At 41.5% G+C, this 115343-nt stretch carries 98 protein-coding genes, 2 pseudogenes and 2 riboswitches (1 of these 102 cut by a window edge); of the genes and pseudogenes, 22 read left to right on the top strand and 78 right to left on the bottom strand.

The genetic code is table 11. From position 1 onward, the window contains the following. The 26 genes from spo0A to ACIQ0C_RS02290 form a co-directional block, all read right to left on the bottom strand. Positions 1 to 553: the 5' portion of a sporulation transcription factor Spo0A gene (spo0A, locus tag ACIQ0C_RS02415; RefSeq protein WP_034308269.1), read on the bottom strand. The gene continues 239 nt to the left of window position 1, outside the view; 553 of the gene's 792 nt are visible here — the first part of the coding sequence; the start codon lies at positions 551 to 553; its stop codon lies beyond the left edge, outside the window. Between the two features lie 328 nt (positions 554 to 881). Then, positions 882 to 2174: a SpoIVB peptidase gene (spoIVB, locus tag ACIQ0C_RS02410; RefSeq protein ID WP_403056542.1), complete on the bottom strand. Its 1293-nt coding sequence runs from the start codon at positions 2172 to 2174 to the stop codon at positions 882 to 884. A 162-nt stretch (positions 2175 to 2336) separates the two neighbouring features. Beyond that, positions 2337 to 4052, bottom strand: a complete 1716-nt coding sequence (gene recN, locus ACIQ0C_RS02405; protein ID WP_403056539.1) for a DNA repair protein RecN — start codon at positions 4050 to 4052, stop codon at positions 2337 to 2339. A 22-nt stretch (positions 4053 to 4074) separates the two neighbouring features. After that, the gene (gene ahrC / locus ACIQ0C_RS02400; protein WP_034308279.1) at positions 4075 to 4524 is read right to left on the bottom strand and encodes a transcriptional regulator AhrC/ArgR; all 450 of its coding nucleotides are present in this window, start codon (positions 4522 to 4524) and stop codon (positions 4075 to 4077) included. A gap of 323 nt (positions 4525 to 4847) precedes the next feature. After that, positions 4848 to 5675, bottom strand: a complete 828-nt coding sequence (locus ACIQ0C_RS02395) for a TlyA family RNA methyltransferase (RefSeq protein ID WP_402834993.1) — start codon at positions 5673 to 5675, stop codon at positions 4848 to 4850. 4 nt (positions 5676 to 5679) lie between these two features. After that, positions 5680 to 7572, bottom strand: coding sequence for a 1-deoxy-D-xylulose-5-phosphate synthase (gene dxs / locus ACIQ0C_RS02390; RefSeq protein WP_402834994.1), 1893 nt, complete (start codon positions 7570 to 7572; stop codon positions 5680 to 5682). A gap of 250 nt (positions 7573 to 7822) precedes the next feature. Then, a complete protein-coding gene (locus ACIQ0C_RS02385; protein ID WP_403056536.1) occupies positions 7823 to 8716 on the bottom strand; it encodes a polyprenyl synthetase family protein in 894 nt (297 codons plus the stop codon). Between the two features lies 1 nt (position 8717). Further along, positions 8718 to 8951: an exodeoxyribonuclease VII small subunit gene (locus ACIQ0C_RS02380; RefSeq protein ID WP_034308286.1), complete on the bottom strand. Its 234-nt coding sequence runs from the start codon at positions 8949 to 8951 to the stop codon at positions 8718 to 8720. Continuing rightward, positions 8948 to 10300, bottom strand: a complete 1353-nt coding sequence (xseA, locus tag ACIQ0C_RS02375) for an exodeoxyribonuclease VII large subunit (RefSeq protein ID WP_403056533.1) — start codon at positions 10298 to 10300, stop codon at positions 8948 to 8950. The genes ACIQ0C_RS02380 and xseA overlap by 4 nt, the downstream gene beginning before the upstream one ends. Positions 10301 to 10439: 139 nt before the next feature. Next, positions 10440 to 11315 carry a bifunctional methylenetetrahydrofolate dehydrogenase/methenyltetrahydrofolate cyclohydrolase FolD gene (folD, locus tag ACIQ0C_RS02370; RefSeq protein ID WP_403056530.1) on the bottom strand — a complete coding sequence of 292 codons (876 nt, stop codon included), beginning with the start codon at positions 11313 to 11315 and terminating at the stop codon, positions 10440 to 10442. Positions 11316 to 11384: 69 nt separating this feature from the next. After that, entirely contained in the window at positions 11385 to 11777 is a 393-nt protein-coding gene (nusB, locus tag ACIQ0C_RS02365; protein ID WP_342602259.1) for a transcription antitermination factor NusB, read from the bottom strand. Positions 11778 to 12215: 438 nt separating this feature from the next. Next, the gene (locus ACIQ0C_RS02360; protein WP_222620245.1) at positions 12216 to 12620 is read right to left on the bottom strand and encodes an Asp23/Gls24 family envelope stress response protein; all 405 of its coding nucleotides are present in this window, start codon (positions 12618 to 12620) and stop codon (positions 12216 to 12218) included. A 37-nt stretch (positions 12621 to 12657) separates the two neighbouring features. After that, on the bottom strand, positions 12658 to 14010 hold the full coding sequence (gene accC / locus ACIQ0C_RS02355) for an acetyl-CoA carboxylase biotin carboxylase subunit (protein ID WP_403056527.1): 1353 nt from the start codon (positions 14008 to 14010) through the stop codon (positions 12658 to 12660). A 14-nt stretch (positions 14011 to 14024) separates the two neighbouring features. Continuing rightward, a complete protein-coding gene (gene accB, locus ACIQ0C_RS02350) occupies positions 14025 to 14525 on the bottom strand; it encodes an acetyl-CoA carboxylase biotin carboxyl carrier protein (protein WP_402834999.1) in 501 nt (166 codons plus the stop codon). Positions 14526 to 15145: 620 nt separating this feature from the next. Next, positions 15146 to 15739, bottom strand: coding sequence for a SpoIIIAH-like family protein (locus ACIQ0C_RS02345; RefSeq protein WP_034308309.1), 594 nt, complete (start codon positions 15737 to 15739; stop codon positions 15146 to 15148). Positions 15740 to 15753: 14 nt separating this feature from the next. Next, positions 15754 to 16425: a stage III sporulation protein AG gene (spoIIIAG, locus tag ACIQ0C_RS02340; RefSeq protein ID WP_402835001.1), complete on the bottom strand. Its 672-nt coding sequence runs from the start codon at positions 16423 to 16425 to the stop codon at positions 15754 to 15756. 7 nt (positions 16426 to 16432) lie between these two features. Then, positions 16433 to 17041, bottom strand: a complete 609-nt coding sequence (gene spoIIIAF / locus ACIQ0C_RS02335) for a stage III sporulation protein AF (protein ID WP_403056523.1) — start codon at positions 17039 to 17041, stop codon at positions 16433 to 16435. Between the two features lie 16 nt (positions 17042 to 17057). Further along, positions 17058 to 18266: a stage III sporulation protein AE gene (spoIIIAE, locus tag ACIQ0C_RS02330; protein WP_402835003.1), complete on the bottom strand. Its 1209-nt coding sequence runs from the start codon at positions 18264 to 18266 to the stop codon at positions 17058 to 17060. A 33-nt stretch (positions 18267 to 18299) separates the two neighbouring features. Beyond that, the gene (spoIIIAD, locus tag ACIQ0C_RS02325) at positions 18300 to 18689 is read right to left on the bottom strand and encodes a stage III sporulation protein AD (RefSeq protein ID WP_094246647.1); all 390 of its coding nucleotides are present in this window, start codon (positions 18687 to 18689) and stop codon (positions 18300 to 18302) included. Positions 18690 to 18703: 14 nt separating this feature from the next. Continuing rightward, positions 18704 to 18907, bottom strand: a complete 204-nt coding sequence (gene spoIIIAC, locus ACIQ0C_RS02320) for a stage III sporulation protein AC (protein ID WP_403056520.1) — start codon at positions 18905 to 18907, stop codon at positions 18704 to 18706. A gap of 21 nt (positions 18908 to 18928) precedes the next feature. Then, positions 18929 to 19444, bottom strand: a complete 516-nt coding sequence (spoIIIAB, locus tag ACIQ0C_RS02315; protein ID WP_063575693.1) for a stage III sporulation protein SpoIIIAB — start codon at positions 19442 to 19444, stop codon at positions 18929 to 18931. Beyond that, positions 19437 to 20369, bottom strand: a complete 933-nt coding sequence (gene spoIIIAA / locus ACIQ0C_RS02310; RefSeq protein ID WP_403056517.1) for a stage III sporulation protein AA — start codon at positions 20367 to 20369, stop codon at positions 19437 to 19439. Before spoIIIAA ends, spoIIIAB begins: the two co-directional genes overlap by 8 nt. Before the next feature lie 709 nt (positions 20370 to 21078). After that, complete coding sequence (gene efp, locus ACIQ0C_RS02305; protein ID WP_402835005.1) at positions 21079 to 21636, bottom strand: elongation factor P; 558 nt, start codon at positions 21634 to 21636, stop codon at positions 21079 to 21081. A gap of 26 nt (positions 21637 to 21662) precedes the next feature. Further along, positions 21663 to 22724, bottom strand: a complete 1062-nt coding sequence (locus ACIQ0C_RS02300) for a M24 family metallopeptidase (protein ID WP_402835006.1) — start codon at positions 22722 to 22724, stop codon at positions 21663 to 21665. Beyond that, a complete protein-coding gene (aroQ, locus tag ACIQ0C_RS02295) occupies positions 22725 to 23171 on the bottom strand; it encodes a type II 3-dehydroquinate dehydratase (protein ID WP_076365401.1) in 447 nt (148 codons plus the stop codon). Positions 23172 to 23265: 94 nt separating this feature from the next. Then, a complete protein-coding gene (locus tag ACIQ0C_RS02290) occupies positions 23266 to 23778 on the bottom strand; it encodes a YqhR family membrane protein (protein ID WP_403056514.1) in 513 nt (170 codons plus the stop codon). 334 nt (positions 23779 to 24112) lie between these two features. Here ACIQ0C_RS02290 and ACIQ0C_RS02285 point away from each other — a divergent pair, with 334 nt between their 5' ends. The 3 genes and pseudogenes from ACIQ0C_RS02285 to ACIQ0C_RS02275 all read left to right on the top strand — a co-directional run bounded on the left by ACIQ0C_RS02285 (position 24113) and on the right by ACIQ0C_RS02275 (position 26711). Further along, positions 24113 to 25063, top strand: a complete 951-nt coding sequence (locus tag ACIQ0C_RS02285) for a DUF1385 domain-containing protein (RefSeq protein ID WP_403056511.1) — start codon at positions 24113 to 24115, stop codon at positions 25061 to 25063. A gap of 137 nt (positions 25064 to 25200) precedes the next feature. After that, on the top strand, positions 25201 to 25575 hold the full coding sequence (locus tag ACIQ0C_RS02280) for an SA1362 family protein (RefSeq protein WP_048677789.1): 375 nt from the start codon (positions 25201 to 25203) through the stop codon (positions 25573 to 25575). A gap of 76 nt (positions 25576 to 25651) precedes the next feature. Next, positions 25652 to 26711 (top strand): annotated as a pseudogene (locus tag ACIQ0C_RS02275) (transposase). Positions 26712 to 26995: 284 nt separating this feature from the next. Here the strand turns inward: ACIQ0C_RS02275 and ACIQ0C_RS02270 are convergent. The 7 genes and pseudogenes from ACIQ0C_RS02270 to splB form a co-directional block, all read right to left on the bottom strand. After that, on the bottom strand, positions 26996 to 41860 hold the full coding sequence (locus tag ACIQ0C_RS02270) for a non-ribosomal peptide synthetase (RefSeq protein WP_403056508.1): 14865 nt from the start codon (positions 41858 to 41860) through the stop codon (positions 26996 to 26998). Continuing rightward, positions 41857 to 48330 (bottom strand): amino acid adenylation domain-containing protein, encoded by a 6474-nt coding sequence (locus tag ACIQ0C_RS02265; RefSeq protein WP_403056505.1) that lies wholly within the window; start codon positions 48328 to 48330, stop codon positions 41857 to 41859. The genes ACIQ0C_RS02270 and ACIQ0C_RS02265 overlap by 4 nt, the downstream gene beginning before the upstream one ends. A gap of 2 nt (positions 48331 to 48332) precedes the next feature. Beyond that, a complete protein-coding gene (locus ACIQ0C_RS02260; RefSeq protein WP_403056502.1) occupies positions 48333 to 52892 on the bottom strand; it encodes an amino acid adenylation domain-containing protein in 4560 nt (1519 codons plus the stop codon). A 14-nt stretch (positions 52893 to 52906) separates the two neighbouring features. Then, positions 52907 to 54154 carry an MFS transporter gene (locus ACIQ0C_RS02255; RefSeq protein WP_403057097.1) on the bottom strand — a complete coding sequence of 416 codons (1248 nt, stop codon included), beginning with the start codon at positions 54152 to 54154 and terminating at the stop codon, positions 52907 to 52909. 99 nt (positions 54155 to 54253) lie between these two features. Further along, positions 54254 to 55198, bottom strand: a pseudogene (locus ACIQ0C_RS02250) (M9 family metallopeptidase N-terminal domain-containing protein); the annotation flags it as partial. A 1191-nt stretch (positions 55199 to 56389) separates the two neighbouring features. Beyond that, the gene (locus ACIQ0C_RS02245) at positions 56390 to 57271 is read right to left on the bottom strand and encodes a patatin-like phospholipase family protein (RefSeq protein WP_402835012.1); all 882 of its coding nucleotides are present in this window, start codon (positions 57269 to 57271) and stop codon (positions 56390 to 56392) included. Positions 57272 to 57355: 84 nt separating this feature from the next. Then, a complete protein-coding gene (gene splB, locus ACIQ0C_RS02240; protein ID WP_402835013.1) occupies positions 57356 to 58381 on the bottom strand; it encodes a spore photoproduct lyase in 1026 nt (341 codons plus the stop codon). A 137-nt stretch (positions 58382 to 58518) separates the two neighbouring features. On the opposite strand from splB, the gene ACIQ0C_RS02235 reads away from it, so the two are divergent. Beyond that, positions 58519 to 58704 (top strand): hypothetical protein, encoded by a 186-nt coding sequence (locus ACIQ0C_RS02235; RefSeq protein WP_402835014.1) that lies wholly within the window; start codon positions 58519 to 58521, stop codon positions 58702 to 58704. Between the two features lie 150 nt (positions 58705 to 58854). On the opposite strand, the gene ACIQ0C_RS02230 is transcribed toward ACIQ0C_RS02235, so the two are convergent. Both ACIQ0C_RS02230 and ACIQ0C_RS02225 read right to left on the bottom strand, forming a co-directional pair. Continuing rightward, a complete protein-coding gene (locus ACIQ0C_RS02230) occupies positions 58855 to 61425 on the bottom strand; it encodes a vitamin B12-dependent ribonucleotide reductase (protein ID WP_403056499.1) in 2571 nt (856 codons plus the stop codon). A gap of 388 nt (positions 61426 to 61813) precedes the next feature. Then, positions 61814 to 62650: a lipoate--protein ligase family protein gene (locus tag ACIQ0C_RS02225; RefSeq protein WP_402835016.1), complete on the bottom strand. Its 837-nt coding sequence runs from the start codon at positions 62648 to 62650 to the stop codon at positions 61814 to 61816. Between the two features lie 202 nt (positions 62651 to 62852). Here ACIQ0C_RS02225 and ACIQ0C_RS02220 point away from each other — a divergent pair, with 202 nt between their 5' ends. Then, the gene (locus ACIQ0C_RS02220) at positions 62853 to 63236 is read left to right on the top strand and encodes a rhodanese-like domain-containing protein (RefSeq protein ID WP_076365383.1); all 384 of its coding nucleotides are present in this window, start codon (positions 62853 to 62855) and stop codon (positions 63234 to 63236) included. A gap of 139 nt (positions 63237 to 63375) precedes the next feature. On the opposite strand, the gene gcvPB is transcribed toward ACIQ0C_RS02220, so the two are convergent. The 3 genes from gcvPB to gcvT are packed head-to-tail and all read right to left on the bottom strand — an operon-like array spanning position 63376 to position 67296. Then, positions 63376 to 64833, bottom strand: coding sequence for an aminomethyl-transferring glycine dehydrogenase subunit GcvPB (gene gcvPB / locus ACIQ0C_RS02215; protein ID WP_403056496.1), 1458 nt, complete (start codon positions 64831 to 64833; stop codon positions 63376 to 63378). Further along, positions 64826 to 66172 (bottom strand): aminomethyl-transferring glycine dehydrogenase subunit GcvPA, encoded by a 1347-nt coding sequence (gcvPA, locus tag ACIQ0C_RS02210; RefSeq protein WP_402835017.1) that lies wholly within the window; start codon positions 66170 to 66172, stop codon positions 64826 to 64828. The genes gcvPB and gcvPA overlap by 8 nt, the downstream gene beginning before the upstream one ends. 17 nt (positions 66173 to 66189) lie before the next feature. Then, positions 66190 to 67296 carry a glycine cleavage system aminomethyltransferase GcvT gene (gene gcvT / locus ACIQ0C_RS02205; RefSeq protein ID WP_402835018.1) on the bottom strand — a complete coding sequence of 369 codons (1107 nt, stop codon included), beginning with the start codon at positions 67294 to 67296 and terminating at the stop codon, positions 66190 to 66192. A 138-nt stretch (positions 67297 to 67434) separates the two neighbouring features. Then, positions 67435 to 67518, bottom strand: a riboswitch (glycine riboswitch). A gap of 3 nt (positions 67519 to 67521) precedes the next feature. Further along, positions 67522 to 67609: riboswitch (glycine riboswitch) on the bottom strand. Between the two features lie 375 nt (positions 67610 to 67984). Between gcvT and ACIQ0C_RS02200 the strand changes: the two genes are divergently transcribed. Further along, positions 67985 to 69673, top strand: a complete 1689-nt coding sequence (locus ACIQ0C_RS02200; RefSeq protein WP_403056493.1) for a DEAD/DEAH box helicase — start codon at positions 67985 to 67987, stop codon at positions 69671 to 69673. Then, on the top strand, positions 69651 to 70448 hold the full coding sequence (locus tag ACIQ0C_RS02195) for a YqhG family protein (RefSeq protein ID WP_402835020.1): 798 nt from the start codon (positions 69651 to 69653) through the stop codon (positions 70446 to 70448). The genes ACIQ0C_RS02200 and ACIQ0C_RS02195 overlap by 23 nt, the downstream gene beginning before the upstream one ends. Before the next feature lie 44 nt (positions 70449 to 70492). Here ACIQ0C_RS02195 and ACIQ0C_RS02190 read toward each other — a convergent pair whose 3' ends face one another. From ACIQ0C_RS02190 to ACIQ0C_RS02150, 9 genes are all read right to left on the bottom strand, one after another. Continuing rightward, entirely contained in the window at positions 70493 to 70678 is a 186-nt protein-coding gene (locus tag ACIQ0C_RS02190) for a YqzE family protein (RefSeq protein WP_403056490.1), read from the bottom strand. A gap of 116 nt (positions 70679 to 70794) precedes the next feature. Further along, complete coding sequence (gene comGG, locus ACIQ0C_RS02185; protein WP_402835021.1) at positions 70795 to 71181, bottom strand: competence type IV pilus minor pilin ComGG; 387 nt, start codon at positions 71179 to 71181, stop codon at positions 70795 to 70797. Further along, positions 71174 to 71656, bottom strand: coding sequence for a competence type IV pilus minor pilin ComGF (gene comGF, locus ACIQ0C_RS02180; protein ID WP_403056487.1), 483 nt, complete (start codon positions 71654 to 71656; stop codon positions 71174 to 71176). The genes comGG and comGF overlap by 8 nt, the downstream gene beginning before the upstream one ends. Further along, complete coding sequence (locus ACIQ0C_RS02175; RefSeq protein WP_403056484.1) at positions 71604 to 71942, bottom strand: hypothetical protein; 339 nt, start codon at positions 71940 to 71942, stop codon at positions 71604 to 71606. The genes comGF and ACIQ0C_RS02175 overlap by 53 nt, the downstream gene beginning before the upstream one ends. Next, positions 71929 to 72372, bottom strand: coding sequence for a competence type IV pilus minor pilin ComGD (gene comGD, locus ACIQ0C_RS02170; RefSeq protein WP_403056481.1), 444 nt, complete (start codon positions 72370 to 72372; stop codon positions 71929 to 71931). The genes ACIQ0C_RS02175 and comGD overlap by 14 nt, the downstream gene beginning before the upstream one ends. A 7-nt stretch (positions 72373 to 72379) precedes the next feature. Beyond that, positions 72380 to 72730 (bottom strand): competence type IV pilus major pilin ComGC, encoded by a 351-nt coding sequence (gene comGC, locus ACIQ0C_RS02165; RefSeq protein WP_403056478.1) that lies wholly within the window; start codon positions 72728 to 72730, stop codon positions 72380 to 72382. A gap of 37 nt (positions 72731 to 72767) precedes the next feature. Further along, positions 72768 to 73802 carry a competence type IV pilus assembly protein ComGB gene (gene comGB / locus ACIQ0C_RS02160; protein WP_403056475.1) on the bottom strand — a complete coding sequence of 345 codons (1035 nt, stop codon included), beginning with the start codon at positions 73800 to 73802 and terminating at the stop codon, positions 72768 to 72770. Further along, the gene (gene comGA, locus ACIQ0C_RS02155) at positions 73786 to 74871 is read right to left on the bottom strand and encodes a competence type IV pilus ATPase ComGA (RefSeq protein WP_403056472.1); all 1086 of its coding nucleotides are present in this window, start codon (positions 74869 to 74871) and stop codon (positions 73786 to 73788) included. Before comGA ends, comGB begins: the two co-directional genes overlap by 17 nt. A 96-nt stretch (positions 74872 to 74967) precedes the next feature. Continuing rightward, on the bottom strand, positions 74968 to 75201 hold the full coding sequence (locus ACIQ0C_RS02150) for an ArsC/Spx/MgsR family protein (protein ID WP_403056469.1): 234 nt from the start codon (positions 75199 to 75201) through the stop codon (positions 74968 to 74970). Positions 75202 to 75504: 303 nt separating this feature from the next. Here ACIQ0C_RS02150 and ACIQ0C_RS02145 point away from each other — a divergent pair, with 303 nt between their 5' ends. Both ACIQ0C_RS02145 and ACIQ0C_RS02140 read left to right on the top strand, forming a co-directional pair. Further along, positions 75505 to 76206, top strand: a complete 702-nt coding sequence (locus ACIQ0C_RS02145; RefSeq protein ID WP_403056466.1) for a helix-turn-helix transcriptional regulator — start codon at positions 75505 to 75507, stop codon at positions 76204 to 76206. Between the two features lie 85 nt (positions 76207 to 76291). Then, positions 76292 to 76534 (top strand): DUF2626 domain-containing protein, encoded by a 243-nt coding sequence (locus ACIQ0C_RS02140; RefSeq protein WP_057911743.1) that lies wholly within the window; start codon positions 76292 to 76294, stop codon positions 76532 to 76534. Between the two features lie 52 nt (positions 76535 to 76586). On the opposite strand, the gene ACIQ0C_RS02135 is transcribed toward ACIQ0C_RS02140, so the two are convergent. Together ACIQ0C_RS02135 and ACIQ0C_RS02130 are read right to left on the bottom strand one after the other, a co-directional pair. Next, positions 76587 to 77687, bottom strand: a complete 1101-nt coding sequence (locus tag ACIQ0C_RS02135; RefSeq protein WP_403056463.1) for a class I SAM-dependent methyltransferase — start codon at positions 77685 to 77687, stop codon at positions 76587 to 76589. A 322-nt stretch (positions 77688 to 78009) separates the two neighbouring features. Beyond that, positions 78010 to 78636 (bottom strand): MBL fold metallo-hydrolase, encoded by a 627-nt coding sequence (locus ACIQ0C_RS02130; RefSeq protein WP_402835031.1) that lies wholly within the window; start codon positions 78634 to 78636, stop codon positions 78010 to 78012. Between the two features lie 234 nt (positions 78637 to 78870). Between ACIQ0C_RS02130 and ACIQ0C_RS02125 the strand changes: the two genes are divergently transcribed. Beyond that, positions 78871 to 79044 (top strand): DUF2759 domain-containing protein, encoded by a 174-nt coding sequence (locus ACIQ0C_RS02125; RefSeq protein ID WP_034308396.1) that lies wholly within the window; start codon positions 78871 to 78873, stop codon positions 79042 to 79044. Positions 79045 to 79085: 41 nt separating this feature from the next. Here the strand turns inward: ACIQ0C_RS02125 and ACIQ0C_RS02120 are convergent, their stop codons facing one another. The 5 genes from ACIQ0C_RS02120 to ACIQ0C_RS02100 all read right to left on the bottom strand — a co-directional run bounded on the left by ACIQ0C_RS02120 (position 79086) and on the right by ACIQ0C_RS02100 (position 84976). Beyond that, positions 79086 to 80261 carry a YqgU-like beta propeller domain-containing protein gene (locus ACIQ0C_RS02120; RefSeq protein ID WP_403056460.1) on the bottom strand — a complete coding sequence of 392 codons (1176 nt, stop codon included), beginning with the start codon at positions 80259 to 80261 and terminating at the stop codon, positions 79086 to 79088. 173 nt (positions 80262 to 80434) lie between these two features. Beyond that, positions 80435 to 81601 (bottom strand): M14 family metallopeptidase, encoded by a 1167-nt coding sequence (locus ACIQ0C_RS02115; protein ID WP_403056457.1) that lies wholly within the window; start codon positions 81599 to 81601, stop codon positions 80435 to 80437. 144 nt (positions 81602 to 81745) lie between these two features. Further along, entirely contained in the window at positions 81746 to 83599 is a 1854-nt protein-coding gene (locus ACIQ0C_RS02110) for an LTA synthase family protein (protein ID WP_403056454.1), read from the bottom strand. Positions 83600 to 83780: 181 nt separating this feature from the next. Then, positions 83781 to 84752 (bottom strand): ROK family glucokinase, encoded by a 972-nt coding sequence (locus ACIQ0C_RS02105; RefSeq protein WP_403056451.1) that lies wholly within the window; start codon positions 84750 to 84752, stop codon positions 83781 to 83783. 14 nt (positions 84753 to 84766) lie between these two features. Next, on the bottom strand, positions 84767 to 84976 hold the full coding sequence (locus tag ACIQ0C_RS02100) for a YqgQ family protein (RefSeq protein WP_402835036.1): 210 nt from the start codon (positions 84974 to 84976) through the stop codon (positions 84767 to 84769). Between the two features lie 214 nt (positions 84977 to 85190). Here ACIQ0C_RS02100 and ACIQ0C_RS02095 point away from each other — a divergent pair, with 214 nt between their 5' ends. Beyond that, positions 85191 to 86048 carry a hypothetical protein gene (locus tag ACIQ0C_RS02095; RefSeq protein WP_403056448.1) on the top strand — a complete coding sequence of 286 codons (858 nt, stop codon included), beginning with the start codon at positions 85191 to 85193 and terminating at the stop codon, positions 86046 to 86048. Here the strand turns inward: ACIQ0C_RS02095 and ACIQ0C_RS02090 are convergent. The 5 genes from ACIQ0C_RS02090 to ACIQ0C_RS02070 all read right to left on the bottom strand — a co-directional run bounded on the left by ACIQ0C_RS02090 (position 86043) and on the right by ACIQ0C_RS02070 (position 89639). Then, the gene (locus ACIQ0C_RS02090) at positions 86043 to 87581 is read right to left on the bottom strand and encodes a rhomboid family intramembrane serine protease (RefSeq protein ID WP_403056445.1); all 1539 of its coding nucleotides are present in this window, start codon (positions 87579 to 87581) and stop codon (positions 86043 to 86045) included. The two genes, ACIQ0C_RS02095 and ACIQ0C_RS02090, sit on opposite strands and share 6 nt — an antisense overlap. A gap of 165 nt (positions 87582 to 87746) precedes the next feature. Continuing rightward, the gene (locus ACIQ0C_RS02085) at positions 87747 to 87935 is read right to left on the bottom strand and encodes a hypothetical protein (RefSeq protein WP_403056442.1); all 189 of its coding nucleotides are present in this window, start codon (positions 87933 to 87935) and stop codon (positions 87747 to 87749) included. Positions 87936 to 88011: 76 nt separating this feature from the next. Then, complete coding sequence (locus ACIQ0C_RS02080; RefSeq protein WP_403056439.1) at positions 88012 to 88584, bottom strand: 5-formyltetrahydrofolate cyclo-ligase; 573 nt, start codon at positions 88582 to 88584, stop codon at positions 88012 to 88014. Between the two features lie 179 nt (positions 88585 to 88763). Continuing rightward, a complete protein-coding gene (gene rpmG, locus ACIQ0C_RS02075) occupies positions 88764 to 88913 on the bottom strand; it encodes a 50S ribosomal protein L33 (RefSeq protein WP_028391797.1) in 150 nt (49 codons plus the stop codon). A 117-nt stretch (positions 88914 to 89030) separates the two neighbouring features. Further along, entirely contained in the window at positions 89031 to 89639 is a 609-nt protein-coding gene (locus ACIQ0C_RS02070) for a hypothetical protein (RefSeq protein WP_402835040.1), read from the bottom strand. Positions 89640 to 90066: 427 nt separating this feature from the next. Here ACIQ0C_RS02070 and ACIQ0C_RS02065 point away from each other — a divergent pair, with 427 nt between their 5' ends. Both ACIQ0C_RS02065 and ACIQ0C_RS02060 read left to right on the top strand, forming a co-directional pair. Then, on the top strand, positions 90067 to 90447 hold the full coding sequence (locus ACIQ0C_RS02065) for a hypothetical protein (protein WP_403056436.1): 381 nt from the start codon (positions 90067 to 90069) through the stop codon (positions 90445 to 90447). A 2-nt stretch (positions 90448 to 90449) separates the two neighbouring features. After that, positions 90450 to 90902 (top strand): hypothetical protein, encoded by a 453-nt coding sequence (locus tag ACIQ0C_RS02060; protein WP_403056433.1) that lies wholly within the window; start codon positions 90450 to 90452, stop codon positions 90900 to 90902. A gap of 67 nt (positions 90903 to 90969) precedes the next feature. Here the strand turns inward: ACIQ0C_RS02060 and phoU are convergent, their stop codons facing one another. The 7 genes from phoU to ACIQ0C_RS02025 all read right to left on the bottom strand — a co-directional run bounded on the left by phoU (position 90970) and on the right by ACIQ0C_RS02025 (position 99160). Further along, positions 90970 to 91623, bottom strand: a complete 654-nt coding sequence (gene phoU / locus ACIQ0C_RS02055; protein WP_402835043.1) for a phosphate signaling complex protein PhoU — start codon at positions 91621 to 91623, stop codon at positions 90970 to 90972. 19 nt (positions 91624 to 91642) lie between these two features. Next, on the bottom strand, positions 91643 to 92464 hold the full coding sequence (gene pstB / locus ACIQ0C_RS02050) for a phosphate ABC transporter ATP-binding protein PstB (RefSeq protein WP_048682195.1): 822 nt from the start codon (positions 92462 to 92464) through the stop codon (positions 91643 to 91645). A gap of 21 nt (positions 92465 to 92485) precedes the next feature. Next, positions 92486 to 93364, bottom strand: coding sequence for a phosphate ABC transporter permease PstA (gene pstA, locus ACIQ0C_RS02045; protein WP_403056430.1), 879 nt, complete (start codon positions 93362 to 93364; stop codon positions 92486 to 92488). Between the two features lie 3 nt (positions 93365 to 93367). Next, positions 93368 to 94267, bottom strand: a complete 900-nt coding sequence (pstC, locus tag ACIQ0C_RS02040) for a phosphate ABC transporter permease subunit PstC (protein WP_402835477.1) — start codon at positions 94265 to 94267, stop codon at positions 93368 to 93370. Positions 94268 to 94405: 138 nt separating this feature from the next. Further along, on the bottom strand, positions 94406 to 95371 hold the full coding sequence (locus tag ACIQ0C_RS02035) for a PstS family phosphate ABC transporter substrate-binding protein (protein WP_402835045.1): 966 nt from the start codon (positions 95369 to 95371) through the stop codon (positions 94406 to 94408). 208 nt (positions 95372 to 95579) lie between these two features. Beyond that, positions 95580 to 97748: a peptidoglycan D,D-transpeptidase FtsI family protein gene (locus ACIQ0C_RS02030; RefSeq protein WP_402835046.1), complete on the bottom strand. Its 2169-nt coding sequence runs from the start codon at positions 97746 to 97748 to the stop codon at positions 95580 to 95582. A 191-nt stretch (positions 97749 to 97939) separates the two neighbouring features. Continuing rightward, positions 97940 to 99160, bottom strand: coding sequence for an MFS transporter (locus ACIQ0C_RS02025; RefSeq protein ID WP_403056427.1), 1221 nt, complete (start codon positions 99158 to 99160; stop codon positions 97940 to 97942). A gap of 491 nt (positions 99161 to 99651) precedes the next feature. Here ACIQ0C_RS02025 and ACIQ0C_RS02020 point away from each other — a divergent pair, with 491 nt between their 5' ends. Further along, entirely contained in the window at positions 99652 to 99906 is a 255-nt protein-coding gene (locus ACIQ0C_RS02020) for a hypothetical protein (RefSeq protein ID WP_403056425.1), read from the top strand. 79 nt (positions 99907 to 99985) lie between these two features. Here the strand turns inward: ACIQ0C_RS02020 and sodA are convergent, their stop codons facing one another. Next, on the bottom strand, positions 99986 to 100594 hold the full coding sequence (gene sodA / locus ACIQ0C_RS02015) for a superoxide dismutase SodA (protein ID WP_402835047.1): 609 nt from the start codon (positions 100592 to 100594) through the stop codon (positions 99986 to 99988). A gap of 144 nt (positions 100595 to 100738) precedes the next feature. Continuing rightward, the gene (locus ACIQ0C_RS02010; protein WP_048677991.1) at positions 100739 to 101224 is read right to left on the bottom strand and encodes a DUF456 domain-containing protein; all 486 of its coding nucleotides are present in this window, start codon (positions 101222 to 101224) and stop codon (positions 100739 to 100741) included. Positions 101225 to 101387: 163 nt separating this feature from the next. Here ACIQ0C_RS02010 and ACIQ0C_RS02005 point away from each other — a divergent pair, with 163 nt between their 5' ends. The 4 genes from ACIQ0C_RS02005 (at position 101388) to ispG (ending at position 104238) form a co-directional block, all read left to right on the top strand. Then, positions 101388 to 102155: a DUF1189 domain-containing protein gene (locus ACIQ0C_RS02005; protein ID WP_402835048.1), complete on the top strand. Its 768-nt coding sequence runs from the start codon at positions 101388 to 101390 to the stop codon at positions 102153 to 102155. Between the two features lie 170 nt (positions 102156 to 102325). Then, a complete protein-coding gene (locus ACIQ0C_RS02000) occupies positions 102326 to 102469 on the top strand; it encodes an anti-repressor SinI family protein (protein ID WP_403056422.1) in 144 nt (47 codons plus the stop codon). Between the two features lie 112 nt (positions 102470 to 102581). Beyond that, positions 102582 to 102914 carry a hypothetical protein gene (locus tag ACIQ0C_RS01995; protein ID WP_403056419.1) on the top strand — a complete coding sequence of 111 codons (333 nt, stop codon included), beginning with the start codon at positions 102582 to 102584 and terminating at the stop codon, positions 102912 to 102914. Positions 102915 to 103125: 211 nt separating this feature from the next. Continuing rightward, positions 103126 to 104238 carry a flavodoxin-dependent (E)-4-hydroxy-3-methylbut-2-enyl-diphosphate synthase gene (gene ispG, locus ACIQ0C_RS01990; protein WP_403057094.1) on the top strand — a complete coding sequence of 371 codons (1113 nt, stop codon included), beginning with the start codon at positions 103126 to 103128 and terminating at the stop codon, positions 104236 to 104238. 95 nt (positions 104239 to 104333) lie between these two features. Here ispG and ACIQ0C_RS01985 read toward each other — a convergent pair whose 3' ends face one another. Then, on the bottom strand, positions 104334 to 104804 hold the full coding sequence (locus tag ACIQ0C_RS01985) for a DUF4190 domain-containing protein (protein WP_403056416.1): 471 nt from the start codon (positions 104802 to 104804) through the stop codon (positions 104334 to 104336). 168 nt (positions 104805 to 104972) lie between these two features. Between ACIQ0C_RS01985 and ACIQ0C_RS01980 the strand changes: the two genes are divergently transcribed. Continuing rightward, a complete protein-coding gene (locus ACIQ0C_RS01980; protein WP_403056413.1) occupies positions 104973 to 105557 on the top strand; it encodes a 5' nucleotidase, NT5C type in 585 nt (194 codons plus the stop codon). 36 nt (positions 105558 to 105593) lie between these two features. On the opposite strand, the gene ACIQ0C_RS01975 is transcribed toward ACIQ0C_RS01980, so the two are convergent. Genes ACIQ0C_RS01975 through ACIQ0C_RS01965 form a run of 3 tightly spaced genes read right to left on the bottom strand, consistent with a single transcriptional unit; the run spans position 105594 to position 107654 of the window. Then, positions 105594 to 106019 (bottom strand): Fur family transcriptional regulator, encoded by a 426-nt coding sequence (locus tag ACIQ0C_RS01975; RefSeq protein ID WP_098865755.1) that lies wholly within the window; start codon positions 106017 to 106019, stop codon positions 105594 to 105596. Between the two features lie 15 nt (positions 106020 to 106034). Next, a complete protein-coding gene (locus ACIQ0C_RS01970; RefSeq protein WP_403056410.1) occupies positions 106035 to 106868 on the bottom strand; it encodes a metal ABC transporter permease in 834 nt (277 codons plus the stop codon). A gap of 21 nt (positions 106869 to 106889) precedes the next feature. Further along, complete coding sequence (locus tag ACIQ0C_RS01965) at positions 106890 to 107654, bottom strand: metal ABC transporter ATP-binding protein (RefSeq protein ID WP_402835054.1); 765 nt, start codon at positions 107652 to 107654, stop codon at positions 106890 to 106892. A 210-nt stretch (positions 107655 to 107864) separates the two neighbouring features. On the opposite strand from ACIQ0C_RS01965, the gene ACIQ0C_RS01960 reads away from it, so the two are divergent. Further along, positions 107865 to 108125, top strand: coding sequence for a DUF2624 family protein (locus ACIQ0C_RS01960; protein ID WP_402835055.1), 261 nt, complete (start codon positions 107865 to 107867; stop codon positions 108123 to 108125). Positions 108126 to 108234: 109 nt separating this feature from the next. Here the strand turns inward: ACIQ0C_RS01960 and ACIQ0C_RS01955 are convergent, their stop codons facing one another. The 3 genes from ACIQ0C_RS01955 to ACIQ0C_RS01945 all read right to left on the bottom strand — a co-directional run bounded on the left by ACIQ0C_RS01955 (position 108235) and on the right by ACIQ0C_RS01945 (position 110808). Next, positions 108235 to 109131, bottom strand: coding sequence for a deoxyribonuclease IV (locus ACIQ0C_RS01955; RefSeq protein ID WP_403056407.1), 897 nt, complete (start codon positions 109129 to 109131; stop codon positions 108235 to 108237). A 12-nt stretch (positions 109132 to 109143) separates the two neighbouring features. Further along, positions 109144 to 110457, bottom strand: coding sequence for a DEAD/DEAH box helicase (locus ACIQ0C_RS01950; RefSeq protein WP_402835057.1), 1314 nt, complete (start codon positions 110455 to 110457; stop codon positions 109144 to 109146). Positions 110458 to 110634: 177 nt separating this feature from the next. Further along, a complete protein-coding gene (locus ACIQ0C_RS01945) occupies positions 110635 to 110808 on the bottom strand; it encodes a hypothetical protein (protein WP_403056405.1) in 174 nt (57 codons plus the stop codon). 168 nt (positions 110809 to 110976) lie between these two features. Between ACIQ0C_RS01945 and vrrA the strand changes: the two genes are divergently transcribed. Beyond that, positions 110977 to 111663: a VrrA/YqfQ family protein gene (vrrA, locus tag ACIQ0C_RS01940; protein WP_403056402.1), complete on the top strand. Its 687-nt coding sequence runs from the start codon at positions 110977 to 110979 to the stop codon at positions 111661 to 111663. 126 nt (positions 111664 to 111789) lie between these two features. Beyond that, positions 111790 to 112734 (top strand): 4-hydroxy-3-methylbut-2-enyl diphosphate reductase, encoded by a 945-nt coding sequence (locus ACIQ0C_RS01935; protein ID WP_403056399.1) that lies wholly within the window; start codon positions 111790 to 111792, stop codon positions 112732 to 112734. Positions 112735 to 112781: 47 nt separating this feature from the next. Here the strand turns inward: ACIQ0C_RS01935 and ACIQ0C_RS01930 are convergent, their stop codons facing one another. The 3 genes from ACIQ0C_RS01930 to cccA form a co-directional block, all read right to left on the bottom strand. Then, positions 112782 to 113900, bottom strand: coding sequence for a Nif3-like dinuclear metal center hexameric protein (locus ACIQ0C_RS01930; protein WP_403056396.1), 1119 nt, complete (start codon positions 113898 to 113900; stop codon positions 112782 to 112784). Next, positions 113897 to 114604, bottom strand: a complete 708-nt coding sequence (locus ACIQ0C_RS01925) for a tRNA (adenine(22)-N(1))-methyltransferase (protein ID WP_403056393.1) — start codon at positions 114602 to 114604, stop codon at positions 113897 to 113899. The genes ACIQ0C_RS01930 and ACIQ0C_RS01925 overlap by 4 nt, the downstream gene beginning before the upstream one ends. Positions 114605 to 114820: 216 nt before the next feature. Continuing rightward, a complete protein-coding gene (cccA, locus tag ACIQ0C_RS01920) occupies positions 114821 to 115189 on the bottom strand; it encodes a cytochrome c550 (protein ID WP_402835062.1) in 369 nt (122 codons plus the stop codon). Positions 115190 to 115343: the final 154 nt, after the last annotated feature.

The following is a 115343-nucleotide window of genomic DNA, read 5'->3' as shown; positions in this document are numbered from 1 at the left end:
GTTCAATATCATTATATACCATGGATATGGCTTCCCTTAAATACAAATAGCCCTTAATATGTGCAGGCACTCCAATCTCGTGAATGATGCTTGTGATGCTTGCATCAAGGTTCTTCGGCTTGGATTCATTTTGGGGACGATAGCTAAATTGACTATGATTTTTTAAAACCGCCTGCCCTTTACCGCTTACCTGACGTATGTGATTGGCCAGATTTTCCATATCAAATGGTTTCAGGATAAAGTAAGACGCACCCAAATCAACTGCTTTTTTCGTTACATCTTCTTGACCAAATGCAGTAAGCATAATCACATTAGGCATGGCACCCCGTTTTACTTCACGAAGTTTTTCAAGTACACCTAACCCATCTAAATGAGGCATGATAATATCGAGGATCAATATATCCGGATCAACGCTTTCAAGCATTCCCAGGCAATCTTGACCGTTATGTGCCACCCCAATCACTTCCATGTCTTCCTGTGCAGAAATGTATTCTTCCAGAAGGCCAACAAGTTCTCTATTATCATCTACAACGCACACCTTAATTTTTTTCACGCTTGATTTCCTCCTCAACTACAATTGGTCTTTTTTTCTATATGACTAAATTCTATTGTAATTGAACTTTTCGACAATGGAAACTAAATTCCTTTTATTTTTGAAAAAATATAAGGAATTCAATATTATTCTCCGGATATCTCTTGTTTTCGACTTCGTTTGCTATTCGAATAAACCGTTTGTCGAAAAATCTTCATATCGTTTTCATTTTATCACATCGTTTCAAAAAAACCTCTATTTTTTGAAGAAATCAAAATTAATTCTCCCCAAAACTCAGCTAATCATAAATTTCCATTAAAAAGGGGCATCCAAAAGGATACCCGGTTTCTTAGCTTGCCTTTTCATAATTATCTTTGTCGTATATATTTATACCGGCTTCGTTTAACATCCATTCGATATGGACTCCATACCCACTTGTAGGATCATTAACGAATACATGGGTGACTGCACCGATTAATTTCCCATTTTGTATGATGGGACTGCCGCTCATACCTTGAACGATCCCACCCGTTTTTTGAAGCAATTCTTTATCCGTCACTTTTAAGACCATTCCTTTGATTGCAGGAAACTTCTGTGGTATGGAACTGACAATTTCGACATCGAATTCCTCCACTTCAGAACCATCCACCACTGTAAGGATTTTTGCTGGTCCTTCCTTTACCTCATGGGAAAGGGTGATGGGGAGCGGATTGTCGTTAATTCCATTTTTAAAATCTTGATTTAATTTCCCAAAAATGCCAAAGGGACTATTGCGATTGATATTTCCTATTTTTTCTTTATTGGAAGAAAAGCGTGCCAATTTTTCTCCCGGATCACCATTGCTTCCTTTTTCGATGGATGTGACCGTCGATTGAACGATCTGTCCGTCCTTAACAACAATCGGCTTTTTTGTATCCATATCGGATATGACATGTCCCAATGCCCCATATTTTTTTGAATCCGGGTGATAAAACGTCATCGTTCCGATGCCAGCTGCCGAATCACGGATATACAAACCCAATTTGTAGGTTCCTTCATTCTTATCTTTTAGAGGTAATAAGGTACTATGAAGCACTTCATTATCACGGTTAATGACAAGATTCAACGCCTCACCCTTTTCGCCTGCCTGCTGAACAAAAGGGGTTACATCCCCCATCTTCTTTATCGTCTGACCATTGATTTCTGTAATAATATCACCGATTTCAATTTTTGCTTTTTCTCCCGGTGATTTTTTCCCCTGCGCCGTATCAATAAGATGATGACCTACTACGAGCACCCCAAGAGTATTAAGCTTTACTCCAATGGATTGGCCTCCAGGCATGACTCTAAAGTCTTTTAACACCCTGATGTCGACCTTTTTAGCAGGCAAGCCTGCTACATCGAGTAACACTTCATTCGTACCTGGTTTCTCAGCACCAAGCGTAATCGAAGCTTGTTCATCATGAAGGGAAATTCCATCACTGGATCCCGAAGTTTTTGCAGAAACAGGCAATAATTTGGAAATACTATATTGACTTCCTTCAAATAGTACAAGATGATTTGGAATTAAAAAATATTCACGAGATGGCTGGTATAACCCTAATGTTAATAGCGAAACAAGGAGAATTCCACCGATGATCCTGTTTATCCATGTAAATTTCAATCCATTCACTCTCCTCGCTCTCTGAAACTTTATGGCTACACCTTTAATTTAGCCCTCATGACAGTCATTTATAACAGGTGCAAAAAATAAAAGCTATCCGTTTTTGGATAGCTTTACAATGAATGCTTAATGTTAAGTTTAAATAATCTTCCTACCGGCCCATCAAGATGTGATCTTCATCCTTTTGGCCAGCTGAATTAATTCATTGGCATGTTGTTTCGTCAAATCCGTTATCTCCACTCCCGAAATCATCCTGCCAATTTCTTTTATTTTTTCTGTTTCAATTAATGGCTTGACCGACGTATTCGTGCGTCCGGCCCTTACATTTTTCGCTATGAAAAGGTGAGTATCCGCCATAGCTGCCACCTGCGGCAAATGGGATATGCACAATACTTGTGATCCAGTTGCCACTTTATAGATCTTTTCGGCAATGGATTGTGCAACCCTTCCGCTCACACCTGTATCCACTTCATCAAATATAATGGACGTTATGCCTTGATGCTTGGAGAAAATGCTTTTCAAAGCCAGCATGATCCTTGACAGTTCTCCACCGGATGCGATTTTAGAAAGAGGTTTTAACGGTTCACCTGGATTTGTGGAAATATAAAATTCCATTGAATCAAGCCCTGACTGATTAATGCCCCTATCTGACAATTCATCGAAAGTATAGGCCGTTTGAAGGAAATGAGGTTCGAAAATTGTCTTTTCCATATATAAATCTTTTAATTCCTGATGAATCTTTTTGGTTAGCTGCTGAGCGAATTTCTGGCGAAGTTCAGACAGATTCTTTGCTTCGACAATTAAATCTGCCTTGATGGATTTCATTTCCTTTTCAAGCTTCGCAATATGGGTTTCCCTATTTTGCAGCTTTTCGACTTCTTCTTCAATAGCGGCCCCATATTCCAGGATTTCCTCGATAGTCCGCCCGTATTTACGCTTTAATTGATTTATTTCATTAAGTCGACTTTCAATGAATTCCACACGTTCCGTATCATAATCCAAAGAGTCCAATTGGTCCCGGATGTTTGACACGGCCTCTTCAAGCAGGAAGTAACTATTTGAAACGGTTTCAGAGCTGTGCTTTAAACCTTCATCAAGCCCTGCCGCTTCCTCCAGATTATTCATGGCTACGGAAAGCCAATCAATTGCATGCTGCTCACCATTTAAAGCATTATAACTGGTTTGCAGCGCTTCATGGATTTTTTCGAAATTATTAATTTTCTTCCGCTCTTCCATCAATTCTTCATCTTCGCGTAATTTCAAATCAGCTTTTTGGATTTCATCGAATTGAAATTGGATCAAATCAAGGCGGTGGACCATTTGCTGTTCATTTTGGCTCAAGCCATTCAATTGTTTAGAAGCGGTTTCATAACGTTTATATAGCTTTTGGTATTCAGTGAGTGCAGATGCGATTTTTTCACCGCCGAATTGATCGAGCAGCGGAAGATGGAGTCGTTCATCCATTAATTCCTGATGTTCATGCTGACCATGGATGTCTATCAATGTCCGCCCTATCTCCCGTAAAGTGGAAATCGTTACAAGCTTCCCATTTACCCTGCAAACGCTTTTGCCGCTCTGTGAGATATCCCTTCGAAGTATCGCCATCCCATCGTTCATATCAAGGCCAAACTCTTCCGCTTTGGCAAAGACCGGGTGTTTTTCATCTTCAATTTGGAATAATCCTTCTATTTCAGCCTTCGACTCACCATGCCGAATGAACTCTGCAGAACCACGTCCCCCAACCAAAAGATGAACCGCATCTATTATGATTGACTTCCCTGCCCCTGTTTCTCCTGTCAAGACCGTTAAGCCTTTCTCAAATGAAACGGACAGGCTGTCTATGATCGCAAAATTCCTAATCGATAGTTCTGTTAACAAACTAGGTCACCTCACAACATTATTAGAGCATGTCCAAGAATTTGCCGGAAATGATCTTTGCATCTTCCTCAGAACGGCAGATAATTAAACAAGTATCGTCGCCGCCGATCGTCCCGAGTATTTCTTGCCAATTTAAATTATCAATCAATGCGCAGATTGCCTGGGCATTACCTGGTAGCATCTTCATAACCAGCAAATTGTTGGCTGAGTCAATGCGTACAAATGCATCGACAAGGATTCTCTTTAATTTTTGAAGTGGATTGAAACGTTGGTCGGCCGGAAGACTGTATTTATACCTTCCATCCGTTAAAGGAACTTTTACAAGGTGAAGCTCTTTAATATCCCTCGAAACGGTGGCTTGAGTTACATTGTATCCAGCTAATTTCAATTCTTCAACTAACTCATCCTGGGTTTCGATATCATTATTCGTTATAATGTCCCTTATTTTTATATGTCGTTGTCCTTTATTCATAAGTAGAAGCACCTCTTCTCAACTGTTGCTCATTTAATGGTAATGGTATCACTTTCATTTCTTACTAAAGCTTAGCTGCCCCAATTTGCTTCGGTATCATCAGTACGTGCAAATAGGCCGCTTTACTAAGTGGCTAATATTAATGTTATCGGATTTTTATGCAATTGTACAACTTTTTCTCTAAAATGAATACAAGTCTAATTTTTGCACTTACCTATTTTATGTAGCCACCCATATATGATTCAAGGTCATGACGCACTATGTATAGTCAAAAAGCTCCTCTAGCCAACCGTTCAGCCAAAGGAGCCCATACAAAGTTCTAGCTATTCTTTTTTAAATTGGGCATGGGCCTCTCCAACGATGTCATCAACCGTTTTCGAAAGCAACATCGCTCCATCTTCCTTCGACCCTTGCCAGTGTAAATGAAGTAAGAATTCAATATTTCCATCACCACCGGTAATCGGTGAAAAGGAGGCATCCTTAATATCATAGCCTTCCTTTAAAGAAAAAGAAATGATCTTATCCAACACTTGTTTATGGATTTTTGGATCACGAACAATCCCCTTTTTACCCACTTGATCCTTCCCAGCTTCGAATTGCGGTTTAACCAAGGCAACGACATCACTATTCGGGACGAGCAAGGTCTTTAGCACCGGTAAAATTAACGTAAGCGAGATGAAAGAGACATCAATGCTTGCAAAGTTTGGCATCTCCCCATCAAGATCGGCGGGTGTAACATAACGGAAATTGGTCCGTTCCATTACTTTTACCCGCTCATCCTGCCTAAGCTTCCAGGCAAGTTGATTATAGCCGACATCAAGCGCATAAGACATTATGGCGCCATTTTGCAAAGCACAATCCGTAAACCCGCCAGTTGATGATCCTATATCAAGCAGTATTTTTCCATTCACCTGTAAATCGAATTCCCTTAATGCCTTCTCAAGTTTAAGACCGCCTCTTGAAACGTAAGGCATGACTTTTCCTTTGATCGTAAATTCGAGATCGACCGGCACTTTTTCCCCCGGTTTTTCGTACCTCTCTTCATTTGCGTAGACAAGGCCTGCCATAACCATACGCTTTGCTTTTTCACGTGTATCGGCCAAGCCTTGTTCTACAAGCAATACATCCACTCTTTCTTTCATCACTTTCATATTTTCAGGCCCTTTTTTCTTTTTTGGGTGTTATCATTTTAATCTTTTTGATGGCTGTCTCAGTCGTCAAACCTATTTCTTCAAGAAGTTCATCGACACTTCCATGTTCAATGAAATAATCAGGTATCCCCATTCGATCTATAATTGCCCCATAAAATCCTTGATCATGAGCATATTCAAGAACAGAACTACCAAAACCACCTTGAAGAACCGCTTCTTCTATTGTCAAGATAGGCATTTTTTCACCAAGGAGACTGCTTAGCATGTTCTCATCCAAAGGCTTAATGAACCGGGCATTGATCACCTTAACTGAATAATCCTCTTTCTCGAGCAGTTCTGCCGCTTCAAGAGCCATGGGAATCGTTGTACCGAACGTTAAGATGGCAGCATCCGTTCCTTCTTTAAGAACTTCCCACGAACCGATTGGAATCTGCTGTAATTCAGCATCCATCTCAACTCCCCAACCATTCCCACGAGGGAAACGCATGGCAATCGGACCATCATTATAGTTTAAGGCCGTATTGACCATATGCTGACCTTCGTTTTCATCTTTCGGCATCATCAACACCATATTCGGTACGTGGCGTAGGAAAGCAATGTCGAAAACGCCTTGATGCGTTTCACCATCGGAACCAACCAATCCGGCACGATCGATCCCTATGAATACGTTCAAATTCTGACGGCAAATATCATGCACCACCTGGTCATAAGCTCTTTGCAGGAAGGTTGAATATATGGCCAGGAAAGGTTTCATTTTTTGTGTTGCCAATCCGGCTGCAAAAGTTGCAGCATGCTGCTCGGCAATCCCTACATCATAGAAACGCTCTGGGAACTCTTGAGAGAAGCCCACCAATTTCGAACCTACTGGCATTGCAGGTGTTATCGCGACAATCCGTTCATCGTCACGGGCAAGCCTGCTGACAGTATCGCTTACAAGAGCGCTCCAAGCAGGACCTTTACTAGGGGATTTCACGAAATCGCCTGTCTCGATCTTGTATGGGCCTGTCCCATGCCAGTTCCCTGTTGTGTCCAACTCGGCAGGTGAATATCCCTTGCCTTTTTTCGTGATGACATGCAGCAGTACGGGTCCCTTCGTTTTCTTGGCATATCTTAAATTCTCGAGCAATTCTTCATAATTATGTCCATCTACTGGCCCAAGGTATGTGAAACCGAGTTCTTCGAAAAAGATTCCTGATACCAATAAGTACTTCATGCTATCCTTCAAGCGTTCAGCTGTAGCGGCCAGTTTACCACCGACTGCAGGAATTTTTTTCAAAAGCAGCTCCAATTCATCTTTTGCCCAGTTATATTTACCCGCTGTCCGCAATCTTCCCAATATCGTGTGTAAAGCACCTACGTTAGGGGCTATGGACATTTCATTATCATTGAGGATAACGATCATGTCCTTTTTTTCATCACCGATATGATTCAACGCTTCAAGCGCCATTCCCCCTGTTAGGGCACCGTCCCCGATTACAGGCAAAATAAAACTGCTTTCACCTTTGATATCACGGGCAGCCGCCATTCCCATTGCAGCTGAAAGGGAAGTCGAACTGTGACCGGTTTCCCAAACATCATGGGGACTTTCAATCATTTTAGGAAAACCGCAAAGACCTTTATATTTCTTTAAGGTGTCGAACTCTCCTGCTCTGCCAGTCAGGATTTTATGGACATAGGATTGATGTCCGACATCCCATAAAATTTTATCATTCGGACTGTCGAATTCTTTATGCAAGGCTATAGTCAACTCGACGACACCTAAATTGGGACCAATGTGCCCACCGGTCACCGATAATTTTTCCACAAGGAATTTACGTACTTCCACACTTAACTCGACGAGTTCTTCATTATTCATCTTCTTCAAAAAAGAAGGGTCTTTTATAGATAGAAGATCCAAACAGGACCACTCACTTTCTGTCATTTTCGGTTGTAGGCATAAACAAAGCCTCATACAAAGAGGGCTATGGAAGACTTGACCGAAAAATTGGTTTTAAGTTAAAAAATAGCCGCCAACACCCAGGTGATTTCGGCGGCTTATTATACCTATTTTATCACGTATCTCAATTAAAAAATTCATTTTGATTTTCACATATTTTTGCACAATGAGTATACCATAAAAACTCAATTGATAACAAATTTAGCCACAATCAATGGTTACGGTTCGCTATTAAATCAGTTAGTTCATTCAACAAACCCGTTTGTAGGGCTGTTTTTCCTAAAGCGGCATGGGCAAGTTCTATATGATGTTCCAACTTTTGCTTTGCCCCTTGAAGGGTAAGTAAAGAAGGATATGTGCTTTTATGATTCCCCACATCACTGCCAACCGGCTTGCCGATCAACTCGACTGACCCTTCAATATCCAGAATATCATCGCGAATTTGAAAAGCAAGCCCCAGGTGGTATGCAAAGTCACGCAAATGCAGTTGCTGTTCTTCACTCGCCCCTGCTAATATAGCACCGGAAAGGATGCTTGCAGTCAATAACTTCCCTGTTTTATGTTCATGTATATACTCCAATTCCTGAAGGGTCAGCTGTTTATTTTCACCTTCCATATCGGCAACTTGACCTCCAACCATTCCTTCGGCTCCGGCAGACTTCGCAATTTCACTTACAAGGTTCAGCTTCATTTCAGCCGTCACCTCGGGATCGATCATTTCCGTCACCAATTGAAAGCTATATGTAAGAAGCGCATCACCTGCCAGTATTGCCACCGCTTCACCGAACACTTTATGGTTCGTCGGTTTTCCACGGCGGAGATCATCATCATCCATTGCCGGAAGATCATCATGAATCAAAGAATATGTATGAATCATTTCAATGGCTGCCGCTGCAGGAATCCCCATCCTTAAGCTTTTTCCAAAGGCCTCCAGAACCGCAAAGACCAATAATGGGCGAATCCGTTTACCACCTGCCTGCAGAGAATAGATCATGGCTTCTTTGACAACTGCCGGGGCTTTAAGTTTATTGACATATTCCACGATTTCCCGTTCTATAATTGCCTTATATTCTTTAGAAAACATTTCAAAGGACGCCGTACCCATGTCATTCTTCCTCCTGTACAGCGAAGTTTTCAAGTTCCCCATCTTCGCGTAAAATTTGAGTCAACTGATCTTCAACAGCCTTAAGCTTTGAATGGCAAAGCCTTGATAAATCCATTCCTTGTTTATATATGGAGATGGCTTCTTCCAAGGGCACATCGCCTTCTTCCAACTGCTCTACAATTTTTTCGAGATTCTCCATCGCTTCTTCAAATGTAGCTTCCTGTTTTTTTGTCATGATTCAATCCGCTCCTTTATTTCTTTAATTTCACATTCAAGAGTTCCATCTTTTATCGAAACCGCTATCTTATCCCCTTTTGATACTTGCTGTGTACTTTTCACTAATGTCTCATCCTCAGCAAAAACCAATCCATAGCCTCTTTCCATGATTTTTAGTGGACTGAGGGCAGATAAAGTGGCTGTAATATGGACGAACTGCTGTGATTTTTGCCGATAGATGGCTTCCATGGCCCTCCGTAAAACCTTTGCGTGCTGCTGCAATTCATCTTTCGCATTTTTTACCGCTTGTTCAGGATGCTGTTTTTTTAGGATATCGTTCAGCTGATTCAGCTCATCTCTCTTTTTCATGAAATATCGCGTGCTGGTCCTCCCTAGCCTGTCCATCGTCTTGTCTAGCTGTTCCAGCTTCTGTTCATACATTTTATGTGGGTAACGGAAGGCATAAGACCTCTCCATCCTGGTCAAGCGGGTTCGTTCAAAATTCACCGATTCTTGAATGGAGCGGGTCAATCGATTCTTGCGGTTCATCAGGCGTTCGAGTATTTCATTCAAATGAGGAACCGCTAACTCTGCTGCACCAGTCGGTGTAGGAGCACGCATATCGGCGACAAAATCAGCAATCGTAAAGTCGGTTTCGTGACCGACCGCAGAAATTACCGGTATATCGGAATCATAAATGGATTCAGCCACTATCTCCTCATTAAAGGCCCATAGTTCCTCGATCGACCCACCGCCCCTTCCGACAATGAGAACATCGCTTTCCGCCCTTGCGTTGGCCATGGAAATGGCCTTCGCAATCGATTTAGCGGCATTATTCCCTTGTACAAGTGCTGGATAAACGATGACCCTGGCGATTGGATATCTCCGCTTGATGGTTGTCAGGATATCTCTTAATGCAGCTCCGGTCGGCGAAGTTATGACTCCTACAGACTTTGGGTACTGCGGGATCGCCTTCTTGTGTTCGGCCAAAAACAAACCTGCCGCCTCCAGCTTTTTCTTCAGCTGTTCATAAGCAAGATATAAATCCCCCACACCATCAGGGGCCATGCTTTTCACATAAAGCTGATACTGTCCTCCCGCTTCGTATAATGATATATCGCCCTTAACAAGTACCTTCATGCCATTTTCAGGCAGGAATTTCATCCCTTTATTATTGGCGGCAAACATAACGGAGAGAAGTCGTGCCTTCTCATCCTTTAAAGTAAAATACATATGTCCGCTTGTATGTTGTTTAAAATTTGAAATTTCACCTTTTATGTATACATTTTGCAAATGGGGGTCGGCATCGAACTTCCTTTTGATGTACTTCGTTAAAGCCGACACACTCAAATATTGTTGGTTGCTCATATAATGTCTCCTTCCGATGGAAATCGGATATAAAGAAAACTCACCTATAGATTATAATTAATCCATGAATGGAAAAAAAGCGGTCTCCCGTTATTATAAAACAAGAGGTCCGCTTCTTTAAAATAATTTAACGTTTTTTTCAGCTTTTTAATGCTTGCTTGTTCTGTTCAAGTGCTTTTTGAGCAGATTTGACCGTATTCTTCATAAGCATCGTAATCGTCATGGGACCAACGCCTTTAGGAACTGGTGTAATGTATGAAGCCTTATTTTTCACTTCATCAAACGCCACATCACCGCAAAGCTTCCCTTCATCATTCCTGTTCATTCCGACGTCAATGACGATAGCGCCTTCTTTAATATGGTCACTCGTGATCGTGTCCCTCTTTCCGACCGCTGCCACAACGACATCGGCTTGCTTAGTATAATAGGCAAGATCCTTTGTCCGTGAATGACAGTATGTAACGGTTGCATTTGCATTTAAGAACAATTGTCCGGCTGGTTTTCCGACGATATTACTTCTCCCTACGATGACAACATGCTTACCTTCAAGGTCATAGTCGATATACTCAAGCATCACCATGACGCCGTATGGAGTACAAGGTAAAAATGCATCCTGTCCCGTCATCATCCGCCCAATATTAATCGGGTGGAATCCATCTACATCCTTTTCTGGGGAAATCGCTTCAATGATCGCCTTTTCCTGAATATGTCCAGGCAATGGCAGCTGCACCAATATACCATGAATGCTGTCATCCTCGTTTAATTCAGCAATGCTCTGAATTAATTCCTCCTGAGAAAGTTCCGCAGGCTTTTTAATTAATACGGAATGCATCCCCAAGTCCTCACAGGCCTTTTGCTTATGGCGCACATAAGTTTGCGATGCTTGATTGTCACCCACCAGGATTACGGCTAAACCTGGAACGATATTTTTTTCACGTAACTGTTGAACTTCCTTACTGATTTCCTGCCTAACTGACTCTGCAATTTCATTACCATTAATGAGTTGAGCTGACATGTGTTTATTCCTCCCAAGTTAATTTTGCTAAAGAAATTGCTGAGAGAATCCTTGTTCAAGGCTGCAGCTTTAGCTGCCGCTTTTCACCTTTATTTTGGATAAAACGGCATTTACAAAGCTGCTCGATTGATCATCACCGAATTTCTTAGCAATTTCAATAGCTTCATTCATTGCAACACTTACAGGAACACCTTCACTGTGAACCATTTCATACACCGCGATCCGCAGTAAATTCCGATCAATGTTCGCCAGTCTTTCCAACGTCCAATTCTCTAAATTGTCCCTGATCATCCCATCGATTTGTTCACGATTTTCCGTTATCCCCATTACTAATTTTTTGAAATATTCATCAGTAGGAGCACCATCCAGTACGCTTTCCATTGCTTCTTCTGCATTCGAGTTGGCAATATCTATCTGATATAGTGCTTGAAGGGATTTTTCACGGGCTTCTCTTCTTTTCATAATCTTACTCCTTTAACATCTACTATTATATATGAAAATGCTAGAACAAACGAACATTAAATAACATTTTTTCAAAAATATTAAGATTCTCGCTATATTACTTAAAAAAACAAGCTGAATCCCACTAAATTAGAGGCCAAAAGGTTCAAGATAACAACTCAAGATTACTTTCCAATTAAACGGCCAACACAGTCCCATACTTTTTGAAAGTGTCAAAAAGCTCTTGCCTAGCTTTCATGCTCATATTTCACCTTTTACACTCTAACAGAAATCACCCTTGAATTAAAGGGAAAATTCCAGACACCGCCTTATTATGTACATTTAAATTTAATATTATAAGCAGGCTCCAAAAACGGGATATCATGGAGTTTGCATTCAAAAAAACAAAAACCCGGCTTTTTGCCGGGTTTTTGCAGATGTGAATCAAATGAAGCCCACTTACACTTCTTGTTCGTAATCCGCTTCTTGTTTAGCGTTTTCAAACGCAATGCCCACTACATGGATGTTCACTTCGCCAGCGTCGATAGCGGTCATATTCAACAAAGCTTCACGAATGTTATCTTGCACTTCCTGAGCAACTTTCGGAATTGAAACACCAAACTTCATGACACAATAAAGCTCGACTTTGATGGATTCTCCCGTTAAGTCCACTTTAACACCTTTACCGTGGTTCTTTTTACCAAGCTTTTCAACAACACCCGTAGCGAAATTCCCGCGCATATGTGCAACACCTTCAACTTCCGATGCAGCGATACCCGCAATCACCTCTATCACCTCAGGCGCAATCTCCACTTTGCCCAGCCCACTATTATAATCATTCATTTCGAGTAATTGGCCTTCCATTTCACTCATTCAAAAGCACCTCCTGTCTTCCTTTACATTATGAGTTCATTACATCATATATTTCAAGGAATTTGGTATTAAATTCCCCGGAAACAAATTGGTCATGCTGAAGTAACTTAATATGGAAAGGAATTGTGGTACTGATCCCTTCAATGACAAACTCACCCAAGGCGCGTTTCATCTTCTCGATCGCCTCTTCCCTAGTCGGTGCATGGACAATCAATTTAGCGATCATGGAATCGTAATACGGCGGTATCGAGTACCCAGGGTATGCCGCGGAATCCACACGAACCCCGTAGCCGCCTGGCGGTAAATACATTTGAATCTTACCTGCGGAAGGCATGAAATTCTTTTCTGGATTTTCGGCATTGATCCGGCATTCGATAGACCATCCGTTATAAGTGACATCCTCTTGCGAAAGCGATAGTTTGTTGCCTGAAGCAACTTTGATCTGTTCTTTAATCAAATCCACGCCCGTTACCATTTCTGTAACTGGGTGTTCAACCTGGATACGTGTATTCATTTCCATAAAGTAGTATTTTCTATTCACATAGTCATAAATAAATTCTACTGTTCCGGCACCTGAATAGTTTACGGCAAGTGCAGCCGTTACTGCAGCCTGCCCCATTTCCGCACGTGTTTCACCATCCAACGCCGGTGACGGGGTTTCTTCAACAAGTTTTTGCAAACGTCGTTGGACCGTACAATCACGCTCACCTAAATGGATGGCGTTGCCATGATTATCTGCCATGACCTGTATTTCAACGTGACGGAAGTCTTCGATGAACTTTTCAATATACACGCCAGGATTCCCAAATGCCGTCGCGGCTTCCTGTTGCGTGATGTTAATGCCTTTAATGAGCTCTTCTTCCGTCCTTGCGACGCGGATACCTTTACCGCCTCCGCCGGCAGTAGCTTTGATGATGACTGGATAGCCCATTTCATTAGCTAAGGCTACACCCTCATCCGTATCTTTAATTATGCCTTTAGAACCTGGAACGATCGGTACACCAGCTTTGCGCATGGTTTCCCTTGCTACGTCCTTTGTTCCCATTTTATTGATGGCTTCGGGGCTGGGACCGATGAAAATGATATTGCATTCACGGCATAGCTCGGCAAAGTCGGCATTCTCAGCAAGGAATCCATAGCCTGGATGGATTGCATCGGATCCCGTTTTCTTGGCTGTGCTGATAATGTTGGTTGTATTTAAATAACTGTCTTTTGATAATTTAGGACCGATGCAATATGCTTCATCAGCAATTTGAACATGTAATGCTTCTTTATCTGCTTCTGAATAGACAGCAACAGTCTCGATTCCTAATTCCTTGCATGCCCGGATGATTCGGACAGCAATTTCCCCACGATTGGCAATTAATACCTTTTTAATCATTTAGAAACAGCTCCTCATTCCGGCTTTACTAAAAATAATGGTTGACCATATTCTACAAGCTGACCTTCTTTTACAAGGACTTCAACGATTTCACCGCTTACTTCAGCTTCGATTTCATTGAAAAGTTTCATGGCTTCCACGATGCAGACGATGGAATCCGCCGTTACTTTATCGCCTGCTTTTACATATGCAGGTGAATCCGGTGCTGGAGATTGGTAGAATGTCCCTACCATCGGAGAAGTGATTTTATGTAAATTTTCCTGTTCAGTGACGGCAGCAGCAGGTTTTGCAGGTTCAACGGCTTTCGGCACGGCAGGGGCAGGGGCCGCTGCGGGCTTGACCTCTACAGCTGCATTGGCTTGAACAACATCTGGAGCAGCTGCTGCTTGGTGTAATACTGTACCCGTTTCAGTTTTTTTCAATTTAATTTTCGTTCCTTCATTTTCAAAAACGAATTCACTGATATTTGATTGATCGACTAGCTTAATAATTTCACGAATTTCTTGCACTTTCATTTTGTGGCACCCCTTGTCTAATTTAATATGAGTTTGTGAGGCAATAATAGTTTATGTAACCCTACCCATAGCTTATCCTACTTTGTCCAATACTGCACAAAGTAGCCGCTTTCTTTATGCGAATGCGAATAAACTGAATACAAACCTCATCTGTAGTATAACAGATGTTTCACTTTCTCAAAATATTGTTTCCCTAAGAAAATTGAAAAGTTTATGACCAGCTTCTAACATCATACAATATTAGCTTATACAAATTCAATGATAGATTAATTGTTACTTATTATCCATACTTCTATCTTACACCTTTATTATAATATTGTGAATATTTTTCACCTGGGGCAGCTTAACGCTTTCTCTTGAATTTTGTATTGCTTTCCTAGAAAATCACCATAACATCCATTGTAATTACTTTTCTAGAATATTACGGATGATCATTATCACCATTTCCAATTGATTTCCTGATTCCGATTGACATAAAAAAACTTTTCCTCTAAAGTTTCCAGGTTGTAAGCTAGTTAAAAAATCATAATAAAAAGCCTCCCTTTTTTTTATTAAGGAGGGCTTTCAAACTTTTATGATGTTGAACTGTTCTGTATCAGCACTTTTTTCTGTATGTGTGTTTACTTTTCCGGTTGGAAATCGACCACTACATTTTGTGCATCGCTCACTTCTTTCCTTACGAGGCGGATAATGTTATTGGCCTCTGTTTTCGTTTGTTTATCGGCTTTGACACTCACCTTTACATCCGTTCCGTCAACCCGGACCAGTGCGGCATTGTAATCCATGGCAACAATTAAGTTTTCGATGATATTTTCTTTCACTTTCGTTTCACTTAATTGTTCAATTTTTGCATATGCCTCGTCTCTTTCTTCAGCTGATAGTTCTGTGTTGCCCATCTTTGCAGTCAATTCTTCATTCAGCTTCGCCCGTTCATCTTCAATCTGCATCCTTAACGATTCGAACTCATCTCCAGATGCAATGGTTACAGAGGAACCTTCTGTATTTTTGGACGTTTCTTTTTCACTTTTATTTTCCCCTTTTGTCTCTGCTTTGTTCTCTGTTTTACTTTCTGTTTTATTTTCTTCTTGTTCCATTTGCTCTGTTGCCGTCATATCGGCGGCATTTTCTTCAGGAGCGGTTAAATAATAGACTGAAAGCACAACGACCAGACTTAGCATAGTCAATAACCAAACCGTTTGTTTTTTTAATAACATGTAGATTTTCCCCCTTATTTTTTAGGCATGACAGAAACCCTGTGACTCGGTACATCAAGTGAGCGTGTGACAGCCTCGATGATCCACTTCTTTATTTGAATGTTTTCGGCCCCTTTAGCGACTACCAGGACTCCTCGTACACTAGGTTTTTTCGTTTCCGATATGATCGGTCCTTCTTTTTCACCGCTCTTCACCAAAACTAGCTGTTCATCAACAGATGTGTCTTCGACCGTCCTTTTGCCGCCTTCCTGGTCGGTTTCTTCAGTGACTTGTTTTTGGGTGACTTTGTTTCTTTCATATACTTTTTTCTCAGATGCATCGACGTAGATTACGACTTTTACATCCTGGACGCCTGCGATGGATTCTAGCGCTTCCTTCATTTCATTCTGTAGATATATTTCATAGTCTTTTGTAGTCTTGAATTCTGATTTCTTCTGACCGAATGTTTCAACATCCTCTTCTTCATCCTGCTGTTTATCATTATTGAATACAGTAGTCACTTCAGATGTTTGTCCCGTCTGATTGGTGGTTAACAAATTCCCGGCCAGCATGATTCCCGATCCCAAAAGGACAACTATCAGAGCATAGACATACAGGGAAGGCTTTTTCTCCTTAGGCTCTTTTTGGTCAGGGTCTTTATTTAATAGTTTTTGCAGCCAGGATAATGGACCTTTGTCTTTATTCAATACTCAGTCACTTCCTTTCCCCGGCGATTTCAATGATCTCTTCATCAACAGACCAACTTGTTGCCAGAAACCTTTTGACAGCATCCAGATTGGCATCATTCGAAGTGGATGGACTATCTGTATTGATATCAACCTTCGCCACTGCCTCTATCTCCGAGTTTTCCTTCCCTTCTGCCTTTTCCAATGAGATGGTTATGTTCTGCAGATCATCAACACCCGGTTCTTCCTCATTCTTGACCCCTACATCAATCGAACTAATCTTCATCTTATAATCCACCATCAGCTCCTCTTCCACTTCTGCCTGTAAGTCAACAGCCATTTGTTTTAAAATATATGCACCCTGGGTAGCTTGTATTTCTTTTTTCTTCATTTCTGTCAAATTTCCTAAATCTTTTTTTTTCTGATCCTCAAATTCACTGGTAGCAGCAGTGAGAATATCATCAAAATCCTTATTGAATAATCCCAATATAGGAGTGATGATGATTGCAATCAGTAAAAGCCCGATAACCATTTTGGCATACTTCTGTAAAGCTGAATTCGGCAGAAGCATATCGATCACAGTAGCCAGCAATACAAATATGATGATGTTGGATACCCAGCCAGCTAAAAAACTCACCAAGCCCTCCTCCTTTCTAGCGAACCATCAGGGTAATGTTTCCAGAGGCGATAATTACCGTGATACTTAAAAAAAACATGAGTGAGACAATGGCCAATGCAGCGAAAATATAAATCATACTTTTACTTATAATGTCAAGGCATTTTATTACAGGTCCCCCGCCCAGCGGCTGCAAAAGACTCGCTGCCAATTTATAGACAAAAGAAATCATCAAGATTTTAATTGCAGGAAATGTGGTAATGAGCAAGAGAATGATGACGCCTGACAAGCCCACTGTATTTTTCAACAGGACGGAGGCACTAATGACCGTATCCGTTGCATCGGTAAACATGCGCCCTATTACCGGTATAAAGTTACCTGTCACGAATTTGGCTGTCCTGATCGTCACTCCGTCGGCTACAGCTGAGGATGCTCCCTGAACGGAGATCACACCAAGGAATATGGTCATGAATGCTCCAAGGATCCCGATGGCAAAATTACGGAGAAGTTGTGCCATCTGAGTCACTTTGTAATGATCGGTCAGCGTGCTGACTATGCTTAAAATCGCTGCAAAGAATAATAACGGAAGGACGACAAACTGTATCAATATACCGCTTGTATTCATCAAAAACATCAATACCGGATGAAAGAAGGCTGCCGATACAAGTCCGCCTGAAGCAGCTATCAATGCCAAGAGTAAAGGGATGAGCGCCATTAAAAAGGAAATCATCAAATCTATCGTATCTTTTGTATATTCAATCGCTACATGAAAACTGTTAAGTGCCAAAATGATCAGCACCATATAAACGATTGCATATGCGACCTTACTTACGGAGCTTTGCTCGAAGGCATTTTGCAAAGACTGTAGGAACATGCTGAAAACGGTTAATAAAATGAGTGATCCCAGCAGCTTTCCATTCACGAGCAGTTCATGAAAAATGAATTTTGTCATTCCCTTTATCCATTCATCAAAAGAAAATTTCTTATCGCCGCTTACAAAATCCATGAAGCTCCCTTTCTGGCTTTCCGGTAAGAACCCTCCATACTCCGTAACGATGTCATCCCAATATTGTTTGAGCTCATCGACGCCCAGTCTTTCTATTTGGGCTTGTACCAGTTCGGACTGCATGATAGGCTCTTGATCGATTTCACCATTTTCTGGATTTTCGGCAGCTTGTCCAATAGATGCATGCAAAAAAAAGAGTAAAAAGAATAGTATGGATAAGTAAGGCATCCGCTGCTTCATACATTCACCTCATTGACTAGTAGGAGTAATCCATTAACTTGGGAGCATCTGTAAAATCGTTTCGATAATGACCGTCAAAATCGGAATCGCCATGGCAAGAATCAAAATTTTTCCGCTCAATTCTATTTTGGAAGCGAGCGAACCTTGCCCGGCATCTTTTGTAATTTGAGAAGCGAATTCTGCAATATAGGCAATTCCGATTATTTTTAAAATGGTTTCTAGATACACGGTATTTACATTCGCATTAACTGCTATTTTTTCTAACATTAAAATGATTTCGTATATTTTGTCAGCTAAAAAAAGAAAAATGGAGCATCCTACAAAAACGACGAGCAGGAATGCGAAATTTGGTTTTTGCTCTTTGACGATCAGTGCCAAAAAGGTGGCAACTAGGGCAATGGCCACGATTTTTATGATTTCAATCGCGAATCCCTCCCTTACTGAAATAGAAATACAGATTTAATTTTTTGAAATAAATCCTCTACTACAGAAGCAACCATGAATAAAATATAGATAAATCCGAAAAGTGTCACCCACTGGGCATATTCTTTCTTCCCAACCTGATCGAGTATCGTGTGAAGAAATGCCACAACAAGCCCCACACCCGCAATTTTAAATATGATGTCCACTTCAATGCCCATTTTCATTCCTCCCACATATTCCTACATCAGCAAGATGATCAATAATAGCCCTGATAAAAAACCAAGACTTTTCATCATTTTTTCATATTTTCCCTGACGGTCGAGTGCATCGGTTTCTTCCCGTTCCAAGTGTGCCATCGTTAGCATGATTTGCTTTTGCTGATGATATTTATCGCTTTTTCCAAGCGTCTCCCCAAACTGTGAAAGAATCTCGAATTCTCCCTGTTTTAAAGCAAGGGATTGCCATATTTTCTTCAAACTATCATCCCATGCTTCTTTGACGGTGGTTTCACCTGACTCAAGTCGATTTGCAAATGTATCGAAAAAGCTGGACAAAGGTTTGGCCATCTGTTTAGAAAGTTTCCTTGCCGCTTCTTTCAAAGGTGTATGACCGAACATGATTTCAGCTTCAAGTGATTGCATGGCGACTTTCAGCTGTCTCAGTTGACGAGGCCTCATACTTAATTTTTTCGCTGCTTCAAAACCTGCCCATGTCGTTGCAATCATAATTATCGCTGCCCCTATTAACTTAAACATGCGGGTTCACACTTTCTCCCAAGAAAACGGGAACCCCCGCTGCATCAAGGACTTTGTAGCTCCTCCTACCGGATTTACTTCTCTGTAATTCAATAAAACGTTCAAAGATGTTTTGCTTTAATATTTCGGCGATAAAAGGTCGCTTCTTGATTTCATCAAGTGTATGGCCATGCGTGGTTATCATGAGTTTAATACCTGCGTTCACGGCTTCCAGCACAGCCTGCGTATCCGCTGCGCGGCCTATTTCATCCACGATCAATACATCCGGGGACATCGAACGGATCATCATCATCATCCCTTCCGCTTTAGGACATCCATCAAGCACATCAACCCTTGTTCCAAATTCGAGCTGCGGCACTCCATGTACACATCCGGCAATTTCTGAACGCTCGTCCACTATCCCCACCTTTTGAGGGGCAATGCCGCGTTTTTCATTACCACTGGATATCATTCTTGCAATATCACGTAATATCGTCGTTTTTCCCGTTTGCGGAGCACCGATCAACATTGTATGCTGCCATTCCCCGTCATATAAATATGAAGTGAGAGGTTCAGCTGCACCTATTTTTTCACGTGCAACCCGAATATTGAACGAGGAAATATCCCTGATCGCTTTGACCGACCCATTTTCCAGAATCACCTTGCCAGCAAGACCCACCCGATGTCCGCCCGCTATGGTTATATATCCTCGCTTTAATTCTTCCTCAAGTGTATATAACGAAAATTGACCTATCTGATTCAATAATTGATCTGCATCCGAATGGGTCACTTCATAGGAAAAGAAGTATGGTTCCCCTCCTACAATGACCTCAAGCGGCCTTCCAACCCGAATTCGCAGCTCTTCCATCTTTTCGATCATCATCGGTGTCATACCCCGGAGTTGCTCGTATAATCTTTTCGGTAAAAAAGAAAGAATCGTTTCCATTTTGACAATCCTCCTGTATACACCACTTTCAATAAAATATATGCCGACAAGCCCATAAAGATGACAGGCTATTAAAGAAACAGACTTATTATTGATTTTTTATATCTTCCTTGATCAAAAAAACCAAAAAAAGACCGAGAAATTAATCTCGGTCTACAGTCCTTTTATTTAAGAAAAGTTGCAGTTGATTTCCAGTGAGGGTTCCACTCCAGGCACTCGCTTTCCGCGCAGGAATCTCGCACACCCGCTCCAATCAACTTTGTTTTAACTTTTAGATAGAACCCTTTTGCCTAAAGTCTTTATTGTTTTAAATTAGAATTATTAAAAATTGAGGTGATAAGGATCCTTTTTAAACATGATTCTATTCAGCGAGATCAGCTTGAAATGATTACTTTAGACCACTGGTGTGGCTAGCTTGTAAAATGAAGATTTAAAGTAGGCAACAACAAATAAAGAGGGCTATCGTGTGTACAAATCATCCAAATCCATTTGTGCGACTCGTTCTTTTTTATGACAGTGTACAGAAAGTAAATGGCCATCAGAAAGTGGTGACACTCCATATTTGGCAAGAATATATGGAAGAAGCAGATCATCTGGGTCATCCGAAGTCTAATCCAATAAAAAATCAAAAAGGTTTCGGAATGAGACCATCCCGAAACCTTTTTGTCTACAATTCGTGACCGAGAAATTAATCTCGGCCTTCTTTCATTTATGCACGTGATACGTAAGAACCTTCACTTGTATTGATCAATAGTTTATCACCTTGGTTGATGAAGAATGGAACTTGAACCGAAAGGCCCGTCTCAAGTACGGCTGTTTTCGTGCCGCCTGAAGATGTATCGCCTTTAATCCCCGGCTCAGTCTCCGCCACTTCAAGTTCCACTGTGTTTGGAAGCTCGACACCAAGTGTTTCCGCTTGGAAAGTCATGATATGTACTTCCATATTTTCCTTAAGGAACTTAAGTTCACGTTCAATGCTTGAAGCCGGCAGCTCGATTTGGTCATACGTTTCGTTATCCATGAATACATGGCTATCTCCACTTGCATAAAGATACTGCATCTTGCGGTTTTCGATATGTGCTTTAGCAACTTTTTCACCAGCACGGAATGTTTTCTCTTGGATTGAACCCGTACGAAGGTTACGAAGTTTAGAACGTACAAAAGCTGCACCTTTACCAGGTTTAACGTGTTGGAACTCGATAACCTGCCAAATTCCATTATCTACTTCAATCGTAACACCCGTGCGAAAATCGTTTACAGAAATCATAAAATTGTCCTCCTACATGTACATGTTTACAGAATGATTAACTCTTTGGTTGAATGAGTAAGTGCTTCGTTACCGTCAATTGTAACGATCGTATCATCTTCAATCCGCACTCCGCCTACCCCCGGTAAATAAATGCCCGGTTCAACGGTAACGGCCATACCTGGTTCTAAAATGATATCAGACCTAAAGGATAATGCTGGACCTTCATGAACTTCAAGACCGATTCCATGTCCGGTCGAATGTCCAAAATACTGCCCATATCCTTTTTCTTCAATTAGATTACGAGTTAGTGCATCCGCTTCCCTGCCAGTCATACCGGGTTTGATCCCAGCCATTCCTCTCAGTTGAGCTTCTAAAACAATGTCATAAATATTAATAAGTTCTTCACTTGGCTTGCCAACCGCTAATGTCCGAGTGATGTCAGACACATACCCATTATAATATGCCCCGTAATCCAATGTGACAAAATCGCCTTTTTCGATGATTTTATCCGTAGCCACTCCATGCGGAAGTGCGGACCTTATGCCTGATGCTACAATAATATCGAAGGAAGAAGAAGTTGCCCCTTGTTTCCTCATAAAGAATTCAAGTTCATTGGATACATCCAGTTCCGAGATCCCTGGACGCAGGAAATCGAGAATATGTGTAAACGCAGCATCAGCAATAGCAGCCGCTTCCTTTAATATCTTAATCTCTGATGAAGTCTTTATCAAGCGTAAATTCTCAATAACCCCCGACACCGGCAAAAGTTGACCATCAATGGCCGCTTCATATGCTTTATATGTAGCATAAGTCAGGTGTTCTTGCTCAAAGCCCAGCTTGCCGATATTCATCGCTTTAGCCTGTTTGCCGACTTCTTCGCTGATGGTTCCTTTGTGTTGAACGATTTCATAGTCCGGTGCCTGCTTGCCCGCTTGTTCCACGTATCTGAAATCAGTGATGAATTTAGCTTCTTTTTGGGAAATAAGGACAACGCCTGCACTTCCCGTGAAGTTGGTCATGTATCGGCGGTTATATGTACTGGTGATCAATAAACCATCAATGCCCACCTTTTCCATTGAGGCTCTTAAGCGCATTAGTTTATCCATTTAATTTCTCCCCTTTGCAATCTTTGTGATCGCCTGCAACGCCAATTCATATCCGTGTATCCCCAAGCCGACAATCTGTCCCGCCGATACCGCTGCGGTCACTGATTCATGCCGAAAGCTTTCACGGGCATGGATGTTCGAAATATGCACTTCCACCACTGGAACATCGATTCCGGCTATTGCATCACGAATCGCATAGCTATAATGAGTAAAAGCTCCAGGATTAATGATAATCCCGTCGATCCCATGATCCTCTGACCAATGGAGCTTGTCGATAATCGCTCCTTCATGGTTAGTTTGAAAAGAGGTTAATTCCACATTTAACCCTTGAGCTTGCTGCATTAATTGCGCTTCCACATCCGCAAGCGTCGAGGATCCATAATGCGCAGGTTCCCGCTTCCCCAAGCGATTTAAATTCGGACCATTGATTAGTAAGATTTTTGTCATCATCAAACACCTGCTCATGTTAAAAGAATGCTTTCCATGAACATTCTATCATAATTACAAATTGTCTTACTACTTTTTTACAACCAAGTAGCAATCAGCTTTCCGATTGCTTTTCGGCCTTGTTTTTTTGACGCATATATTCCTGATGATCGTATGATATGGAAAACCCTACAAAAAGACCGTATATAATAAAAATGCATACACTTGTCATAACCGTATTTGCGGACATTTTAGTAAAGGTTGGCAAATCGATGAACATCGGTTTCAGGACAAACACCAGCAAAGCCCAGCAAACCACTCCCAAAAAAATACCCGGAAAAATACCCTTCATCCTTTTAAAAAGACTATAGTATATGAAAGCGATCCCCACGGATAGAATTCCGAATACAATCATGGTCATTACCGTACCGAGCCAATGATCGATCCAGGTCATATTGGACCACGAAGTTAGTATGAATTTTGGGCTAAAATCCATAAAGTTAACATAATGGGCGAAGATTCCGATAAAACTGGCTAAAGCCCCCCCTACAAAACCGACAGCAAGTACATTGTAGATTAACATGCTTTGATATTCCTGTTGAATTTGTCCATTTTCATTAGAAGACATATCAAACACCTCCGCTACGTAGTATGCCCTTTGTTAAATAGAACTATTTTTTTTTATTGTTAGGGAGGAGAATCACTAGAGGTTTTTTGAATTATTCTGTATGATTAAATCATAAATAATCTGCTTTTTTCAGAGGAAAATACCCATCCTCTGTTGAAATTTATAATGTACACAGGATAATACGTTCCTGTAGTTCAACATTCATAAAGTAATTGCAGGGGTATTGCTTCCATTCTATATTGGAGGACCTCCTTTAAACCCTTGTGATGCTTGATAATACACATGTTAGCACCCTTGAGAGAGCTACGTGAATAACTATTAGGTTGGTGTAGAAATGTCTGAGGTTCAAAAACCCGTTTATGGAGGGCAGGCTGTGGTGGAAGGCGTCATGTTCGGTGGCAAACATCACACAGTCACTGCGGTACGCCGCAAAGATTCGACGATTGTATATTATCATCTGCCGCGTGAATCGAAACCTGTTGTAAACCGCTTAAAAAAAATACCTTTTCTACGGGGTATCGTATCACTTGTACAGTCAAGTGCCACCGGTTCGAAACATCTTAACTTTTCAACTGAACAGTATGAAGAAGAAGACGGGGAAAAGCAGGAAGAGAAAAAAGAAACGAAAGAATCTTCTAAAATAAGTGTATGGCTTGGAGTTGCCGTAATCGGTGTTCTTTCCTTCCTGTTCGGGAAGCTGCTTTTCACTTTGATTCCAGTCTTTCTTGCCGAATTGACAAGACCCATCTTCAGCGGCCATATGGCCCAGGTTTTAATGGAAAGCTTGTTCAAGTTGATATTATTGCTGGTATACATTTACGCAGTATCCATGACGCCTTTGATCAAGCGGGTCTTTCAGTATCACGGAGCAGAGCATAAGGTGATCAATTGCTTTGAAAGCGGAAAAGAATTGACGGTTGCAAACGTGCAGGAAAGTTCACGCCTTCATTATCGCTGTGGCAGCAGCTTTATTTTATTTACAGTCATTGTAGGTATGTTCGTCTATATGATTGTTCCGACCGATCCATTATGGCTCCGTGTCGTGGATCGCATTTTGCTTATCCCCGTCGTGCTTGGCATAGCATTCGAAGTATTGCAGTTGACCAACAAAGTAAGGGATATTCCCATCCTGCGCTACCTTGGCTATCCCGGCCTTTGGCTTCAGTTATTGACAACCAAAGCCCCTACCGATGATCAAGTCGAAGTCGCATTGGCCTCCTTCCAAGAACTGTTGAGGATGGAAAAAGAGACCGAAAAAGGTTTAGAATCGGATGTAATTGTGTAAAACATCTATACACATTTTGATGATGGAAAATCATATACTAACTAAGTGAATGGTCTTCATTTTTTTCAAATATTTTACATGAAGAATGTTTAAAATAAGCTAAAAATGCTTATGATGCTCTTAAGGAGGTGTCTTTGTTGAAACGTTTCATATCTTTCATGATATACGGAATCATCGCCCTCGGAGTCCTCGGACTATTGAGCCGACTATTCAATGACCCGATTGGCTTTTTTAGAAACATCCTCATAATAGCCATTGTCGCAGGGATTATTTATATGATTTATACCGGATTAACAAAGGGAAAACCAGTAAAAAAAGAGCAGCAAGCATTCCGAAAGGCTGCCCGCCAATCGAAAAAAAGGCTAAAAAACCGAACTTCGAAAAAAGATAATGTGGCTAGCTTCTCTGCAGCAAAATCATCAAAGAAAATAAAATGGAGAAAGAAAACGGATAGCCACTTAACCGTCATCGAAGGGAAAAAGAATAAAAAGAAAAATCGGGCTTCTTTTTAAGAGCCCGATTCAGACAGTAGACAAACTCGATAAAAAACGAGTTTATCTACTGTCTTTTTTATTTTAAAATGGGATTATCAAAATTATTTTGGGTGCTTACGATGCTAATCAAAATAATTCTATTCAAAGAGATCAACTTGTGCCAGCGAATCACTTGGTTCGCAAGATTGATGTTGTGATTGATTTTGCGTTTATTTATCCTTTAATGGAAGATATGTACTCCGATGTTGGTCTCCCCCAAATATTGATCCGGTGATTTTAATCAAAATGACGTTTATTCAATATATTCGGCATTCGTTCGATGCGTAAAACCATTGAAGAAGAAGTTGAAACAAATATGGACAATCGTTGGTTCTTAGGATAGGTTTCCATGATAAAGTTCCCCACTTCCCAACGTTCGGGAAAAATTATGTGCAAGCGTTTTAAAGATACGGACCTGTTTGAACAGATTTTCTATCGTATCTTAATGACAGCTGCCGAAAGAAAGTTAATAAGTGCTGAGCACGTATTCGTTGACTCCACGCACGTGAAAGCCAGTGCGAATAAGCGGATATTTGAAAAGAAAATCATTCGCAAGGAAACACGAGCGTATCAAGGACGTCTTCAAGTAGAAATAAATCAAGATCGTGAAAACCATGATGAAAAATTTTTTCCACCTGATAATTTAATAAGGAAGAAACCAAAGAAATTAAAGAAAACTGCCCCTGAGAGTGGCTACTATGTCAATGATGAACGAACAGAACAGTTTGCCCATTCATTTCATGCGGCCGCAGACCGCAACGGTTTTGTGCCAGGGACGATTGTAACACCTGGAAATACGCATGATAGTCATATCTTAGAGCCACTTGTTGAATAAAACACCGGCGATTACAAGCTACCTATTTGGCAATAAAATTGGAAGAAGCAGATTATCTGCGTCATCATCAAGATGTACAACCTATCTATGCGAAACGTAAAGAAACGGTAGAGCGTGTTTTCGCAGATGCAAAAGAAAAGCATGCATTGGACTTTAAAAATTGTCGATGCAGGCGATGCTCACTTTCGCTGACATTAATTTAAAGAAGATGGCCAATTGGAAATGGCCAAGGGCCAAAAATGTCCTAACAGAGTGGGCCCGTAGAGCCCCAATCTCTTAACATTGGGCCAAAATTCAGGAATTTCAAAAGGGGTTCGGAATTTTATAATTCCGAACCCCTTTGTCTACAAACCGAGAGCACTGATTGTTAAATCAGTGCTCTCTTATACTTATTTAAAAAGATAGTTACTAAGTTTGCTTGATTATTTTCCTATTTACGTCAAAAGCGTAGTAAGAACACAATTTTTCTATTCGTTTTTCTATTAGCTGCAACGCATGCTTATTGGCATTTTCTAGCTCATTCTTTTCAACTTAGACGTTATCGAAGCATAATCTGTATATCCCTCAGTACGCTCCCTCTCCCCCTTCTAATTCATTCAATAGATATTTTCCTATCTTTTCCACCGCTGGGGAGAAGACGATCTCCTCGTGCGAACCTGGCACCGAATACTTATTCACTTTCCCCTGTAATAACGGCTTCCATTCCGTGAACAACTCTATGCCTTCTTCAGCACTGAAGTAGATGACCTCCCCAAAATATGGTGTTAAAACATGTTCTGCCATTAAATTTAGACACTTCCTGTGAGCATTGGTAATCTGCTTTAGACTCGTAAGATCCGCATCGGGCGGGAGCACTCCTTCCACGATTAACCGATCAACAAGCATATCCTGTTGATGAACGAGCTCTTCCTCCTGCTCCACTAGCTCTAAATGGATGAAATGCTTCAATATATAAGATAGCATTTCATCCTCTGTCTTGTAATCCTGTTCTGAAGGCACCTTGGTATCCATGAGTACCAATACCTCAACTTCTTCTCCCTGGTTCCGTAGAATAGTTGCGATTTCATAGGCGATGGCACCGCCCAGAGACCATCCTCCCAGACGATACGGCCCCTCTGGCTGAACGCGCTTCATTTCCTCGATATAGAGTTGAACTACTTCCGGCAAAGTCAACCCGTTCATTCCTTCTTTCTCTACGAGAGGATTCTGTAGACCATAAAATGAGCAGTGATCCTTGAGTAACCTTGCTAGCTGAATGTAACAGAATACATTACCCATAAACGGATGAACACAGAAGAAAGGTCTTTTCTCTGATTCTTGTAGTGGAACCAGAACCGATAACGATTTTGCCATACCATGATTCTCACGGATGAGATAAGCGATCCCTTCCACTGTCGGGTTCTTAATCAGTGCGGACACCTTAATCTCTTTTCCAAATTTCTCTCTGACCTTTGAAATCAATTTGATTACAAGGAGAGAGTGACCCCCTCTATTGAAGAAATCATCGTTTACATGGACATCTTCTATCTGTAGCAAATCCTGCCAGATCGTAATCAGCTGATACTCGATTTCATCCCGTGGGATGATTGGTGTAGAAAAGGTACTTTCTCTTTGAATCGTTAAGCTGTTCAGTGCCTTTCGATCAACCTTCCCATTTGTTGTAAGCGGAATCGCGTCTACCTCAATAAAGTGTGCAGGAACCATATAATTCGGTACTTGTCTCTTGAGATGCTCACGCCATTCAAGCATACTTCCTTCACCCACCACATAGGCAACCAATCTCTGATCTCCTGTTTGGTCCTCTCTTATCAAGACTACTGCCTCTTTCACCGATGGATGACTTTCTAAATTCGCTTCAATCTCTCCAAGCTCAATCCGGAAGCCTCGAATTTTCACTTGATTATCGATTCTTCCCAGATAATCCAAATGGCCATCAGCTAAATAGCGGACCAGATCTCCCGTCCGGTATAACCGTTCCCCTTCATTAAATGGATGAGGAATAAAACGTTCGGACGTTAACTCTGGACGATTCAAATACCCTCTCGCTAGGCCTGCTCCACCGATATAAAGTTCACCCGTTACACCAACTGGAACAGGTAACCGATTCCCATCTAATACATAGGCTTGAACGTTCGGCAACGGACGCCCAATGGTTACTCTCTTACTATCTTTTTTGATACGATAGCATGTCGCATCAACCGTACATTCTGTAGGACCATATACGTTATAAAAATGGATTTTGTCAGCCTCTACTAATTGTTCCCATAGTGATGGCATAATCGCTTCACCACCGACCAGTACCTTGCTTGGAACATGAACACTATCGTTTGTTTCTAACAACCCCTCATCTATGAGTAATTGGAGTAGTGAAGGTGTTATATCGAACATTTCCAACTTATTCTCCCGAATATAAGATACAAACTGTTGAGGATCACTGCGAACTTCATTTGAAATAATATACAAACTAGAACCATACAAAAGCATTTGTAATTGTTTAACGGATGAATCAAAGGCGATTGAGGCATTTAGACCAACGCGCATATTAACAGGTATCACATGCGAAAAAACCTCTTTCTGTAAACCATAGGATAGATTTAATACCGAATGATGCTGCACCAAAACCCCTTTTGGATTCCCGGTCGAACCTGAAGTGTAGATCACATACGCCAAGTTTTCTCCTGTCACTTTACATATTGGTGAAAGAGTGCTTTCTCGTGAGATCACCGCTTGATCCCGATCTAAACAAACTGCTTCAACTTCTTCAGGTATCCAACCTTTTAATGCTTCGTTCGTGACCAATACTTGAATCCCTGTGTCCTCCAGAATATATCGTAGGTGACTTTCTGGATACGATGGATCCAACGGAACATAGGCTGATCCAGCTTTCAAGATTCCCATGAGACCGACAATCATCTCAACTGAACGTTGGAAACAAAGCCCGACCATTGATTCGGTCCCAATCCCACATTTCTGGAGATAATGGGCCAATTGGTTTGCTTTCTCATTCAGCTCTCGATACGTCAACTGATGATTTTCATCCACTACCGCCACCGTGTCAGGTGTACGATTCACTTGATCTTCAAACAGTTTGTGGATCACACTCTCACGTGGATACGCTGCTGCATTATCATTCCATTCTTCCAGTAGTTGTTTCTGTTCTATTTCCGTAACATACACCAGCTCCGACAGAGTTTGATCAACGTTCTCGATCATTTGCTTTAACACCTGGCTTAAATGACCCAGCATCCGTTCAATGGTGAGGCCATTAAACTTGCTACGATCATACTTCAACTTTAACAACAACTGGCTTTCTGGAACAACTGTCAATCCTAATGGATAATGAGTTTGCTCTACTCCTTCCAACTCACCAATTTCTAGATTTCCTGAAGACTCCTCTTTCACTGGGTAGTTTTCAAACACATACAAGTTATGGAACAGCGGGGTTCCTCTAGGAACTTCACTCCATCCTTGAATCTCTGTCAAAGAAGCATATTCATATTGTCTTCTTTCTATCTCTTCCTCTTGTATCTTCTGCAACCAATCCATTACTTTTATATCATCTATTAACTGAATTCGCGTCGGTGATGTGGTAATAAAAGGACCTACAATGTTTTCAACATCAATAATCTCCGTAGGGCGTCCTGAGCTAGTTACACCATAGACAATGTCATCTTCTCCACTATACCGGCTCATGAGATACGCCCATGCACCTTGAATTACCGTATTCAAAGTGAGCCTATTGCGCTTCGCCCAGTTTTCTAACGCTTGGGTTTGCTCTTCTGATATATAAGTTACCTTCTCTGTGTAACCTTTTTCTTGCTCCTTACTTTCTAAGCCAAGCAGGGTTGGCGCTGTAAAGCCTCTGAGTTTCTCTCTCCAGAATTTTTCCGCTTGCTCCTGATCCTGCTCTTTCAGCCACTGAATATATTTCTTGTATGGCGGTGACTTAGGTAAATCCACAGCCTCTCCTTTCATCCTCTTCTGGTACTCTGTAAGCAATTGGTTAAAGACCAGTGGCAGGCTCCATCCATCCAACAAAATATGGTGATGCGTCCAAACAACCCGATATTCTTCCTCCGCTTCTTGAATGACAGTCACCCGCATCAATGGCGCTTCATCAAAAAGAAAAGCTTGTTTTCGATCCGATGCCAAAAAGGCTTTTCGTTTCTCCTCTTTTTCTTCATCAGACAACGCACGCCAATCCACTTCATTCAGCTTAAATGGGATATGTTCATACACCACTTGTAAGGGCTCTTCAATCTCATCCCACACAAATGCTGAACGAAAGATCTCATGCCGCTGGATCGTCGATTTCCACGCCTGCTCGAAAGTAAGGATATCCAATTTTCCTTTAAACAGGAAACTTAATTGCACCATATACGGCGCCGAATGTTCATCCCCTTGATCATGCAGCGTATGAAAGATCATGCCTTCCTGCAAAGGTGATAGCGGATACAGGTCGGTAATCGGATAATTCTTTCCACGATTCATCTTAAATAGTACTTTGTTCAAATCTGTTGGGGTGAGATTTGCAATCGTAAAATCCGAAACGGTCAGCGCAGATTCTCCACCCGAAGAATGAATCAATCTACTCAATTGATGGAGCATATTCTCTGATACACTTTGAATGGTCGACTTCGCAAACTGTCCTACATTGTACACCCAAGTAAAATGAAGTTTTCCATCGGTTACAATCCCGATTACATCGATCAAATGTGATCGCTTGGAACCAGGAGCATGATCTAAGCGCGTAAACCCGGTCTCCGGAGCAAACATTGCATCATTAGAGAACATTTGGTCAAATTGTCCAAGATAGTTAAAGCTAATGGACGGCGTGATTTGAGATTGGAATTGCTCACGCATCGCTGGATTTAAGTACCGCAAAATCCCATAGTCAATGCCCTTATTAGGAATTTGGCGTACTTGTTCTTTGACTGCTTTTAAAGCTGCGATGGGCGTGTTAGCACCTGTAATATTCAAGTGAACAGGATAGATACTTGTAAACCATCCCACGGATCTCGATAGGTCAACGTCTTCGATGATCTCTTCCCGACCATGACCCTCCAAATCCAAGGTCAGCGTAGGATTACCTGTCCATGCTGCCGTAGCCTGTACCAATGCTGCCAATAGTACTTCATTGATTTGGACACGATGGGTGCTTGAAATCTCTTGCAATAACGCACGCGTCTCTTTCTCATCTAGCACCACAGTAATCTCCTCGGTTGCTGTGTTTGCTGGATCTTCGAGTGTGGCATCCACTGGTATCATAGCCCCTTCTTGTTCGGACTGCCGCTCCCAGTAATCACGCACTTCTTGCACAATCCCAGACTCAGCGTAATGACGCAATTTCTCCGACCATGCTTTAAAGGATGTACTCTTTGTGGGTAATTGGATCTTCTGAGCCTGGCTCGCTTGATTATACCCCGTTTGCAGATCCTCCAGTAAAATTCGCCAAGAAACACCATCCACTGCTAAGTGATGAATCACCCAGAATAATCGGCCGGGTCTCTTCTCACCTTCATCAAAATACACCATTCTCATTAGCGGTCCTGCGTGTAAGTGTACGCTTGCTTGTGCAGTGTCAATCTCTGCTTGAATCACTTGATGCCATTCTGCTTGTGGCACTTCTTCTAATGAAATCACTGTCAGCGTCGATTGTTCTTCAATTCCTTCATTCCGCTGTTTCCAAGCTCCATCCGGTAAACGTTCATATCTTAAACGCAAGGCATCATGATGAATCAGAAGGTTACGCACAGATTTCTCCAGTAATACGATATCCAGTCGCTCTTTTGTTCTAAAAAACATGGATTGATTCCAATGATGTGGGTTGGGATGATTTTGTTCAAAAAACCATTGCTGAATAGGTGTAAGAATCAGGTCTCCAGTTACAGCTCCTTGCTCCGCTTGTACACCCTGCTCTTCTTTGACTACTTGCGCCAACTCGGAAATCGTTTGGTGTTCAAACATTTGTTTCGGTGTCAATTGCAAACCTGCTTGCTTCGCGCGAGAGACAATCTGAATGCTGAGAATCGAGTCTCCACCGATTTCAAAAAAGTTTTCATGAATGCCAATCGGTTTTGTGCCTAACACACGTTCCCATATCATGGTAAGTATTTGTTCACGCTTATTTCTTGGAGCCACGTAGCCCCCTTCTGTCCCTTGATGATCTGGCACAGGCAAAGTTTTCCGATCAATCTTTCCATTTAGGGTCAGTGGTAACTCTTCCATCTCGACAAAGTAGGCGGGAACCATATGGCTTGGTAGTTGTGCTTTGAGATACTCGCGCAATTCTTCTTTACGCCCTTTACCCACTACATAGGCTACCAATCGCTTATCTCCTGGCTGATCTTCCCTCACCATCACAACGGCCTCTTTTACCGAGAGATGCTCCTGTAAGGTTGCCTCAATTTCCCCAAGCTCAATCCGAAATCCTCTAATTTTCACTTGGTTATCCAATCTTCCTAGATAATCCAAGTTACCATCAGGAAGGTACCTCACGAGATCTCCTGTTCGATATAGCCTCTCTCCTTCTTTGAATGGATGAGAAATAAAACGTTCGGACGTTAACTCTGGACGTTTCAAGTATCCTCTCGCTAGGCCTGCTCCACCAATATAAAGTTCACCCGTTACACCAACTGGAACAGGTAACCCATTTCCATCTAATACATAGGCTTGAACATTCGGCAACGGACGCCCAATGGTTACTCTCTTACTATCTTTTTTGATACGATAGCATGTCGCATCAACCGTACATTCTGTAGGACCATATACGTTATAAAAATGGATCTTGTCAGCCTCTACTAATTGTTCCCATAGTGACGGCACAATTGCTTCGCCACCGACCAGTACCTTACTTGGAACATGAACACCATCATTTGTTTCTAACAACCCGCCATCTATGAGTAATTGGAGTAATGAAGGTGTCATATCGAACATTTCCAACTTATTCTCCCGAATATAAGATAGAAACTGTTGAGGATCACTGCGAACTTCGTTCGGAATAATATACAAACTAGAACCATACAAAAGCATTTGTAATTGCTGAACGGATACATCAAAGGCGATCGAAGCATTTAAACCGACGCGCATGTTAGTAGGTGTCTCTTGTGTAAAAACTTCTTTCTGTAAACCATACGATAGATTTAGTACAGAATGATGCTGTACCAAAGCCCCCTTTGGATTCCCGGTCGAACCCGAAGTATAGATCACATACGCTAAGTTTTCTCCTGTCACTTCGCATATTGGTGAAAGGGTGCTTTCTCGTGAGATCATCGCTTGATCCCGATCCAAACAAACTGCTTCAACTTCTTCAGGTATCCAACCTTTTAATGCTTCGTTCGTGACCAATACTTGAATCCCTGTGTCCTCCAGAATATATCGTAGGCGACTTTCTGGATACGATGGATCCAACGGAACATAGGCTGCCCCAGCTTTCCAGATTCCCATGAGACCGACAATCATCTCAACTGAACGTTGGAAGCAGATCCCGACCAATGACTCTGTCCCAATCCCACATTTCTGGAGATAATGGGCCAATTGGTTTGCTTTCTCATTCAGCTCTCGATACGTCAACTGATGATTTTCATCCACCACCGCCACGGTGTCAGGTGTACGATCCACTTGATCTTCAAACAGTTTATGGATTACACTCTCACGTGGGTACGCTACAGCATTATCATTCCACTCTTCTAGCAGCTGCTGCTCCACTTCGGATAGCATCGTCAACTTCGTCAGTGATTTATCAGGATGTTCCACGATTTCATTCAACCAGTTTTCAAAATGCTCAGCCATACGTCTGATAGTTACAACGTCAAATAAATCAGTCTTATAGACAAAAGAAAGGACTAAACCCTCTTCCACCTCTTCGGCGCTTAAACTCAAATCAAACTTGGCGATCGAAGCATGAATTTCCATCGCTTCTAAACTTCTTCCATGAAGCTTTGGTAGATCTTGTTTCGTGTTTTGCAAGGTAAACATAGTTTGGAAGATCGGAGAATGACTTATACTTCGCTCGGGTTGTATGACCTCTACAATCTTTTCAAACGGAACATCTTGGTACTCATACGCTCTCAATGCTTTTGTCCTTACCTGATACAACAACTCTTGGAATGTTGGTGCGCCACTCAGATCAGCCCGATAAACCAACGTGTTGACGAAGAAACCAATCAACCCTTCAATCTCGCGATAATTCCGATTTGCAATCGGGCTTCCGACAAGAATATCGGATTGTCCTGTATAACGGGAGAGGAAGCTTTGATACGATGCCAGTAAGGTCATGAAGAGCGTAGCCCCTTCTTGACGACTAAGTTCGTTCAGTTTGTCGCGTAACGAGCGTGACAACAACACAGTGTGTGTCGATCCGCTATGGGTTTGCTCAGCAGGACGAGGACGATCCATCGGCAACATTAAGACTGGTAACTCGCCAGACAGCTCTTCCTTCCAATATGCAAGTTGCTGATCAAGTACTTCTTCTTTCAACCATTCCCTTTGCCATTGGGCAAAGTCAGCATATTGAACCGGTAATGGTGCGAGTTCTGCTGGTTTACCACCAACTGCATCTTCATAGAATGCCACCCATTCTTGGAGCAAGATTTCCATCGACCAGCCATCCGAGATAATATGATGCATGGTACAAATAAGGATCCATTCTTCTGCGATTTGTATGATTTTCCCACGGATCAACGGACCTTGTCCTAAGTCAAATGGGGCTTCGACTTCGTTTTGGATCAATTGTTCCATTTCTCTTTCTCGCTCTTCCGGAGAAAGCGTAGTTAGATCCATTTGGGAAAGGGACCGGAAAGCATACGGTTGAATCTGTTGCACTGGATGACCATCCACTTCATGGAACACCGTCCGCAAAGATTCATGACGCTCTAACAACTGATTCCATCCCGTCTCCAATGCTTCGGGTACCCAATTCCCTGTAAGATGGCATACTATCGGCATATTATAAAGTGCACTATTGGGCGTGAATTGGTCGATGAACCACAGGCGCTGTTGGGCATAAGAGAGCGGAATGGCTTCTCCCCGTTGCATCGGCATAAGCGGTGGAATCTCTCGTTTTTTGTCTCCTTTACACAATTGGTCCAATCGCTTCGCCAACGCCTCTACTGTTGAATGCTCAAACAGTTCACGCACTAGCAGTTCGATTTGTAATGCTTCTTTTAACCTGGAGACAACTTGGGTAGCAAGTAACGAGTGTCCACCTCGCTCGAAGAAGGAATCCTGAACACCAATATTTTCTATGTCTAGCACTTGACTCCATACCAATGCGATGAGCTCTTCCATCGGAGTTCTTGGGTATACGGTATTTTCAGTAGATGGTTCATCAGGTACAGGCAATGCTTTCAAATCAAGTTTTCCATTCGGTGTGAGGGGTAAAAGTGCCATCTCGACAAAGTGTGCCGGAACCATGTAATTCGGTAAATGTGTTTGCAGATGCTCCCGCCATTCATGTACACTTCCTTCACCAACTACATAAGCTACCAATCGCTTGTCTCCTGGATGATCCTCTCTTACCAGCACAACAGCTTCTTTCACAGACAAATGCGCCTGTAAAGTTGCTTCAACTTCTCCCAGTTCAATCCGGAAACCACGAATCTTTACTTGGTCATCCATACGACCACGGAACTGGAGATCACCGTCAGGAAGATAACTTGCTTTGTCCCCGGTGTAATAGAGACGTTCCCCTGACTTGAACGGATGCGGAATGAATTTTTCCTCTGTGAGTTCCGGACGATTGACATAGCCACGAGCAAGGCTCTTTCCTCCGATATAGAGATCTCCAATCACTCCAACCGGCACCGGCTGAAGGTGAGAATCTAACACGTATACTTCTGTATTCGCAATCGGTCGACCAATTGACGGAGTACCTGTTGTCATTCCTACAGGCACGTAACAATCAGTGGTAACGACGGTATTTTCCGATGGACCATACTGATTAATCACCGCAAAAGGGATTTGTTCAGATGGATACTGTGTTAACTGATCTCCCCCCGTAATGATAAAACGGAGATCCGTCTTCTCTGGCCAAGATAATTTCAAGAGTCTTTCGAGAATAGGTGTAGGCGCAAAGCTAGCCGTGATCCGTGAATCAATGAGCCAATCTCGTAGAGCCTCTGGATTAATTCGCAACTCTTCTGTTGACAGGTATAGTGCTGCACCAGCAGTGAGATAAGGCCAAATCTCCTGGACAGCTGAGTCAAAGGCAATCCCCGCAATCTGAGTCGCACGATCCTGTGCTGTAATTTGGTATACTGCTTGATGCCAAGAAACCATATTCATCAATGACTGATATTCGACCATGACACCCTTTGGCTTTCCTGTGGAACCAGAGGTGTAGACGATATAAGCTAAGTGCTCGGGTTTTACCCGCCGCTTCGGTGCGATCACGCTTTCATCTGTTATTTCTTCTAATCTCACCGTTTCGACCTGTTCGGATAGACTTTCTTGCGCTGCTGTCGTCACCACGATTTGGATTCCTGCATCTTCAATCATGTATTGTAACCGTGATTTCGGATACAACGGATCTAGGACGACATAGGCCCCGCCAGCTTTTAATATGCCAAGTAAACTTGCGATGAGCTCAGCCGATCTCGGGAGGTAGACGCCCACAACTGATTCAGGAACAACCCCTTTTTTCTGCAAAACATGTGCCAACTGATTTGCTAGCGCATCCAGTTCACCATAGGTCCACTCTCTCATTTGATCGACCACTGCAATAGCATCGGGACGTCGTGCTACTTGGTCCTCAAATCCGTCGCAAATAAGACCCTCTTGGGACTTTTCCATTGCGGTGTCATTCCATGTCTCTACTAACAAATCACGCTCAAATTCGGATAGCATCCCCAGACTATTCAACGACTTTTGTGGATGATGAGAAACTTCATGTAGCCATTTCTCAAAATGTCCTGCCATTCGTTCGATGGTTGTAACATCAAATAAATCCTTATTGTATTCAAAAGCGAACATTAATCCTTCTTCCGTCTCGGCTGCCATTACACTTAAATCAAATTTCGCGATCGGGCTATGGCTTTCTATCATATCGATCTTTCTACCAGACAACACCGGAAGCTCTTGTTTCATATTTTGTAAGATGAACATCGTCTGGAAGATCGGAGAATGACTTGTACTCCGCTCGGGTTGCACAACTTCCACAATTTTTTCAAATGGAATATCTTGATATTCATATGCTTTCAGTGCCTTTTGACGCACCTGCGACAAAATATCTTGGAAGGTCAGTGTACCACTCAGATCAGCCCGATAGACCAGCGTGTTCACGAAGAAGCCGATTAATCCTTCAACCTCTCTGTAATTACGATTCGCAATTGGACTTCCGACGAGAATATCTTCTTGTCCTGTATAACGGGAGAGGAAGCTTTGATACGCAGCCAACAAGGTCATGAAGAGAGTCGATCCTTCTTGACGACTGAGTTCGTTCAGTTTGTCGCGTAATGAACGTGACAACAACACAGTGTGTGTCGATCCGCGATGGGTTTGTACCGCCGGACGAGGGCGATCCATCGGCAGTTGTAGCAAGGGAAGCTCACCAGACAATTCTTCCTGCCAATAGTGGAGTTGCTGTTCAAGCAATTCTTCCTTTAACCATCCCTTTTGCCACTGAGCAAAGTCCGCATATTGGATCGGTAATGGTTCAAGTTCTGCTACCTTCTCATCCGTTGCTTCCTCATAGAAAGCCATCCATTCTTCAAGTAGGACTCCCATCGACCATCCATCCGAAATAATATGATGCAGGATGCAGAGGAGGACCCAATCCTCTTCTCCCACTCGTAAGAGGATTGTCCGAATCAGTGGGCCTTCTCCTAAGTCAAATGGCACTTCTGTTTCTTGCTGCATCAAACGCTTAACTTCCGCTTCTCGCTCTTCCGGAGAAAGCATAGTTAAATCCATTTGAGAAAGGGACCGGAAAGCATACGGTTGAATCTGCTGTACTGGATGACCATCCACTTCATGGAACACCGTCCGTAAAGATTCATGACGTTCTATCAGCTGATTCCATCCCTTCTCCAATGCTTCGGGTACCCAATTCCCTGTAAGACGGCATACCATCGGCATATTATAAAGTGCACTATTGGGCGTAAATTGGTCAATGAACCACAGGCGCTGTTGGGCATAAGAAAGCGGAATGGCTCCTCCCCGTTCCATCGGCATAAGCGGTGGAATCTCTCGTTTTTTGTCTCCTTTACGCAACTGATCCAGTCGCTTCGCCAGCGCCTCCACCGTTGAATACTCAAACAGTTCTCGCACTGGTAGTTCGATTTGGAAGACTTCTTGTAAACGTGAGACAACTTGGGTAGCGAGGAGCGAGTGGCCACCAAGTTCGAAGAAGGAATTCTGAACACCAATATTCCCCATACCTAACACTTGACTCCATACCGATGCGATGAGCTCTTCCACTGGTGTTCGCGGTGAGACAATATCTACACTCATGGACTGTCCATCCAATGCCAGTAAGGCTTTGCGATCGATTTTGCTATTCGGAGTGAGTGGCATAGCTTCCATTTCGACAAAATAGGCCGGAACCATGTAATTCGGTAATTGCGTCATGAGATGCTCGCGCCATTCTCCATTGTTTCCTTCACCCACCACATAAGCTACTAACCGCTTGTCTCCTGGATGATCTTCCCTCACTAACACAACAGCCTCTTTCACAGATGAATGATTGTGTAGGACCGCTTCAATTTCTCCCAGCTCTATCCGGAAGCCTCTGATTTTCACTTGGTTATCTATTCTTCCGATATACTCCAAGTTGCTGTCATTCAGATACCTCACCAGGTCCCCCGTCCGATAGAGCCGTTCCCCTTCCTTAAATGGATGCGGAATAAAACGTTCAGCAGTTAACTCTGGACGATTGAAGTAGCCACGTGCCAAGCCTACACCACCAAGGTAAAGTTCCCCAGCCACACCTATGGGTACCATCTGTTGGTTTTGATCCAACACATACAATTCGGTATTATCAATCGGACGACCAATTGGAATAAGCATCTGTTCTTTTTCTAAATCACAATCATAGTAAGTAACATCTACAGTCGCTTCGGTAGGACCATATAAGTTGCTTAATTTCGTTTGCTGAAAATCATAAAACACACCCTTAAACCGGCGAACCTGTTCGGTATTTAACGCTTCTCCACTAGTGAAAACCTGACACAAAGACGATACGTCCTTTTTCGCTTTGGATTGTTCCATATAATCCAAGAATGTAGATAACATCGACGGAACAAAGTGCATTGTGGTCACGCGATATCGCTCAATACACTCCTCAATCATTGCAGGATCCTTCTCTCCACCCGGTGGAAGTAAACAAACACGTGCTCCTACAAATGACCACCAAAATAATTCCCAGACAGATACATCAAACGAAAACGGCGTTTTTTGAAGAATCGTATCCTGTTCAGATAATGGATAGTTTTTTTGCATCCACTGTAATCGGTTGATAACCGAGTGGTGTTCGATCATCACTCCCTTCGGATTCCCTGTCGAACCCGAAGTGTAAATGATATACGCCAAGTTGTTTGCTGTCACTCCACTTACTGGCGCCAAGCTACTCTCTTTAGAAATCGCTGCTTGATCCTGATCTAAACAAATTGCTTGGATACCTTCGGGCAACCAACCCAGTAGCGCTTCCTTTGTTAAAAGCACTTGAATCTTTGAGTTCTCTAATATGTATCTCAGGCGATTTTCGGGATAACTCGGATCCAGTGGGACATAAGCCCCGCCGGCTTTGAGAATCCCTAAGAGACCAATGATCATATCGGGTGAACGCTCGACACATATACCGACCAATGACTCAGGTCCTATATCCTGTTTCTGTAAATAATGTGCCAATTGGTTCGCTTTCTCGTTGAGTTCTTGATACGTCAGCTGTCCACCTTCATACACTACTGCCACCGCTTCAGGTGTACGCGCAACCTGCTGCTCAAACAGTTCGTGAATCAAGCTCTTATGTGCATAAACTACGTCAGTGTCATTCCATTCTTCCAAGAGCTGCTTCTGTTCTGTGTCCGATAGCATCGGCAGCTTTGTAAATGATTCATCTGGATGATGAACAATTTCGTTCAACCAGTTTTCAAAATGCCCTGCCATGCGTGCAATGGTTCTCCTGTCAAATAGATCTGTATTGTAATCAAAAGAGACAAATAGACCTTCTTCCACCTCAAAAGCGGTTAGACTCAAATCAAATTTCGCGATGGAAATATTACTTTCTATCATTTCCAAACTTCTCCCAGACAGCTCTAATCGTTCTTGTTTTATATTCTGTAGCGTAAACATGGTCTGGAAGATCGGCGAATGACTCGTACTCCGTTCAGGTTGTACAGCTTCTACCACTTTTTCAAACGGAATATCTTGATATTCATACGCCTTCAACGCCTTTTTCTTTATCTGAGACAAAATCTCCCGAAACGTAGGAGTTCCACTCAGATCCACCCGATAGACTAACGTATTAACAAAGAAGCCAATTAATCCCTCTACTCCTTTATGATTCCGATTCGCAATCGGACTTCCGACGAGAATATCTTTTTGCCCCGTATAACGAGCAAGAAAGCTCTGATACGCAGCCATTAAGGTCATGAATAAGGTGGATCCTTCTCGTTGACTTAAATCCTTCAATGAACTGAGTAGTGTGTGAGGAAGAATCACGCGATACGTGTCCCCAGCGTACGTTTGCGTAACCGGTCGAGGGAAATCCACTGGCAGTTGTAGTATAGGAAGCTCACCGGACAATTCTTCCTGCCAATACGTGAGTTGTCGATCTAACACTTCACCTTGCAACCACTGCTTTTGCCATTTCGCAAAGTCTGCATATTGAATCGATAGCGAACTTAGTCCAGCAGGCTTCCCACTCGTTTCCTCCTCGTAGAAGGCAAGCAATTCATTGATCAATACGCCGATGGACCACGCATCAGAAATAATATGGTGCATGGTACATAGCAATAACCATTCCTCTTTCCCTAATTGAACCAGTTGATTACGAATCAAAGGGCCATTCATTAAATCAAACGGATCCTGCGCTTCTCTAGCAATCAAACTCTCTATCTCTTTTTCCTTTACTTCCAGAGGAAGGTGAGAATAATCCTCTACAGGTAGTTTTCTAGGAAGGAATTCCACAATATGTTGTACCGGTCGGTCTCCTAATTCATTAAAAACGGTGCGTAATGATTCATGACGCTCAATGAGTCGATTAAATCCCTTTTCCAATGCTTCAGGTATCCAATGTCCTTTTAGACGCCATACTGTCGGAATATTATATAATGAACTATTTGGGTTAAATCGGTCCATAAACCACAAACGTTGTTGTGCATAGGACAACGGAAGCGCTTCTTTATTCTCCTTTTTCTGCATCTGCTTCTGAAGCCACGCTCTCTTCTCAGGAGAAAGCGAATCCAGCTTCGCAAGTAAATCACTTCTCATTTTTTCAACCCTTCCTCAACCAAGTTGCTCTCGAATATACCTTGCGCTTCTTCCTCTGATAACTCTTCCAATTGCTTAAGAAGTTCAAGTAACTCTTCATCATTACTCGCTGCTGCTTCTTTTTGAATATAGTCTTGAAAACTTACATTCCCCTTACTATCATTCTGCGCTTGCTCATTTCCACTACGGCGCAACTGATTAACCCTTTCTGCCAATTCCTGCACCGTGGTATACGTAAATAAATCATGCAGTGGCAACTCAATTCCAAAGGCTTCTTTCAGACTAGAAACAGCTTGTGTTGCGAGTAATGAATGACCACCGAGTTCAAAAAACGAATCATGAATCCCGATATTTTCCGTGCCTAAAACTTGATGCCATATCGAAACAATTGCTTCTTCCGTAGGTGTACGAGGGGCAACATAACCACCCTCCGCTTCCTTGCAATTTGGTGCAGGTAAGGCTTTCCTATCGATTTTCCCATTTGGGGTGAGTGGGAAAGCTGTCAATCCTACAAAGTGTGCCGGAACCATGTAATTTGGTAACTGGGTCTTGAGATAATCACGCCAATCATGAGCATTTTCTTCTCCCACTACATAGGCAACCAAACGCTGATCACCCGGATAATCTTCGCGTACCATCACAACAACTTCGTTTACCGATGAATGACTTTGTAACGTCGCTTCAATCTCACCTAGCTCAATCCGGAATCCACGGATCTTCACTTGATGATCGATCCTACCGAGATAATCCAAAGTCCCGTCCGGTAGGTACCTCACAAGGTCTCCCGTCCGATATACTCGCTCCCCTTCTTTAAATGGATGCGGGATAAAACGCTCGTTTGTTAAGTCAGGGCGGTTTAAGTAGCCACGTGCCAAGCCTGATCCCCCAATGTAAAGCTCACCGACTACACCAATCGGTACCATTTGCTGGTTTGCACTGAGTACATATACTTCTGTGTTAGAGATGGGTCTACCAATCGGTGGTACCTTGTGCATGACACCCTTTTCTAACTTCATATACGTGGAATAAGTAGTATCTTCGGATGGACCGTATAGGTTGTACACCTTTTCAATCGGACTTCTCTCATACAAGTGCTGGACCAATGACTGCGGCAACGGTTCTCCAGCCAAATTCATCACCCTTACCGAAGAAGGGATTGTCTTTGCTCGAACCAGTTCCTTCGCTGCTGATGGTACAGTATTGACCAAAGTCACATCCTTCGTGGACAACTTGTCCAGATGAAGAGCACTTTCAGCGACAATCACCTTGCCACCCATCGTCAAAGGAACAAACACTTCAAAAACCGATAGATCAAAGGATAGTGAAGTTGAAGCCAGCACTCCCGCTAATTCCTCTCGGGAATAGGTTTGATGTGCCCAATGGATCATCGTCAACGTACTCCGATGCTCAATCATCACTCCCTTAGGATTACCAGTGGATCCTGAGGTATAGATGATATAAGCTAAGTTATCGCTTGTCACTTCACTCGTACATGTCGTCGTTACTTCCTGTTCGATCGCTGCTCGATCACGATCGATACAAATCATGTCAACGGATTCAAGTAACGTCATTTTTTGCTGCAACTTTTCCTGTGTCACCAGTACTTCGATATGAGCATCCGCTAAAATATACCGTAGTCGGCTCTCCGGATACGCAGGATCAATCGGTACATACGCTCCTCCTGCTTTCATGATTCCTAAGAGACCGACAATCATCTCGGATGAACGTGTAACGCTAATCCCAACCAATGATTCACATCCCACCCCCCGCTTCTGGAGATAATGGGCCAACTGATTGGAACGTTCGTCCAGTTCTCGATACGTTAGCTCCTCATCTTCGCACACTACCGCGATTGCTTCTGGCGTTTTCTCCACTTGTTCCTCAAACAATGTATGAATCGTGCCTTCACGTAGGTCCACGACACCTGTGTCATTCCATTCCTCTAGTAACCGATTATATTCTGCTTTCGATAGCATATTCAGTTTTGATAGAGAATCTTTTGGATGAGATACAATTTCATATAACCAATGTTCAAAATGGCCTGCCATTCGTTTAATGGTTGCAGCATTAAATAAATCGGTATTATATTCGAAAGTTAGTAATAAACCTTCTTCCGTCTCCGATGCAAACAAACTCAAATCAAATTTGGCAACCGAAGTATGACTTTGCATCATCTCCATGTTTCTTTCAGATAGCTGAGGCAACCCTTGTTTCGTATTCTGTAAGGTAAACATGGTTTGGAAAATCGGCGAATGACTGGTATTCCGTTCAGGTTTTACGGCTTCTACCACTTTCTCAAACGGAATGTCCTGATACTCGTATGCTTTTAGTGCTTTTTTTCTTATCTGCGACAGAAGTTCTTGGAACGTCGGATTTCCACTGAGATCAGCTCGATAAACCAACGTATTTACAAAGAAACCAATTAATCCTTCAATCTCCATAACATTCCGGTTCGCAATCGGGCTTCCAACCAAGATGTCGTCTTGTCCCGTATAACGCGCAAGAAAGCTTTGATACGCAGCCATCAAGGTCATAAATAAGGTGGATCCTTCTCGCTGACTTAACTCCTTAATCTTTTCCCATAGGGAATACGACAACATCAGAGACTGACTTGCACCACTGTGGGTTTGAACAGCAGGACGAGGATGATCCATCGGTAATTGCAAGACCGGTAACTCACCAGCTAATTCTTCCTTCCAATATTGAAGGTGCTGATTAAAATCCTCTTCTTTTAGCCATTCTTTTTGCCACAGAGCAAAGTCCGCATATTGAACAGGTAACTTCTTCAGCTCCACCGGCTTTCCACTTAGCGCTCCTTCATAAAAAGCCATCCATTCTTCGAGCAAGATCCCCATTGACCATCCATCCGAAATAATATGATGCATCGTACAAAGAAGTACCCATTCCTCTTTATCCATTTTCAAAATTCGCGTTCGAATTAAGGGAGCTTGTCCCAAATGAAATGGTTCTTCCGCTTCGTTTTGAATGAGCCGCTTCATCTCTCTTTCTCTATCTTCCAGAGAGAGAATTGTTAGATCCATTTGGGGGAGGGGCCTGAAAATATGCGACTGAATCTGTTGAACGGGTTGACCGTCCCGCTCTTGAATCACCGTCCGCAATGATTCATGACGTTCAATCAACTGATTCCATCCCATCTCCAATGCTTCAAGAGACCATTTTCCTGTCAGTCGACATGCTGCATGAATATTGTACATCGCACTATTTGGCGTTAACTGATCAATGAACCATAGGCGTTTCTGTGCGTAGGAAAGCGGAATGGATTCTTCCCGTGCCATAGGTACAAGTGGTGGAATCTCTCGTTTTTTGTCTCCTTTACACAACTGATCCAGTCGCTTCGCCAATGCCTCTACCGTATCGTACTTGAAAAGTTCGCGTAGCGGGATTCTGATCTGGAATGCTTCTTGTAATCGAGAGACGATTTGAGTAGCGAGTAGTGAGTGCCCACCCCGTTCAAAGAAAGAGTCCTGGATGCCGATATTTTCTATTCCTAACACTTGACTCCAAACCGAGGCGATGAGCTCTTCCGATGGCGTTCGCGGTAGGGCGTTAAAATCTCCCATAGGTTGTCCATCCGGTGCTGGTAAGGCTTTTCGGTCGATTTTCCCATTCGGAGTAAGCGGGAAATATTCCAACTCTACAAGGTGTGCTGGAACCATGTGATTCGGTAATTGGTTTTGGAGATACTCTCGCCACTTTTGGATATTTCCATCGCTTATCACATACGCTACCAATCGCTGATCGCCTGGGCGATCTTCTCTTACTAGCACGACAGCCTCTTTGATAGACGAATGCCTTTCTAAAGTCGCTTCAATTTCTCCAAGCTCAATCCGAAAGCCACGCATTTTCACTTGATGGTCCATTCTTCCTATGAATTTTAAATTCCCATCAGTTAGATATCTTACTTGATCTCCGGTTCGATATAGCCGTTCTCCTAATTGAAACGGATGCGGAACGAATCGTTCAGCAGTTAGATCAGGGCGGTTTAAGTAACCACGTGCTAAGCCTGCACCACCAATATACAACTCACCCTCTATCCCTATCGATTGCAAGCGCTGATTCTGATCCAATACATATAGTTGGATATTCTGTATCGGTTTTCCAATAGAAACAAATTCTTGATTGAGTTGACAGTCATATGCATTCACGTAAATGGTTGCTTCTGTCGGTCCATAAAAGTTGGTCAATTTAACTTGTCCGCCCTGACCCCAGTGCTGTTGAAATCGTCTAACCAACCCTGGACTAAGCTCTTCCCCACCAGAAAACACATGACGCACGGATGAACATTTCCGTTTCAACTCAATATGATCGAAATGATCTAAGAAAACAGATAGCATCGAGGGAACAAATTGGACAACGGTAACCTGATGGTTCTCTATCACTTCAGCTATTATGGAAGGCTCTTTCTCCCCCCCCGGAGGCAGGAAGGATACACATGATCCTACACTAATACCCCAAAATAACTCCCACACAGATACGTCAAATGAAATCGGTGTTTTCTGCAAGACTACATCCCTTTCAGAGAGTGGGTATTGATGTTGCATCCATTCAAGATAATTGATCACCGAATGATGCTCGATCATCACTCCCTTTGGTTTTCCTGTAGATCCTGAAGTATACATGACGTATGCTAAATCTTTTCCTGCTACACTACTTATACATGCGGTCGGTTCTTCCTTTTCAATCGCAATGCGATCTTGATCCATACAAATTATTTCGATTTGTTCGGATATACCTACTATTTTTTCTAACCTTTCTTGCGTCACTAGTACTTCGATTCTAGCATCTTCTAATATATAGCGTAGCCGACTCTCGGGATACGTAGGGTCAAGCGGAACATAGGCTCCTCCTGACTTTAGAATCCCTAGCAACCCTATCATCATTTTGGGGGATCGTTCCATATATACGCCGACTAAAGACTCTGGACCCACACCACACTTCTGTAAATAGTGAGCCAGCTGATTAGCACGCTCATTCAGCTCTCTATAGGTAAGTTGCTCATTTTCATAAATAACCGCGATCGCTTCTGGTGTTTTCTCTACTTGCTTCTCAAATAACGCATGAATCATGCTCTCACATGAATATTCTACTTGGGTATCATTCCATTTCTCTAGTAGTTGTGTCCGCTCTTCCATTGTTAAATTGGTAATTTCGGATAGCTTTGGATCCGAGCTTTTCGTCATCTGGATCAATGTTTGCGATAGATGACCCTGAATCCGATGAATGGTCTCTTCATCAAAATGATTCCGGTCATACATCAACTTCAAAGTGATTTCCTTACCTGGCATTGCAATAAACGTCAAAGGATAATTTGTTTGTTCTGCACTTTGAGCCTCTAGTAATCTTAAATCAGCATTGCGTTCTCCTTGGATCGGGTAATTTTCGAACACATACAAAGTATGAAATAAAGCACTACTCCTTGGAACTTCACTCCAACCTTGAATATCGACCAATGAATTATACTCGTATTGTCTCCGTTCCATTTCTTTCATCTGTATCTTACGGAGCCATTCTACTACTGATGTATCATCCGTTACACGAATTCGTGTAGGCAATGTGTTAATGAATAGACCAACCATTTTCTCTGCTCCAACTAATTCAGTAGGACGTCCAGAGCTAGTCACACCAAATACGATGTCGCTTTCGCCGCTATACCGGCTCATCAAATAAGCCCAGGCTCCTTGCAGTAACGTATTTAATGTTAGCTGATTAATTCGCACCCACTCTTGTAAAGACTCAGTCAGTTCCTCAGATAGCCGATAAACACACTCTCCATAACCCTTCTCCTGCCCCTGGTCACTTCTTTCCGTCGCTAATGGCGTAGGTGCATGAAATCCTTTTAATTCTTCTGTCCAGAATTTTTCAGCTTTACTTAGATCTTGTTTATTAATCCACTGGATATATTTTTTATAGGGAAGAGACTTGGGAAGATCGAATGCTTCTCCCTTTATCATCTTGAGATAAACTTCCATCACTTCACTGAAGATCAGGGACACACTCCACCCATCCAACAAAATATGATGATGCGTCCAAATGATTCTCGTTTCTTCTTCTGCTTCTTTAATCGCAGTGATTCTCATTAACGGTGCTTCGTCTAACGAAAACCCTTGCCTTCGATCAGCATTCAAAAACTGGTGTAATTTCTTTTCCCTCTCTCCACATGGAAGAGCACTCCAGTCTTCTCGACGAATGGTAAAAGGAAGACGTTGATAAACAGCTTGCAATGGCTTTTCTACTTCCTCCCAAACAAATACAGAACGAAGGATCTCATGTCGGTGAATGATGTATTCCCAAGCCTTTTCGAAAGTGGCAACATCCAATCGACCACCGAGTAAGAAACCTACCTGTACAATGTAGGAAAAAGAATGGTCATCATCTTGATCATATAAAGTATGAAACAGCATCCCTTTTTGCAAGGGGGATAATCCGTATATATCAATAATGTCCCTCATCGTTACACCCTCTTCTTTGTTAATTTAAGTAATACTTTACTCAAGCTATCTTCCGTAAGTGCCTCTGCATCAGCAAAGTCAGATACTGTAAAAGCAGACTCTGTCGTTGGTGGATTTAACAGGAGTCGAAGCTGATTTAACATGCCCTTTGCTATCGCTTGAATTGTCAATCTGGAAAACTGTTCTCTACTATACATCCAAACAAAATGTAGCTCCTCATCTTTTACCATACCGACAACATCAATCGGGTGAGATGGTTTCGATTCTGGAGCATGGTCTAAGCGTGTAAATCCTTTCTCCTGCATAAACAAAGATTCTTTGGAAAACACTTGATCAAATTGTCCCAAATAGTTAAAGCTTATCGATGGTTTTTGCTGCTGATAGATCGGAAGCAATTCTCTGCTCAAGTAAAGTAAAATACCATAATCAATGCCATGATTCGGAATTCGACGCAATTGATCTTTCACAGCCTTTAATCCCTCAATAGGTGTCGTTGTTCCTTGAAGATCAAAGTGAACCGGATAAATACTTGTGAACCAACCCACTGTCCGCGATAGGTCAACGCCTTCGATCATCTCTTCTCTCCCATGTCCTTCCAAGTGAACAGAAAGCTTATGCTGATTTGTACAGTCGGCTATAGCTTGTACTAATGCCGTCATTAGTACCTCGTTAATCCGTGTTTTATAAGTCGCCGGAACTTCTTGTAACAACGCATGGGTCTCTTCTGCTCCCAACGTCACCGTCACTTGATCAGTCGATGCTTCTGTCGTTTCCTGTATAGGATAGTCCATCGGAATCGTCATCACTTGTTTTGCTGCCTGTTCATGCCAATAATCTTGTACTTCTTTTGAAATATCTGACTCACTGTATGCCTGTAGTCGTTCCGACCATTCTTTAAAGGATGTACTTTTCGCAGGTAACCGAACTTTCTGACCTTGTTCTATCTGGTTGTATACGGCCTGTAAATCTTCCAATAGAATTCGCCATGATACCCCATCTACTACTAAATGATGAATCGTCCAGAATAATCGATCGTTCCCATTCGAACCGCCATCGAAGTACACTACTCTCATCAATGGACCTGTAAGTAAATTGAAACTGGCTTGAGTGATATCCATCTCATCTTGTATCACTTGATTCCACGCTTGTTGATCAGCATCGTTTCGCTTTATCACACGAAGTACAGACTGTTCATCAATCCCCTCATTTCTCTGCTTCCAGGTTCCATTGGGCAATTGTCCATATCGGAAACGTAAGGCGTCATGATGCTTGAGTAAGTTTAATAGCGCTTCCTCTAGTAACTCCACATTCAATCTCTCTCTTACTCTCAAAAGCATCGACTGATTCCAATGTTGTGGATGCGGATGATCTTGCTCGAAGAACCAGTACTGGATCGGGGTGAGCGGTACCTCTCCCGTCACAACACCCTGCTCCGCTTGCACTCCCTGATCTTCTTTGACTACTTGTGCCAACTCGGCAATCGTTGGGTGATCAAACATTTGCTTGGGTGTAAGTTTTAAGCCCAATTGACTCGCTCCTGATATGATTTGAATGCTGAGAATCGAGTCTCCACCAATTTCAAAGAAGTTATCATGGATTCCCACCTTTTTAATCCCTAATATTTGTTTCCAAATGGTAGCCAGTGTTTCTTCGTTACTATTCCGGGGGGCAACACATTCACTTTCGATTTTCCTCTCCCCTGGTACATGTAAGGCCTCACGATCAACTTTACCGTTAGCAGTTAGTGGAATGGCTTCCATCATCACAAATTCTGAAGGAACCATATAGCTTGGTAGTTCCGCCTTGAGATAATCTCTCCATGCACCTACATTCCCATCACCCACGACATATGCCACTAATCGTTTATCACCTGGCTGATCTTCTCGTACGATTACAACAGCCTCTTTTATGGATGTATGCGCGTGTAAAGCAGATTCAATTTCCCCGAGTTCAATTCGGAAACCACGGATCTTCACCTGGTGATCAATTCGCCCAAGATAATCCAGATTTCCGTCAGGCAAGTATCTCGCTAAGTCTCCTGTCCGATATAATCGCGCTGCCGGATCACTACTGAATAGATGAGGAATAAAACGTTCTGCTGTCAATTCGGGTCTGTTTAAATACCCACGTACGAGTCCTGCTCCACCAATATATAGTTCCCCAGTTACGCCAATAGGCACAGGCTGTTGACAAGCGTCTAGCACATACACTTCTAAATCTGGAATCCGCTTTCCGATATTACTTTTTAAAGAATGCTGCACATCATCTTGGGTAATTGGATAATAAGTAACATGAACGGTAGTTTCTGTAATTCCATACATATTGATTAGCTGTGGCTTCTGCTCTCCATATCTTTGAAACCATGGTAGCAAGCTGGTAGGATCGAGTGCTTCCCCACCAAATATGACATAGCGCAGATTCAAGTTTTTATTCTCATCTTCTTGTTCACACACCTGTATCAATTGTCGGAATGCGGATGGTGTCTGATTAAGAACCGTAACCTCTTCCTTTACTAACAGTTGATAGAAATCCTTGGGCGATCGACTGATCCAGTAAGGAACAACGACCAATCTACCACCATAGAGCAATGCCCCCCAAATTTCCCATACCGAGAAGTCAAACGCATAAGAATGGAAAAGCGTCCAAGTATCTTTTTCATCAAACTGATACCAGCATTCCGTTGATTTAAATAAACGAATCACATTGTGATGCTCTACCATAACTCCCTTCGGATTCCCTGTTGATCCTGAAGTATAAATCACGTAAGCGAGGTGTTGAGGACTAACATCAGAAATCGGTAAAGCAGTACTTTCTTTCTCAATTTCAACTTGATTTCGATCAAGACAAATCGATTTGATATTCTCTGGTAACCATTTCGATCCTTTTAAACTTTCTTGCGTTACGACCAACTGAATGCTAGCGTCCTCTAAAATATACTGAAGTCGCTGCTCTGGATATGTTGGATCTAGTGGAACATAAGCTCCGCCAGCCTTCAGAATTCCCAAAATACCTACAACCATTTCAGGAGAACGTTCAACACAAAGTCCAACCAACGAATCGGGTCCTACTCCTTTTTTCTGCAGATAGTGAGCTAATTGATTCGCACGTTCATTAAGCTCCCTATAGGTAAGCCTCTCCTTTTCATACATAACTGCAATGGCATTGGGATGAATCGTCGCTTGCTGCTCAAACAGCTCATGAATGGTTGCTTGAGGTGGAAAGTCAAGCTTAGGATCATTGAACTCTACTAAACTTTTTCTTTTATCCACTTCTGAAAGGATTTCAATCTCAGCAACCTTCTGTTTCGGATTTTTAAATGTGTTTTCCATTAATGCTAGCATGGTGTTAAAAAAGCGAATCATCTCTTCTTTGGAAAATAATTCTTCACGATAATCAATATGTACTTGCAAGGAGTCTATATCAGTCAAGTTTTCGATATGCACTGCAAAATCTTGTACTTCTTCACGATTTGGAATCCAAAGAGAGTCACCACTTTCACCACGCTCTCTATAATCGATCGTAGTTCCAAAAAGTCGAACATTACTGTTATTCTCTTGATTCATCTGCTTTAATAACAAATCAAATGGATATTTCTGATGTCTTAATACTTTACGTTGCTTCCTCGACACTCGACCAATAAATGAGAGTACTTCTTCATCAGGATCGATATCCATTCTCAGAGGAACTGTACTCACCATCATTCCAATTAATTCCCGCTCCATTTTAGTCATACGATTGCCATAAGCCATTCCCAAGGCAATATCAAGCGACGAGGTCCAACGATACATCGACAACGAAAGCGCAGCAACAAAAAGAGTATATATACTAAATCCGTAATGATCAGAAAATTCTTCTAACCCCCTCTTTGAATATTCAGATAATTCGAACGTCTCACGTGATGCTCTCGTACTGACTTGGTAAGCATTATAGGGTTTCAATCCCGTTACGGATGGAAGTGTTTTGAATTCCTCTAACCAGAAGCTTTGATCTTTTTGAAAACGACTGCTGTTCAAGTACGTCTGTTCATTGACTAGAAACTCAACATATGAGTTCCTAGGGATGTTCATATCTTTCTCACTATGAAACTCATGATAATATTTAGCAATCTGACTAGTCCAAATTTGGATTGATAAACCATCCATGATAATGTGGTGAACATTGCCAAAGACGGCACACTCATTATCGCTTATTTTTATTAAAGCAAAATAGTATAATTCAGAATCAAATAACGTAAACGTCTCTTGCGCCTTCTGCTCAATCCATTTTTCCAGCAAATCGGAATCTCTCACGGAACTGAGGTCGAAGAAGTCAAATTCTCGTTCTTGATGTTTAACAAAATATTGCTCAGGTTCCTGGTGCCTATTTTCTTTCAGCCTGATACACAGACCATCATTTTCACTGATGACACGATTCACGGCTCGATTTAATATCGAATAATTCATTTTTCGATTGATCTTGAACAAGAATTTCAGATTACATATCCCTTTACCTGAATTAATAAATTCTGTATACCATATTCTCCTCTGTGGATGACTTAAAGGATAACACTCCTCGTTGGACATAAAAAATTCTCCCTTCAAAGATGATTTACACTTATGGGTTCGTGTTTAACCCAAAAATATTTTTGTAATAAGACCCCAATTACTCCAATAATGAGGAGCCCAATACCCACATAAAAATAGAGTTGAGTTACTCCGAAAATGTGAACCAGTGGTCCGCTCATAGCAGGAGAAATGATGAGGACTGCATTTGCTAAACTGCTTTGAATCCCAAATACTCTTCCGACCTGTTCTTGATGAGATTCTATTTGCAAAATGACTTGATTGGATACAAGCATAAGTCCACTTCCAAAACCAGCAATAAAACTAATCAGATAGCCAAAAATGAGGGATGTACCGGGACTTATCAGACCAATCCCACCAAAGCCAATTCCCATTAAAGCGATGCCTCCACATAATACCCAACCATATTGAAAATGTTTCAATTTCTGAGTTAAGAATGCACCAATTATTCCCCCAATACCAATAATAGAAATGATGTATCCCATTTTACTCTTATCATTTGGGAACAAGCTCTTAAATAAAGTAGGGAACTGTGAGTCTACTAATTGTAATACTGCCATAGCTATTGTAAAGAAAATCATGGTTGATAATATCATCCGATTGGATAATACATAAACCCAAGCTTGTAACCAAGCAGTCCAAGTACTTTGCTGTTGCTTTTCTACCTGTTCTCTTGACAGAGATTCCTTTAACCTTAATGTCGGCAACAGAACCAAAGCAGCTAGAAAACAGCATATTGCCCTTATAACCAGACAAAAATCTGGCTGGAACCAGCCCAGTAACATTCCTCCTATAAGTGGACCCACTATTTTGGTTCCTTGCTCAACTATCCCATTGATACTTACCGCTTTGGTAAGCAGATCAGGGGAAACAATCTTTCGTGTTAATGTTTGCTGTGCAGGATAATAGAAAACGGTAAAAATGGAACGAATCATTAATACTAACAAAAGCCAATGAATATTTTGGACAAATAAAAGAACAATTGTTAATAGACCAACCATAAGATTACAAAACATCATAATTGGAATTTTTCTAAAGCGATCAGCAATCACACCTGCCCATGAACTAAATAAAATTCCAGGTAGTGCATACGCAACGGGAATCAATCCAATCATGGTGGGGTCTACTTCCCATTCAAAAGCAACAATGGTCATAATGGCTAACATGTCAATAAATACTCCGAGCATAAGCAGTGAATACGCAGAAAAAACCTGTAAATAAATTGTATTTCCCCATAGCCCTTTTGAGTCGGTAGTTTTCATAAAAACGAGCTCCTTAAATTTACTAAAAAAGAACAACGATAGGTCATTCCAACTCTCTAGCCAGTTATCTTCAAAGCTCGTGTGATATAGCTGACTCGCTGGATTACTATGGAGTCCGCCTAAACGTCCTGCATAATAAATGCCATTATTAATTAACCAACCATTTTCATCTGTCACATTATGTATGAGGGCAATTTTACTAACCTCGTTTATGAAGGCATCAATCTTTCCATACCACATCGTCGTATTAGCTTCTTTACCTGTTTCTTGCAAATAGGACTGTATGTCATAATCAATCCCTTGCATTAAATCATATATAGCTTGTCCTTTTAAACGATCGCTTTCATATGTAGAGAGATTTTCACTATACCGTTTTAAAAATCTTCGTCGCATACTGTACTATTTCAGCATCAATAGAAGCATTGCCAATTAATTTCCCTTAAGAAGCTACCACTTTATCTTGCTGACCTGTTACCTTGTTTAAAGTTTGGGTTCTTAGCCATTTCCTTTAATGCCGATAAACACTTATCGTGGAAGCTTCTCTCATTTAAATAGCATAGTTCGTTATTATAAAATCCTATATAAAAAGCAGAACGTTATACCTCAACAATTGTTTCGATTCTCTTTGAATCATCTTTCGTAAAGGTACTTCCTTTTTTCCCTAATTCATTGATGATAAGTTGCATGCGCTCTTTATTTTGATAAAACTTTTGTTTCCTCACTGAATTGGAATATGTCTGTAATTTGATTCCAGTGAATATTACCAAGCGTATCAATTAGCTCACTATCACTCATTCTTAAGCTCTGCTATCGAGTACTGTTGCTGCAATTGCTTCGTTTCAGCGCGTTTAATAATTGGAGCTGGGCGTTGTGAAAAATCTGCTATTTTAATCATTTTTCAAATGATAAGGTTTCATCAGCCTTTGAAGAATGTACAATTTCATCTTTTGGTATTTCTATGCCATCAGGTTTCATTTGTAATACATTATAAGGCGTTTTATCTGTTGCTATTTCTTCTTGTAACCCTCCTAATGATAGTGCCATTGTACTAATCCCAATTAACACTTGATTGAATTTTATTTTTTTTCATAACAAGCTCTCCTCTGGTACTATATTGCTCTTCTGAAAATAACATATTATGTAATAAAAACAATATAAAATGCCATATTTGTTAAAATTTTCTTATATAATTTGAACTCTTAGACACAATTTAGACCAAATCAGTACCCCTCTATGTTCTATTTTGTAAGAGAATGAGTAAGCTAACCTTACAAACACTGAGTTCCGTGGAGCTAATTTGAACCTACTAAGAAAAACGACATGGAAGCAGAGCTTTGGTCAGCAAGTAAATGGGGAGTAGATATGAGAACAATCATTCCATACAAGGTGTTGACTTGTCTGATAAAAGTTTTTCTGCTAGACAGTTGCTTTTGTTCTGGATTCTCAAAAAGTTACGTTTATTAAACCGCATCTTAGATTGTTGATCAATACGGTTAATTGTGGTCCAGCCAACAAAACTCGGAAAACATACGCTAAACGAATTTAAACCTAAAAAAGGTGGTTGTTTCCTGTACGTTAAGGAACACCGACTTTTTAGTTGGCTTCTTCATGTAAAGTAATAGTTGAAGAAGAGATAGCATATGCCTAATGGTTTAATCCCTCATAATGATACTTTCCCAAAGTTTTTTAGTCGTTAAAAGCCTCTGCATTTTGTTCTGTAGATGCCAACCTGACGTGTAAAAGTATTCATTAATTTTGATTCGATCGGACATAACGCTAGGATTGGTAAGTTATTTATAGTTTTTAACATCTTTTTTAACAACCCTTGCCCCCGAAAAACCTCATTTAAAGCAAATTGATATAGCGAAATGCTATTGGATGTTTTTTTCTGTAAAATCGAAAAGCTCCTACTACTTGACCATCGACTATCGCCACAATCATTTGTTTTCTTCTTATAGCTGCTCTAATTCTGAGGGGGCAAAAAAACTCTTTAAGAATAAACCCGCTTTTATTATGATCTAAATTGTTTTTGAAGAAGGATACGACTTAAGGTGCATGGTGTATATCGGCTAATTCTATCTGCACCTTTCCCCCCTTGAATCATCTACACTTATCTGTAGTGAGTTAAGTGCAGACGATTCAACTTCTATTTTAAACAAACAAGACCGTAGACAAACTCGATTTTATCGAGTTTGTCTACGGTCTGAATCGGGCTTCTTTTTAAGAGCCCGATTTTTAATAAGTCCATTTTTTAAGGAATTCTTTCGTGCACTGCCTGCCCCTATTGATCAATTCACCCTTTTTTTCATCATTCAAGTTGAAATCCATTGCAGAAATTCCCTTCATCGGGATAAATACAATGTTATGGACGTGTTTCTTGGAAATATACCGTGCATCGTGGGCATCTTTCATCGTTTTGAATAGTGCGGAGAACAATTCAACCGCATTATCTACCTCATGGGGTTTCCATATCTCATCGACGCTTAACCGCAAGCCAATGACCGGTCTTTCCTTTCTTACATGATCTGAATTGAATAACCACATTGGAAAATTGCTTAACACACCTCCATCAACAAAAAGGAACTTGCTTTTTCCTACATTAAGTTTGACTGGCTCAAAGAAATAAGGAATGCTACAACTCATTCTTACTGCCTTTGCCACTGGAAAAGCGCCCGGATCTATTCCATAATTCGGTAAATCATCAGGCAGTACGACCAATTTCCCATTTGAAATGTCAGAGGTTATGATACGGAGTGATTTCGGTCGAACATCCTTAAAGGTGATTACATTCCTTTCGGCAAGTTTACCGGCGACCCAGGCTTCCAAAGCGTTGCCTTTATAAAGGCCCAGTTTCCAGTATAAAAGGAGCCATTTGGCAAATGGGATAGGCAAAAGACCACGCCTTTTATCCAGCAGGCCGCTTAAATCTATATCAAGAAAAAGCTTTTCCATTTCTTTTCCCGTGTACCCAGCTGCTACGAAAGCTGCAATGATGGATCCTGCACTTGTACCTGCTGTTCGATGGAATACAAATCCCTTTTCTTCTAATTCCTGCAGGGCTCCCACTAAACCATAGCCTTTAATCCCGCCTCCGGAAAAAACGCCGTCAATAATCATAGCTGCCCTCCCCTAATCCGGTCTTTACATTTCTAAGCAGGATTAGAGCGATTTATGACAGTTTTAAGAAGAATTTGCCTTGATTCAGGTAAAATACTGAATTTCCGCTTTCGGGAAGAATTCCGCAATATACCCACGAATGGTCGTTTCCAGTTCTGCGGCTTCTTCTTTTTGATAAACATATTTACCAATTCCATATCGGCCCCATTTATATTTACGCTTCGTTTCATCCAGTTCCAATTTTGTTTTCGGGTAGTTTTTTTGAATCACTTTTTTTGCTGGACCAGTAAACCGATGCTGGATTAATTCGAAAGTCAAGTCAGGGATATCCACCCCTTTTAAAGCCTCACTCAACCGTTCGAATAATTCATGGTAGCCCTCCTTCCATTCTTCATGACGGTATATTGGAGCAACGATAAAACCAAGGGGATATCCGGCACCTGCCACTTTTCGTGCCGCTTCCATCCGTTCTTCGAAGCTTGAAGTCCCGGGTTCGAAATTCTTGATCACATAACGTGAATTTATACTGAAGCGAAATCTCGTTTTTCCATTATGTTCAGCATCCAACAGATGGTCGACATGATGGAATTTAGTGACGAACCTTAGAACCCCATATTCACTTTTCCCAAAATACTCTATGGCCCTTTTTAACGAATGTGTCAAATGATCAATTCCGACGATGTCCGATGTACAGGCTGCCTCAAAACGAGTAATTTCAGGCTTTCTCTCATTTATATATTTTTCGGCTGCCTCGAAAATCTCGTCAAGATTCACATATGTCCGAATATAGGGCTTTGATCCGAGTGTCGTCTGTAAATAACAATAGTGACAATGCCCCATGCACCCTGTAGCAAGAGGGATGGCATATTCAGCAGATGGCTTTGAAGAATCGAATTTCAATGTTTTTCTGATACCTACCACGAGAGTCGATTTGGCGACACGATATTTTTGAAGATCATTTTCTCCAGGAAGATCCCTAATTTGGTTATGCGATGTGGTCTCACGGATTTCAATGTTCAAACCTTCGAAATTCTTTTTCAATTCCCGACCGAGCGGGTATTCCAGTGCCCTGGGCTCGATATATACTAACTGTGGCATAAATGGTTTCATTTCGATCTCCATTCTTTTTTCGATTTGTTCATACTTTCAATCGAACTACACAATCTAATTCATAAGGATAGTTTTTCTTTATTCTTTTATCCTCATGATTGTTTTTACTTGGAAATTCAAAATGAAGGAGATGCGATATGACTAATAAACGAGAATTCTTGACAAATGGAATGGGGAAACAAACGATCACCGTCCAAACGGATAATAAATTTCCAAATCCAAGGAATATACCTGGAGACTCGGTCGATAAATTTTCGGTATTAAAAGATGGCAACCAATATCTAGCCGAAAAGGAAATAGGGCAGCAAAATGAAAATGGTTGATTGAACACGAAAAGAAGACCGAATTTACGATGATTCGGTCTTCTCTATTGGTATTTAATTGAACAGACTGTCACTACCCTGCATTTATGACTCTAAAAAAAGCCGTTAAGATAGCTTTGCAGCATACTTAACGACTTCCTTTCGATCAGCTTATAGCCCGCATTTCAATTGCGCTCCGCAATTCGTGCAAGTATTGCATCCGCCCATTTCCTGGACTTCACCTTTACGGCATACCGGGCAAGTGTTACCCACTTCCGAACCAATCGTAACATTCGTCGAACGCAGCTCATTTATCGTATCGACCAATACAACTTTTTTCTTTTCTTCCACATCTGTCAATTCATCCATTTCAAGCTGCTCGTCCATTTGGTTTTCTTCCGCTTTGAGCGTAAGGACCTGACTGTCACGACTGCCATCCACATATACCGTACCGCCTTTTGCTCCGCCTTTGTATAGACGTTCATATACCTTTTCAACTTGTTCGACAGTATATCCTTTTGGAGCATTGACCGTTTTGCTGATTGAGCTGTCAATCCAGCGTTGAATGATGCATTGAACATCAGCATGTGCTTCCGGAGCTAATTCCATAGCGGAAATGAACCATTTTGGAAGCTCTTCTGTATCGGCTTCTGGATGGCGGTCCAAGTATTCCTGTACAATGTCAGCCTTAACTTCAATGAATTTACCAAGACGGCCGCTGCGGAAATACGTGAAGGAGAAATATGGTTCAAGACCTGTTGATACCCCAACCATCGTTCCTGTGCTTCCCGTAGGAGCCACTGTCAATAAATGAGAGTTACGGATCCCATGTGCAGCAACACTTTCCCTGATATCTTCCGGCATTTTTTCCATAAATCCGGTTTGTGTGAAACGTGTTCTAAGCTCTTTGGTTTCTTTGTCCGTTGACCCGATCAGGAACGGGAAACTGCCTTTTTCTTTAGCAAGCTCCACGGAAGCCCTGTAAGCTGTAGTCGCAATCGTTTCAAACACCTTGTCCACAAGGATATTTCCTTCTTCAGAGCCATATTCCGTTTCACAGTAGATCAACAGGTCATGCAGACCCATTACACCAAGTCCAACCCGTCGCTCTCCCAGTGCCTGTTTTTTGTTTTCATCCAAGAAATAAGGAGTTGCGTCAATGACATTGTCCTGCATGCGCACACCGACTTCAACTGTCTGCTTAAGTTTCTCGAAATTAACCGTTTTACTATCTTTATCAGCCATTTCAGCCAGATTGACAGCCGCAAGGTTACATACTGAATATGGGGCCAATGGCTGTTCTCCACAAGGGTTCGTGGCAACGACCTGTTGACCATATGCTTTGGCATTCGTCATTTCATTAGCATTATCGATAAAGAAAATCCCTGGTTCGGCAGAATATGTTGCACAAATGTTTATTAAGTTCCAAAGCTCTTTAGCGCGGATTTTACGGTAAACACGGACTTTATGACCCATTTTCTCCCATTCGCGAACATCACCGACATTATGCCATTCTTCATTGTAAATGGCCATTTCTTCGGCATTATAGCTTTCAACATCAGGAAAACGCAATTCATATTCCGCATCTTGTTCCGCTGCTTCCATAAATTCCTTAGTCAGGCAAATAGAGATATTGGCTCCGGTCAGGAAATCTGAATTATGGACACTGTACGTTCCACCTGTACGGATCTTTTCCTCCGCATCCCTAATGATTTTCTCGCTAAACCCACCTTGGCCAGGAATCTCCTTATAATTGATGATCCCTTGATACATAGCCGTTTCCTGTTCCGTGTGCGGCGTGAATTTCAATTTATCCGTCGCATATTTCTTGATGGCTTCATCTTTAGTGTTTTCCACTAGGTAACGCAGGATCCTTGGATTTTGCATTTTGGAAATGATGAACTCTGCAATATCAGGATGCCAATCAGCAAGCATGATCATTTGCGCGCCTCGTCTGCTACCGCCCTGTTCAACAAGATGCGTCAGTTTTGCAATATCGTCAAGCCATGACACTGAACCCGAGGATTTTCCATTTACCCCTTTTGCCAGAGTGTTTCTTGGACGAAGTGTCGATCCGTTCGTACCCACTCCGCCGCCGCGGCTCATGATTTCCATCACTTGTTTCCTATGTTCTGAAATACCTTCGCGTGAATCCGGTACGAATGGCATTACATAGCAATTGAAATAAGTAACATCCGTATTGGAACCCGCACCGTATAATACTCGGCCTGCCGGAACGAAATTAAGGTTCTTTAATTCCTCATAGAATTTATTGAACCATTCCGTCCTTTTTTCTTCCGTGGTTTCCACTGATGCCAATCCCGTTGCATTACGTTTCGCAATTTGTTCATAGTATATTTCAAGCGGCTTTTCGATTATATCCAGCGGACGGTTTACAATTCCCGTCTCCATTTCCTCCGGATTATCCAATACGCCACGGAATTCTTCATCCACCAATACCTTGGCTTTTTTGGTTTCCCAATCAATCTCAACGATGTAACCGAGACCCCTTGCCGGGAATTTCGGATCTTCCTTAATCGTCAACACGACGAAATCGCCTGCCGAGAGTGTGATTTTTTCAGTATCCTTAAAAGAATAGCGGTCAAGCATGACTAGACGGGACACTCCCTTATGCGCCATTTTCATATCAGCAGTTACAGGGTGAACCTGGGGAAATAAAGAAATATCCTTATTCAACCTTTCTAGATCAACCTTTAAAGCTTCTTTTATTACAACCGACATAATTCCCTCTCCTTTATATGTTTCAAGATCCGTTCTTGCTGCCGCAAAAATCCTTATGTAACCTTACATGTCCGTTTCGCTTAACAAGTACCCTAAATTTATCATAGCGAAACTCAAAAATCAATATATAGTGTCGCATTAAATATTTCAACTACTATATATTGTGTTTATTTTGAATAACTTTTAATTTTGTCAAACGTTAAATCAATTAATATAGTTAGCAAAAGGGAGGAAAATGTCGATTTACGATATTTTTTCATCAGATTTCAATTAATTTGGACCTTGCTTTTTCCCCATCCCTTTCAGGGCTTATCCCTGCAAGGGATGTGTTATTTGGTCAAACAAATCTGAAAAAACTTTTTTATTATCCACTCTAATTATGCTTCCTCTATCTCATGAAATTCCATTCATCGCTTTCATATTTGCTTTCTGCAATGGCCTTCACTTCCAGCAATTGCTTTTCGGTGAGGACGTATGGCTCTAAATCAATCGAAAGTCCTTCGGCAAAACCTTTTTCAAAAGCTTCTTTCGCTTCAGGGATGGTAATCTTTCTCCCGGCAATGTCATTTATGGCCACAGCTTTGTTTTTTAGGTTTTTTTGCATTCTTTCTTTAACCCTGTCATTTGAGAATTTAAATACGCTAAAGAGCTTATCATCATCAAGTTCAAGCAAAATGGACCCGTGCTGAAGGATGACGCCTTTTTGCCTGGTTTGAGCGCTGCCAGCGACCTTCCTGCCCTCAACGACCAGTTCATACCAGCTTGGAGCATCAAAACAAACGGAAGACCTGGGCGATTTTAACGCCGCTTTTTCCTGATCGCTTCGAGGCACGGCAAAATAAGCATCCAATCCCAGATTCCTGAACCCCATTAATATCCCTTCAGAAATGACACGATATGCTTCAGTAACGGTAGTTGGCATTCCCGGATAGGATTCTGGAACGATTACGCTATAAGTCAATTCATGCTCGTGGAGTACCGCTCGTCCTCCTGTTGGCCTGCGAACAAAACCAAGGCCCTGCCTTTTGACCTCTTCCATATCAATTTCGGCTTCTGCCTTTTGAAAATAACCGATCGACAATGTCGCTGGATCCCAGCCGTAAAAGCGTATGATTGGCGGAATTTCCCCTTTGCTTTGCCAGTTTAACAGCGCTTCGTCCAGCGCCATGTTAAAAGCCGGTGAACAATACCCCGAATCTATAAAACCCCATTTTTCTTTAGTCATCTTTACCCCTCGTTTCAATAGACTGTTTTTCAATCCCCCACAAAAAACTCACATGTAGTAGTTTAACAGACTTTAACACTCTAAAAAAGAAAGTGCTATCAAGTCATGAAGAATTTTGATGAAAATTCTTTTTGATTATTGGGTAAAGCAATTATATAATAAAGATTGTCTGTATTCGTTAAGGTAGAAGGGAGTTTTATGTTTGGAAATATTATATACACTGCTCATCATCTTAGGAGTGGTTATTGCGTATTCACTTTTTAATTGGTACCGCCAGCGTAAAATCGTCAAAACACTAACACAGGACGAATTTATCGCTAACTACAGAAAAGTGCAGCTAATCGATGTGCGGGAACCGAATGATTTCGATAATGGTCATATCTTAGGCGCAAGAAACATCCCTATGACTCAAATGAAAACCCGCTTGGTCGAAATTAGGCCGGACAAGCCTGTATATTTGTACGCTCAAAGTGAAATCATCAGCGGCAGAGCAGCAGCCATGCTATACAAAAAAGGCTACAGGGAACTTTTTCACCTAAAGGGCGGTTTCAAAATGTGGACCGGGAAAATCAAAGCAAAGAAATAAGACCCCATCTCCGCATGGGCTCTTTTTAATTCAATAGCTCAAGTAAAAGAATGTTCCATGTTGTACTTTAATGAAATCTTACATAAACATGAAAAATCCCCGCCGGCAGGCAGGGATTTTTTTCGGTTAAGCTTCTAGTCTAGGCTTGATAACGTAAAATAGGTTTTCTTGCAGCAAGAGTTTCATCAAGCCGCTTTATAACGGTTGTATGCGGAGCTTCCTGAACGATTTCCGGGGTTTCTTCCGCTTCCTTGGCAATCTGGATCATCGCATCGATGAATGCATCCAACGTTTCTTTTGACTCGGTTTCAGTCGGTTCTATCATCATTCCTTCTTCCACGTTCAACGGGAAGTAAATGGTTGGAGGATGATACCCGAAATCCAGCAATCTTTTAGCTATATCGAGAGTCCTTACCCCCAATTTCTTTTGGCGGCGTCCGCTTAATACGAATTCGTGCTTACAATGACGATTATATGGTAAGTCAAAATAAGGTTCCAACCTGCGCATCATATAATTGGCATTGATGACCGCATTTTCGGTGACAGCTTTAAGGCCATCAGGACCCATTGAACGAATGTACGTATATGCCCTCACGTTTATCCCGAAATTACCATAATAAGGTTTTACCCTGCCAATGGATTGCGGACGATTATAATCAAGAACGAATTGCTCACCTTGTTTGACTACAAGAGGTTTAGGCAAGTAAGGGATCAAGTCCGACTTCACACCTACAGGACCAGAACCCGGGCCGCCGCCGCCATGAGGACCTGTGAATGTTTTATGGAGATTTAAGTGAACAACATCAAAGCCCATGTCACCCGGCCGTGCTTTTGATAGGACTGCATTCAGATTCGCTCCATCATAATAAAGCTTTCCACCTGCGTCATGGACAAGTTGTGCCATTTCCAAAATGTTTTCTTCAAACAATCCCAATGTATTGGGGTTCGTCAGCATCAAGGCCGCCGTATCCGGACCGACAACACGCTTTAAATCTTCAAGGTCTACTAATCCATTTTCATCGGACTTCACTGTAATCGTTTCAAGTCCGGCAACAGTGGCAGAGGCAGGATTTGTACCATGTGCCGAATCAGGTACAATCACTTTCGTCCGTTCTGTATCGCCATTCGCTTCGTGAAAAGCGCGAATCATCATCAATCCTGTCCATTCACCGTGAGCACCTGCTGCAGGCTGTAATGTCACTTGGTCCATTCCGGTGATTTCCGTTAAGTGTTCCTGCAAATCAAATAATAGTCCCAATGCTCCTTGTACAGTAGCGGGATCTTGATACGGATGGATATGGGCAAAACCGTTGAAGCGTGCCACATTTTCATTTATTTTCGGATTATATTTCATCGTGCACGAACCCAGCGGATAAAAACCCGAATCCACCCCATGATTCCGTTTGGAAAGTGCTGTATAGTGACGCATGATATCCAGTTCGGACACCTCAGGAAGCTCTGCCTCTTCTTCACGGATGTAGTCGGCAGGAAGAATTTCTTCGAGCGGAATAGTTGCAACATCCATTTCTGGCAGACTGTAACCGATTCGACCGGAAGTACTGATTTCAAAAATGAGTGATTGATCTTGATTATTCATGTTGATCCCCCAATTCCTGCGCAAGTGCATCAATTTCTTCTTTTGTTCTTAGTTCAGTTACCGCAACAAGCATATGGTCTTTCAATTCAGGATAAACCGTCCCTAAATCGAAGCCCCCAATCATCCCTTTTTCAAAAAGGGTTTTATTGATTTCTGAAAACGGAGCAGGCAGTTTAATGACAAATTCATTAAACGAAGGACCTTCGAATATCACTTCCACCCCTTTTGCCATAATTGCTTTTTTCGCGTAATGCGCTTTTTGGATATTTTGCACGGCCATTTCTTTGACACCCTTTTTCCCAAGTGCGGTCATTGCAACAGAAGCTGCCAAGGCATTCAAAGCTTGATTGGAACATATGTTGGATGTGGCTTTGTCACGGCGAATGTGCTGTTCACGAGCTTGAAGCGTCAGTACAAACCCCCGTTTTCCATTTTCATCCACAGTTTGACCTACGAGTCGGCCCGGAACTTTCCGAACAAGTTTATTAGTAACGGCAAAATATCCACAATGAGGTCCACCGAATGCCGCTGGAATGCCGAATGGCTGAGCATCCCCCGTTACGATATCCGCACCGAGTGCACCAGGGGATGTCAAAGCTCCCAATGCAAGCGGATTACTGGAAACGATAAACATTGACTTGACGCCATGAATGATTTCTTCCATTTCTTTCAATGGCTCGATCCGGCCAAAAAAGTTCGGATATTGCACGATCACTCCTGCAATGTCATCATTCGCCAATTCCCTTAAAGCAGCTAAATCCGTCACACCGTCTTTATAAGGAATTTCGATCACTTCCACGCGTTGCCCTTTCGCATAGGTCTTCACGACTTCTCTTGATTCAGGATGTACGGTTCCTGAAATGAGAATCTTCTTCCGCCGTGTCTGTCCTGAAGCAAGCATCGCTGCTTCAGCCAGCGCCGTCCCGCCGTCATACATGGAGGAGTTAGCCACATCCATGCCCGTCAATTCACAGATCATCGTTTGATATTCAAAGATTGCTTGAAGCTCGCCCTGTGAAATTTCAGGCTGATAGGGTGTATAAGCCGTATAAAACTCAGAACGGGAAAGAACATGATCGACGATGACCGGAGCGTAATGGTCATAGACACCCGCACCAAGGAAGGAAGCATAGTTTTTAAGGTCAGCATTCTTGGCAGCAAGCCTTGATAATTCTTTCATTAACGCAGGTTCAGATTTAGCAGGCTTGATATCGTATTCTCCTTGAAAACGAACGCTTTCAGGGATATCATTGAAAAGTTCTTCCGCAGTGGATACCCCTATCGCTTCCAGCATTTCTTGTTTATCTTGCTCTGTCATGGGTAAATAACGATGTTTCATCTAATGACCATTCCCCTCTATTTACGTGGTTTTTTATAAAAAGGTGTTTGTATTATAACGGCTTTCAAACGTTTGGAACGGATTTCCACTTCGACTTCCGCATCCAGCACCGAAAATTCCTTATCGATAAGTACCAATCCAACGTTTTTCTTCAATGTTGGTGATTGGGTACCGGTCGTGACCTCGCCAATGACTTTATCACCGCTGTAGACCTTATACCCATGACGTGGAATGCCACGGTCAATCATTTCAATTCCCACAAGTTTGCGGGGAGCTCCTTTCTCCTTTTGCTCAGCAAGTACGGCTTTCCCGAAAAAATCAGCTTCCTTATCCACTTTTACTGCAAAACCAATCCCGGCTTCTATCGGGGTGATGTCCGCTGAAAGCTCCTGCCCATATAGCGGCAGTTTCGCTTCAAAACGCAGAGTATCACGAGCACCTAAACCTATCGGCTGAACCCCCTCTTCCTTTCCGGCATCCATAATCGCCTTCCAAAGGGCAGGGCCATTTTTACTGTCGCTATATATCTCAAAACCATCTTCACCAGTGTATCCAGTACGGGATACCAGCGTGGAGATACCGTTAATCATGACATTTTCCTTGAACTTGAAAAATCCAATTTCGCTTAAGTCAGTATTTCCCGATAGTTTTTGTAATATCTTCTCTGCAGCTGGTCCTTGAAGTGCCAGCTGTGTATAGTCACTCGATACATTCGTAATTTGGACATCTTCCGCTAAATTAGCTTGCAGCCAATTGAAATCTTTTTCTGTATTCGCCGCATTGACCACGAGCAGATAGTCGTCCTCAGCCCTTTTATACACGATTAGATCATCAACCGTGCCTCCGTTTTCATAACACATGGCGGTATATTGGGCACCGCCCAGTTGAAGCTTTGAGATATCATTGGTCAGCATCTTCTGTAAAAAGGAAAGGCTTCCAGGACCCTTAACATCGACTTCCCCCATATGGGAAACATCGAATAACCCCGCTTTTGTTCGTACGGCTTCATGTTCGTCCTTTATACCCGAAAATTGGACAGGAAGTTCCCAGCCGCCAAAATCAATCGTTTTACCTCCGTATTCACGATAAACCTCAAATAGTGGTGTTCTTTTTAAATTGGTCAAAAAATGACCCCCTTCAGATTTTTTTAATTTAATTGGCTTCATTATCAAAAGCTTCTAGTCATTACGCATCAGATATAACCTGATTCATGATGTAAAAAAAGCACAAAAAAGGACAGAGAAAGCCCGTTTGAGCTTTTTCTCTGTCCTGAAACCTGAAAGTTTACCTATGTAATAGGTTTTCCCCTTTGGTGGCCGTCCCAAAACGGGCGGCGCTCTCCAGAGTTGCGTCCAATAAGAGTTCTTTTGCCTGAGAGATTCACTGCTAAGTTTGCTCCTTCGGCGCTACATCCGTAGTCTCTCCCCTTATCTTCACCCGCATATAAATGGTCTACCAATGAAAGGAAGCGAATAAGCCCCAAGCATCAGTTAAACCTTTGAGCATAAATGGAATGCATTCTCTGCCAATTCTCCTAAAAATTCAGAAACCGTTTGCTGATCTCCTTCAGTAATCTTGGATAAATTAGGAGCCTATAGCCCATACTAAGAAAACGCGAACTGCACAATCAATGTACAAACATTCTTTATAGCGTTTGGAAATTGGAATTTTCTAAATATACTTATATCCTACCCTAAGAAACTTATCTCTGCAATATCTTTTGAAGAGAAATATTTTTCTTACTTCACATATGAAATGTTCGGGTTTTGACCTTATATTAAGGAAATTATGATTTAAGAGGGAGTTATTTCTATGAAAATCAATATATCCTTCAATTCTGAATGGAATGACGAGTTTCTGCAAAAGATGGAAAATGACGGTCCATGGGGAAATTGGGAGCTTTATAAGTTGGCGGTTCAAATGGAGGAAAATCTTATCATCCCTGATTTTGAAGGTTTACAGGCGCCCAAGCACCTTCCGCAGTTAACCCCGCTTCCCCATCAATTGGAAGCGGCGAAGCAAGTGGTGGAAAAGATGAATGGAAAAGCCATTTTGGCTGATGAGGTAGGGCTAGGGAAAACAATTGAAGCAGGCTTGATCCTAAAAGAGTATATGATTAGGGGCCTTGTAAAAAAAGTATTGATCCTCGTTCCGGCTTCCCTTGTCTCACAATGGGCATTTGAATTGAATACCAAGTTTCATATTCCGGCAGTCGTTCAGAGAAAAAGTTATGTCTGGGACTCCTGTGATGTGGTCATTTCATCCATTGATACGGCGAAACGCGCTCCACATCGAGATATCATCTTCACTCAGGAATATGACTTCATCATTATTGATGAAGCTCATAAACTTAAAAATAATAAGACGAAGAACTATGAATTCGTCCAAAATCTGAAAAAGAAATTTTGTTTACTCCTGACAGCCACACCAATTCAAAATAAAGTCGAGGAGATTTTCCACCTCGTTTCATTATTGAAACCGGGCCACTTGGGAAATGCCTCACTCTTTTCGGAAAAGTATAAAGGTAAAGGCCGGAACACAATTGAAGATGAACACCTAAAGGAATTGGTCAACACTGTCATGATTCGAAACCGGCGGGCCGATACTGGCATTGAATGGACAAAACGGCATGTGGAAACCATCACCATTGAATTTTCTCCAACGGAACAAGCATTATACGATGCTGTTTCCAAATTCAAGCCAATTTCGGATGGATCAAAAGGAAGCGCCTTTTCGGCTCTCACTCTCCAAAGGGAAGCATGCAGCAGCAGAGAGGCGGTCTTTTATACATTAAAAAATATGAGAGACAAATACGATCAGCCTTCCCCTGACTTTTTGGCAAAGCTTGATGATTTATTTTCTAAAGTGAATGAAACGGTTCAGAACTCAAAGGCTGAAAAAGCTTTGGAACTGATCAAGAAAATTGATGACAAAGTGATTATCTTTACGGAATATAGGGCGACTCAACTATATCTCCAATGGTACCTACAGCAGAACGGAATTTCATCCGTTCCTTTTCGAGGCGGTTTTAAGCGCGGAAAGAAAGACTGGATGCGAGAATTATTCCAAAAGAATATACAGGTATTAATCGCAACAGAAGCTGGCGGGGAAGGGATAAACCTTCAGTTTTGCCATCACTTGATTAATTTTGACCTGCCATGGAACCCAATGAGGCTCGAACAGCGAATTGGACGGATTCACCGCCTTGGTCAGGAAGAAGATGTGATGATCTATAACTTTGCCACAAAAAATACAGTTGAAGAACATATACTGAAGTTACTATACGAAAAAATAAATTTATTTGAAAAAGTAATCGGTGAATTGGATGATATTCTAACCAAACTGGATATTAACAACATTGAAGAATATTTAATTGATGTGGTCGGCGAGTCCAAAACAGAGGGCGAAATGAAAATCAAGATGGATAACTTTTCATCGTTGATCCAATTCGCTCAATCAATGAAGGAAGGTGAGGTTCATGCAGCAACGGGAAATTCATGATTTTTTAATAACTTTCTTTAAAGCCAATGATTGTGAAATACTGGATAATGCACAAACCCACCTTACAGTGCAATTGACGATTGAAATGGATAAAGAATTAATGAACAGACCCTTTTATTGGCATTATCTAGAAAAAACAGGTGGCGTTCCGAACCCGGCACAGATAACTTTCATTACCGATCCAGAACAAGCTCCATCCGATTTAAAGGGAGAAATGATTCATTTTGGCTCCCCTCGCCTTCACCAGATTATTCAATCAACCAAAAAGCTGGCAGGGTATACTAGACTTTTTGAGGATACTCCTCCATCAAAAGGCAGAAATAACCCTTTGTTTCCTTGGCTGACCCTGAATGTGAAAATATCCTATCAATGTGACCGTAAAAAAGATACTTTCATGTCGATCGGATTGAATTTAATCTCGGGTGAAATATTGGAAGGGTTCCACCATCGGGTTTTACCGATTAACGTCACCCCAAAAATACCGGATTACTCCTTTACACTTTCACCTCTGATCATGCCCAAGAGTGGATTGGCAAGACTGGATACATACATCAGAACCAGTTTCGAGGATGATGACCATTCCTGGGCGGAGGAAGCAATGCTGCGCTGGCAGAATGACTTGAATTTATTGGAGCATTTTTACAAGGATATGGACGAAAAAAGTGAGAGCTATTATACCGAAAAAGAAGCACTAAAAGCACAATATGAACCCAACATCAGAATATCCATCATCAACGGAGGATTATTTTACCTTTCAGATAGGGCGTTGGGATAAGTAAGAACGAAAAAAACAGATGTCCTAAGTTCAGGACATCTGTTTTACTTTTTGATCGTTTTCCTTATGAACATCGACAAAGCGAAAGGGACTATGCCAAACCAATGAGACATACCATGGTTTTTGTCCTCTTTTCTGTGACGGCGCTTTTCTTTTCGTTCTTTTTTCGTCAGATTGAGATACTCGACAAGCTGTTGCGTAAGATATTTAATATAAGCGTTTGTAGACATATATAATCATCACCCTACGCAAAGTATGTCCGATTTACGCTTTTTTTATTCCTTCACTTGTTCCCTGAACACTTGAACCTGTCACATTCCGTTATAAACGAGTCTTGATTTTGGTATTAAACAGCTTGCTTTTCCAACCATTCTTTCACTTCCCCCGCTTCTGTATCGTATTGAATGATGACCTTGCCCTCACGATCATTTTTAGTTTTGGAAGAAAACTCGATATAGACGTAAGGACCTTCATGCTTCATTAAGGAATATCGCACAACACCATTTGGATATGATATTTCCCCCTGGATGACTTTTGGGATCTCTTCGCCCCACTCTGCCGTCACATCCTTGATGGCTAGATGGACAAGGTGGTCGGCCACAAGGGATTCTTCCACTTCTTTATAAAACCTTTTATCAATGATGAACTGATCGATCATTAGTATCGTGAACATGATGAAAACACTCGCTACAATCATGACCATCGGGAAAACGACTCCTTTTTGATTATTCATCGACTTTCGATACATTCCTAAAGAAAGGATGAAATCTTCGACTGAAAGTAGTCCCTGCTTTATCCGTTATATTTATAACAATGACACTGCCATCCTTCTCGACCCGGAATTCCGAAATATTATGCAAAATGACCTCATGCCCCATACCATTCACTCGTCTTCTGACCTTATCTTCATATTGTTCTAGCGATGATATTTGTTCACCTGAAAGCAAATATAATTTATTTCCCATAACATCCTGAGCTTTGGAACTCCGGACATCCTGCTTCATTTGCATGGTAAAGACCTCCCACTCTTTAGGATGCAATTTATCAACGGCGGCCCCCACATGGGTGTGAATGATTGAAAAGAGCTGCAAAACAAAGAGGGTCGTCGTCATTAAAATCATTAAAGAAAAAAGCAGTTCGATCATCGTAAAGCCATCATTTTTTCGCAGCATCACAAACGGATTCCAATTTACCCGTTCCATCTTCATAGCGTACACACCCTTCAATCATTCCCGGGAAATCCCCTTGGTCCTTCCAAACCAATTCATAGCTTCTTTTTTTATAAATGATTTCCTGACCAACTGCATCAATCTCCCCATCCATGAACGCCGTCAATCTTTCATATAATAAATGGTGGGCTTCTGTCCTTACGGCAATATCTTTCCGATGCGTCAATAACTCTTCAAGTATTGGTAAAATGGCAAGGACCAGTAATATACAAACGGAAAATGCGGCCATCAGCTCAAGGTAGACATAACCTTTACAATTTCTCAATCCGGAACCTCCCTTTACCGATATTGAGGACCAACTTGTACTTTCCCTTTGAGGTGTCAATCATAATCGTTCCGGCTTTGGAAACATTTCCATATTGATTAAAATGAAAGCTGAACCCCAAAGTGCCACTTAAAAACTGTATACCCCCTGGTATGCTTCTCTCTAAAACAATCCCCTCCTTATAAGACGAAACGGTATAAACCTTTTTGGTATTATCAATATGGAGGTAGATCAAGGTCTCATGACTGATGGCATACTGTTGAGCATAGAAAAGATCTTCATGGAATTGTGAAAGAAATAGTCTATTTTCCATTCCTTTAGTGAAGCTAGGATATAGATTAGGACCGATCGAAATCAGGAGTACAAAAATAGCGAGGACAATAAGGGTTTCAGATAGTGTATACCCACCTTCGGAATGACGTATATTCACTTCACTCCTACTCAACGACCGTTATCTTTCCTTTACTATCCAAACTAATTTCATCCCCATTAGGGCAGGATGTCTGTTTGAGATAGCCTTGACTTTCCAATTCACCGATACTTACGGGCAGTTTAGCATTGTCGATCTCATAAGCCTGCACCTGTGCTTGGGCCATCTTCACGAAAGCTTCACATCCTTTAGACTGGATTGTGGATTGGTTCTTCGTGATATTGGGGATTGTTATAATCAAAAGGATGGATATCACCAGTAAAACAATAAGCATCTCAATTAGTGTAAAACCACGTTCATTCATCAATTTCTTTAACATATCATCATGCTCCTGAAGCATCTGCATACCAGATGACATTCGGGCATTTTCACCTCCGGAATACAAAAATAAAATCCTATATACCTTCGAGCAGTGAGAACATCGGCAGCAAAACCGCCAAATAAATGGACACGATCAAAAGACCTATCAGTGAAAACATTAGAGGCTGAATGATTTTCAAGATTACATTCATTCTTTCTTCTATTTTCTCCAGTATAAATCGACTGTAATGAAGTAGCTCCGCATCAAGTCTGCCGTATTTTTGACCATTAGCAGCGACCACCGGTAAATTCCCATCAAAATATGGGAGCTCCCGAAAAATCATTTCAAGTGATCTGCCCTCGATCAGATCATCCTTGATGATATTGCAAAGTTTTTGGTAAAAAGGCTGCTGTTGATTTATCGAGAATAATTTGATGCTATCGTTAATCGATAGCCCTCCGGAAAGTAAGCCACTGAATTGGCAAGCAAAAAAATAAGTTTCGTATAATTTGATGAAGGTCCCGAATATCGGAATTCCCATCAAAATCCTTCGCTGCCTTAATGGGCACAATCGATTGAACCAAAATCGTTTGAATACATACAAGAATAGGAGCAAACCGAGTATTAAGAAGGGGAGTGCCGGAAGAATGAATGTGGAGGCTGACATTAATCTCAAGAGTGTATGCTGATCGACATCCATCGTGAAATAGATTGTCTGGAATTTGGGAAGGAGAACAGTCTGAAGAATATAAAAAACGATGCTTACAAAAAAGACCAAGAATACGGGATATACCATTAACTTTTTTACTTTATCCATATCCTCGGTTCTTTTCTTCCAATATCGCCCTCCTTCTTTCAACGCCCGTTCCAGGTCGCCATATTGTTCTCCATAAAATATATAACTTACAAGCTGCGGATGAAAATTAAGATGGGTCAGCACTATGTGCAACGGGTAACCGTTCCTTAAATCGTCTTTAGCTTGTGTGAAGTCTTCCGCTTTCTTCTTTGATTCCTGAAACTCAAGAAAATGTAAAGCTTCCGCCAAAGGATAGCCATGATTCAATAATTCACCTAACTTCGAAATAAAGACCGCCTGCTCTTTTACCTTCCATTTACTTTTTGGTTTCATGGTATACCAGCCGTTCATATTCCTCTGAATCCACATAGCCCATCGCAACCGCTTTTCCGATTTCATCCTTTAATTGGCGGTAGCTGACCGTTGCCTTCCCTTTTTCATCTCCCATTATCCGGAGAACTTCAGCCAGGCTTTTTCCATATAGCAATTCATATACACTTGCCCTTTTATTCCTGGCAATCATTTTGCAAGCTAAAGCACTGTCCCCTTTACACGGAAGACATCGCAATTCAACCAGCCGCTGTGCTGTCACGCCAATCAAACTCTGTTCAACCTCAATCAGGCTGACACCAAATTCCAGTAACCTGGAGATGGCGCCCTGGGCGTCCCTTGTATGCATGGTTGTCAGTATCAAATGACCGGTTAATGCGGCACGCACTGCGATTTTGGCAGTTTCTGCATCCCTGACTTCCCCAACCATGATCACGTCTGGGTCATGCCTCAGAACTGCTTTTAGACCGACAGAATACGTAATGCCCGCCTTTTCATTGATTTGGACTTGCAATACTTTTTCGGATACATTTTCAATGGGATCTTCAAGTGTAATGATATTTCGATTGATCATCTCATGGGCATGGTGAAGCAAGGAATATAGTGTCGTGGTTTTCCCACTGCCGGTCGGGCCGGTAAATATGAGCATGCCATGGGAATGCTTCAGGAGAGCAATCAATTTTTGAACGGTGTTTGGAAATAAGGATAACTTTTCTAGAGGAAGGATATTCTGTTGGGGTATTAAGCGGATGACCAAACTTTCGAGATGGGCAGTGGGTAGAGTGGAAAGGCGGAGCCCGACCACCTGGTTAGCCAAATTGATGGTGATGGCACCACTCTGTGGCCTCCTTTTCTCCCCAATATCCATCGAGGCAAGGAACTTCAAATGAGAGATCAGCCTTTCAGCTTCAAAGAATGATAATGTTTCCTGGGGAACAAGCTTATTGTCTATCCTGAATTGGATGAGAGGTCCCTCTCCGCGAAAAAAAATGTGGATATCCGATGCCGATTCCTGTATGGCACGGGTTAGTATTTTTTCTGCGGTCTTTTCAATCGATATCAATTCATTCATCACCTCCTATGTTTCTTGTTGTATTGATTCGACAACCCACGACAAATTCCTGCTTTAAAATAAAAAAATTTCCCGAAAAAAATTTCGAGAATCATCTTACATGCTCATTTTCAAATCAAGCCTTTTGGAAACCAAATTTCTTAATGCGTCTACATTATGGCCAATGATCAGTTTTTCCCCGTCTATTAGAATGGGTCTTCTTAATAACTTCGGTTCTTTTGTTAATAATTGGATGACATCAGAAAGCATCATTTCGTCAATATTAACTTGTAAGTCTTTGTAAGCTTCACTTCTTGTCGCCAAGACTTCATCAAGTCCTTCCAATGTCAATTCAAGAATTCTTTTTAACTCTGCTACAGTTGGAGTCTTCCTGAATAAATGTCGCTCATCGATACGAAAAGAAAGTTAACTGTGCCATACTATCACTCTCCGTTCACATTTTGTATACATTTTATAGTCTGTATAATTTTTGCACAACATTTATATAACTAATGTATATATTTTTTCTTTATACGACCGTTTTAAATGTGAACTTTTTTTAAACTAAAGGGTGTTTGCCTTTTCTCTTATTCCATTTTTTTCTGCCTGCATTATAATGAACATAGGTAAACTATGGAATAGCAGGAGGGTGTAATGGAACAAACGTTAAAAATAACAAACGTGTTAGCTGATCCCACCAGATATTATATATATCAACATATTGTGAACAACCATGGTGATGTATCGGTACAGGAAATCGCCGATTCATTCAACATCCATCCAAATGTCGCCCGTCTACATTTGTCAAAACTTGAGGATGTCGATATGTTGACCTCGGATGCCCGAAAGACCGGGAAAGGCGGTCGCCCCAGCAGACTTTATCGATTATCTGACAAAGTCATACAGCTTCATTTTCCATATAGGAACTATCAGCTGCTTTCAAGGATTGCCATCCAGACGATGATGACATTAGGGGAACAAGGAAAACAGGCTCTTTATGAAACGGGAAAAGTATTCGGGGAGGAATTGATCTATCAGCAACTAGCCCTGAACTCGGCGTCGATTGCTCGACTTGCTTTTGCGGAAAAAGTCAACATGCTTAAAAATGCGGCTGCCATTGCAGGGTTATCTCCCGAAATACAAGCAAGCGAAGAGGAAAATAAAATATACTTTCGTATCTTCAATTGCCCGTTTAAGGAAGTTACTGAAGTCGAGCCAGGAACCATCTGCTCCATGCATAATTCATTTTTAAAAGGTATGTTCGAAGCCTTGTTTGAGAATGTCAATATTGTGGAATTAGAAAATATGATGTCCAATTGTACAGCATGCTCATACCAGGCTTCGGTTCTCACATAGAAACAAAAGGCATCCTTTACATTACCTTACAATTTCATTTATAATTATTTAGAATGTACACGACTAGACATAAGGAGGGATTCGGGTGGAACGCATGTTCAGAGTATGTGGATTTTGGACAGGAATTATGGCCATTTTCTTTTATCTTGGCCATATGCATCAAACGTCTTTGCTTTTCTTTGCACAAACGATCTTTTTTGTACTTTTAAGTTATTTGAAATTATCTGAGCGCATGTATATTTATGTTTTCGGCGCCTATCTTACCGTTTTCTTTGCAGGATTTTCCTACTGGAGCGTATTTATGATGACTCCGGGTGCTTCGCATTAAGAACAAGCAATATTACATAACCCATGAATTTTGATTCATGGGTTTTTACTTGTCACCATTCAGGAAAGATCCTTACATCTTCTCCTAAATTCTTCGATTGAAGCAACACTTTGAAATGTTCACTAAATCCCCCTGGAACGATTAGCCCCCGAATTGCACGATTACGCTTTGCCGTTTTCGAGAATGGATCAGTTCCTTGATGGTCCTTCAGTTCCTCTAGTATCCCTGCTTTAAGCAAGAATTCATTTTGATGAAAAAGCCCTCGATTGGTAAGATCCTTTCTTTTTCCAATCTCGATTATTGTGTCAAAATGGATATGTGTCGTCAAATCCATATCACCAGGATACAAAAGTGCATCTTTAATCATTTGATGCCGATAATAGCCCCTCAGGCTCCCTTGAAGATGAGCTGGCTCCTTCCATTCCCTTTCGGTATAGCCATAATCAATTGTAAGGAGAATACCCGATTCGATACAGGAAACGATCTTCTCATATTCACGGACCATGTTTAGCGGAACTTCGTATCGTTGATTCTCATTTAAGGTGATTTTTCGTTCAGTAAGGTAAGATAGGATGTCAGGGTTGCCCAAAGGTACTCTCTCTTCTACCAACTCGCCTTCCTTTTCAGTGACGAATACCTCTACCAAAGATCCCTTATATTTTTCAATGACAAATACAGGCAACGCGTCGAAAAGTTCATTTGAAAAGACGATTCCATTTACATTCGTCCATTTTTCTATACTGGCAGCAGAAACTGCCTGTTTGAACATCCCTAAACGTTCTTGCTGAATCTTTCTATGAAATGGACTGCCATCAACAAGGATATAAGTCAAAGAGTCCCATAACTGCGGTTCCGTTTCTTTTATGAAAACGAGGATGTCATACGCCAGCTTACCGTCCCCAGCGCCGACCTCGATGATTCTTGGTGATACTCCACATCTTTTTATCAAATATACGAACCATCTCCCCAGTGATCTCCCAAATGCATCCCCAACATTGCCAGACGTATAAAAATCCCCTCTTGAGCCAATCTTCTCTTTTGCGCGTGCATAGTAGCCTATATTTGGCGTATATAAAACAGCATCCATATAGTCATTATAGGAAATCCTTTTTTGCGGGCTTCCTGAAATCAATTCCTTCAAGTGATTTTTCAACACAATAGCCTCCGTCTCCATGGATCTTCCATCATATTGATTTCTTAATAAAACACATAAATAAGTTTTATCGACAGTCATACCCGAAAACAAATTTAAAGTTTGCAAAGTGTTCATTTTTTTATCTCGCAGTCATAAGAGTGCATCATTACAACTGAATTAAAATATGCACCTACTTCCAGAGCAGATTCAAAAAAGTCATGCACACTAGGGAAGACCCCGATTTTTTATATTCAGTATAGTTCTGGAATTGACCCATTTCAATATTTTTACATTATTAAGAACTTAAAAAACAGGTGCCATATGGCACCTGTAAAAGTGATTATCTCAAAAAGGGATTAGTATTCTTTTCATCTAGAATGGTCGTTACAGGTCCATGGCCAGGAAAAACGATAGAATCATCAGAAAGTGTCAACAGCTTCGTTTCAATGCTATTTAAGAGCACTGACTCGCTTCCGCCTATTAAATCGGTCCTGCCAACGCTTCCTTGGAACAGGACGTCCCCAGAAAAGAGGAGACGTTCGTCCTTCACATAATACGAAACACTCCCTGGTGAATGTCCGGGGGTTTCGAATACTTCGAAAGTGAATCCTCCAATAGTAAGTTCTTGCTCATTTGCCAAGATGTGATCGGCAGGCTTCATGCGCATTGGATTTTCCGGGAACCAGTTTTGGGAACCATTCAATGCGGGATCAAGTAGCCACTTGGCCTCTTTTTCATGAATATATGCAGGGATCCCATAATGCTCCCGAATAGCATCCAGAGCACCGATATGGTCAAAATGTGCATGTGTCAATAAAATCGCTAAAGGCTTTAAATTTTTTGTTTGTATGTACTGAATGATTTTCTGTGGCTCTTCACCCGGATCGAAAATGATGCAATCCTGTCCATTGGAAACTACATAACAATTCGTTTGCAGCGGTCCTAGAGGAATTTGTGTCCATTTCATTTCCATCAACTCCAATATGATTTTCTATCTTTATCTTACACTAATTAAGCTGCTAATGTTAATCTAGTTTACTCAAGTCATAGAAGTGTCACCTATTAAACCTCGACAAATAATTGAAAAAATATTAAGATATTAACAAATGCAATCTTTTCTACATATTTTTGGTAGTTGCTTTATTCTCTGGGTATATTATTAGGGATTAGGTATTCATTATGAAAAAAAGGGGGTTTTGACATGATATTAATGGTTGTTTTCGGTCTTGTGGCTATATTAGGAGTAGCAGCTGTGTTTACCTCATTAAAAAAGAGAAACTTCTTAGGATTCATTTTTGCAGCCGGCAGTGCAGTCGTGTTTGGCTGGTTCACTGTCATGACTGTCATCAACAGCGGCTTTCCTGTTGCCCATTGAAGAAAAAAGCTCGCCATCCGGCGAGCTTTTGTTTTAGGTCATCATGTTTGTTTGAACAATCTTTGTATTTGATGGGTTTTCATATCAATGATTTTCTCAAATTGATATCCATATAAGCAGAAGTTGCCATCAAGCGAACAGCTTAATGGTTCATTTTCCATGTCCTTCATCAATTCTTCTTGTGTGCCTTTTTCCCAATTTAATTTAGTTAAGGTAAACCTTCCTTCATATTGGTCCGCATCTTTTGATTCATTAGGAATAAACGTTATGAATTCCTTGTTTTTTTCAATGAAATCATAGGATGGAATGACCCAATCTGAAAAGCTTTTCAATAGTGGAACGGAAAAAGAGTGGATCGGCTTGTTTGTTGGATCATAAAATGCATATGTACCCCGATCTTGTTTTTCTGTCTCCACTTGAATAGTCATCAGCTCTTGTTTCATTTTTTTAAAGTGAATGACATCGAGCATAATGCTGTCTGCCCCATCCTCATTAAGCGCTTTTCTTTCAAGGGGAGCGGTCAAAGCAGGTTCTTCTTTGTCCCAATCCAGAAACATCAATTCATTTTCACTTGCCCATTGAGCAAAGGGCTGTGGAAAGTCCAGAGTTTCCATAGTTTGTTCATCTGGATTCAACACATAACTGCTGTATGTCCAATCTTCATAAAAACTCGATACAAACAACCGGCCATCTTTAAATGAATTCCACTCATAAGCTAATTCATAGGCTGGAATCGCCACGGAATACAGTGGATTCCCCGTTTTATCGAGTATTGTGATTGATGCTTTATCCGAAGATGTGAAGGACGACAACAAAATATGCGTACCAGACGGACTGATCGATACTTCAGAAAACGCAAAAGCCGGCTGATAGAAAACGGAAGTATCATTCGTTTCCAAATTCCATGCCATCAACTGGGATAATTCATTACCATCCCGCTTCACAGAATATAAAATGGTTTCCGAATCCAGCCATCCAAAAATGGCTTCGATTTTTTCCGTTTCTGCGGTCGGGACCTTTAAATTGCCTACTGAAGTTTCCAAGTGGTTAGATTGGGAGTGTTCTTTTTCCGTATCATTTACGGGTTTACTAAGGTCCTTGGAAGGCTCACAAGCCGAGATAAGAAGGATAGTGGAGATAAATAATGGGACGAAACACAACATCTTACAAATGGAAAGCCGCATACAAAGTGCTGCTTTGGATACTTTAATCTCCACACACCTCCCACTTCAAAACTAAAACGCCTGGCATTTGTGAGCGAGACATTAGAAAGAGAGTAAGGATTAACCAATCGAATCCATACTCTCTTTCATTATAAAGTAAAAAAGAGAAAATGTGGCGGATAATGATCTTATATTTTTTTGGAAGTATATTCCTTATGGGGGATGCATCACATATATAGGCCTGCCATCAAAATCTTGACAGTATCTTCATATATACCAGGCAAATGGGATAGCGGAAGCGGATTGATGCCCTTTCCCAGTTCGATTGTGAATCCCCCGCGTTTGAATTCCTGAATGAACCAATCTTTATACCCAGCATGGCTGTCAACGTATTTTACGGCCCGATATCCGCTGCGCTTTTCAAACTCCCTTGCAACATCCGCTGCCTGTTCAGGTTCATGTCCCTCATATCCCCAATAGAATTCTTTTCCCTGGGTGTGAAGTGCAAGCACTCTTTCAAAATTCCGTCTTATTGCCAGCTCCTTCATGGCCCATGCTTCTGGTTCTGATAACGCGTTCTCTCCTGGAAAATCCCTCGGGGCAGGGGCTTTTGGAATCTTTCTACGCTTTTCAATCTCCCAATTGGCAGGATATTGATTATTCAGGTCTACACCGCGAATATTGGCTTTCCAAGCATAAAAGGCGGGATTACCATTATTTATTTTTAAAACATCAAACTTCCCCTCTGCCGCCTCCTCCCCCTTTAGGACAAGGTCGACTCCATCCGGATTCACCATTGGAACCACCGAAATGGTCATATCCCGATAGAACGGCATACAATCCATTCCGCAAAGTGTACGATCATTCGTTACTGCCAGCAGAAAATCATTCAGCCATTTCATCAAAACCGCCGAAGTGATCCATTCATTAGCATGGAATGAACCGTTATAATGTATGATCTTTTCCCCTTGACCGATTCTTACCTCAAGCAGTTCTTTTCCCAACACACTCCTACCGATCGATTCAACCTTAATAAAGGGGTAATGACAAGATAAAATATCAAGATCGTCAAGAAGAGATTGATATTCGTAGGGCTTGTCGGTGACAATCACGGGATTCATCACCCGGACGGGTACGGAAAAAGGTTTTTGTCCATCTTGATTCAATAATAATATCCCATCGATGGGCAGGTTATATTGTAAAGCGATTTCGGCAAAATCGATATCTAACCGGGACTCTTCCTGAACAATGTAACCAGGTATCTGTACTTCCATGCCATTTGGCAAAACACCGCCAGTTATGGCCGGATTGGCATCCTCAATCAAAACCCGAGGAATTTGGAACAATTGACTGTAATATGCCAAATCATCCCCGCTTCTGCTCACAACTTTCATTCAGCCTCCGCCCCTTTCATTGTTTTATCTTTATGAAGGGAAAAACAGAAAGATGTTCATGAAGTCTCACGTGTTTTATAATTGTTATGGGTACTGATTCTCCTGAAAAAACAAAAAAACCAGGATTGCGCCAGGTTTCTTTTTTCAAGGTTGCTCATAAAATCGGAGCAAATCCCCGTAAATGATTTTGTCGGAGTAATCAAGCTCCTGCTTTGCCTTTTCCAAATACTTCTCACATGAATCCTTTGCAGTCGCCGCTCCGGTCTTTTTATCATAGCAGGTATCCATCGTATAGAGATAATCCTTCGTGATGAAACTGCTATCACGAAGAACGGTGAATTCTAATTTCTCTTCGGAAAATAGATCTTTGCCGAATTCTATATAATCATCATTTTCAATCCCCAATAAATGAAGGAGAGTCGGCCTTACATCAATTTGGCCGGAAACGGTGGAAATCGTTTTTCCCTTCTGCCCGGGGACATGTATGATGAGCGGGACACGCTGAAGCTGGATGGATTCGAAAGGCGTAATTTCCTTCCCAAGGAACTGGCTCATGGCAGAGTTGTGATTTTCTGAAATCCCATAATGGTCTCCATATAGTACAATGATGGAATCCTCATATAATCCATCACGTTTCAAATCGCCGATAAACCGTTCCAAGGCTTCGTCGGTATAACGTACAGTCGGAAAATACTGATTCAATGTTTTGGAATTCGAACCGTAAGGTTCCAATGTCCGGTCTTCTTCATTCAAAGTGAATGGAAAATGATTGGTTAACGTTATGAACTTGGCATAAAAAGGCTCAGGCATCCTCTTCAAGTGAGAGATTGATTGCTTGAAGAACGATTTATCATTCAAACCCCAATTGATGGAATTCCCTTCAGACACATTGTATTCATCACTATCATAAAACCGTTGGTACCCAAGAGAATCGTACATTATGTCACGATTCCAAAAGCTTATATTATTGGCATGCAAGGAAGCCGTATAGTAACCTTTTTCCGTTAAGATTTCAGGGGTGGCTTTGTATTCATTTTGGGCATGAGTGAAAAATACTGCACCTCTACCTAAAGGGTAGAGGGAATTCTCAATAATGAATTCTGAATCGGATGTTTTCCCCTGGCCAGTTTGGTGATAAAAGTTATTGAAATAATAGCTCTCTTTAATGAATTGGTTCAGAAAAGGAGTGATTTCTTCCCCGTTGACAGTTTTATTGATGACAAAGCTTTGAGTGGATTCCAATGATACAAGGATCACATTTTTGCCTTTTGCCAGACCATAAAGTTCATCATTAACTTCTTTTTGATTGGCACGGACATAATTTTCAATTTCCGACAATTCACTGCCATCCGCAAGTGCACGTTGAGCTGATGATTTCGTCTGTAATATTGCATCATAGAGGTGATAATGGTAAGTACCGATATTCTTAACGAGGATTTCGCGGTCAAACGTTCTTGTCAGGAGTTCAGGACGCGCCGCTTCCGCTAAAGCTAAGTTAAAAAATGTCACTCCTAAAGCCATTAACAAAAAGAATTTACGGTCCTGGGGATTATATCGACTTTCACGGAATGTTTTTGGTTTGTATTTCAGCAGAAGCATCAAGAACAGAATATCGGCAAAATACAAAAGATCACTCCGATTGATCAATTCATGTACACTGCTTCCAAGGTCGTTCATATTGCTCGTTTGAAAAAGAACGGGAATGGTTAAAAAGTCATTGAAAAAGCGAAAAAAAACAAGATTGGCGAAGAGGACGAAGGTGATGAAAAAACTCATGGTCAATAAGTATGCTTTCCTTCTATTTTCCTTTAAAAATATATTCACGCCAAGTGTAAGTAAAAGGAAACTGACAGGATTGATGAATAGTATGAACTCCTGGATCCAATTATCAATATCTATCTCAAAACTTGTTTTATAAGCGATATATGTTTTAAGCCAAAGTGAAACCAATACGACCCAAAACAATGAATATCGCTGTTTTTTGAAGACCCTTTTCAATCCTGGTCCCTCCTCATCGAAGAAGCGCTGGAGCTACAATCCAGGGCGCCTAATAATGGGTCATGGTTCTCCCCCTTATGCAAAAGCAGGAACGGGTTCCCCCACCCCTCTAAAGGAGGGAACTTTTTTTGAAGAATCCACCTTTTTTCTTATAACCCTGATTGCCACGGGCAGCATGGGGTCACGTATTCAGTTGACTTTTAATGAGCCATGCTGCACCTATTACCCCTGCATCATTGCCTAGTGTGGCCAAGCTGATTTTCGTTGACTTACTAACCCGTTTGAATGCATACTTTCCGAAGGCAGAACGGACAGGATCAAGCAAAATGTCTCCCGCCTGTGAGACGCCCCCGCCAATGACGATTTTATCTGGATTCATGACATTCCCAACATGCGATAGTGCCAGCCCCAAGTAATTGCCCACCTTATCCACCACAGCTTTGGACAAAGGATCACCTGCTGCAGCGCATTGGAATAACAGTTTGGAAGTTACCGCATTTCCCTCGTCGACTTTTTGCTGAAGCATTGACTTTTCAACGGCGGCATTCAAGGCTTCTAAAGCCATACGGACGATTCCAGTGGCCGAAGCAACCGTTTCCAAACAACCAGTCTTGCCGCAATTGCATGGTGCCCCTCCATCCGTTACGACCGTTATATGCCCTATTTCTCCAGCAGCCCCACTGGTACCATGGACGATTTGCCCATTATGGATGATCCCGCCGCCTACACCCGTTCCCAGAGTTATACAAACGAGGTCTTTGGCACCATTACCTGCACCTTTCCACATTTCTCCCAAAGCCGCCATGTTGGCATCATTATCGATCACAGCTGGAAGAGATGTCTCCACCTCCAATAAATCTTTTAAAGGATAGTCCTTCCAGCCAATATTGACCGCTTCATATATGGAACCGTTAACAAATTTCACAGGGCCGGGAGCACCCATTCCTATCCCTACTATCTTACTCTTCGGTTCATTAAGTTCCACGAGCTTCGCATCAATTGCTTTAGCTATGTTAATCGTAATGTATTTTCCCTTTTCGGAGATGTCCGTGCTGATTTCCCATTTATGAATTATCTCTCCGTATAAATTGATTAAAGCCAGTTTGGTAGTTGTACCGCCTAAATCCACACCCATCAGCCACTTTTCCATCATTCTCACCTTTTTTATCAATTTTTTTTCTGTTTTTCCCTTTCAAGAGACAATTGCTGCCTGATTAAAAGAATTGCCGTTTGATAATCTTTCGTATCCATCATCTGCATACGGTGGATTTCCCTTATTTCGGCCTCCATCAGTTCAAGCTCGGCTAAGCGATCGCCAATATAGATAAATGTGCCAAATCTTTTCAAGTATTGTTGAAGATCATAATATGTTTTCATAGTAAACCTCTTTACTCTTTTCTTTAGGAAAGTATATCGAATCAGCACCTTTGTAACAAGCGCCCATTTCCTCTTTTGATAATTTCCCCCATCCCCCTCATACATGTCCAACTGTATTCATATGATGAAATATCAAGAATTTGGACTCTTTCGATTTGATTTAACCGCTTAATGTTATTAAACCATTCATCACGCGTGAAAACGGAGGGGAAAAATGAAAGTACAATTGAAGTATACCGTCTTATTGGTTTTAACCACCATTTTTGTCATCCTTTATTTATCAAATCATAAACAGACAGAGGAAACCATCATTTTTTTTCCCATCGATTCCTCACTCCATTTTGAACATGCTTCCACCCATCTGACACCAAAGGGTACCGGGGATTCCACCTATACCATCACTTGGAGGGTGGATTCTAAGTTGGACCAGCCTGCTTACTTACGTCAAGACGTATCGCTTTTATACAAAAATGGAAAATTGGCAGGAGCCTTAAAAAATTGGCGCCAAAATAAACAAGAACTCTCTCAGAAAGCAAAGACTAAAGAATCCGAGAGTGGGCGTTATGAAGCTGTAACGTTTCATTATGCCGAGGTTCATCCAAGTGACACAATTTTCACCAGTGCCCAGCAGCTCAGTAAAGATAAACTCTATACAGTAACGACACCGGTTTTTCAATTTTTTCACCGCCCACTTTCAGAAGAACAGATTCAGTGGAAAAAAACGCTGGACGGCTTGACAGATCAAACGGTTCGAAATGGTTTGGAGAAAGCCGGGCAAGCCTTTCAGGTTAATCTTGATCAGTACAAAATCATCTCTTTAACAGATCTGCCTTCTAAGAAGAATCAATGGCTCGGCGCCTTCCCCCAATTCAAACGGGAAGAAATTGTGGGAAAACTATGGGAAGGACTTTACAAAAATTATGTGTTGGGAATAAAAAAGGAGGATGGATCCACTGTGAGTCCACAAGGTAGCACCATCCCCCTATTGCTTATGGCGAAGAATCAAAGTGAAATACTTGTCTTGTTTACCCTGAAAGACGGTACCCCAATCATGCTGCGTCAAAAGTTATAGTTGCTTTTCAATTTCTTCCAGTAGTTTAGTGTATGACTTATTATCCGGGGCAAGCTCTATAGCCTTATCAGCTTGCTCTTTAGCTTGATCGAATGATTCGAGATTCATGTAGACCAAGGCAAGATTGTAACGGGCTTCATGCAAATCCGGATTACTTTCAATCGCTTTTTCATAATAATCCCTAGCTTTGTATATGTCCTTTTTATCAAAAGATAAATTTCCTAGCATAAAAAGCGACAGCGGTGCATCAGGATTTGACTCCACATATTTGAATAGCATCTCTTCCGCCTTATTCTCTTCATCATCATCAATATACTTTTGAGCCAGCATTGCCATGGTATTATCATCCAAAGCTGCACTTTCCTGATGATTGAAACCAAATTGCAGCAGCAAATAGGTCAGTATTACCGTCCCGATCAGAAAAGCCAGCTGCCGAAAGATATTCCTGGATTTTGGCAGATGGACCACTCCAGCGGCCAAGAACCCTCCGATCAAACCTCCGATATGCCCTGCATTGTCAATTCCCGAAACGCTGAAACCATATATTAAGTTAATGATGATCAATACGATAACCGATGAGCCCATCGAGCGCATGAATAATTTCGGATAGACGATACCAAAGTACAGAAGTGCCCCAAAACAGCCAAAAATGGCTCCGCTCGCTCCGGCGGAAAGATTCGGGGTCATGATGAAGCTGCCTAGAGTTCCAGCGAAACCAGCGAATATATAGATGAAAAGGAACCTGGCATTCCCGTAAATCCTTTCAACTTCAGCACCGATCAAATACAACGAAAATGTATTCATCAGTAAATGAATGAACCCAATATGGACGACCATCGGTGTAAAGAACCGCCACCATTCCCCTTGTATGATATAAGGGGAAAATTTAGCGCCAAACTCAATCAAAGTCTTTGAATTGGTGCTGCCCCCATTAAACTCCATCAAGATGAACACAGCTATTTGTACCGCCATGAATATATATGTAAAGAATGGCTTATTGGCATTTTGAAATACCTTCTGTTCTGCCTTAGCCTTTTTGACTGACTCCGAGATAGCGTCCTTCTTTACTGCAAGAACCTTTTCCTCATCTATTTCATTTTCTTCAAGAACTCGAATTGAAAGTGGTTTTTTCAAAACATGTTCAAGGTTTTGAAACGAATCCTGAAAGTTCTCACAAGTTAGAAGGAACGTGTTGACACTTGTTTTTTTAAAGGAGGCCACCCGTGAACTAAAGTCATGATCATCCACCGGGGCGAATTTACTAACATAGATACTTAATATGTTTATGGGCTTTTTGTATAATTTCCTTCTGATTCTTTCCCCATTCTGCAATGTTCGGTCAATATCGCGTTTCAGCCAATTAGCCCAATCCAAATCATGCCGGATGAGTCTTATGACTGGAAACTCCTTATTCTTATCGCTCTCAAGCCAAATCTCCTGATGGTTTTCCGTGACAGTGATCATTCGATAATCATAATGGGCAGACAACTCCCTTATGGTTTCCCAAAAAAAATAATCCTCTTTAAATCCCAATGCCTTCCCCACTTTCCAATGAAACTTAAGCTTCTAAAATTCCTGTTCTTTAATTAAAACTATAGACGAAATCATGTAAAAAGTAAAAAGGAGACTGTTTTTCCGCTCCTAATAAATAAAAAAAGGGAACCCTGGTCAGGTTCCCTTTTTAAGATGCCGGCATCCTCATTTGGTCTGAGTGAACATGCTTTGCATCATTTTATCCCTGAACATTGGCATATCCAAGGATTTAGTCACTAGAAATCTTCTCAGTATGCCGTTGGACAGCGCAATATTTATCAGGCGGTACCGGTTTTGGTAACCTGCATAAACAACTAAACCAACCAAGAAGATTTGAATGATTAATCGAAGCATAACAATCCCTCCTATCAGTAGTGTGATACAGGAGAGGATTTTTATGAGCTAAAAGTGATAATTAATAAACTTCTTCTTAATGGGCGTACGTGCGTATAATCCTTGATGGGGTAATGAGCTTGCCCACCGCTATATCATGTACCTCTATCGGTAGTTCATCCATTAATTGAAGCTCGTATGCAAGGGCCAATGTATCACCTCGGTAATAAGATAGGAAACGGTCATAATAACCCCCTCCAAAGCCCAGGCGATACCCTTCCTTGGTAAAAGCAAGGCCGGGTACGATCAATGCGTTCAATTCCTCTTTGGAGGCCTTGGCTGTTTCAGCCACTGGTTCCAGCAACCCGTAATAAACAGACTCCAGCTGATTGAAGGACGAAATTTTTTTGAATTCCATTGTCTTATTTTTGGGATCACATTTTGGTACAGCCACTTCTTTCCCTTCGCTCCATGCTTGTTCGATGATCCGTACCGTTGGAACTTCAGGCGGAATGGAGATGGTGATGCCAATGGTTTCAGCATTTTTCCATTCCTCCAATGTAAATAAGTTTTCAGCGATTCTGTTAGATAGTTCTTCATGTTCCACTTTAGTCAGCCCCATTAAACGGGACCTAACTTCCTGACGGAGCTTATTCTTGTTTTCTCTCATCTCTTCCGACTCCTTTAGTCTACTTCTATCATTATCTCATAATATTTGTTCATTTACGAAAATAGGTGTCGAAAATCGCCGAATCATTCGTGCATTCTGAAAATACTCACTAAAGGAAAGAGAGAAAAGAAGGACTTAAAAAAATGCATAAAAAAAAACAACAGGAAAAATCCTGTTGCTTACTTTGTTTCACGGTGAGTCGTGCTGCGTTTTTCTCTTGAGCAGTATTTTTTAAGCTCAAGACGGTCTGGATTGTTACGTTTATTTTTTTTAGAAATATAGTTACGGTCTCCACATTCAGTGCAAGCTAATGTAATATTCACGCGCATTGTGTATTTCCCTCCAAACATATTGACATTTTCACATAGGACTTTTCTATAATATCATTATTCAATGCGAATTGCTAGTATGTTTTTCGGGAAATCCAACATAACTTTTTTGAATTCTTAATTGTTTACGTTTTGCATCGTCAGGAGGAGCTGATTATTTATAACTTTCGCTTCTTCTTTCGTTTCAGCATGAATGACCCAAGCCACAGCTTCCACACATTCTTTCGGTAAGATTTCCGTCTCTAGTGTAAACACGCTGGTAACTTCCCCTTTGGCGAGCGGTGAATAAGCCAGGAGACCTTCTTTCAATGATTTGAAGCATCCTTCTTGATATAGGCTTCCCTTACCTTGGATGCAATATTGAGAGATGCTTTTTCCTTTCACCAATCCACCCAATAAGGCAATCGATTGAGGGGCTACATGTAAAATCGCCCGTTCATTCGGGCTGTAAAAAGCCACCGCCTGCCTTTCGAAAGCGTTTTCATAGTGAAAAAACACTTTTGGACGCTTAGTCTCGAATGAGGTATTCCTGATCGTGAACTTCGAAAAGGTCACCTGCCCTTGGGTATACGTTTGTGAAAGTGTTCGGATCTCTCCATTAGGATGACTCATCATATCTTCCTCAGGATACCAATCAAAACTCTCATCCATCCATAATCCAGCCTTTAATCCCTTACGAAATAAATCCTGGTTATCCTGCGGCATATATGCGTATAGCGAATTCATATAAATCATCCCTTCCCATTCATTATCTTTATATTACTTATCGGTAGGCGCTGACAGTGAAACTATCCACTTTAGATTCTGCACACCATTTTCTTATTAGGTACAATGATTTTTAACTATTCAAAATATTTTGTTTTTTCGATTTATTCTAACTTAATGTTAGCACTGAATTGGCTGATGGACAATAAACACATTTTGTCGAATTTTATGTATGTTATCTCTCAAAGGTTTTTTTCCCATTTTAATGCCTAATTTTTTTTCTGCAACGACGGTCGTAAGGCTTTTCGACAATATTTGAAAGAAAACAGACAATAAATGAAGTTTACTGCCCATTTCCGAAAATATAAAAATATGAAAATCTCCATTCTTTTTAAAATATGTGTAAAATATAAGTATATTGTCGAAAATTATCTTCTGAGGTGAAAACATGGAAACACTTATCATCCTTCTTTTTTCATTAGCGCTCATCCCTCTCATCATTTCTTTTTTCGGTAAAGATAAAGTTGCCAAATTAGAAGAAGATTTAGAACAGATGACACTAACATATATGCAGGATATCTACCAATTAAAGAAGAAGGTGAAGATTCTTGAAGAGGAATTCGTTATCCAGGACGACCCTGTTCCCCCTGTAAAGGATAAATCAACTGTCACTTCCAATGGTATCGAACCCATTCATGATATTCTAAAAAGCCAGGTTCTATCTTTATATAGTCAAGGTCTTACTTTGGACCAGATCGCTAGACAATCCTCGTTAACGAAGGAACAAACCCTTTCAGTGATCGAGCAGCAAAGATTGCGGGGTGAATGAAAATGAACAAAGCAAGACTGCAAGGTCTTTCCGCCGGCATCATTTTTACAACAACAATCTTTGCTTGCTTTTATTATGGCAACGGAATATTCGAAGGCACCACTCCTACTGCTGAGGAAGCTAAGGAATTGCTCGTAAAGAAGGGATCCGTCGTTACACTTCCTACCGAGGAAGCTAAAAAAACCGTCCAACCAAAGGATTCGGATAAAGATTTAATGGGGAAGGAAGCTTCAAAAAAGGCCCCCTCCATCGTCACCTATACAATTAAAGTGAAAACGAATATGACCACAACCGAAATTGCCGATTGCCTTTCCAAGGAAAAAATCATCGATGATGCTGCTGAATTTGAAGCTTACATGAATGACCGTGATTTATCGAAAAAAATACAAATCGGCGAGTTTGTTGTTACGAATAATATGACATATAGACAATTGGCCAACACTTTGACACATTAATGAATAAGAGAGACTTTTAAATGGACTATGTCCGAGAAAAAGCCTCTCTTTTTTTCAATTAATGGGGTCATTCATTCCTGCTGATATATCTCCCTCTTACCAGGAAGTAAATATTCTCGGCGATATTCGTTGTATGGTCCGCTGTCCTTTCCAAATATCGAGCAATTAGGGAAAGCTGTGTAACCTGCTGAAGGTTTTTTTCATCTGAAAGGCGAAGGAGACTTCGAATCATTTCTCCATAAAAGCGATCGACCTCATCATCCATTTCAATGATTTCCCTTGAAAGAACAACATCTTCCTTCTCAAATGCTTCTATTGAAAGTTGAATCATCTTTAATGTAATATCATGCATCTGCTTTAATGGTGTTAAAGGCAGAATAAATGGCTGGTCACCGATTCGGATCGCTGATTTGGCGATATTCACACCAAAGTCCGCCATCCTTTCAATATCCGAGGCGATTTTTATGGCAGCAATGATACGCCTTAAATCAATCGCAACCGGCTGTTGCTTAGCAATCAGTAAAATCGCAAAGTCGTTTATTTCCTCTTCCAGTAAATCAGCTATTGTATCATCATCAATGACTTCAAGAGCCTCATCTACATTATTGCTTTCCAGTGCGGCATATGATTTTGATATGGCACCTGAAGCTAAATTAGCCAACTTCACGATTTTCCCTTGTAGCTCTTTCAATTGAAGCTCGAAATTTTCACGAACGATCATTATCGCATCTCCTTTTCTCTTAACCGAAGCGTCCGGTAATGTAATCTTCTGTTCTTTTATCATTCGGATTAGAGAAGATGGTATTTGTATCAGAATATTCGATGACTTCCCCATTTAAGAAGAAGGCTGTTCTATCAGAGATACGTGCCGCCTGCTGCATGTTATGGGTAACGATGATGATGCTGAAATCCTTTTTCAGTTCCTGGACCAATTCTTCTATTTTCAAAGTGGATATCGGATCAAGGGCAGAAGTAGGTTCATCCATTAGAATGACATCTGGTTCGATTGCCAAACATCTGGCAATACAAAGGCGCTGTTGCTGTCCACCTGAAAGTCCATATGCATTTTCATGCAGACGGTCTTTCACTTCATCCCAAATGGCTGCCCCTTTTAAACTCTTTTCAACTATCTCATCAAGAATTTTTTTATTTTTAATTCCATGGATCTTTGGTCCGTATACAACATTTTCATAAATTGATTTAGGAAAAGGATTAGGCTTTTGGAAGACCATCCCCACCTGTGTCCTTAAATCTTCCACCTTATAGGACTGATCAAGGATATTCCTGTTCCTATATTTAATCTGACCGGTCGTTTTCACATCCGGGACTAGTTCTATCATTCGGTTCAATGTTTTAATGTAGGTGGATTTCCCACATCCTGAAGGCCCTATGATGGCCGTCACTTCATTTTGGTGCATATCCAGATTAATATTTTTCAAAGCATGGTTTTCACCATACCATAAATTGAGATTGGATGTTTCATACACCTTTTCCGTCAAGGCAGCTGATCCGACATTATCGATCTCGATAGCCGGTGACTCTTTTTCTCTCGTTAAGGTCATATCCATGCTTCCTTCCTCCTATCAGTATCTTTTCTGGAATTTATTTCGAATTATAACCGCTATTGAATTCATGAATATTAACAGGATGAGTAAAACGATGATTCCCGCGGCAGCAACCTGCTGGAATTCCTCCTGCGGACGAGATGTCCAATTATAGATTTGCATTGGCAGCACTGTAAATGTATCCATGACCGTTTGAGGTAAAAAGGCGATGAACATTGGTATGCCAACCACCACCAATGGCGCCGTTTCACCGATTGCCCGTGACAAAGCAAGTATCCCTCCAGTTAAAATGCCAGGTATCGCAGCAGGCAGGACCACTTTCAAAATGGTTTGCCACTTTGTTGCACCCATTCCAAACGAAGCTTCCCTTAAATCACGAGGTACGGCACGTATTGCCTCCTGGGCAGCTACTATGATGACCGGGAGAACGAGTAGGCTCATGGTCAGGCCCGCTGCCAATATGGACCGGTCCAAGGCAAGAGCACGAACGAAAACCGTTAAGCCCAGAAGTCCAAATACTATTGACGGGACACCTGCCAGATTGGAAATATTCACTTTGATAAAAGTGGTGATCCAATTCTTCTTCGCATATTCCTCTAAATAAATGGCCGTTCCAACACCGAGAAGCAGGGAAACCGGGGCCACCACTACCATCAACCATATTGAACCGATCAACGCGGCCTTTATACCAGCCTCTTCAGGTTTCCTGGAAGCGAAATTCTGAAGGAAGTCCACATTCAGACTACCAATTCCTTGAGTGAATATCCGATAAAATAAGATGGCCAATACGAGGAGGCCAACCAATGTTGCCAAGAAGAATAATCCTTTACAAATCGTGTTAACAGCCAGCCTAGCAGGCATTTTTTTTGCAACATGACTTTTGTTTATCAGTTTCATGACTTAATATTCCTCCCTGAACTTGCGAGAGATGAACTGCGCCAGTAAATTCATGACAAGCGTAAAGACGAACAGTGTCATTCCAACCGCATATATGCTGTAGTAAATCGTTGTCCCATACCCTGCATCCCCCGAACTGACCTGAACGATATAAGCGGTCATCGTTTGAATCGATGAAGTGACATCCATACTCATATTTGGGGTCGAGCCACCGGCAACACTTACAATCATGGTTTCCCCGATCGCTCTGGATAAAGCAAGAACGATGGATGCGACAATTCCAGAAATGGCTGCTGGCAATACCACTTTAATTGTCGTTTCGAGTTTCGTTGCTCCTAAAGCATACGCACCTTCTCGAATCGACTTCGGTACTGATACTAGGGCATCTTCCGACAAAGAAGCTATCATCGGCATGATCATGATACCTACAACGATTCCAGGACTCAAAGCATTGAACATGTCAAGGGAAGGAAATAAATCCCGCAAAACCGGTGTTACAAAAGTTAAGGCAAAAAAGCCATAAACGATAGTAGGAATCCCAGCTAAAACTTCTAAAATCGGCTTGATGATTCTCCGTGTTTTCTCTGATGCATATTCACTCAAGAAAATGGCTGTTGCAAGTCCTATTGGAACTGCAACCACCGCTGCTATGACTGTTATCTTCAACGTTCCAACAATAAGGGGCATAATCCCATAGGAAGGTGCAGATGCAAATGGCAGCCATTTAGCTTCCGTAAAAAATTCGACGATGGATACTCTGTCAAAAAAGATAAATGTTTCAAATATAAGGGTCAGGATGATCCCGATTGTAGTAAAAACGGAAATTGCCGCCGTAATGAACAAAAGCTTAGGTATGACTTTTTCCATATTGATTTTTTTCTTACTTTTCTTTTCCAGAATCATTTGCTGTACAGAATAGGTTTCTGTTTTTCTAAGTTCCAACTTGCATCCTCCATTTCAGACACGCAATATTTGGATTTACAAGCTGTTACCCCCGCCTTAATCGAGTCAAGGCGGGATTTCAATAGCCTGTAATATCGTTTATTTTTCCAGTTCTTTTAATTTATCAAGATCTTTCTGGTACTCTTCTTCCGGCAGGCTGATATAACCCACTTCTTCTGCAAGCTCTCCTGCATTTTCAATGATGAATTGAGTATAATCTGCGACTTGTTCTTTTTCAGCTACCGACTTATTAGCTACATATGTGTAAAGTGGACGTGACAATGGTGCATACTCCCCACTTTTAATCGTTTCATGCGTTGGCTCTACGGCACCTTTGCCGTTGTCGATGGAAATGATCTTTAACTTATCTTTATTTTCAGAGTAGTAGGCATAACCGAAGAATCCAATTGCATTTTTATCACCTTCTACACCTTGTACAAGAACGTTATCGTCTTCTGAAAGCGTAGCATTTTCCACCATTGGTTTTTCTTCAAGGATCACTTCATTGAAATAATCATAAGTTCCTGAATCTGTTCCCGGAGAGTAGAATTTAATTTCTTCGTTCGGCCATTCAGGACGTATATCAGACCATTTCTTTACCTTTCCATTATCAATCCACAGTTTTTGAAGTTCTTCAACCGTTAGTGAATCGATGAAATCATTATCTTTATTGGCGACGATTGAAATACCGTCAAATGCCAGTTTCAATTCTGTATATTTAACACCCTTTTCATCAAGTAAGGCACTTTCTTCTTCTTTGACCGGGCGGGATGCATTGGCTAGGTCCGTATCACCAGCGATGAATTTCTTGAATCCCCCACCTGTTCCTGACGATCCCACTGAAACCTTCACATCAGGCTGTGTAGCCATATATTCTTCTGCAACTGCCTCCATGATCGGAAAGACCGTTGAAGAACCATCCGTGATAACTTCGCCCTTGAGTTGATTTGAAGCCGCTTCATTTCCTTTACCGCTGTTTGAAGTATCATTAGATCCACATCCAGCTGCCACTGCGATTACTCCACCCATTACTGCGGTCATAGCCATAAATTTGAAACGTCTCATTTGTAAATCCCCCTAAGAATTTTATATGAATATTTTGTCCTACTCTCACATCATACTTTCAGACTGTAAATTCCGTTTAAAGCATTTGTAAACATTCAGTAAATAATTGTGTGATAATTGTAAAGATGAAAAAACTGTACTGATTCCGTTCTTTAAATGCAAAAAAACACGTTTCCGGTTTTACCCAAAAACGTGTTTTAACCTTTTTTTATTCATTTTCCTGGCTTTTTCTAACTTCAGCCTGGTCCTTTTGAACGTCTTTCCCATTCTCCACTTTCAAATCAGTCGAGGTTTCGGTATTCTCCTTCTTAGCCCGTTCTTTTTTCAGTTCGAAATAAGTATCCATGATTTCTTCACTTATTTCTTTACTCATGCTATGGCCCGTATGTCCTTGGTATGCCCACGGCACAACGACCGCAAAAGCGACCTCAGGATTTTTAGCTGGGGCATAGCCAACAAGCGTGATGTTCATCGTTTCTTGTGGCTCGCTATAATCCATCCGGTTCGGGCCGTCATAGAATGCTTCCGCCGTCCCGGTTTTAGCTGCCACTGTATACGATTTTTTCCCAAAATAGGTATAAGCCGTTCCGCCTTGTTCCATGGCAACTTTCTCAAAACCGCTCTGAACACGTTCAATCCATTCGTCCTTCATATCAAGACGATTAAGGACAGTAGGTGAAACGTCTTCGGCAACAGGTCCCAATTCCTCATTATTATCAACCGGGTCGCGGATTTCCTTTACCATATGCGGTTTCATGCGGTTACCGCCATTCGCAATGGCTGAAACATATTGCACGAGCTGCATTGGCGTGTACGTATCATACTGTCCGATAGCAAGGTCAAGCAGCTTACCTGGAGATGTTTCGGAACCTTTGAATCCGCTCATTTCATTAGGAAGGTCAATACCCGTGCGGACACCCAAGCCAAACTGGGCAAATGAATTCCGCATGGTCGAAAAGGCGCCTGAACTAATGTTCAAAGGTTCATTCGGCACATAATGCGCACCCGCAATATTAATTGCCGTTCTGAACATATAAACGTTCGAAGATACTTTCAATGCGGTCAAATCATTAATGTTCCCGAAGTCACTATATGAACCTTTTGCTTTTGTTCCCTTGATCCTAAGCTTTGTATCATAAAAGTACGTACCCGGCTGGATCGCACCTTGCTGATAACCGGTTAAAACGGTAGCGCCTTTAACCGCAGACCCCATCGTATAGGAAGTCGTGATATTTCCTAATGCGAAGTCCTCAATGGAGGATTTTCCCGTTTTTGGGTCCTTCTCATATTTCTTGCCAGCCATCGTCAATACTTCCCCTGTATCGGGATCCATCATGACGACAAAGGCCCTGTCCAAGAATTTGGTGTTACCCATTTTTTTCTTGGCAATCAATTGCTTTTCAATGATTTCCTCTGTTGCAAGCTGTAAATCCATATCAATTGTCAATATAAGATCTTTTCCCCGCGAACCTTCAGTAATCACTTCGGAATCGACGACATTTCCTGATTTATCGGTCACATTCCTTACTTTCGCTTTCTGCCCTTGGAGGACATCTTCATATTGAGCCTCGATATAACTCTTACCTACACGGTCATTCCGGCTGTAATCACGCGCGAGGTAGTAGTTCAGACTTTCACTAGGCAACCCTTCTTCAGATGAGGAGACTTTACCCAATACAGATTTAAGTGTTTTATTATATGTATAAAAACGATCCCAATCTGTAGATATATCGACCCCTGGGAGCGAATCAAGGTTTTCACTCACCTTGGCGAATTCTTCTTTTGTTACTTCCTTGTTTTTCACAATTTGTGGGGTAAGGGCATATCCGCTTGCAAATTCCCTATAGATGGCAAGAACTTCAAGATCTTTTTCCGAAAGCTTTGTTTCTTCCTCAGTAATCCGATCAAGCTGAAGCTTATACAACTCACTTTCTTCCATTTCGCCCTCTTCCACTTTTTTTCTTTCTTTATCGGTAATTTTTTTCTCGGCCAACTTTGGATTATTTAAAATCCAAAAATCCTTTTTATCGCGCTCAGTCACTTTGTCTGTTTCCTTTTCGATCAACTTCGCGAGTTTCTCAGCCGTTTTCACCATTTCTGTTTGTTTCGTACCTTGCTTTCGTGTATATGTAATTGCATCCAGTGGTTGGTTATCGACCATCAGTTTTAGATTCCGGTCATACATTTTCCCACGGGGCACCGAATTATTCACGGTCACTTCCTCTGTTCTTTCAATCTCACGCCGGTAATCATCACCATAAACAATCTGTACAACACCCAAGCGCAAAATTAAAGCGGAAAACAAAACAAACACTAAAAAGAAAAGAATATTCAATCTGAAAGGCACATGCGTCTTTTTCTTTTTCTTTTTATTCACACTAAGCCACACATCCTTTTTACATAGTCATAATAGTCCTATACTATTCTATAGAACATTTATAATTTTTTCTACCTTAGTGTTCTAGAAATATTAAACATCTAACTAACTTTACATAAAAAGCGACTTACGGCTCATAAATCCTAATGCCGTAAGTCCTGATATGGAAAAGAGGCCTCTATGGCCTCTTTTCAATCTTGGTCAATGATATCGATTTTCCGTACAAACCAATATATCACAGTATGCCCTGCCCCGACGATTAACAGATAAATCGGCAGTAATTGCTTTAGGTCGAATAACATGACGGAAAGTATGAATCCTGATATGGAGACAATCCTTCCAATATGAACAAACAGTTCCCGGACAACGATATATTCAATCCTCATTTCCGCTGCTTTCCAAGCCCGGCCTATAATATCATAAGTCAGTGATATATAAGGGACCAAAAGAATAGGATAAGCGGTAGCGACAATTGCCCCATAAATGAGAAGCTTCCCGAATGTGATATCGAATGCAATCAATAAGACCCCTGCATACAACAGGATTCCTCCAATAAAAATCGCCTTTTTTCGCATCGGCTGTTTTATATATCGTGAAGCAAAAAAATACGCAACGAATGATATGGCCGAATTTAACAGGCCATAGCTCCCTAAGGCAAGTTCACTATCCGTCTGAATGAAAACGGTAATCGAAATGATGAACATGAATGTGCCCTCTCGTATCCCTTGAAAAAAGTGAGCACGAGTGATCAAAAGCCAATTCCGATTATTTTTCCGCTCCTGCAATATTCTAAAGAAGCAGTATCTGCCATGAGCAGGACGTCTTTTTAACGAAAAGCTAAGAAATACCGCAACGGAAAACAATAGCAAAGACAATCCGAATACAATGGAATATCCCGTGAATTTTTCAAGCCTCGAAATGATGAACCCTGAAAGAATCGGACCGACCATTCCCCCAACGGATGATAAAATTCCTAAAAAACCATTGAAGAAATCCCTTGTTTCCGGTTCAGTTATCTCAAAAGTCAAGACATTATAGGCAAGCCAATAAAACCCATAACCGATTCCTAACAGTCCACCAAGCAACCAAAGGAAATCCGTTGCCCGTGTGCCGACCAATAGGACCGATAAATAAAATAGGGCCAAAAAGATAACACCCAGACGCAAAACAATGATTCGGTCAACCTTTTTCGCGAGCCTGCCGGCAAAGACAAAAGTAAGCGGTTGAAAAAGCACCACGGTTAGATTATATACGGCAATATCAACAATTTGACCGGATTGTTTCCACAAGTACACATTAACGAATGTATTGGATAAAGCAATACTTAGGCTGTACAGCCCGCCAATAAACAAAAGGAGGTGCAGATCCTTCTTCCCTCCCGCTTCACCCAACCATCTCTCTAAAATACCCATTGTTTTAACTCTCCTTTAAATTCCACTCTAGTGTTTGAAAAAACAAAAGAATTTATGTAAAAAAAGGTAAAGAAAACTCTTCGACTGGCGAGACAGGATGGCGATGACAGAGAAGTAGTTGCACTTACACTGTTTTCCTTCAAAGCTCTCTCAAATAAAATTAAGAACAGTGTAAAGAAAACTCTTCGACTGGCGAGACAGGATGGCGATGACAGAGAAGCAGTTGCACTTATACTGTTTTCCTTCAAAGCTCTCTCAAATAAAATTAAGAACAGTGTAAAGAAAACTCTTCGACTGGCGAGACGGATGGCGATGACAGAGAAGCAGTTGCACTTATACTGTTTTCCTTAAAAGCTCTCAAATAAAATTAAGAACAGTATAAAGAAAACTCTTCGACTGGCGAGGCAGGATGGCGATGGCAGAGAAGCAGTTGCACTTATACTGTTTTCCTTTTGAACTTGATCAATAACAGTATAAAGAAAACTCTTTGATTGGCGAGACAGGATGGCGATGGCAGAGAAGCAGTTGCACTTATACTGTTTTCCTTCAAAGCTCTCTCAAATAAAATTAAGAACAGTGTAAAGAAAACTCTTCGACTGGCGAGACAGGATGGCGATGACAGAGAAGCAGTTGCACTTATACTGTTTTCCTTAAAAGCTCTCTCAAATAAAATTAAGAACAGTATAAAGAAAACTCTTCGACTGGCGAGGCAGGATGGCGATGGCAGAGCTGTTGCTTTTCCTTAAAAGCCATTTATCAATGAAACAAAAAAAAGACGGGCTCCCCTGAAAAGGGAAATCCCGTCTTTTGTTACCTGATTACAAATTATTTTGCAGCGCTGTAACGTTTTGCAACTTCATCCCAGTTTACAACATTCCAGAAAGAATTGATGTATTCAGGACGGCGGTTTTGGTAGTTTAAGTAGTAAGCATGCTCCCAAACGTCCAATCCAAGAATCGGTGTTTTGCCTTCTGATAATGGATTGTCTTGGTTAGGTGTACTTGTTACTTCCAACTCGCCATTGTTGACTGCAAGCCAAGCCCAGCCAGATCCAAAACGAGTAGTAGCGGCTTTAGCGAACTCTTCTTTAAAGCTGTCAAAGCTTCCGAATTTTGAAGTGATAGCATCCGCTAATTCACCAGTTGGTTGTCCGCCGCCGTTAGGTGAAAGGATTTCCCAGAATAAAGTGTGGTTAGCGTGTCCGCCACCATTGTTGCGTACAGCTGTACGAACAGCTTCAGGTACTGCGTCAAGGTTAGCGACGATTTCTTCTACGCTTTTGCTTAGAAGTTCTTGTTTGCCTTCAAGCGCATTGTTCAGGTTTGTCACATATGTGTTGTGATGTTTAGTGTGGTGAATGTTCATTGTTTCTTTGTCGATGTGTGGTTCTAATGCATCATATGCATACGGTAATTGTGGAAGTTCAAAAGCCATAATAAAATTCCTCCCTATGTAAGCTGTTTTTTTTGAGGGCTTCAGTTCTCGAAAGATACCTAAAGCTCGCTAGCAATAGAGTATCAAATTTTTGTAACCGTTTCAAACCTTATGCCTCAATTTTTCATTTTTCGATTATATTTCCTATGAGAATACCACGAATATAAAATATCCAATCATCAGAAGCTGAATGATGCCTTTTGTGATTACGCTGCTTATAAAGCCAACAACGGAACCAAGGCCGATTTTAGAAGCAGTAACAGGGTCTTGCTTATGAACTAGGATCTCTGCCAGAAATGCCCCGATGAATGGACCTATCAGTATTCCGACAAATGGAATCACGAATGGCCCGACCAGAAGCCCAATCGTACTGCCCCAAATTCCCGCTTTCGTGCCGCCATACTTTTTGACCCCGACCATGTTGGCAATATAATCTGCTGCGAATAAAAGGATGACGAATAAAATTTGGACTGTCCAGAAAAACCAGCCAAATGGTTCAAAAGAATAAAAAAGTCCATATAACAATATTCCGCCAAAGATGAACAAAACACTTGGGATGATTGGAAAAATCAGACCGACAAATCCCATTATGAACATGAGGGTGATTATTATCCAAAATAGTGTGTCCATAACTAAAACGCCCCTCTCCCTTTTCATTTATAATTTGATTTATTCTCTCCATAATTACCTCATTACTGTTGTTTGAAACCAATGAAGCTGAATACAGGTTGTTTTATTTTTCCCATATAGTTAAAATTGGTTAGGAATCTTATATAGATAGGTGCTGAAAACATTGAACATATTCAAACAACTATGGGTAAGCATATTTTCTCCTAAAGATATCGCTTCCTTTCAAAACCAAGGTATCGGGAAAACGATATTATACGTTTTCTTTATAAGTCTCATCGCATTTCTCCCTTCAGCTTTTTATTTCGGTACAATGATAGTTGACGGGATAGATGCCATGCACGAAACAGTATCCGAAGACTTACCGGCATTTGAAATCAAAAATGGCACGTTGACGACTGAAAAAGATGAGCCATTTAGCCTGAATAAAAACGGATATCAAATTTTTGTTGATGGCACGGGAACCTTGACCCCGGAAGAGGTAGCTGCAAAAGCTGATGAGGCTGTCGCGCTTTTGAAGTCTGATCTGGTGTTCGTATCCGGAGGCAATGTACAATCCTCTCCATATTCAGTTCTGGAGGGAGATAATCAGGAAATATCCAATTGGCTTGATTCAGTTGAATCTGTACTGCCGATCATCATTCCACTGCTTCTACTTATATTATACCTGTTTACTGCTAGCGGAATCTTCATTAAAGTGACAATCCTTGCTGCTTTCGGTCTTTTTTTCAAAAATGCTCTTAGCCGTCCTCTTTCCTACAGGCATCTTTGGAGAATTAGTGCATACAGCATAACTCTTGCCACCATATTCTTCACCATCATGGATGCTTTTCAAGCAATGGTACCATTCGCTTCCATCATTAGCTGGTTTGTGACATTAATGATGTTATATTTATCCATTAAAGAAACATCAGACAATAAGAGCGGAAATTGAGAAAAAAGATCCGGCCCCACCTGGGTCCGGATCTTCTTGCTTTTGCATAAAATCGGGTAATCCATGCCTTTCCCACATATGACTGCAGTCATCATTTTTTATATCTACTTAATTCGACAAAATACTCACTAAGTTATTCCTATACTTATGATTGAAATAGTATTTAAGAGGTGATAGATGTGAAGGAGAGTCATATTGATGTACAGTGGTTGTTACTTATATTGGAGGCAAAAAAGAGTGGTCTGACCCAAAAGGAAATTCGCTCCTTTCTTAGCACTCATTCAAATAATAAGGATGTTACTCAACTGAAATAAAAAATTTGAATGGCCACTCCCAGATTCCATTTGAAAATCGCCCATTTTTAGGCATATTTTTTGCCCCCTCCAAGTATAGATGAATTAAAGACAAGCTTGGGAGGATGGAAAATTGAAACGGCTACTGCTTTTTATCTCATTCTGTTTCACTTTATTTATTATTTATTTTGATTTGACTACGGGTACCCTGCCGGCTTCCCATCCACCGGCCCCAACAGGCGAACGGGCCATGCCGGCCAGCCAGCCTGCATCCGCACCATCTGCCGCTTATAAAGAAATCACCATGCAACCCGGGGATACCTTACTCTCCATCGTTGAAACGGAAAAAGGCGAATCCAATCAGCCAATCGAAACGATCATCTCTGACTTTCAAAGTTTGAATGAAGGATTGAAGCCCGAAAATATGCAGATTGGCAAAACTTATAAAATTCCCGTTTATAAATAACTTTCAAATGGGAATCTGCGCCTTCACAACAATTACAAAGGGGATTTCCAAGCACCAGATATATCCTGAAATGGGAAATGCCTCATATTGAAAAAGATTATGCGTCCTATTTCCTTGTCAAGCGGTATGTACATTGATACAATATTTCAGAGAAGCAAATTAAAAATCAAAACTGATTTTTTCCTAAAGGAGAGAATTCCACTTGAGTGAAATCATACATCGCACCAAGACGCGGCCAATTAAAGTCGGAAACTTAACGATTGGCGGCAATAATGAAGTTATAGTACAAAGCATGACAACGACAAAAACACATGACGTTGAAGCAACGGTTGCAGAGATCCTTCGCCTTGAAGAAGCTGGATGTCAAATCGTACGCGTCGCCTGTCCGGATGAAAGGGCAGCTGATGCAATTTCTGAGATAAAAAAACGGATAAACATCCCTCTTGTAGTCGATATTCATTTCGATTATAAACTTGCGCTGAAGGCAATCGAAGGCGGGGCGGATAAAATCAGGATAAATCCTGGAAACATCGGACGCCGTGAAAAGGTTGAAGCAGTCGTGAAAGCTGCGAAGGCTAAAGGAATACCAATCCGGATCGGGGTCAATGCTGGTTCTCTAGAGAAGAAAATCCTCGAGAAATATGGCTTCCCGACTGCTGATGGAATGGTGGAGAGTGCTTTACACCATATCAAGATCCTGGAAGACCTGGATTTTCATGATATTATCGTTTCCATGAAAGCTTCCGATGTGAATTTAGCCATCGAGGCATATGAAAAAGCTTCAAAAGCATTCGATTATCCTTTACATCTTGGGATCACGGAATCAGGTACACTGTTCTCAGGAACCGTAAAAAGCGCTGCCGGACTAGGTGTCATCCTAAGTCAGGGTATCGGAAGCACGATCCGCGTTTCCTTAAGTGCCGATCCTGTCGAAGAGGTGAAGGTGGCAAGGGAGCTTCTAAAAGTATTCGGCCTTGCTTCCAACATGGCCACTTTAATTTCCTGCCCTACTTGCGGTCGAATCGAGATAGATTTGATTTCCATCGCCAATGAAGTTGAAGAGTACATCCAGACGGTTAAAGCACCAATCAAGGTATCAGTGCTTGGTTGTGCGGTAAACGGCCCTGGAGAAGCCCGTGAGGCTGATATCGGCATAGCCGGGGCCCGCGGTGAAGGTTTACTGTTTAGAAAAGGTCAAATCGTACGTAAAGTGCCTGAAGAGACGATGGTCGAGGAACTGAAAAAGGAAATTGACAAAATCGCTGAAGAGTACTATGAAAAACAAAGAGCTGAAGCTGCTGCAGCAGCTTTACTAAATAAATAAAACAAAAAATCCCGAATTTTCATTATCGGGATTTTTTGTTTTTAATCATTATTAAACCCTTTGATGCTTAAATGACATCAAAGGGTTTAATAATGCTAAAAGAACGGCAGGATGAATATGCCAACGATGATGGAGATTGCACCAATGACGATGGCCCAAGTACCCAGGTTCGATCCCCTGTTTCTGGCCACTATCCCTACAATGATACCCACAATCCCTAAAATGAAAGGCATCATGAATAACGATAAAATGGAGATGATCAATGCTATGACACCAATCGCTTTTCCTCTTGATGCCACATCCCCCAAACCATTATCCCCTGCAGGCTCGTCATCTTTATAAGTTCTGATTCGCTGAGGCGGTGTTGAAATTTCGGCAGACGTTTCTTCCTGATATCGGTTATCCATATTGGTTATGGTCCCACGACTTTCATATCGTCTGTCATCTTCAGGTGTATCTTCATTATAATACCGCTCATGATGTTGATCATCCACAACGGTTGGTTCACTGCCCTCTTTCGCCAATTGCATTTCATCGTCAATACTGGAGTATTGATCTTTTTCCATTTGTGCATCCCTCACTTTCGTTTGTGAAGCATTTATAGTGTATGTAAAAATCGCAGGAACCCATCGTGAAAATGGTTTCATGTCTTGGAAATAAATGCGGGTTTTTACCAAAGCTATGATGGGATATGTTACACTATTACAAGTATTGAAAATGAGGAGAGATTCATCATGAAAAAACGTTTTGGCATCGATATAGACGGGACTGTCACAAGACCTGATTCCATGGTCCCCTTTTTAAATAAAGCATTTCAGCTGAATTTAGCTTATGAAGACATTACCGAATATGACTTATTACCTTTCGTGAATGTTCCAAAAGAGGATTTCACTAAATGGTTCATTGAGACAGAGCCACTCATCTATTCCGAATCATTATTGGCTGAGGGTGCAAAAGATGTATTGGAAAAATGGACAGAACAAGCCAACCTTTATTTCATCAGTGCCAGGAGCTCCCGTTTATTGGATGTAACGAAGAATTGGTTCACGAGTAATCAAGTCCTATATGATCATATAGAGCTTGTAGGTTCACACGATAAGATTGCTGCAGCCAAAAAATTCGAAGTCGATCTATTTTTAGAGGACAAGCACGATAATGCAGTGGCGATTTCAGAAGAGTGTAAAATACCCGTAATTTTATTTAATACCCCTTACAACCAAGATCCCGTGCCTGAAAGGGTGATTCGGGTCAACAATTGGCAAGAAGCCTCTGCCTGGGTGAATCATTGGATGTCAGGGAAACCGGCAACTATAAAATGAGACAAGAAAAAACCATTGACTGAAGGTCAATGGTTTTTATGCTTCCAAAGATACGCTGCATGCGGGACAGCGTCCGTAAATTTCAAATTTATGCCCCGAAACATCGTAGTCCTTCAAGCTTTCCTGAAGTTCCTGCATCGGGCACAATTCGATTTCTTTCGTTTTTCCACAGTTCAAACAGATGAAGTGGTGATGGTGGGAAGAATGACCGCATGTAAAACGAAAATGCTTTTCCCCTTCCAACTCGGTCGCTTCAAAGATGCCCAGTTCGACAAATAATGAAAGATTTCTGTAAATCGTATCGAAGCTTAAACCTGGATAATCCTGTTTCATATTCTCCAATACATCTTTGGCCGTTAAATATTTATCGCTGGAAGAGAAAAGCTGAAGCATTTCTTCCCTCTTTCCTGTATGCTTAAAACCTTTATCTTTTAAAAGTTGCATGGCAGTAGTTACGTTCAAAATACATCACCCCATCTATCTATTTTTCCACTTATCAAACAAAATTGACAAGATGAGAATTAGTACTGCTATTATTACAATGGTCCCGCCGGGAGCGAGGTCAAGGTTGTATGATAAGAATAGTCCGCCTATGACAGAAACTTCACCGAATAATACCGAATAACCAATCATCTGCTTAAAGCCCTTCGAAAAGCGGAGACTAGCTGCAACCGGGAGCGTCATGAGCGAAGAAACAAGTAATATGCCAATGATTTTCATGGAAGCGGCAATAACCAATGCGACCATGACAATAAAAATAAAATGAATCGCTTTATAAGGGATTCCAGACGCTTTGGCATGCTCTTCATCAAATGATAACAGAAATAATTCTTTATACAATAAAGTGAGCATCAAGGCTACGACTAGCCCCACTGCCAAAATGACGTACAAGTCCGCCCGGCTGACGGCACTGACACTGCCGAATAAATAACCATATAAATCAGTATTGAAACCATCAGCAATGGATATAAAAATGACACTAAGACCCATGCCGCCGGACATAATGATCGGGATTGCAAGCTCTTGGTAATGCTTGTATACCCCTCTTAATTTTTCAATGAATAATGAACCACCTACAGAAAACGCCATTCCAATATAAAGTGGATTCAATCCTGCTAAAGATAGAAAGCTCTTCTGCAGCAATAAACTAAACGCGATACCAGCAAGAGCTACATGACTGAGCGCATCGGAAATCATCGACATCCGCCTTACCACGACAAAAACGCCCACTAATGGCGCAATCGCTCCGATGATGATTCCGGTCAAGAATGCGTTCTGCAAAAATTCAAATTGCAATATCCCCGATATCATTGGGCTATCCTCCAAAACATATTAATGATCATGATTTAAAAATTGGACTCCATGTCCATAAATGGACGAGAGTTCACCTTCATCCAACTCATTATATTCACAGGCATCCCCGTGAAAATGAAGCTTTTTATTCAAGCAGGCGACATGTGTGACTTTATCGGTCACAGTACCAACATCATGGGTTACTAAAATCAGGGTTATTCCTAATTTTTTATTCAACATCTCAAGCATTTCATAAAATTGGTGGACGTTTTTTGAATCAACGCCAACAGTGGGCTCATCCAATATCATCAATTCCGGCTCGCTGACCAGTGAACGGGCAATGAATACCCTCTGCTGCTGGCCTCCGGACAATTCCCCGATATTGCGGTTCTGATATTCCAGCATGTCCACTGATTCCAGAGCCTTCTTCACCTTTTGCTTATCCTCATTGCCAGCGAACTTAAATAAACCTATTTTTTTGGTCAAACCACTCTGAACCACCTCAAATACAGTGGCAGGGAATCCTGAGTTGAAGGAATTCGCCTTTTGGGAAACGAACCCGACCTTTTGCCAATCTTTAAAGCGTCGAATGTCTTCCCCGAATATTTCAATTTTCCCCTTTTGGAGCTTGAACAGACCAAGCAGCAACTTCAAAAGCGTTGATTTACCTGATCCATTCGGCCCGACGATAGCTAGGAATGCCCCTCTGGGAATTTCAAGCGAAACATGTTCAAGCACCAGATCTTTTGTATATTTGTAAGATATATCTTCAAATTTAACTATGGGGTTTACTACATTATCCAAAGAGATCACCTATTTTTTAAGAATCATTACGATTAACAATCGTTAGTATAAATCAAAGAAGTCCAGATGTAAAGAATCCGGTCCTCCGAACAAGTGCCGATATGCCCTGAATCACAAAAAATGTTATTTGAACCAATTTCGTAATCAAACAAAGTTTCATGTTCACATACGCCCTCTTCCTTCATATGTTTTAACAAAGGAGGAGATCGTTTGAAATTATTTGAAATGATGGTCAATCATAAAATCAACAGTATACGCCCAGATGAACTGCTATCCCTTGCTAAACAGCATAAGGTTGCACTCACTCAAAAACAAGCACAGGATATTACTGCACTTCTAGCCGGTAAAAATATTAACATTTTTGATATACGTCAAAGACAGAACGTACTCGGTCAAATTACAAAAGTTGCCGGAGCAACCACGGCCAGGGAAATAGAATCCCTCTTCAACAACCTTACATCCAATTTTTAAAGATCTTAAGCCTGCTGCCGCCAATCTTTATTTGAGCATACTTAATCCAAATGCAAAATGAAAGGACGATTCATCTACATATCGATGAATCGTCCCTTACTATTTATGATTATTGTTGGAATCGGATCTTTTCCAATAAATCTTCTTCAAATTGTTTATTCTTGAACATATCAATTTCAAATTTATATGGTGCCTTTTTGTCTTTTTTGTCTTCCCCTACATATGGTGTTTCCAGGATTTTCGGAACAGTGCTTAATTGCGGATGGTGGACAATATCATTCAAAGCCTTAAAACCAATATGACCGAATCCAATGTTTTCATGGCGGTCCTTACGCGTGCCGCGTTCGTTTTTGCTATCGTTTATGTGAAGTACCTTGATGCGGTCAACACCGACCACTTTATCAAATTCATTCAGGACTCCATCAAAATCCTCGATGATATTATACCCGGCATCGTGAGTATGGCAAGTATCGAAGCAAACCGATAATTTTTCATTATGGGTCACACCATCAATGATCATCGCCAGCTCTTCGAAAGACCTGCCACATTCAGAACCTTTGCCTGCCATCGTTTCAAGGGCAATCTGAACTTTATCGTCGGCAGTCAGCACTTCATTCAAACCTTCGATGATTCTCTTGATTCCCATTTCGCTGCCTGCACCAACATGCGCACCTGGATGAAGTACGATCTGCCTTGCGCCAATCGCTTCGGTCCGATCGATTTCGCTGCGTAAGAAGTTGACTCCAAGTTCGTATGTGGCTGGATTCGTGGTATTTCCTATATTAATGATATACGGAGCATGGACGACGATATCACTGATTCCATTTTCCTCCATATGCAGTCTTCCGGCTTCGATATTTAAATCCTCGATTTTTTTACGTCTTGTGTTTTGAGGGGCTCCTGTATAGATCATGAATGTGTTGGAGCCATACGAAGCCGCTTCTTGACTCGCAGCAAGAAGCATACCTTTCCCGCTCATTGAAACATGCGATCCAATCTTCAGCATCTGATTTCTCCCCTATTTCTTTCTCTGTATGCGACGTTCGCGTTTTTTAAAGTTTTCCACATCTCGTTGAATTTTCTTCTTGTATCCTGGCTTGACTTTAGTTGGCTTCTTGACGTGCCTGCTCGCTTTAACATCGATTTCAGATTTTTGTTTTTTACGGTTTTTCCGTTTATTACGCTCGTCGATATCAACCCAATCACCGTTTTGGATATCGGCATCACGGAACTCGATACCCATTTTTTCAAGGCGGTTCAATGAATCTTCATCGGAAGTATCGTAAATGGTAGTGGCAATGCCTGAATATCCTGCACGAGCCGTCCTTCCCGTCCTATGGATATAAAAATCCAAATCTGAAGGCAATTCATAGTTAATGATATGACTTACACCTTCAATATCGATTCCACGGGAAGCCAGATCTGTCGCAACGATGAATTGATACTCCAAATCATTGATTTGCTTCATCATTTTTTTACGCTCACGAGGCGTTAGATCCCCATGAATACGGCCGACATTCAACCCTTTTTCAATCAAGGAATTTGCCACATGGTCCGCCATTTTCTTTGTGTTCGTGAAAATAATCGCCAAATATGGATTATAACGAACGATGATGTCATGAAGTAACTGCTCTTTGTTCCGGTGGCGAAGCGGGACGAGAACATGTTCGATTTTCGAAGCGGTCGCCTGCTTGGGATTCACCTGAACATACTTTGGATTCTCCATATATTTATTCAAAAACGGCTTCAATTTTTCTGGGATGGTTGCCGAAAAGACAAGCATTTGAATTTTTTCAGCCATACGTGATGCAAATAAATCGACATCTTCAATGAATCCCATGTCTAGCATAAGATCCGCTTCATCGACTACAAGCATTTTTGCCGTATACACCTGTAATGCCTGAGCTTCTACCAAGTCCTTGATCCGGCCCGGCGTACCGATTACCAATTGTGGCTGTGTCTTCAATTTATCTATCATTCGCTGTTTATCGGTACCACCGATGAAACAACGGACTTGAATCTGCTCATCCTCAGGGAAATGGTCAGCAATTTTCAAAGCTTCTTTGTAGATTTGGTTCGCTAACTCACGGGTTGGTGCGGAAATAATCGCTTGAACCTCATTTTTACCAGCATCAAGCCTGTTCATGATCGGCAGCAAATAGGAATGTGTCTTTCCTGTACCTGTCTGCGACTGTCCAATTAAGCTACTTCCCTTTAAAAGCGACGGAAGCACGCGCTCTTGAATTTCCGTCGGCTTATCGAACCCTAAAGTACGAACCGCATCTAGAATGTAGCTTTTCAAATTAAATCGTTCAAATTGATTTTGTTTCATCAAAAAACTCCTTTATTCTGTCAGTCATTAGACATGTCCTGTTATTATAATAAATTTTACACAAAAAGCGCAAGCGCCTGGGTTGCTCGTGAAGAAAATAGGGATTGTCCCATAAGGCGCTTTTTGCCTTGTGAGGGCAATCCTCTTTTTCACATCGAGCTAGGCGCTGAAGCTGGATTACACAAAAAGCGCAAGCGCCTGGGTTGCTCGTGAAGAAAATAGGGATTGTCCCATAAGGGGCAGGCCATCTACTTTTTTCAATGTGACCCATATACTTAACAATAGCGCATGCGCTGAGGTTAGTTCTCTTAAAATGGACTCTTGCAAACGAAAAGCCCCTGTCCTGGTCATAGCGTATCCCCCGCAGACATGGAGCTAAAAGACTACCGTTACCATCTTACCTTCTTTCCGGTTACTTCACAACTGCCCAGTCACTCTTTCCTCAAACCTTTTTTGTCGAGTTGCATAATTTATATAGAAGATTACACCAGCATATAATATTCTTAGGAGGTGAAACCTATGTTCCCAAATAGAAATCGTCAACCCGGACCCGGTTTTCCGCCATCATACGGTCGAAGGAGGCAGCAGCACCCTGCTCCATTCAGACAGTCACCGCAAATTCCCCATCCTTATCAGCAGATGCAGCGGCCGATGATTCAAAACAGACCGCAGGTGCCACAGGGGCCTCAAGGTTTCCGCGGCCCTTTCAACCAACAGCAGCGGCAGGAAATGCCGCCAGCAAAGAAAGAAGGGTTATTGTCAAAAATACTCGGTAAGTCGAAACAAAAAGCAGCTTCTCCCAATTTGTTTGCGCCAGCTGGTTCCACTCACCAAAGTTCTTCAAGAAGCAGCGGAGGCGGTATCTTAGAAACATTAAAAAACCCCGATTCCCTTAATAATATGCTTTCCAACACGCAAAAGGTGTTGCAAGCGGCGGAACAATTCACGCCTATGGTAGAACAATACGGACCAGTGATTAAAAACCTGCCTTCCATGTGGAAAGTTTTCCGAAGCATATCATCAGCCGATGAGACCAAGGACCAGGGAGCTTCCGTTGAAAGCGAGCCCAAGGTTGGGGCACAAGAAAACAGTGAGGTAAAAACGGATTCGAAGAAAAAAGAAAAAGCTATCGAAGCTAACCCCGGCGCCCCAGTTCGTACCGAAACCAAAAGGAAAAGATCGTCAGGTCCCAAGCTTTATATTTAAAGGCTATAAAAAATTTACCAATAACTGATTTTATGTAAATAGGATGTTTTGTAATATCATCTATGGTCTTATATAATAGAAAGGTATAAAAAGTGAGAGTTTCTTGCCTTGAAGGAGGACACATAGATGAAAGTGATTAAAATTTCCCCGCGCGGCTATTGTTATGGCGTTGTCGATGCCATGGTCATCGCCCGAAATGCGGCTTTAGATAAAACCTTGCCACGTCCCATTTACATTTTAGGAATGATCGTGCATAACAAACATGTGACGGATGCGTTTGAAGAAGAAGGCATCATCACGTTGGACGGCAGCAACCGCAACGATATCATCGAACAGGTGGACAGCGGAACCGTCATCTTTACTGCTCACGGCGTTTCACCTGAGATTAGGAAGATCGCTGAGAAAAAAGGTCTTGTGACGCTTGATGCAACATGTCCCGATGTTACCGCAACACATGACTTAATTCGGGAAAAACAAGCAGAAGGCTATCAAATCATTTATATTGGCAAAAAAGGCCATCCGGAACCTGAGGGTGCTGTCGGAGTTGCTCCCGATGTCGTTCACTTGGTTCAAAAGGCTGAAGATGTGGAAGCCTTGACTTTGAATAGTGATAAGATCATTGTCACCAATCAAACAACGATGAGCCAATGGGATGTTTTGGATATCATGGATAAGGTCAAGGAAAAGTTCCCACATGCCGAAGTCCATAAGGAAATTTGTTTAGCGACACAGGTTCGCCAAGAAGCGGTTGCCGAGCAAGCTGGCGAAGCTGATGTTTTAATCGTCGTCGGAGACCCTAAGAGTAATAATTCAAACCGTCTTGCACAAGTGTCCCAAGAGATTGCCGGCACGAGAGCTTATCGGATCGCTGACATTTCCGAGCTGAACCTTGAATGGCTAAAAGATGCAGAAACGGTTGCCGTCACTTCGGGGGCTTCTACACCAACTCCGATCACGAAGGAAGTCATCGCATTTCTAGAACAATATGAAGCAAATGATGAATCGACTTGGAATACCGAAAAGAAAACGCCATTGCATAAAATTTTACCAAAGATTAAAGTGAAGAAATGATTGCACAAATACAAAGGCAGCCACTAAGGCTGCCTTTTTCGTGCTATTCAAATGAAACGGAAAGGGTCTGTATTCAGACTGGATGGTATGAATTCCACATCGTAGTTCTTTTCGCGGCACATTTTTTCAAGGATTCGTGATACACCTTTTTTCATCACCTTTTCAACATTGTGGCCGGGATCGACGATATTCAATCCAATCATCATCGCGTCATGGGCTGTATGGTAATACATATCACCTGTAACGTAAACATCGGCACCCTTGAATTTAGCTGTCGTAAAGTATTTATTGCCGTCTCCGCCCAAAACGGCGACTTTTTTTATCGGACTTTGCAAATCTCCAACGACACGCACCTTTTCAACATCGAGTGTCCGCTTCACATGTTCGGAAAATTGTTCAAGTGTCATTTCTTCAGCAAGTACACCAATCTTTCCTAATCCAAGTGACTCCCCTTTATTCTCCAGTTTGTATATATCGTGAGCAACTTCTTCATATGGATGGGCTTTAATCATCGCAGCTAGCACTTTCTTCTCGATATTTTCCGGGAATATCGTTTCAATCCGCATTTCAGCTACTTCTTCAAGCTTTCCTTTAGAGCCGATGACCGGTTCACTGCCTTCACCTGGCAAGAAGCGTCCGGTACCTTCCCCCGAAAACGAGCAATTGCTGTAATTCCCGATCGCTCCGGCCCCTGCCTTACCTAGGGCTTCCCTCACCTTTTGTTCATCGGTCTTCGGAACATATACGACCAATTTCTTAAGAGCTGTCTCAAAGGTTGGAATCAATACCTCTGTGTCCTGCAATTGAAGCGCTTCGGCAAGTAAATCATTCACTCCACCCTTAGCAACATCCAAATTGGTATGTGCAGCATAAACAGCAATATCATGTTTGATCAGCTTTTCGATGATGCGGCCTCCAGCTGTGTTTGTATCGATCCTTTTCAATGGTCGGTAAATAAGCGGATGGTGGGCGATGATCAATTCCACGCCATTTTCTATCGCTTCGTCTACAACCTCTTCCAGCACATCAAGGGCAATCAGCACTTTAGTAACCGGCTTATTGAGCTGCCCGACATGCAGCCCGATCGGATCACCCTCCATTGCATAATGCTTTGGGGAGAATTGTTCAAACATTTCAATGATTTTGTGACCATTCACTGTCTTCAACCTTTAAGCACCTCCTCAATTACTGAAATTTGGGATATTAATTCATTGCGCTTCGTTTCCAGTCCGCTTCTTCCGCTTTCATCCAATTGTTCGATGATTCTCTCCAAATGTTTTTTCTCAAGCTGCCATTTTTTTATGAATATATCACTGAATTGCTCTCTTAGGAATGGACCGAAAGTGAGGCCCGCTTGCTTGTTTACCCCATATGGGCGGAGCGGGTCTCCTTTTTTGGCAATTAAGATCTCGTAGATCTTCCCATCTTCCTCTAGGATTTCCTCTCCACAAAGTTCCCAGCCGTTTTCGATTAGCCAGCTGCGAACATTCGCTGCACCCACATTAGGCTGAAGGATTAGCCTTTCTGCCTTGCCGAGTTTCCCTTTTCCACTTTCCAATATACTTGATATTAAAGTCCCTCCCATGCCTGCAATCGTAATGCATGTCGCTTCATCGGGATTCAATACTTCAAGCCCGTCTCCTTTACGTACCTCTATCTTGTCTCCAAGCCCCGTCATTGCCACTTGCTTGCGTGCTGATTGATAGGGTCCTTCCACAACCTCACCTGCTATGGCGCTGTCACACAAGCCGTTAGTCACCGCATAGCACGGCAAGTAAGCATGGTCTGAACCTATATCTGCAAGGATGCTTCCTTTTGGTATATGTATGGCAACACGTTCTAATCTCATCGATAGTTTTTCATGATTCACATTTATCAACTCTCTTAATTCAAATAATGTCTTACTATAATTAGTTTCCCATTCGATTATACCAAGTTCAATTGAAAAATTACAGAAAGGAGAAACAGGGCTCTTTCTATCACTGAGCGAAATAAACCTTCCATCTGGAGTCTTCCTTTTCTGAATAAATGAAAAACTGACTCAAAAAGTTCGCTTTCCAACGATTTCTTGAGTCAGTTTCATGAATTATTTCAGTCCATGAATATATTCGGCCATGGCGTCAACGTTCTGTTCTTCGACTAAACCTGGTGGCATTGCACCTCGTCCATTAGTGATCACGTCTTTAACCTCGTCCACCGACAGACGATCGCCAACTCCTTTTAGAGCAGGCCCGACACCGCCTTGATAGGCGTCACCGTGACAAGAGATACAGTTTTGCTTATAAATGTCCTCAGGTGATGCTGAGGCACTTTCTGTTTCTTCTGTCTTTTCGCCGCCCTCTTTTTCCTTAGCAAGATCTTTGGCATCACCCAAACCTTTAAACGAAAGTAAAAACATAAGTCCAATACCAAAAACCATGATAATAATAAAAGGCATTACTGGATTGCGATTCATAGTATTTCCTCCCCTATGTAGAACCTAAACTTACCATATTTAATATTATATACAAACAACTATATATTATTTTACTTGAAAAGAGTTTCAAGTAAAAGCCCAAAAATAGAAGATATTATATAATTTCTTAAAATTGTCAAAAACTTATGTATAT

Origin of the sequence: Peribacillus sp. NPDC096448 (assembly GCF_044762675.1) — a bacterium.
In the GTDB taxonomy this organism is placed as follows: Bacteria; Bacillota; Bacilli; order Bacillales; family DSM-1321; genus Peribacillus; species Peribacillus frigoritolerans_B.
The sequence above is the reverse complement of the archived record's forward strand: the minus strand, read 5'-3'. Positions and strand labels throughout refer to the sequence as shown.

Coding starts and splice junctions, on each gene's coding strand:
- vrrA (WP_403056402.1), top strand. CDS start 110,977: ATGTTCCCAAATAGAAATCGTCAACCCGGACCCGGTTTTCCGCCATCA.
- ACIQ0C_RS02130 (WP_402835031.1), bottom strand. CDS start 78,636: ATGAAATGGACACAAATTCCTCTAGGACCGCTGCAAACGAATTGTTAT.
- ACIQ0C_RS02200 (WP_403056493.1), top strand. CDS start 67,985: ATGAAAATCAATATATCCTTCAATTCTGAATGGAATGACGAGTTTCTG.
- ACIQ0C_RS02385 (WP_403056536.1), bottom strand. CDS start 8,716: ATGGGTACGGCGTCCTTTGAAATGTTTTCTAAAGAATATAAGGCAATT.
- ACIQ0C_RS02265 (WP_403056505.1), bottom strand. CDS start 48,330: ATGAGGGACATTATTGATATATACGGATTATCCCCCTTGCAAAAAGGG.
- pstB (WP_048682195.1), bottom strand. CDS start 92,464: ATGACCTTAACGAGAGAAAAAGAGTCACCGGCTATCGAGATCGATAAT.
- ACIQ0C_RS02235 (WP_402835014.1), top strand. CDS start 58,519: ATGACTAATAAACGAGAATTCTTGACAAATGGAATGGGGAAACAAACG.
- gcvPA (WP_402835017.1), bottom strand. CDS start 66,172: ATGAAACATCGTTATTTACCCATGACAGAGCAAGATAAACAAGAAATG.
- ACIQ0C_RS02010 (WP_048677991.1), bottom strand. CDS start 101,224: ATGGACACACTATTTTGGATAATAATCACCCTCATGTTCATAATGGGA.
- accC (WP_403056527.1), bottom strand. CDS start 14,010: ATGATTAAAAAGGTATTAATTGCCAATCGTGGGGAAATTGCTGTCCGA.
- pstA (WP_403056430.1), bottom strand. CDS start 93,364: ATGAAACTGATAAACAAAAGTCATGTTGCAAAAAAAATGCCTGCTAGG.
- efp (WP_402835005.1), bottom strand. CDS start 21,636: ATGATTTCTGTAAACGATTTTCGCACGGGTGTTACGATTGAAGTAGAT.
- xseA (WP_403056533.1), bottom strand. CDS start 10,300: ATGAGCAACCAACAATATTTGAGTGTGTCGGCTTTAACGAAGTACATC.
- comGA (WP_403056472.1), bottom strand. CDS start 74,871: ATGAATGAATTGATATCGATTGAAAAGACCGCAGAAAAAATACTAACC.
- splB (WP_402835013.1), bottom strand. CDS start 58,381: ATGAAACCATTTATGCCACAGTTAGTATATATCGAGCCCAGGGCACTG.
- ACIQ0C_RS01955 (WP_403056407.1), bottom strand. CDS start 109,131: ATGCTGAAGATTGGATCGCATGTTTCAATGAGCGGGAAAGGTATGCTT.
- ACIQ0C_RS02345 (WP_034308309.1), bottom strand. CDS start 15,739: ATGTTATTAAAAAAACAAACGGTTTGGTTATTGACTATGCTAAGTCTG.
- ACIQ0C_RS02035 (WP_402835045.1), bottom strand. CDS start 95,371: ATGAGACGTTTCAAATTTATGGCTATGACCGCAGTAATGGGTGGAGTA.
- ACIQ0C_RS02190 (WP_403056490.1), bottom strand. CDS start 70,678: ATGTCTACAAACGCTTATATTAAATATCTTACGCAACAGCTTGTCGAG.
- ACIQ0C_RS02290 (WP_403056514.1), bottom strand. CDS start 23,778: ATGTCTTCTAATGAAAATGGACAAATTCAACAGGAATATCAAAGCATG.
- ACIQ0C_RS01985 (WP_403056416.1), bottom strand. CDS start 104,804: ATGGAAAAAGATCAATACTCCAGTATTGACGATGAAATGCAATTGGCG.
- spoIIIAE (WP_402835003.1), bottom strand. CDS start 18,266: ATGAAGCAGCGGATGCCTTACTTATCCATACTATTCTTTTTACTCTTT.
- comGF (WP_403056487.1), bottom strand. CDS start 71,656: ATGAAGATGGAACGGGTAAATTGGAATCCGTTTGTGATGCTGCGAAAA.
- pstC (WP_402835477.1), bottom strand. CDS start 94,267: ATGATTCTGGAAAAGAAAAGTAAGAAAAAAATCAATATGGAAAAAGTC.
- comGC (WP_403056478.1), bottom strand. CDS start 72,730: ATGTCATCTGGTATGCAGATGCTTCAGGAGCATGATGATATGTTAAAG.
- ACIQ0C_RS02095 (WP_403056448.1), top strand. CDS start 85,191: ATGAAAGTACAATTGAAGTATACCGTCTTATTGGTTTTAACCACCATT.
- ACIQ0C_RS02125 (WP_034308396.1), top strand. CDS start 78,871: ATGATATTAATGGTTGTTTTCGGTCTTGTGGCTATATTAGGAGTAGCA.
- ACIQ0C_RS02195 (WP_402835020.1), top strand. CDS start 69,651: ATGCAGCAACGGGAAATTCATGATTTTTTAATAACTTTCTTTAAAGCC.
- comGB (WP_403056475.1), bottom strand. CDS start 73,802: ATGAAACCAAAAAGTAAATGGAAGGTAAAAGAGCAGGCGGTCTTTATT.
- ahrC (WP_034308279.1), bottom strand. CDS start 4,524: ATGAATAAAGGACAACGACATATAAAAATAAGGGACATTATAACGAAT.
- ACIQ0C_RS02380 (WP_034308286.1), bottom strand. CDS start 8,951: ATGACAAAAAAACAGGAAGCTACATTTGAAGAAGCGATGGAGAATCTC.
- ACIQ0C_RS01950 (WP_402835057.1), bottom strand. CDS start 110,457: ATGAAACAAAATCAATTTGAACGATTTAATTTGAAAAGCTACATTCTA.
- aroQ (WP_076365401.1), bottom strand. CDS start 23,171: ATGACAAAAATCTTACTAATCAATGGTCCGAATTTAAATCGCTTGGGG.
- ACIQ0C_RS02105 (WP_403056451.1), bottom strand. CDS start 84,752: ATGATGGAAAAGTGGCTGATGGGTGTGGATTTAGGCGGTACAACTACC.
- gcvPB (WP_403056496.1), bottom strand. CDS start 64,833: ATGAATAATCAAGATCAATCACTCATTTTTGAAATCAGTACTTCCGGT.
- rpmG (WP_028391797.1), bottom strand. CDS start 88,913: ATGCGCGTGAATATTACATTAGCTTGCACTGAATGTGGAGACCGTAAC.
- ACIQ0C_RS02145 (WP_403056466.1), top strand. CDS start 75,505: ATGGAACAAACGTTAAAAATAACAAACGTGTTAGCTGATCCCACCAGA.
- ACIQ0C_RS02245 (WP_402835012.1), bottom strand. CDS start 57,271: ATGATTATTGACGGCGTTTTTTCCGGAGGCGGGATTAAAGGCTATGGT.
- ACIQ0C_RS02085 (WP_403056442.1), bottom strand. CDS start 87,935: ATGCTTCGATTAATCATTCAAATCTTCTTGGTTGGTTTAGTTGTTTAT.
- ACIQ0C_RS02395 (WP_402834993.1), bottom strand. CDS start 5,675: ATGAAAGTGATGAAAGAAAGAGTGGATGTATTGCTTGTAGAACAAGGC.
- ACIQ0C_RS02070 (WP_402835040.1), bottom strand. CDS start 89,639: ATGAATTCGCTATACGCATATATGCCGCAGGATAACCAGGATTTATTT.
- ACIQ0C_RS02060 (WP_403056433.1), top strand. CDS start 90,450: ATGAACAAAGCAAGACTGCAAGGTCTTTCCGCCGGCATCATTTTTACA.
- spoIIIAA (WP_403056517.1), bottom strand. CDS start 20,369: ATGGAAACGATTCTTTCTTTTTTACCGAAAAGATTATACGAGCAACTC.
- ACIQ0C_RS02270 (WP_403056508.1), bottom strand. CDS start 41,860: ATGAGAAGTGATTTACTTGCGAAGCTGGATTCGCTTTCTCCTGAGAAG.
- ACIQ0C_RS02115 (WP_403056457.1), bottom strand. CDS start 81,601: ATGAAAGTTGTGAGCAGAAGCGGGGATGATTTGGCATATTACAGTCAA.
- cccA (WP_402835062.1), bottom strand. CDS start 115,189: ATGAATCGCAATCCAGTAATGCCTTTTATTATTATCATGGTTTTTGGT.
- sodA (WP_402835047.1), bottom strand. CDS start 100,594: ATGGCTTTTGAACTTCCACAATTACCGTATGCATATGATGCATTAGAA.
- nusB (WP_342602259.1), bottom strand. CDS start 11,777: ATGAAAAGAAGAGAAGCCCGTGAAAAATCCCTTCAAGCACTATATCAG.
- ACIQ0C_RS02225 (WP_402835016.1), bottom strand. CDS start 62,650: ATGACTAAAGAAAAATGGGGTTTTATAGATTCGGGGTATTGTTCACCG.
- ACIQ0C_RS01935 (WP_403056399.1), top strand. CDS start 111,790: ATGAAAGTGATTAAAATTTCCCCGCGCGGCTATTGTTATGGCGTTGTC.
- accB (WP_402834999.1), bottom strand. CDS start 14,525: ATGAAAGTGCAAGAAATTCGTGAAATTATTAAGCTAGTCGATCAATCA.
- ACIQ0C_RS01945 (WP_403056405.1), bottom strand. CDS start 110,808: ATGACCAGGACAGGGGCTTTTCGTTTGCAAGAGTCCATTTTAAGAGAA.
- ACIQ0C_RS02065 (WP_403056436.1), top strand. CDS start 90,067: ATGGAAACACTTATCATCCTTCTTTTTTCATTAGCGCTCATCCCTCTC.
- ACIQ0C_RS02230 (WP_403056499.1), bottom strand. CDS start 61,425: ATGTCGGTTGTAATAAAAGAAGCTTTAAAGGTTGATCTAGAAAGGTTG.
- ACIQ0C_RS02360 (WP_222620245.1), bottom strand. CDS start 12,620: ATGGAAGGCCAATTACTCGAAATGAATGATTATAATAGTGGGCTGGGC.
- spoIIIAB (WP_063575693.1), bottom strand. CDS start 19,444: ATGTTTAAGTTAATAGGGGCAGCGATAATTATGATTGCAACGACATGG.
- ACIQ0C_RS02300 (WP_402835006.1), bottom strand. CDS start 22,724: ATGGATAAACTAATGCGCTTAAGAGCCTCAATGGAAAAGGTGGGCATT.
- spoIIIAC (WP_403056520.1), bottom strand. CDS start 18,907: ATGGGCATTGAAGTGGACATCATATTTAAAATTGCGGGTGTGGGGCTT.
- folD (WP_403056530.1), bottom strand. CDS start 11,315: ATGTCAGCTCAACTCATTAATGGTAATGAAATTGCAGAGTCAGTTAGG.
- ACIQ0C_RS01970 (WP_403056410.1), bottom strand. CDS start 106,868: ATGATATCGGGGATATTGCAATTTGAATTTTTGCAGAACGCATTCTTG.
- ACIQ0C_RS02260 (WP_403056502.1), bottom strand. CDS start 52,892: ATGTCCAACGAGGAGTGTTATCCTTTAAGTCATCCACAGAGGAGAATA.
- ACIQ0C_RS02025 (WP_403056427.1), bottom strand. CDS start 99,160: ATGGGTATTTTAGAGAGATGGTTGGGTGAAGCGGGAGGGAAGAAGGAT.
- comGG (WP_402835021.1), bottom strand. CDS start 71,181: ATGAATAATCAAAAAGGAGTCGTTTTCCCGATGGTCATGATTGTAGCG.
- phoU (WP_402835043.1), bottom strand. CDS start 91,623: ATGATCGTTCGTGAAAATTTCGAGCTTCAATTGAAAGAGCTACAAGGG.
- ACIQ0C_RS02080 (WP_403056439.1), bottom strand. CDS start 88,584: ATGAGAGAAAACAAGAATAAGCTCCGTCAGGAAGTTAGGTCCCGTTTA.
- ACIQ0C_RS01980 (WP_403056413.1), top strand. CDS start 104,973: ATGAAAAAACGTTTTGGCATCGATATAGACGGGACTGTCACAAGACCT.
- ACIQ0C_RS02100 (WP_402835036.1), bottom strand. CDS start 84,976: ATGAAAACATATTATGATCTTCAACAATACTTGAAAAGATTTGGCACA.
- ACIQ0C_RS02285 (WP_403056511.1), top strand. CDS start 24,113: ATGTCTGAGGTTCAAAAACCCGTTTATGGAGGGCAGGCTGTGGTGGAA.
- ACIQ0C_RS02255 (WP_403057097.1), bottom strand. CDS start 54,154: ATGAAAACTACCGACTCAAAAGGGCTATGGGGAAATACAATTTATTTA.